The sequence below is a fragment of the Streptomyces sp. NPDC028907 genome, from assembly GCF_055564995.1.
Window position 1 is genome coordinate 280490 of record NZ_JBVHVE010000007.1, and the last position, 114611, is coordinate 395100.

109 protein-coding genes, 7 tRNA genes and 1 pseudogene (2 of these 117 running past the window's edge) are annotated in these 114611 nt (G+C 70.4%); 89 read left to right on the top strand and 28 right to left on the bottom strand.

Going from position 1 to position 114611, the window contains the following annotated elements; translation table 11 throughout:
• Together ACZ4UU_RS23380 and ACZ4UU_RS23385 are read left to right on the top strand one after the other, a co-directional pair.
• Window positions 1–501, top strand: partial view of an acetylornithine transaminase gene (locus ACZ4UU_RS23380; protein ID WP_471905322.1) — the final stretch only. The gene continues 696 nt to the left of window position 1, outside the view; only the last 501 of its 1197 coding nucleotides appear in the window; the start codon falls outside the window, past its left edge; it ends in the stop codon at window positions 499–501.
• Between the two features lie 18 nt (window positions 502–519).
• Complete coding sequence (locus tag ACZ4UU_RS23385; RefSeq protein ID WP_048581150.1) at window positions 520–1065, top strand: arginine repressor; 546 nt, start codon at window positions 520–522, stop codon at window positions 1063–1065.
• A gap of 130 nt (window positions 1066–1195) precedes the next feature.
• Here ACZ4UU_RS23385 and ACZ4UU_RS23390 read toward each other — a convergent pair whose 3' ends face one another.
• From ACZ4UU_RS23390 to ACZ4UU_RS23415, 6 genes and pseudogenes are all read right to left on the bottom strand, one after another.
• Window positions 1196–1936, bottom strand: coding sequence for an FAD:protein FMN transferase (locus ACZ4UU_RS23390; protein ID WP_471905323.1), 741 nt, complete (start codon window positions 1934–1936; stop codon window positions 1196–1198).
• Window positions 1937–1991: 55 nt separating this feature from the next.
• The gene (locus tag ACZ4UU_RS23395; RefSeq protein WP_471905324.1) at window positions 1992–3074 is read right to left on the bottom strand and encodes an FMN-binding protein; all 1083 of its coding nucleotides are present in this window, start codon (window positions 3072–3074) and stop codon (window positions 1992–1994) included.
• A gap of 45 nt (window positions 3075–3119) precedes the next feature.
• Window positions 3120–4502 carry a ferredoxin reductase family protein gene (locus ACZ4UU_RS23400; RefSeq protein ID WP_471905325.1) on the bottom strand — a complete coding sequence of 461 codons (1383 nt, stop codon included), beginning with the start codon at window positions 4500–4502 and terminating at the stop codon, window positions 3120–3122.
• Window positions 4503–4599: 97 nt separating this feature from the next.
• Window positions 4600–5301: a L,D-transpeptidase family protein gene (locus ACZ4UU_RS23405; protein WP_471905326.1), complete on the bottom strand. Its 702-nt coding sequence runs from the start codon at window positions 5299–5301 to the stop codon at window positions 4600–4602.
• A gap of 3 nt (window positions 5302–5304) precedes the next feature.
• A complete protein-coding gene (locus ACZ4UU_RS23410) occupies window positions 5305–5889 on the bottom strand; it encodes a pyridoxamine 5'-phosphate oxidase family protein (RefSeq protein WP_471905327.1) in 585 nt (194 codons plus the stop codon).
• A gap of 125 nt (window positions 5890–6014) precedes the next feature.
• A pseudogene (locus ACZ4UU_RS23415) lies at window positions 6015–6461 on the bottom strand (hypothetical protein); the annotation flags it as partial.
• A gap of 287 nt (window positions 6462–6748) precedes the next feature.
• Here ACZ4UU_RS23415 and argH point away from each other — a divergent pair.
• From argH to ACZ4UU_RS23435, 4 genes are all read left to right on the top strand, one after another.
• On the top strand, window positions 6749–8182 hold the full coding sequence (gene argH / locus ACZ4UU_RS23420) for an argininosuccinate lyase (protein ID WP_471905328.1): 1434 nt from the start codon (window positions 6749–6751) through the stop codon (window positions 8180–8182).
• A 151-nt stretch (window positions 8183–8333) separates the two neighbouring features.
• Window positions 8334–9305: an aldo/keto reductase gene (locus ACZ4UU_RS23425; RefSeq protein ID WP_471905329.1), complete on the top strand. Its 972-nt coding sequence runs from the start codon at window positions 8334–8336 to the stop codon at window positions 9303–9305.
• An 83-nt stretch (window positions 9306–9388) separates the two neighbouring features.
• Complete coding sequence (locus ACZ4UU_RS23430; protein WP_471905330.1) at window positions 9389–9940, top strand: TetR/AcrR family transcriptional regulator; 552 nt, start codon at window positions 9389–9391, stop codon at window positions 9938–9940.
• Window positions 9937–11463, top strand: coding sequence for an MFS transporter (locus ACZ4UU_RS23435; RefSeq protein ID WP_471905331.1), 1527 nt, complete (start codon window positions 9937–9939; stop codon window positions 11461–11463). Before ACZ4UU_RS23430 ends, ACZ4UU_RS23435 begins: the two co-directional genes overlap by 4 nt.
• Window positions 11464–11836: 373 nt before the next feature.
• On the opposite strand, the gene ACZ4UU_RS23440 is transcribed toward ACZ4UU_RS23435, so the two are convergent.
• Entirely contained in the window at window positions 11837–12511 is a 675-nt protein-coding gene (locus ACZ4UU_RS23440) for a lysophospholipid acyltransferase family protein (protein ID WP_471905332.1), read from the bottom strand.
• Window positions 12512–12881: 370 nt separating this feature from the next.
• Here ACZ4UU_RS23440 and ACZ4UU_RS23445 point away from each other — a divergent pair, with 370 nt between their 5' ends.
• From ACZ4UU_RS23445 to ACZ4UU_RS23455, 3 genes are all read left to right on the top strand, one after another.
• Entirely contained in the window at window positions 12882–14051 is a 1170-nt protein-coding gene (locus ACZ4UU_RS23445) for a glycerophosphodiester phosphodiesterase (RefSeq protein WP_471905333.1), read from the top strand.
• A gap of 74 nt (window positions 14052–14125) precedes the next feature.
• Window positions 14126–14635, top strand: a complete 510-nt coding sequence (locus tag ACZ4UU_RS23450; RefSeq protein WP_471905334.1) for a sigma-70 family RNA polymerase sigma factor — start codon at window positions 14126–14128, stop codon at window positions 14633–14635.
• A 45-nt stretch (window positions 14636–14680) separates the two neighbouring features.
• Entirely contained in the window at window positions 14681–15178 is a 498-nt protein-coding gene (locus ACZ4UU_RS23455; RefSeq protein ID WP_471905335.1) for a GNAT family N-acetyltransferase, read from the top strand.
• Window positions 15179–15235: 57 nt separating this feature from the next.
• On the opposite strand, the gene ACZ4UU_RS23460 is transcribed toward ACZ4UU_RS23455, so the two are convergent.
• The 3 genes from ACZ4UU_RS23460 to ACZ4UU_RS23470 are packed head-to-tail and all read right to left on the bottom strand — an operon-like array spanning window position 15236 to window position 16387.
• Window positions 15236–15679 (bottom strand): hypothetical protein, encoded by a 444-nt coding sequence (locus ACZ4UU_RS23460; protein WP_471905336.1) that lies wholly within the window; start codon window positions 15677–15679, stop codon window positions 15236–15238.
• Window positions 15660–16019, bottom strand: coding sequence for a hypothetical protein (locus ACZ4UU_RS23465; RefSeq protein WP_048581135.1), 360 nt, complete (start codon window positions 16017–16019; stop codon window positions 15660–15662). The genes ACZ4UU_RS23460 and ACZ4UU_RS23465 overlap by 20 nt, the downstream gene beginning before the upstream one ends.
• Window positions 16020–16069: 50 nt before the next feature.
• Complete coding sequence (locus tag ACZ4UU_RS23470) at window positions 16070–16387, bottom strand: hypothetical protein (protein ID WP_471905337.1); 318 nt, start codon at window positions 16385–16387, stop codon at window positions 16070–16072.
• Window positions 16388–16452: 65 nt separating this feature from the next.
• Here ACZ4UU_RS23470 and ACZ4UU_RS23475 point away from each other — a divergent pair, with 65 nt between their 5' ends.
• The 10 genes from ACZ4UU_RS23475 (at window position 16453) to ACZ4UU_RS23520 (ending at window position 29258) form a co-directional block, all read left to right on the top strand.
• Entirely contained in the window at window positions 16453–17100 is a 648-nt protein-coding gene (locus ACZ4UU_RS23475; protein WP_471905338.1) for an HAD family hydrolase, read from the top strand.
• Between the two features lie 385 nt (window positions 17101–17485).
• A complete protein-coding gene (locus ACZ4UU_RS23480; RefSeq protein ID WP_471905339.1) occupies window positions 17486–18523 on the top strand; it encodes a methionine ABC transporter ATP-binding protein in 1038 nt (345 codons plus the stop codon).
• Window positions 18520–19245: a methionine ABC transporter permease gene (locus ACZ4UU_RS23485; RefSeq protein WP_471905340.1), complete on the top strand. Its 726-nt coding sequence runs from the start codon at window positions 18520–18522 to the stop codon at window positions 19243–19245. Before ACZ4UU_RS23480 ends, ACZ4UU_RS23485 begins: the two co-directional genes overlap by 4 nt.
• A gap of 69 nt (window positions 19246–19314) precedes the next feature.
• Window positions 19315–20148, top strand: coding sequence for a MetQ/NlpA family ABC transporter substrate-binding protein (locus ACZ4UU_RS23490; RefSeq protein ID WP_471905341.1), 834 nt, complete (start codon window positions 19315–19317; stop codon window positions 20146–20148).
• Window positions 20149–20308: 160 nt separating this feature from the next.
• Window positions 20309–20947 carry a GNAT family N-acetyltransferase gene (locus tag ACZ4UU_RS23495; RefSeq protein ID WP_471905342.1) on the top strand — a complete coding sequence of 213 codons (639 nt, stop codon included), beginning with the start codon at window positions 20309–20311 and terminating at the stop codon, window positions 20945–20947.
• Between the two features lie 115 nt (window positions 20948–21062).
• Window positions 21063–22274: a precorrin-6y C5,15-methyltransferase (decarboxylating) subunit CbiE gene (cbiE, locus tag ACZ4UU_RS23500; RefSeq protein WP_471905343.1), complete on the top strand. Its 1212-nt coding sequence runs from the start codon at window positions 21063–21065 to the stop codon at window positions 22272–22274.
• A gap of 368 nt (window positions 22275–22642) precedes the next feature.
• On the top strand, window positions 22643–26596 hold the full coding sequence (gene cobT / locus ACZ4UU_RS23505; protein ID WP_471905344.1) for a nicotinate-nucleotide--dimethylbenzimidazole phosphoribosyltransferase: 3954 nt from the start codon (window positions 22643–22645) through the stop codon (window positions 26594–26596).
• Window positions 26597–26739: 143 nt separating this feature from the next.
• Window positions 26740–27972: a uroporphyrinogen-III C-methyltransferase gene (gene cobA, locus ACZ4UU_RS23510; protein ID WP_383459172.1), complete on the top strand. Its 1233-nt coding sequence runs from the start codon at window positions 26740–26742 to the stop codon at window positions 27970–27972.
• 63 nt (window positions 27973–28035) lie between these two features.
• Window positions 28036–28854, top strand: a complete 819-nt coding sequence (locus ACZ4UU_RS23515) for a TrmH family RNA methyltransferase (protein ID WP_471905345.1) — start codon at window positions 28036–28038, stop codon at window positions 28852–28854.
• An 11-nt stretch (window positions 28855–28865) separates the two neighbouring features.
• A complete protein-coding gene (locus ACZ4UU_RS23520; protein WP_471905346.1) occupies window positions 28866–29258 on the top strand; it encodes an NUDIX domain-containing protein in 393 nt (130 codons plus the stop codon).
• A 23-nt stretch (window positions 29259–29281) separates the two neighbouring features.
• On the opposite strand, the gene ACZ4UU_RS23525 is transcribed toward ACZ4UU_RS23520, so the two are convergent.
• Window positions 29282–30673, bottom strand: a complete 1392-nt coding sequence (locus ACZ4UU_RS23525; RefSeq protein ID WP_471905487.1) for a serine/threonine-protein kinase — start codon at window positions 30671–30673, stop codon at window positions 29282–29284.
• 196 nt (window positions 30674–30869) lie between these two features.
• Between ACZ4UU_RS23525 and ACZ4UU_RS23530 the strand changes: the two genes are divergently transcribed.
• The 4 genes from ACZ4UU_RS23530 (at window position 30870) to ACZ4UU_RS23545 (ending at window position 33138) form a co-directional block, all read left to right on the top strand.
• The gene (locus ACZ4UU_RS23530) at window positions 30870–31145 is read left to right on the top strand and encodes a hypothetical protein (protein WP_383459162.1); all 276 of its coding nucleotides are present in this window, start codon (window positions 30870–30872) and stop codon (window positions 31143–31145) included.
• Window positions 31146–31344: 199 nt separating this feature from the next.
• Window positions 31345–31542, top strand: coding sequence for a hypothetical protein (locus ACZ4UU_RS23535; RefSeq protein WP_062722625.1), 198 nt, complete (start codon window positions 31345–31347; stop codon window positions 31540–31542).
• Between the two features lie 283 nt (window positions 31543–31825).
• On the top strand, window positions 31826–32767 hold the full coding sequence (locus ACZ4UU_RS23540) for a phosphotransferase family protein (RefSeq protein ID WP_471905347.1): 942 nt from the start codon (window positions 31826–31828) through the stop codon (window positions 32765–32767).
• An 80-nt stretch (window positions 32768–32847) separates the two neighbouring features.
• Window positions 32848–33138 (top strand): TFIIB-type zinc ribbon-containing protein, encoded by a 291-nt coding sequence (locus ACZ4UU_RS23545; protein ID WP_078916175.1) that lies wholly within the window; start codon window positions 32848–32850, stop codon window positions 33136–33138.
• A 49-nt stretch (window positions 33139–33187) separates the two neighbouring features.
• On the opposite strand, the gene ACZ4UU_RS23550 is transcribed toward ACZ4UU_RS23545, so the two are convergent.
• The 5 genes from ACZ4UU_RS23550 to ACZ4UU_RS23570 form a co-directional block, all read right to left on the bottom strand.
• Window positions 33188–33259: transfer RNA gene (locus ACZ4UU_RS23550), tRNA-Val, on the bottom strand.
• A gap of 47 nt (window positions 33260–33306) precedes the next feature.
• Window positions 33307–33378: transfer RNA gene (locus ACZ4UU_RS23555), tRNA-Val, on the bottom strand.
• Between the two features lie 34 nt (window positions 33379–33412).
• Window positions 33413–33484 (bottom strand) — tRNA-Val (locus tag ACZ4UU_RS23560).
• A gap of 1 nt (window position 33485) precedes the next feature.
• Window positions 33486–33559, bottom strand: a tRNA-Cys gene (locus tag ACZ4UU_RS23565).
• 38 nt (window positions 33560–33597) lie between these two features.
• Window positions 33598–33670: transfer RNA gene (locus tag ACZ4UU_RS23570), tRNA-Gly, on the bottom strand.
• A 178-nt stretch (window positions 33671–33848) separates the two neighbouring features.
• Between ACZ4UU_RS23570 and ACZ4UU_RS23575 the strand changes: the two genes are divergently transcribed.
• Genes ACZ4UU_RS23575 through ACZ4UU_RS23585 form a run of 3 tightly spaced genes read left to right on the top strand, consistent with a single transcriptional unit; the run spans window position 33849 to window position 36586 of the window.
• Complete coding sequence (locus tag ACZ4UU_RS23575; protein WP_471905348.1) at window positions 33849–34892, top strand: chorismate-binding protein; 1044 nt, start codon at window positions 33849–33851, stop codon at window positions 34890–34892.
• Complete coding sequence (locus tag ACZ4UU_RS23580; protein WP_471905349.1) at window positions 34889–35710, top strand: aminotransferase class IV; 822 nt, start codon at window positions 34889–34891, stop codon at window positions 35708–35710. Before ACZ4UU_RS23575 ends, ACZ4UU_RS23580 begins: the two co-directional genes overlap by 4 nt.
• A 51-nt stretch (window positions 35711–35761) precedes the next feature.
• Window positions 35762–36586, top strand: coding sequence for a GNAT family N-acetyltransferase (locus ACZ4UU_RS23585; protein WP_471905350.1), 825 nt, complete (start codon window positions 35762–35764; stop codon window positions 36584–36586).
• Between the two features lie 44 nt (window positions 36587–36630).
• Here the strand turns inward: ACZ4UU_RS23585 and ACZ4UU_RS23590 are convergent, their stop codons facing one another.
• Window positions 36631–37155, bottom strand: a complete 525-nt coding sequence (locus ACZ4UU_RS23590; RefSeq protein ID WP_471905351.1) for a DsbA family protein — start codon at window positions 37153–37155, stop codon at window positions 36631–36633.
• A gap of 192 nt (window positions 37156–37347) precedes the next feature.
• Between ACZ4UU_RS23590 and ACZ4UU_RS23595 the strand changes: the two genes are divergently transcribed.
• The gene (locus ACZ4UU_RS23595; RefSeq protein ID WP_471905352.1) at window positions 37348–37782 is read left to right on the top strand and encodes a hypothetical protein; all 435 of its coding nucleotides are present in this window, start codon (window positions 37348–37350) and stop codon (window positions 37780–37782) included.
• 154 nt (window positions 37783–37936) lie between these two features.
• Window positions 37937–38089, top strand: a complete 153-nt coding sequence (locus tag ACZ4UU_RS23600; RefSeq protein ID WP_167366237.1) for a hypothetical protein — start codon at window positions 37937–37939, stop codon at window positions 38087–38089.
• 58 nt (window positions 38090–38147) lie between these two features.
• On the opposite strand, the gene ACZ4UU_RS23605 is transcribed toward ACZ4UU_RS23600, so the two are convergent.
• Window positions 38148–38708 carry a CGNR zinc finger domain-containing protein gene (locus ACZ4UU_RS23605; protein ID WP_471905353.1) on the bottom strand — a complete coding sequence of 187 codons (561 nt, stop codon included), beginning with the start codon at window positions 38706–38708 and terminating at the stop codon, window positions 38148–38150.
• Window positions 38709–39023: 315 nt separating this feature from the next.
• Window positions 39024–39437, bottom strand: a complete 414-nt coding sequence (locus tag ACZ4UU_RS23610) for an SsgA family sporulation/cell division regulator (protein ID WP_004002642.1) — start codon at window positions 39435–39437, stop codon at window positions 39024–39026.
• A 191-nt stretch (window positions 39438–39628) separates the two neighbouring features.
• On the opposite strand from ACZ4UU_RS23610, the gene ACZ4UU_RS23615 reads away from it, so the two are divergent.
• The 7 genes from ACZ4UU_RS23615 (at window position 39629) to ACZ4UU_RS23645 (ending at window position 47451) form a co-directional block, all read left to right on the top strand.
• Window positions 39629–40087, top strand: a complete 459-nt coding sequence (locus tag ACZ4UU_RS23615) for a TIGR02611 family protein (RefSeq protein ID WP_217214528.1) — start codon at window positions 39629–39631, stop codon at window positions 40085–40087.
• An 87-nt stretch (window positions 40088–40174) separates the two neighbouring features.
• Window positions 40175–40246 (top strand) — tRNA-Val (locus ACZ4UU_RS23620).
• A 596-nt stretch (window positions 40247–40842) separates the two neighbouring features.
• The gene (locus ACZ4UU_RS23625) at window positions 40843–42129 is read left to right on the top strand and encodes an ABC transporter substrate-binding protein (protein ID WP_471905354.1); all 1287 of its coding nucleotides are present in this window, start codon (window positions 40843–40845) and stop codon (window positions 42127–42129) included.
• 14 nt (window positions 42130–42143) lie between these two features.
• Window positions 42144–43100: a carbohydrate ABC transporter permease gene (locus ACZ4UU_RS23630; protein ID WP_471905355.1), complete on the top strand. Its 957-nt coding sequence runs from the start codon at window positions 42144–42146 to the stop codon at window positions 43098–43100.
• Window positions 43097–43969: a carbohydrate ABC transporter permease gene (locus ACZ4UU_RS23635; protein ID WP_471905356.1), complete on the top strand. Its 873-nt coding sequence runs from the start codon at window positions 43097–43099 to the stop codon at window positions 43967–43969. The genes ACZ4UU_RS23630 and ACZ4UU_RS23635 overlap by 4 nt, the downstream gene beginning before the upstream one ends.
• A gap of 19 nt (window positions 43970–43988) precedes the next feature.
• On the top strand, window positions 43989–44603 hold the full coding sequence (locus ACZ4UU_RS23640; protein ID WP_471905357.1) for a hypothetical protein: 615 nt from the start codon (window positions 43989–43991) through the stop codon (window positions 44601–44603).
• 112 nt (window positions 44604–44715) lie between these two features.
• Window positions 44716–47451: an exo-rhamnogalacturonan lyase family protein gene (locus tag ACZ4UU_RS23645; protein WP_471905358.1), complete on the top strand. Its 2736-nt coding sequence runs from the start codon at window positions 44716–44718 to the stop codon at window positions 47449–47451.
• A 75-nt stretch (window positions 47452–47526) separates the two neighbouring features.
• Here ACZ4UU_RS23645 and ACZ4UU_RS23650 read toward each other — a convergent pair whose 3' ends face one another.
• The gene (locus ACZ4UU_RS23650) at window positions 47527–49965 is read right to left on the bottom strand and encodes an SCO7613 C-terminal domain-containing membrane protein (RefSeq protein ID WP_471905359.1); all 2439 of its coding nucleotides are present in this window, start codon (window positions 49963–49965) and stop codon (window positions 47527–47529) included.
• Between the two features lie 101 nt (window positions 49966–50066).
• Between ACZ4UU_RS23650 and ACZ4UU_RS23655 the strand changes: the two genes are divergently transcribed.
• Both ACZ4UU_RS23655 and ACZ4UU_RS23660 read left to right on the top strand, forming a co-directional pair.
• Window positions 50067–50525, top strand: a complete 459-nt coding sequence (locus ACZ4UU_RS23655; RefSeq protein ID WP_471905360.1) for an SRPBCC family protein — start codon at window positions 50067–50069, stop codon at window positions 50523–50525.
• A 39-nt stretch (window positions 50526–50564) separates the two neighbouring features.
• Window positions 50565–50636, top strand: a tRNA-Val gene (locus ACZ4UU_RS23660).
• Window positions 50637–50722: 86 nt separating this feature from the next.
• Here ACZ4UU_RS23660 and ACZ4UU_RS23665 read toward each other — a convergent pair.
• On the bottom strand, window positions 50723–51448 hold the full coding sequence (locus ACZ4UU_RS23665; RefSeq protein WP_471905361.1) for an exonuclease domain-containing protein: 726 nt from the start codon (window positions 51446–51448) through the stop codon (window positions 50723–50725).
• A 168-nt stretch (window positions 51449–51616) separates the two neighbouring features.
• On the opposite strand from ACZ4UU_RS23665, the gene ACZ4UU_RS23670 reads away from it, so the two are divergent.
• From ACZ4UU_RS23670 to thrS, 3 genes are all read left to right on the top strand, one after another.
• Complete coding sequence (locus ACZ4UU_RS23670) at window positions 51617–52240, top strand: DUF4365 domain-containing protein (RefSeq protein WP_471905362.1); 624 nt, start codon at window positions 51617–51619, stop codon at window positions 52238–52240.
• Window positions 52237–53466 carry a hypothetical protein gene (locus tag ACZ4UU_RS23675; protein WP_471905363.1) on the top strand — a complete coding sequence of 410 codons (1230 nt, stop codon included), beginning with the start codon at window positions 52237–52239 and terminating at the stop codon, window positions 53464–53466. Before ACZ4UU_RS23670 ends, ACZ4UU_RS23675 begins: the two co-directional genes overlap by 4 nt.
• A 343-nt stretch (window positions 53467–53809) precedes the next feature.
• A complete protein-coding gene (thrS, locus tag ACZ4UU_RS23680) occupies window positions 53810–55786 on the top strand; it encodes a threonine--tRNA ligase (RefSeq protein WP_471905364.1) in 1977 nt (658 codons plus the stop codon).
• A gap of 37 nt (window positions 55787–55823) precedes the next feature.
• On the opposite strand, the gene ACZ4UU_RS23685 is transcribed toward thrS, so the two are convergent.
• On the bottom strand, window positions 55824–56483 hold the full coding sequence (locus ACZ4UU_RS23685) for a potassium channel family protein (RefSeq protein WP_471905365.1): 660 nt from the start codon (window positions 56481–56483) through the stop codon (window positions 55824–55826).
• 78 nt (window positions 56484–56561) lie between these two features.
• Here ACZ4UU_RS23685 and ACZ4UU_RS23690 point away from each other — a divergent pair, with 78 nt between their 5' ends.
• Complete coding sequence (locus ACZ4UU_RS23690) at window positions 56562–57110, top strand: HIT family protein (RefSeq protein ID WP_471905366.1); 549 nt, start codon at window positions 56562–56564, stop codon at window positions 57108–57110.
• Window positions 57111–57263: 153 nt separating this feature from the next.
• Here the strand turns inward: ACZ4UU_RS23690 and ACZ4UU_RS23695 are convergent, their stop codons facing one another.
• Window positions 57264–58925, bottom strand: a complete 1662-nt coding sequence (locus tag ACZ4UU_RS23695; RefSeq protein ID WP_471905367.1) for a hypothetical protein — start codon at window positions 58923–58925, stop codon at window positions 57264–57266.
• A gap of 203 nt (window positions 58926–59128) precedes the next feature.
• Window positions 59129–61327, bottom strand: coding sequence for an elongation factor G-like protein EF-G2 (locus ACZ4UU_RS23700; RefSeq protein WP_471905368.1), 2199 nt, complete (start codon window positions 61325–61327; stop codon window positions 59129–59131).
• Window positions 61328–61545: 218 nt separating this feature from the next.
• Here ACZ4UU_RS23700 and pgsA point away from each other — a divergent pair, with 218 nt between their 5' ends.
• The 4 genes from pgsA (at window position 61546) to ACZ4UU_RS23720 (ending at window position 65081) form a co-directional block, all read left to right on the top strand.
• Window positions 61546–62292: a phosphatidylinositol phosphate synthase gene (pgsA, locus tag ACZ4UU_RS23705; protein ID WP_471905488.1), complete on the top strand. Its 747-nt coding sequence runs from the start codon at window positions 61546–61548 to the stop codon at window positions 62290–62292.
• Window positions 62289–63215, top strand: a complete 927-nt coding sequence (locus ACZ4UU_RS23710; RefSeq protein WP_471905369.1) for a phosphatidylinositol mannoside acyltransferase — start codon at window positions 62289–62291, stop codon at window positions 63213–63215. Before pgsA ends, ACZ4UU_RS23710 begins: the two co-directional genes overlap by 4 nt.
• Window positions 63212–64381 (top strand): glycosyltransferase family 4 protein, encoded by a 1170-nt coding sequence (locus ACZ4UU_RS23715; RefSeq protein WP_471905370.1) that lies wholly within the window; start codon window positions 63212–63214, stop codon window positions 64379–64381. The genes ACZ4UU_RS23710 and ACZ4UU_RS23715 overlap by 4 nt, the downstream gene beginning before the upstream one ends.
• A 157-nt stretch (window positions 64382–64538) precedes the next feature.
• Complete coding sequence (locus tag ACZ4UU_RS23720; RefSeq protein WP_062722597.1) at window positions 64539–65081, top strand: LemA family protein; 543 nt, start codon at window positions 64539–64541, stop codon at window positions 65079–65081.
• On the opposite strand, the gene ACZ4UU_RS23725 is transcribed toward ACZ4UU_RS23720, so the two are convergent.
• The gene (locus ACZ4UU_RS23725) at window positions 65078–65512 is read right to left on the bottom strand and encodes a VOC family protein (protein WP_471905371.1); all 435 of its coding nucleotides are present in this window, start codon (window positions 65510–65512) and stop codon (window positions 65078–65080) included. The genes ACZ4UU_RS23720 and ACZ4UU_RS23725 overlap by 4 nt on opposite strands.
• Before the next feature lie 140 nt (window positions 65513–65652).
• Here ACZ4UU_RS23725 and pdxS point away from each other — a divergent pair, with 140 nt between their 5' ends.
• The 11 genes from pdxS (at window position 65653) to relA (ending at window position 77521) form a co-directional block, all read left to right on the top strand.
• The gene (pdxS, locus tag ACZ4UU_RS23730; RefSeq protein ID WP_471905372.1) at window positions 65653–66558 is read left to right on the top strand and encodes a pyridoxal 5'-phosphate synthase lyase subunit PdxS; all 906 of its coding nucleotides are present in this window, start codon (window positions 65653–65655) and stop codon (window positions 66556–66558) included.
• A 36-nt stretch (window positions 66559–66594) separates the two neighbouring features.
• Window positions 66595–67203 (top strand): pyridoxal 5'-phosphate synthase glutaminase subunit PdxT, encoded by a 609-nt coding sequence (gene pdxT / locus ACZ4UU_RS23735; RefSeq protein WP_471905373.1) that lies wholly within the window; start codon window positions 66595–66597, stop codon window positions 67201–67203.
• 48 nt (window positions 67204–67251) lie between these two features.
• Complete coding sequence (locus ACZ4UU_RS23740) at window positions 67252–68004, top strand: YebC/PmpR family DNA-binding transcriptional regulator (RefSeq protein WP_471905374.1); 753 nt, start codon at window positions 67252–67254, stop codon at window positions 68002–68004.
• Between the two features lie 137 nt (window positions 68005–68141).
• Window positions 68142–68684, top strand: coding sequence for a crossover junction endodeoxyribonuclease RuvC (gene ruvC / locus ACZ4UU_RS23745; protein WP_471905375.1), 543 nt, complete (start codon window positions 68142–68144; stop codon window positions 68682–68684).
• A complete protein-coding gene (gene ruvA / locus ACZ4UU_RS23750) occupies window positions 68681–69286 on the top strand; it encodes a Holliday junction branch migration protein RuvA (RefSeq protein WP_471905376.1) in 606 nt (201 codons plus the stop codon). The genes ruvC and ruvA overlap by 4 nt, the downstream gene beginning before the upstream one ends.
• Before the next feature lie 82 nt (window positions 69287–69368).
• The gene (gene ruvB, locus ACZ4UU_RS23755) at window positions 69369–70439 is read left to right on the top strand and encodes a Holliday junction branch migration DNA helicase RuvB (protein ID WP_471905377.1); all 1071 of its coding nucleotides are present in this window, start codon (window positions 69369–69371) and stop codon (window positions 70437–70439) included.
• 175 nt (window positions 70440–70614) lie between these two features.
• Window positions 70615–71109 carry a preprotein translocase subunit YajC gene (yajC, locus tag ACZ4UU_RS23760; RefSeq protein WP_471905378.1) on the top strand — a complete coding sequence of 165 codons (495 nt, stop codon included), beginning with the start codon at window positions 70615–70617 and terminating at the stop codon, window positions 71107–71109.
• A 136-nt stretch (window positions 71110–71245) separates the two neighbouring features.
• Window positions 71246–73000 carry a protein translocase subunit SecD gene (gene secD / locus ACZ4UU_RS23765; protein WP_471905379.1) on the top strand — a complete coding sequence of 585 codons (1755 nt, stop codon included), beginning with the start codon at window positions 71246–71248 and terminating at the stop codon, window positions 72998–73000.
• 1 nt (window position 73001) lies between these two features.
• Window positions 73002–74126 carry a protein translocase subunit SecF gene (gene secF, locus ACZ4UU_RS23770; protein WP_471905380.1) on the top strand — a complete coding sequence of 375 codons (1125 nt, stop codon included), beginning with the start codon at window positions 73002–73004 and terminating at the stop codon, window positions 74124–74126.
• The gene (locus tag ACZ4UU_RS23775; RefSeq protein WP_471905381.1) at window positions 74123–74662 is read left to right on the top strand and encodes an adenine phosphoribosyltransferase; all 540 of its coding nucleotides are present in this window, start codon (window positions 74123–74125) and stop codon (window positions 74660–74662) included. The genes secF and ACZ4UU_RS23775 overlap by 4 nt, the downstream gene beginning before the upstream one ends.
• Window positions 74663–74983: 321 nt before the next feature.
• Window positions 74984–77521 carry a GTP pyrophosphokinase gene (gene relA / locus ACZ4UU_RS23780; RefSeq protein WP_471905382.1) on the top strand — a complete coding sequence of 846 codons (2538 nt, stop codon included), beginning with the start codon at window positions 74984–74986 and terminating at the stop codon, window positions 77519–77521.
• Window positions 77522–77614: 93 nt separating this feature from the next.
• Here relA and ACZ4UU_RS23785 read toward each other — a convergent pair whose 3' ends face one another.
• Window positions 77615–78844, bottom strand: coding sequence for a DUF349 domain-containing protein (locus ACZ4UU_RS23785; RefSeq protein ID WP_471905383.1), 1230 nt, complete (start codon window positions 78842–78844; stop codon window positions 77615–77617).
• Window positions 78845–78979: 135 nt separating this feature from the next.
• Complete coding sequence (locus ACZ4UU_RS23790) at window positions 78980–79798, bottom strand: peptidylprolyl isomerase (protein WP_471905384.1); 819 nt, start codon at window positions 79796–79798, stop codon at window positions 78980–78982.
• Between the two features lie 180 nt (window positions 79799–79978).
• Here ACZ4UU_RS23790 and ACZ4UU_RS23795 point away from each other — a divergent pair, with 180 nt between their 5' ends.
• From ACZ4UU_RS23795 to nusB, 19 genes are all read left to right on the top strand, one after another.
• Window positions 79979–80686 (top strand): MBL fold metallo-hydrolase, encoded by a 708-nt coding sequence (locus tag ACZ4UU_RS23795; RefSeq protein ID WP_471905385.1) that lies wholly within the window; start codon window positions 79979–79981, stop codon window positions 80684–80686.
• An 11-nt stretch (window positions 80687–80697) separates the two neighbouring features.
• On the top strand, window positions 80698–81960 hold the full coding sequence (gene hisS, locus ACZ4UU_RS23800; protein ID WP_471905386.1) for a histidine--tRNA ligase: 1263 nt from the start codon (window positions 80698–80700) through the stop codon (window positions 81958–81960).
• 198 nt (window positions 81961–82158) lie between these two features.
• Complete coding sequence (locus ACZ4UU_RS23805; RefSeq protein ID WP_471905387.1) at window positions 82159–82818, top strand: vitamin K epoxide reductase family protein; 660 nt, start codon at window positions 82159–82161, stop codon at window positions 82816–82818.
• A 44-nt stretch (window positions 82819–82862) separates the two neighbouring features.
• Entirely contained in the window at window positions 82863–84218 is a 1356-nt protein-coding gene (locus tag ACZ4UU_RS23810; protein WP_471905388.1) for a replication-associated recombination protein A, read from the top strand.
• Between the two features lie 293 nt (window positions 84219–84511).
• Complete coding sequence (rpsD, locus tag ACZ4UU_RS23815; RefSeq protein ID WP_062674288.1) at window positions 84512–85126, top strand: 30S ribosomal protein S4; 615 nt, start codon at window positions 84512–84514, stop codon at window positions 85124–85126.
• A gap of 173 nt (window positions 85127–85299) precedes the next feature.
• Window positions 85300–85746: a DUF948 domain-containing protein gene (locus ACZ4UU_RS23820; protein WP_383459031.1), complete on the top strand. Its 447-nt coding sequence runs from the start codon at window positions 85300–85302 to the stop codon at window positions 85744–85746.
• Window positions 85747–85754: 8 nt separating this feature from the next.
• Window positions 85755–86105, top strand: a complete 351-nt coding sequence (locus tag ACZ4UU_RS23825) for a hypothetical protein (RefSeq protein WP_471905389.1) — start codon at window positions 85755–85757, stop codon at window positions 86103–86105.
• Window positions 86105–88777 (top strand): alanine--tRNA ligase, encoded by a 2673-nt coding sequence (gene alaS / locus ACZ4UU_RS23830; RefSeq protein ID WP_471905390.1) that lies wholly within the window; start codon window positions 86105–86107, stop codon window positions 88775–88777. The genes ACZ4UU_RS23825 and alaS overlap by 1 nt, the downstream gene beginning before the upstream one ends.
• A gap of 35 nt (window positions 88778–88812) precedes the next feature.
• Window positions 88813–89277, top strand: a complete 465-nt coding sequence (gene ruvX, locus ACZ4UU_RS23835) for a Holliday junction resolvase RuvX (protein ID WP_471905489.1) — start codon at window positions 88813–88815, stop codon at window positions 89275–89277.
• A gap of 124 nt (window positions 89278–89401) precedes the next feature.
• Window positions 89402–91147: an endolytic transglycosylase MltG gene (gene mltG, locus ACZ4UU_RS23840; RefSeq protein WP_471905391.1), complete on the top strand. Its 1746-nt coding sequence runs from the start codon at window positions 89402–89404 to the stop codon at window positions 91145–91147.
• Window positions 91128–91967, top strand: coding sequence for a shikimate dehydrogenase (locus ACZ4UU_RS23845; RefSeq protein WP_471905392.1), 840 nt, complete (start codon window positions 91128–91130; stop codon window positions 91965–91967). The genes mltG and ACZ4UU_RS23845 overlap by 20 nt, the downstream gene beginning before the upstream one ends.
• Window positions 91968–92017: 50 nt before the next feature.
• Window positions 92018–92359 carry a hypothetical protein gene (locus ACZ4UU_RS23850; RefSeq protein ID WP_471905393.1) on the top strand — a complete coding sequence of 114 codons (342 nt, stop codon included), beginning with the start codon at window positions 92018–92020 and terminating at the stop codon, window positions 92357–92359.
• Window positions 92360–92543: 184 nt separating this feature from the next.
• Window positions 92544–93728, top strand: coding sequence for a chorismate synthase (gene aroC, locus ACZ4UU_RS23855; RefSeq protein ID WP_471905394.1), 1185 nt, complete (start codon window positions 92544–92546; stop codon window positions 93726–93728).
• 32 nt (window positions 93729–93760) lie between these two features.
• Window positions 93761–94243 (top strand): shikimate kinase, encoded by a 483-nt coding sequence (locus tag ACZ4UU_RS23860; RefSeq protein ID WP_471905490.1) that lies wholly within the window; start codon window positions 93761–93763, stop codon window positions 94241–94243.
• The gene (gene aroB / locus ACZ4UU_RS23865; protein ID WP_471905395.1) at window positions 94240–95331 is read left to right on the top strand and encodes a 3-dehydroquinate synthase; all 1092 of its coding nucleotides are present in this window, start codon (window positions 94240–94242) and stop codon (window positions 95329–95331) included. The genes ACZ4UU_RS23860 and aroB overlap by 4 nt, the downstream gene beginning before the upstream one ends.
• Window positions 95332–95500: 169 nt before the next feature.
• Window positions 95501–96373 (top strand): Pro-rich N-terminal domain-containing protein, encoded by an 873-nt coding sequence (locus tag ACZ4UU_RS23870; RefSeq protein ID WP_471905396.1) that lies wholly within the window; start codon window positions 95501–95503, stop codon window positions 96371–96373.
• 190 nt (window positions 96374–96563) lie between these two features.
• On the top strand, window positions 96564–97670 hold the full coding sequence (locus tag ACZ4UU_RS23875; protein ID WP_471905397.1) for an aminopeptidase P family protein: 1107 nt from the start codon (window positions 96564–96566) through the stop codon (window positions 97668–97670).
• A gap of 143 nt (window positions 97671–97813) precedes the next feature.
• The gene (gene efp / locus ACZ4UU_RS23880) at window positions 97814–98380 is read left to right on the top strand and encodes an elongation factor P (RefSeq protein WP_030048852.1); all 567 of its coding nucleotides are present in this window, start codon (window positions 97814–97816) and stop codon (window positions 98378–98380) included.
• Window positions 98381–98382: 2 nt separating this feature from the next.
• On the top strand, window positions 98383–98817 hold the full coding sequence (nusB, locus tag ACZ4UU_RS23885) for a transcription antitermination factor NusB (protein ID WP_471905398.1): 435 nt from the start codon (window positions 98383–98385) through the stop codon (window positions 98815–98817).
• Window positions 98818–98992: 175 nt separating this feature from the next.
• On the opposite strand, the gene bldD is transcribed toward nusB, so the two are convergent.
• Window positions 98993–99496 (bottom strand): transcriptional regulator BldD, encoded by a 504-nt coding sequence (bldD, locus tag ACZ4UU_RS23890; RefSeq protein WP_062722566.1) that lies wholly within the window; start codon window positions 99494–99496, stop codon window positions 98993–98995.
• Between the two features lie 253 nt (window positions 99497–99749).
• Here bldD and pyrR point away from each other — a divergent pair, with 253 nt between their 5' ends.
• From pyrR to ACZ4UU_RS23960, 14 genes are all read left to right on the top strand, one after another.
• Window positions 99750–100319, top strand: a complete 570-nt coding sequence (gene pyrR / locus ACZ4UU_RS23895; protein WP_370255842.1) for a bifunctional pyr operon transcriptional regulator/uracil phosphoribosyltransferase PyrR — start codon at window positions 99750–99752, stop codon at window positions 100317–100319.
• Between the two features lie 104 nt (window positions 100320–100423).
• Window positions 100424–101404: an aspartate carbamoyltransferase catalytic subunit gene (locus ACZ4UU_RS23900; protein WP_234766065.1), complete on the top strand. Its 981-nt coding sequence runs from the start codon at window positions 100424–100426 to the stop codon at window positions 101402–101404.
• A 5-nt stretch (window positions 101405–101409) separates the two neighbouring features.
• Window positions 101410–102696, top strand: a complete 1287-nt coding sequence (locus ACZ4UU_RS23905) for a dihydroorotase (protein ID WP_471905399.1) — start codon at window positions 101410–101412, stop codon at window positions 102694–102696.
• Window positions 102693–103280 (top strand): PH-like domain-containing protein, encoded by a 588-nt coding sequence (locus tag ACZ4UU_RS23910; protein ID WP_062722562.1) that lies wholly within the window; start codon window positions 102693–102695, stop codon window positions 103278–103280. Before ACZ4UU_RS23905 ends, ACZ4UU_RS23910 begins: the two co-directional genes overlap by 4 nt.
• The gene (gene carA / locus ACZ4UU_RS23915) at window positions 103277–104419 is read left to right on the top strand and encodes a glutamine-hydrolyzing carbamoyl-phosphate synthase small subunit (protein ID WP_471905400.1); all 1143 of its coding nucleotides are present in this window, start codon (window positions 103277–103279) and stop codon (window positions 104417–104419) included. The genes ACZ4UU_RS23910 and carA overlap by 4 nt, the downstream gene beginning before the upstream one ends.
• Window positions 104412–107720, top strand: coding sequence for a carbamoyl-phosphate synthase large subunit (gene carB, locus ACZ4UU_RS23920; protein WP_471905401.1), 3309 nt, complete (start codon window positions 104412–104414; stop codon window positions 107718–107720). The genes carA and carB overlap by 8 nt, the downstream gene beginning before the upstream one ends.
• 51 nt (window positions 107721–107771) lie before the next feature.
• On the top strand, window positions 107772–108887 hold the full coding sequence (locus ACZ4UU_RS23925) for a quinone-dependent dihydroorotate dehydrogenase (protein ID WP_471905402.1): 1116 nt from the start codon (window positions 107772–107774) through the stop codon (window positions 108885–108887).
• The gene (gene pyrF / locus ACZ4UU_RS23930) at window positions 108884–109729 is read left to right on the top strand and encodes an orotidine-5'-phosphate decarboxylase (protein WP_471905403.1); all 846 of its coding nucleotides are present in this window, start codon (window positions 108884–108886) and stop codon (window positions 109727–109729) included. The genes ACZ4UU_RS23925 and pyrF overlap by 4 nt, the downstream gene beginning before the upstream one ends.
• 298 nt (window positions 109730–110027) lie before the next feature.
• The gene (locus ACZ4UU_RS23935; protein ID WP_003977346.1) at window positions 110028–110351 is read left to right on the top strand and encodes an integration host factor; all 324 of its coding nucleotides are present in this window, start codon (window positions 110028–110030) and stop codon (window positions 110349–110351) included.
• Between the two features lie 58 nt (window positions 110352–110409).
• Entirely contained in the window at window positions 110410–110967 is a 558-nt protein-coding gene (gmk, locus tag ACZ4UU_RS23940; protein ID WP_471905404.1) for a guanylate kinase, read from the top strand.
• Window positions 110968–111034: 67 nt separating this feature from the next.
• Window positions 111035–111307, top strand: a complete 273-nt coding sequence (rpoZ, locus tag ACZ4UU_RS23945; protein WP_003988945.1) for a DNA-directed RNA polymerase subunit omega — start codon at window positions 111035–111037, stop codon at window positions 111305–111307.
• A gap of 108 nt (window positions 111308–111415) precedes the next feature.
• Complete coding sequence (gene coaBC / locus ACZ4UU_RS23950; protein WP_471905405.1) at window positions 111416–112627, top strand: bifunctional phosphopantothenoylcysteine decarboxylase/phosphopantothenate--cysteine ligase CoaBC; 1212 nt, start codon at window positions 111416–111418, stop codon at window positions 112625–112627.
• Window positions 112628–112858: 231 nt separating this feature from the next.
• Window positions 112859–114067: a methionine adenosyltransferase gene (metK, locus tag ACZ4UU_RS23955; protein ID WP_471905406.1), complete on the top strand. Its 1209-nt coding sequence runs from the start codon at window positions 112859–112861 to the stop codon at window positions 114065–114067.
• A gap of 125 nt (window positions 114068–114192) precedes the next feature.
• On the top strand, window positions 114193–114611 hold the start of the coding sequence (locus tag ACZ4UU_RS23960; RefSeq protein ID WP_471905407.1) for a primosomal protein N'. The gene runs 1735 nt beyond the window's last position; the window shows 419 of its 2154 coding nt (coding positions 1–419); its start codon is at window positions 114193–114195; its stop codon lies beyond the right edge, outside the window.

Here is a 114611-nt window from a genome sequence, read left to right on the forward strand (position 1 = left end):
TGGTTCGAGTACCAGGCCCACGAGGGCGTCCTGCCCGACGTCGTCACCCTCGCCAAGCAGCTCGGCGGCGGGCTGCCGCTGGGCGCCACGGTCGCCTTCGGGCGGGCCGCGGACCTGCTCCAGCCCGGACACCACGGGACGACCTTCGGCGGCAACCCGGTCGCGTGCGCCGCCGGCCTGGCGGTTGTGGACACCATCGCGAACGAGGGGTTGCTGGAGAACGTCAAGCAGCAGAGCGAGAAGTTGCGCGACGGGATCGAGGCGCTGGGCCACCCGCTGATCGACTATGTCCGGGGCGCGGGACTGCTCCTGGGTATCGTGCTCACCGAGCCGCACGCCGCCAAGGTGCAGCAGGCGGCTCAGGATGCCGGATTCCTGGTGAACGCGCCCGCCCCCGATGTCGTGCGGCTCATGCCGCCGCTGAACCTCGGGGACGACGAAGTGGAAGCGCTTCTTCAGGCCCTTCCCGGCATCCTGGACCAGGCCAACGGGGACGGATGATCCGGGAATGAGACGACGATGAGTCAGGCGCAGGACCACGAGCACAACGGGGCCGCCGGGCCTGCCGTGCCGCAGACCCGTACCGCACGCCACCGCCGGATCGTGGACATCCTCAACCGGCAGCCCGTGCGGTCGCAGAGTCAGTTGGCGAAGCTGCTGTCGGACGACGGGCTGAGCGTCACGCAGGCGACGCTCTCCCGGGATCTGGACGAGCTGAACGCGGTGAAGATCCGTAACAATGACGGTGACCTGATCTACGCGGTGCCGAGTGAGGGCGGGTTTCGTACGCCGCGTGCCCCTCTCGGGGAGTCGGCGAAGGAGGAGCGGATGCGGCGGTTGTCGCAGGAGCTGCTCATCTCCGCGGAGGCTTCCGCGAATCTCGTGGTCCTGCGGACCCCTCCGGGGGCGGCGCAGTTCCTGGCCTCGGCCATCGATCAGGCCGAGCTGCAGGACATCCTGGGGACCATTGCCGGTGACGACACGTTGCTTTTGATCAGCCGGAATCCCACGGGGGGTCAGGCTCTCGCTGATCACTTGCTTCGGTTGGCTCAGAACGGCCACTAGTCGCCGAAGGGGGGCCTGGGATTCGTTGGCCGCGGGTTGTTCGTGGCTGGTCGCGCAGTTCCCCGCGCCCCTTGGGCGTTGTGGCCGGCGGCACCCGCCGGCGCGGTGAGCGTCACGCCCACGCAGGTACTCAGCCCAGCCGCGCCGCCAACCCCCCGGTACAGCGGACCTCGTCGCCCGCCGTGATCAAGAGCGCCTCCACGTCCGGCAAGGACTCCAGCCAGCGCGAACCCTGGCGTGAACCCATGGCGAAAGCCGCCGTCGCCCAGCAGTCCGCCCAGGTCACCGAGGGGGCGACGACCGTCACCGCCACCAGGTCCGTCACCGCGGAGCGGCCCGTGCGGGGGTCGACTATGTGGGCGCCCCGTTCTGCCGTGCCGGAGGTGGCGACCGCCAGTTCGGACAGGCCGGCGGCGGAGATGACGGCCGCGAGGCCGCCCGGGCGGAGGGGGTCGGAGACGCCGACCCGCCAGGGGCGCTGGGGGCCCGGTACACCCAGCAGCTGGACGTCGCCGCCGCCGTTGAGGCTGACGCCGCTCACGCCGGGGACGTCCGCGAGGCGGCGGGCCGCGCGTTCCACGGACCAGCCCTTGACGATGCCGGTCGGGTCGAGGCGGCCCTGGTACGACGTGCTGAACCAGCCCTCGCTGGTCCGCTCGGCCTCGGCGCCCAGCTCCAGCACCTCGGCGACCTCCGGATCGCACTCGTCGACGGTCAGCTCACCGCGTACCAGCCGGGAGATCTGGCTGTCGCCGCGGTAGGTGCTGAACACCTCGTCGACCCGGTGCAGTCCGGCGACCGCCTCTTCCAGTGCCGACCGCACGGCACCGGGGTCCCCGCCGCGGACGTCGAAGGAGAAGACCGTCCCCATGACCTCCTCCGCATGACGCGCCGCGGCGGGAGCTTCTGTCGGTTCCACCACCGTGTCAGCCACCGGCCTGGTCCAGTGCCGACTGGAGGGATTCCTTGTATCCGGCGCTGGTGTAGGTGGCTCCGGAGACGGCGTCGATGTCGGCGGTGCCTGCTGCGACAGCTGCCTGGTTGAGTTTCGGCACGGCGTTGGCGGTGACCTGGTCGCTCTGGCCGCCCTTGGGCGTCTGGACCGTCTCCGCCTTGGTGATCTTCCCGCCGGCGACCGTGACGCGGACCTGGACCGGGCCGTACTGCGTCTGGGAGACCTTGCCGGTGACGGTACGAGCCTGCGCGGCGCCCGAACCCTGGGACCCGGAACCCTGGGAGCCCGACCCCTGTGACGCACCGGCGCTCGCCTGCGCCTTGTCGAGGGCGGACTGGAGGGATTCCTTGTATCCGGCGCTGGTGTAGGTGGCTCCGGAGACGGCGTCGATGTCGGCGGTGCCTGCTGTGACGGCTGCCTGGTTGAGTTTCGGTACGGCGTTGGCGGTGACCTGGTCGCTCTGGCCGCCCTTGGGGGCCTGGACCGTCTCCGCCTTGGTGATCTTGCCGCCGTTGACGGTGATACGGACCTGGACCGCGCCGTACTGGGTCTGTACGGCGTCGCCGGTCACCGTGGCGGCCTGGGCGGAGCCGGACCCCTGCGCACCGGCGCTCGCCTGCGCCTTGTCGAGGGCGGACTGGAGGGATTCCTTGTATCCGGCGCTGGTGTAGGTGGCTCCGGAGACGGCGTCGATGTCGGCGGTGCCCGCTGTGACGGCTGCCTGGTTGAGCTTGGGTACGGCGTTGGCGGTGACCTGGTCGCTCTGGCCGCCCTTGGGGGCCTGGACCGTCTCCGCCTTGGTGATCTTGCCGTTGGCCACCGTCAGGCGTACCTGCACGGCCCCGTACTGGGTCTGCGCCGCGTCACCGGTGAAGGTGCCGGTGGCCGCCGCCTGGGCGCCGCCCTGGGCCGAGGCCGCAGGCGGTGCGCCGACGCCCGCCGCCTGCGCGGAACCCGGGTCGGAGGCCGGCTTCAGCGACAGCAGCAGCACGATCCCGGACACGGTGGCGGCGCCGGCCAGCACGACACGCCGGATGGGGTGACTCTTCCTCATCGCTTCTACAGCTCCTGAAGTCTTGAAGTCTCGAAGTCCCGTCGCTCACATCTCGAACGACTCGTGATGGATGCGGCGGGCGGGCACACCCGCGCCGCGCAGTGCTTCGTAGACGGACTGCGCGAAGCCGGCCGGCCCGCACATGAACACGTCGTGCTTGTCGATGTCGGGCAGCTTCTGCTGCAACCGCTCCGCCGAGATGTCGGGCCGCTCGCCGTCCGGGCTGTTCACCGCGTACATCAGACGGGCGCCGCGCTCGTCGGCGATCTTGGCCAGCTCGTCCCACAGCGCCAGGTCCTGGGTGCTGTTGGCCCGGTAGAGGAGGGTGATGTCACCGGACGCGCCGGGCAGCGTCTCGAACAGGGCCCGCATCGGCGTGATGCCGACACCGCCGGCGACCAGCAGCACCTTGCCGCGGCTGCGTCGCTGCGCCGTCATCGCGCCGTACGGCCCCTCGGCCCACACCTTGGTGCCGGGCGTCAGGTCACGCAGCCGCGACGTGTGGTCGCCGATCGCCTTGACCGTGATCCGCAGCATGTCCGGGCGGGGCGCCGCCGACAACGAGTACGGGTGGGAGCTGAACCGCATCCCCGGCGCCTTGAACCGCCACCGGAAGAACTGCCCGGCCTCCGCGCCCATCCGGTGCAGCTTGCGCCCGCCGATCAGCACCGACACGATGCCCGGCGTCTCCTCGATGACGGCCTCGACGTACATCCGGTGCCGCAGGTTGAGCCGGATCGGGGTGAGGACCCGGTACCAGAGCACCAGCGCGGTCACGATGCCGTACAGCCCGTACCAGAAGGTCTTCGCGGTGGGCTCGACGGCGAACTCGTTGCCGGTGGTGATCTGGTGCCAGAACGTCAGGTACACCGCCGCGTACGTGAGCAGGTGCACGTGGTACCAGGTGTCGTACCCGATCATGCGGCGGACGCCACCGATCGAGAGGAACGCGATGAGGAAGAGCAGCCCGGTGCCGATGGCCGCCTTGCCCATGTCCGGCAGCGTGTTGACCGAGTCGATCGTCTGCTGGACGACGTCACCGAGCGTCTTGCCCGCCTGGAGCGCGTATGCCCACATGGTCAGGAAGACATGCGCGATGACCAGGCAGATCGTGTAGCGCCCGCTCATCGCGTGCCAGCGGGCGACCCGGTCCGAGCCCACCCGCCGCTCCAGCGCCGGCACCCGCGCCATCTGGAGCACGACGAGCGCCATCAGGTACCCGGCGAGCAGCCCGGTGATCCGCCCGGCCGCGAGGATCTTCGCCGTGTTGTCCGCGAGGGACGGCGTGTTGTCCCACCACAGCCACAGCACCGCCGCCGCGCCCGCCCATAGGGCGATCACCAGCGGTACGGCCGGGGAGCGGCGCGGGCGGATGCGGCGCATCGTCTGGCGGCGAGCGGCACGGCCGCCTGCGAGCGTGGTGGTCACGGTTCCTCCGGGGACGGGGCAAGGGGGGTGCGTGATGGGCGTGGTCCCTTGGCCCTGAGATACGTGCGGGGAGGTCCGTGTGTTCAGTGGTGCGCGCTCAGTACCGGGTGATGGCCGTGGGCCCCTTCGCCGTTCCGATCGCGATGTGCGGCTTGCGCCCCGGATCGGCCCATTTGAGGATCCGGCGCATCGCGTCCCGCGACACCGACACACAACCGGCCGTCGCCCCGCGCCCCTTCACATGAAGGAAGATCCCGGCTCCGCGGCCCTTGACCGGGCGGTCGTAGTTGAAGCCGATGACGAGTGCGTGCGCGTACAGCGAGCCGTAGGAGATCAGGTGCTCGGACTCGGCGGCCCGGCAGTCGCGGGCTCGCGGCTCGCTCCACCGGTTGTAGGCACGGGAGTCGTTGTCCTGGCACCACCAGGAGCCCTTGCGCACCCGGCGGTACTCGTACGTCGTCCCGCGCGGCGCCGCGTTGATGCCGAAGGCGTACGGCAGCCCGTACAGCCCGGTCGGCGTGGTGTTCGTGCTCTGCTTGCGCCTGGCCCCCTCGACGAGCCCCTTCGCGCCGAACCGGGCGGACGCCGACCCGGCCTTCAGCCATGTCCCGTCGACCCGGTCCCACCAGGTCACGGTGCCGGACGTAGAACCCGCTCGCGGTGCCACGGCGGTGATCAGCTGGGTGCCGCCCCCGGTGTCGGCCATGCGTGCGGGCAGTGGCCGCGGCGGCCCCTCACCCGGCGCGGCGCCGAGGACGAGGAGGGACGCGGACGCGAGGGCGACGACACCGGGGCGCATGGCTCAGACGCTAGACGGCGGGAGCGGCAACGGCACCCCGGGTAGGCCGTCCAGGCTGGTCGCGATGTGCCTCTTGGCGAAGTACGCGCTCAGCGAGTCGTCGTCCTCGCGCGCGAACCGCCGGGCGTGCAGGTCGCGGTCCTCGTCGTACGTCATGAGCGGGACCGCGTATCCACAGGAGTCGCGAATGACATCGGCCCGCACCACGACGATCGCGCGCAGACCGTGCAGGGACGGGTCGATGTCGGGAAAGTGCCCGAGCAGTTCCTCGAACCGTTCGTCGTCACGGAAGACGGCCTCACCGCGGCCGTGCACCCGGACGATGTTGGGCGGGCCCTGGAAGGCGCACCACATCAGGGTGATCCGGCCGTTCTCCCGCAGGTGCGCGACCGTCTCGGCGTTGGAGCCGGCGAAGTCGAGGTAGGCCAGGGTCAGTTCGTCGAGGATCGCGAAGGAGCCCTTCAGGCCCTTGGGGGAGAGGTTGACCGTGCCGTCGGCCGACAGGGGAGCGGTCGCGGTGAAGAAGAGGGGCTGCTCCTCGATGAACGTGCGGAGTCTGCCGTCTATGCGTTCATAAGTTTTTCCCACGTCAACCGATTATGGGCGCGTGTCGTTCGTTTGTCTAAAGAATTGTGGGTGCGTGCGGAATCACCGCGGCCGCCCCGGCCGGCGTGCCAACGGGGCGGCCACGGCTGCCTGTCACGTCACCGGGTGAGCGTGCAGGCGGCGAACGCCTCCAGTCCCTCGGGCTTCGCCGCTGCCCGGCCGATGGCGGTCTCGATGCGGTTGAGGGCGGCGACGCGCTTGTCCTCCAGCGGGCCGAGGATGGCGTTCTGGACGAAGTTGGGTCCGCCCTGGCCGACGGTGTTGACGAGGCGCTGGTTGGCTTCGTCGATCTGGGTCTGGAGCTGGGCGAGGTTGCGGTCGACCTCGGCCTGCGCGGAGGCCGGGATCGCGGGCAGCTGGCCGGTCACGTCCGGACACGTGATGGTGCCGGGTCCGGCCAGTGTGCGGGCGTTCGTGCCGGCGCTCTTCGAAGACGAGCTCGTCTCCCCGGCGAGGGCGAAGCCGGCGATCACCGTGCCGGACAGCGCCACCGCGGCGGCGCCGCCGATGAACGCGACGCGGCGCTTGTTGTACTTCGGAAGAGCCCTGGACATGCGGATGCCTCACTCGGGTTCGGGGGTGTCGTCTGTACGTGATGTCTGTTGCAAACGCGGCGCCTGCGTTCGGCGAGAGGTACGGGTAAGCGGTTTCCCGCGTTCAAAGGGAGCGCGAATTTCCCGCTGCCGTCGGCCGATCGACCCCCTGAATTGACGAATCATGCAGACCTCTGCATACTCATGCAGGTGAATGTGTGGTCAAGCGCACTAGCCTGACGACCGCCTCCCCGTTCACGCCACGGGGAGGCGGTGCCACATCCAGACCCTCCCGAGGAGCGCAGCAAGTGAGCAGCAACAGCGGTGACGTCCGGCTCTGGGGCGGCCGTTTCGCCGACGGCCCCGCCGAGGCCCTGGCCAAGCTGTCCGCATCGGTCCACTTCGACTGGCGGCTGGCCCCGTACGACATCGCCGGTTCGCGTGCCCACGCGCGCGTGCTGCACAAGGCGGGGCTGCTCACGCAGGACGAGCTGACCCGGATGATCGCGGGACTGGACCAGCTCGAAGCGGATGTCGCCGACGGCTCCTTCGTGGGCACCATCGCCGACGAGGACGTCCACACCGCCCTGGAGCGCGGCCTGCTGGAGCGCCTCGGCGCCGACCTCGGCGGCAAGCTGCGCGCCGGCCGGTCCAGGAACGACCAGGTGGCCACCCTTTTCCGGATGTACCTCCGGGACCACGCCCGCGTCATCGGCGGCCTGATCGCCGACCTCCAGGACGCGCTGATCGGCCTCGCGCAGGCCCACTCGGACGTGGCCATGCCCGGCCGCACCCACCTCCAGCACGCCCAGCCGGTGCTCTTCGCCCACCACGTCCTGGCCCACGTCCAGTCCCTGTCCCGGGACGCGGAGCGGCTGCGCCAGTGGGACGAGCGCACGGCCGTCTCGCCGTACGGCTCCGGCGCCCTCGCGGGCAGCAGCCTCGGCCTGGACCCGGAGGCGGTGGCGAAGGACCTCGGCTTCGAGCACGGGTCGGCGGCCAACTCGATCGACGGCACGGCTTCGCGTGACTTCGTCGCCGAATTCGCCTTCATCACCGCGATGATCGGCGTGAACCTCTCCCGGATCGCCGAGGAGATCATCATCTGGAACACGAAGGAGTTCTCCTTCGTGACGCTGCACGACGCGTTCTCCACCGGCTCGTCGATCATGCCGCAGAAGAAGAACCCGGACATCGCGGAGCTCGCGCGCGGCAAGTCCGGCCGCCTGATCGGCAACCTGACGGGCCTCATGGCCACGCTCAAGGCCCTGCCCCTCGCCTACAACCGCGACCTCCAGGAGGACAAGGAGCCGGTCTTCGACTCCTGCGACCAGCTGGAAGTCCTGCTCCCCGCCTTCACCGGCATGATGGCCACCCTCACCGTCAACCGCGAGCGCATGGAGGAACTGGCCCCGGCCGGCTTCTCCCTCGCCACCGACATCGCCGAGTGGCTGGTCAAGCAGGGCGTCCCCTTCCGCGTCGCCCACGAGGTCGCCGGCGAGTGCGTCAAGGTCGCCGAGGCCGAGGGCAAGGAACTGGACGACCTGACGGACGAACAGTTCGCGAAGATCAGCGCCCATCTGACGCCGGAGGTGCGGACGGTGCTGAATGTGCCTGGCGCGCTGGCTTCCAGGAACGGCCGGGGAGGTACGGCTCCGAGCGCGGTCGCCGTCCAACTGGCCGAAGTGAAGGCGGACGTGGCGGCCCAGCACGAGTGGGCGGCGGCCAAAGAGAAGCCGTAAAGGGAGCGTCCCCAGGGGCGCGAAGAACTGCGCGACCAGCCGCGACGCACCCGCACCCGCCAGAACACCGTACGAACCGAGGTCCAAGGCGAAGGTCGTCGCGGGTTACGTTGGTCATGAGCCGTACCGGACCGACCGAACGGAGCCCGCGATGCCCTTCGCCCGACTGGCAACAGCAACCACCCCCACCTGCCACATCGGACTCGGCCTCGCCGCCGTCGGCCGTCCCGGCTATATCAACCTCGGCCGGGACCAGGACCTCGGAGACGACCGCAGCGTCGAGACGCTGCGCACCCGTACCCACGAACTCCTCGACGCCGCCTACGCCCAGGGCGTCCGCTACTTCGACGCCGCCCGCTCCTACGGCCGCTCGGAGGAGTTCCTCGCCGAGTGGCTGAAGGCCCGTCCCGCATTCGACGACATCGTCGTGGGCAGCAAATGGGGCTACACGTACACCGCCGAATGGTCCACCGACGCGGAGAAGCACGAGGTCAAGGACCACAGCCTCCAGACCTATGAGCGTCAGCGCGCCGAGTCCGAGGCCCTGCTCGGCGCCCGCCTCGACCTCTACCAGATCCACTCGGTGACCCCGGACAGCCCCGCCCTCACCGACAAGGAACTCCACGCGAGGCTCGCCGAAGCCGCGGCCGCCGGCCTCACCATCGGCTTCTCCACCAGCGGCCCGGACCAAGCGGCGGCGATCCGCGCCGCCCTCGCCGTGACCGTCGACGGCGAGCCCCTCTTCCGTACCGTCCAGTCGACGTACAACGCCCTGGAGACCTCGGCCGGCCCCGCCCTCGCCGAGGCCCACGACGCCGGGCTCACCGTGATCGTCAAGGAGGGCATGGCCAACGGGCGGCTCGCGGACCCGTACGCGCCGGACGCGCTGAAAGCCGTGGCCGAGGAGACGGAACTCGGCTGCGACGCCGTAGCCCTGGCGCTGATCCTCCGCCAGGCCTGGGCCGGGGTGGTCCTCTCCGGCGCGGCGACGACCGTCCAGCTCGCGTCCAACCTGCACGCGGCCGTCGTGGATCTCGACGAGAAGCAGCTGGAGCGGTTGGCCGGACTGGTGGAGGAGCCGGGCCCCTACTGGGAGCGGCGCGGGCAGCTGCCCTGGCGCTGATGTAGACCCCGCTGATCGACAGGCCATGAGTCACGCATGCCCATCGTGAGACATCAACGTCTCACATGGGCTATTCTTGTCTCATGGCCGTTGATCGTGACCACGTACTGCGCACCGCCGCAGCCCTGCTGACCCGCAAATCCACCGCGACCATGGACGAGGTCGCCAAGGCGGCCGGGATCAGCCGGGCCACGCTGCACCGGCACTTCGCCGGGCGTGACGCGCTGGTGCGGGCGCTGGAGTCGCTCGGTATCGCGGAGTGCGAGGCCGCGCTGGACGCGGCCCGCCTGGACGAGGGCACGGCGCGTGACGCCGTGCACCGGCTGGTCCGCGAGATCGAGCCCGCCGCCGCACTGCTCGCGTTCCTCTACACGGAGAACCAACTCTTCGAGGGGGAGGAGCAGAACGCGGGCTGGGCGCGTATCGACGACCGGGTCGCCGCACTGTTCCGGCGCGGCCAGCAGAGCGGCGAGTTCCGCATCGACCTGAGCCCGGTCTGGCTCACCGAGGCGCTCTACGGCCTGCTCGGCTCAGGAGCCTGGGCCGTCGCCGAGGGCCGGGTCGCCCGCAACGACTTCACCCACATGATCGTCGAGCTGCTGCTCGGCGGCGCACTACGGAGAGAGGCATCATGACCAGCACCGTGCAGGCGGCGACCACGACCGAGGCGGTGACCAAGCGCCCGGGCCGCTGGCTCGCGCTGTCCGTCCTCGTGCTCGCCGTGCTGCTGGTGGCCGTCGACGCGACCGTCCTCGGTCTCGCGACCCCCTATATCAGCGAGGACCTGAAGCCCTCCGGCACCCAGCTCCTCTGGATCGGCGACGTCTACTCCTTCGTGATCGCCGGTCTGCTCGTCTCGATGGGCAGCCTCGGCGACCGCATAGGCCGCAAGCGGATCCTGCTCGTCGGTGCCACGGCGTTCGGTGCGATATCCGTCCTCAACGCCTATGCGACGACCCCGGAGCTGATGATCGTCGCCCGGGCGCTGCTCGGTGTCGCGGGCGCGACCCTGATGCCGGCGACCCTCGCCCTGATCCGCAACCTCTTCCACGACCCGCGCGAACGCAGCCTCGCCATCGGCATCTGGGGCGCGACCGCCTCCGCCGGTACCGCCGTCGGCCCGATCGCCGGTGGCTTCCTGCTGGAACACTTCTGGTGGGGCTCGGTCTTCCTGATCAATTTGCCCGTGATGGTCGTCCTCGTCCTCGTCGGCGTCAAGCTGCTGCCCGAGTCACGCAACCCGAGCCCCGGCCCCTGGGACATGACCAGCGTCGCCCTCTCCCTCATCGGCATGATCGGTGTCGTGTACGCCGTCAAGGAAGCGGCCGCACACGGCTTCACCTGGACCACGCTCGCCGCGGGCCTGGCCGGCGCGGCCGCGCTCTACGCCTTCGTACGCCGCCAGCTCACGCTGCCGTCCCCGCTGCTGGACATGCGGCTCTTCCGGCACCGTGGCTTCAGCGGCGCGGTGCTGGCCGACCTGCTGACCATCCTCGGCCTGTCCGGCCTTGTCTTCTTCCTCTCCCAGTTCCTGCAACTCGTGCAGGGCAGGGGCCCGTTGGAGGCGGGCCTGGCCGAACTGCCCGCCGCGATCGGCGCGGTCGTGGCCGGCCTCGTCGCCGGCCGCGTGGCTCGCCGCTACTCGGTACGCGCCGTCGTCTCCGGCGGCCTCGCGGCGATCGGCCTCGCGCTGGCCGCGCTCACGGTCGTCGACCGCACGACGGGCTACCCCCTGCTGGGCGCCTCCCTCCTGGTGGTCGGCGTCGGCGCCGGCTTCTCCTTCACGGTCACGTCCGACGTGATCCTCTCCTCCGTTCCGAAGGAACAGGCGGGCACGGCGTCGGCGGTGTCGGAGACGGCGTACGAGCTGGGCGCGGCCCTGGGAATCGCCGTGCTGGGTTCGATCGTGACGGGTGTCTACCGGGACTTCACCGCCCCGGCGGGCACTCCGGCCGAGGCCCACGAATCACTGGGCGGCGCGGTGGAGGCGGCGGCGGGGATGCCGGCGCAGACGTCCGCGGCGATGCTGGAGGCGGCCCGCAGTTCCTTCGTGGACGGGCTGGCGATCGCGGCAGGCGCAGGCGCGGCGGTCCTGCTGGCGGCGGCGGTGGCAGCGTGGTTCCTCCTGCGCGGCCAACGGCTGGACAACGCCGCCTAGGTACGCCGACCCCGGAAAACGCCCCTTCGGGGCGCTGTTCCAGGGGCGCGCGGAACTGCGCGACCAGCCCCAGTGCACCGGCACCGGAACGCGATCCGGCGTTCCGACGAGTCCGGTGGCCTGGTTCATGCTGCGGATCCAGCGGTCGGACAGCTGGCTTCAGGGGCGCGGGGATCTGCGCGACCGGCCCCAGTGCACCGGTACCGGAATGTGATCCGGCGTTCCGACGAGTCCGGTGGCCTGGTTCATGCTGCGGATCCAGCGGTCGGACAGCTGGCTTCAGGGGCGCGGGGAACTGCGCGACCAGCCACAGCGCGCCGGTACCGGAAAGTGACCCCGCACCCCCACGAACCCCCCGGCCCAACCAGCGGAGCTACGCCGCTGCCTTGGCCTTCGTGGCGTACATGTCCACGTACTCCTGCCCCGACAGCCGCATGACCTCCGCCATCACCGAGTCGGTCACGGCCCGCAGGACATAACGGTCGCGGTCCATCCCCTCGTACCGCGAGAACTCCATCGCCTCACCGAACCGCACCGTCACCTTGCTCGGGCGGGGCATCCCCGCCCCACCCGGCTGGATCTTGTCGGTGCCGATCATGGCGAACGGGACGACCGGCGCGCCGGTCATCAGCGTCAGCCGCGCGATGCCGGTGCGCCCCCGGTAGAGCCGCCCGTCGGGGGACCGGGTGCCCTCGGGGTAGATACCGAAGACCCGGCCCTCATCCAGGATGCGGCGGCCGGTCATCAGCGCCGCGACACCGCCCTTGCCGCCGTCCCGGTCGACAGGGATCATGCCCACGCCGGTGAAGAACCAGGCCATCAGACGGCCCTTGAGGCCCTTGCCGGTGACGTACTCGTCCTTGCCGATGAAGAAGACCTGACGGTCGCAGACCAGCGGAAGGATCATCGAGTCGATGAAGGTGAGGTGATTGCCGGCCAGGATGACCGGACCGTCGCCCGGGATGTGCTCCGCGCCCTCCACCTGTGGGCGGAACATCAGGCGCATGATCGGTCCGAGCACTGCCTTGATGAGCGCGAAGCGGGACAACGGGCCCTCCGGTGTCAAGGGATTCGGTATGAGTCTGTGCAGGTGAGGACGATACTCGCGGTTCCCGGGGTCCCGCACATCGGGTGGGCCGACTTCACCGAGGCCTTACGCACTGTTGACACAGGTTTACCTGCGGTGACGCGGCGTGGACGGGCGGTAACGCGCCCGACACGATGTGACGGACATCGCCCCGAGGGCCTAGCGGACGACTTCCCCGCGCTCCGGGACCCATTCCGACGGAACGTCACCTCACCTTCCCCGTACGACATTCAGCGTCACCCGCGAGTTCCGCCGGAGGTCTCCCATCCGTCACGCACGCGCACCTACGATCGGCGCGCACTGAATGAGCGGACGGTCAGGGAGGGCCCACATGGGAACCCAGGAGAACGAGCAGGCGGGAATCACCGGACGGCGGATGCTTCTCGGCGCGGCCGTGCTCGGCGCGGGCGGAGCGGTCCTCGGGCTCTCCGGCACGGCGAGGGCGGCGGAGACCCGGCACGGAGGCGGTGGCGGCGGTCTGAAGAGCCTGCCCAAGCCGACGATCATCGGCCACCGCGGCGCCAGCGGCTACCGGCCCGAGCACACCCTCGGCTCCTACCAGCTGGCCCTCGACCTGGGCGCCGACATCGTCGAGGCGGGCGACCTGGTGCCCACCAAGGACGGCCACCTGGTCTGCCGCCACGAGCCGGAGATCGGCGGCACGACCGATGTCGCGGACCATCCCGAGTTCGCCGACCGGAAGAAGACGAAGTCCCTCGACGGTGTCTCCACCACCGGCTGGTTCACCGAGGACTTCACGCTCGCCGAGCTGAAGACCCTGTGCGCCACCGAGCGCATCCCGGCCAACCGCCCGCACAACACCCTCTACGACGGCCGCTGGGAGATCCCCACCTTCGAAGAGGTGCTGCGCTGGCAGGACGAGCAGACCCGTAAGCGCGGCAAGCGGGTCTGGATCTACCCCGAGCTCAAGCACCCCACCTACTTCCGCAAGCAGGGCCTGGCCCTGGAGGAGCGGGTCGCCAAGGTGCTGCACAAGCACGGCAAGGACCGGCGCAACTCCCCGGTCATCCTCCAGTCCTTCGAACCGACGAGCATCCAGCGCCTGAACAAGCTCGTCGACAACCCGCTCGTGGTCCTGCTCTCCGGCGCGACCTCCCGCCCCTGGGACTTCGTCGAGACGGGCGACCCGCGCACGGTCGCCGACCTGATCAAGCCGGCCGGCCTCAGGGAGATCGCCTCCTACGCCCAGGGCATCGGCCCCACCCTGGACCTGGTCATCCCGAAGGACGCGAACGGCAACCTCACCACGCCCACCACGCTGGTCGGCGACGCGCACAAGGTCGGCCTGATCCTGCACCCCTACACGATGCGCAACGAGAACCCCTTCCTCCCCACGAACTTCCGCAAGGGCACCGACGCGGACGCCTACGGCGACGTCTTCGGCGCCTACCGGACGTACTTCGCGACGGGCATCGACGGTGTCTTCACCGACAATCCCGACACCGGCCTGCTGGCCCGCGAGGACTTCGTCAACAGCTGAGCGCCACGCCCCGGTTGGGGTGACGGACGGCCGCCGGGGCAACCCCCTGCCCGGGCGGCCGCGTCGTGCCGCATATGACGCACGACCTGGTTGCCGCCCTGCGCCCCCTGCTCCTCGCGGAGGCCTCCGCCGAGGCCCACGCCTGCGGAACCGAGCCGGCCGACCTGGAACAAGCGGTCTGGCTCCGCCTCCTGGAACGCCTCGACAGCGACGGCCCGCCCCCGGACCCGCCGGGCTGGCTGCGCCGGGCCGTCCGCTCCGAGGCTCGCCGAAGCCGCCGTACGACACGACGCGAACGGCCGTACGAGCACGACCCCGCCGCCGACACCGACCGGCACGATCCAGAACACCTCGCCCTCATGGCCGCCCGTCGCCGCGCCCTGCGGGAGGCGGTCCGCCGGCTCCCCGGCCGCTGCCCCCGGCTCGTCGAGGCCCTCCTCTCCCCGCGCGACCCGACATACCGGGAAATCGCGGGGGAGTTGGGTATCTCACAGGGAAGTCTCGGCCCGGAACGTTCCAGATGCCTGGGATGTCTGCGCCGATTGCTCACGCCGGAGGTTGCGGCCCGCGAAGCGCGGGGATAGGAGTGGGGGACGACAGGCGATCAGGTGAGCGGGAGGCGTGCGCACATGGGCATGAGCGTGACCATCTCTGCGGCGACCGAGCAGGACGCGGAGCAGATCTTCAGGTTGCAGTACCTGTGCTTCCAGAGCGAAGCGGCGCTGTACGGCAACTACCGCATCGACCCGCTCGTCCAAACCCTGGACTCGGTCCGGGCCGAGGTCGCCGGGGACTGTGTCTTCGTGGCGCGGCTCGGCGAGGAGGTCGTCGGCTCGGTCCGCGGCAGTGTCACCGAGGACGGCTCGGCCGCCATCGGCAAGCTCTGCGTCCACCCGCGCCTCCAGGGCCACGGCATCGGCGCGAGGCTGCTGCGCGCGGCGGAAGCGGCCCTGACCGAACAGCGCGGCGCCAAGAGGTTCCGCCTGGAGACCGGCCACCGCAGCGAGGGCAACCTCCGCCTCTACCGCAAGGTGGGCTACGAGGCGGTCGGCACGTCGAAGGGCCCGGACGGCGTCCCGATGGTCGTCCTGGAGAAACTGGCGGGGACGTACGCAAAGACGGCGTGACGTCGACGCCCCTTCAAGGGGCGGGGGCGTCGACGGGATCGGGACCGCCTGACAACCTCAGGCGGTGTCCCCGCGCGGCGCCCGCTTCCGCAGCCAGTACAGCGCGGACAGCGGCAAGAGCACCGGAATGAACACGTACCCCATCCCGAAGTCGGACCACACAGTCGCATCGGGGAACGCCGACGGCTCGACCAGCGTCCACGTCCCGACCGTCAGCACACCCAGCAACTCGGCGACGCAGCACACCGACGCGGCCTTACGGGCCGTCTCCCCGCCCCGCACCAGCGAGTACGTGATGAACCCGTACACGAGCCCCGCCACCGCCGACAACGAATAGGCCAGCGGCGCCCGGTCGAACTCCGTCGCGATCTGGTACGCCGACCGCGACACGGCCCCGACGACCATCACGCCGTACAGCCACACGAGCAGCATCCCGGGCCCGCTGATCAGCCGCGTCGGCCTGTCCCCGGTCACGGCCACCTCAGCCTCCCCAGATGTCATAGAGCCGCACCTCGAGCACGGCCAGCACCACACCGCCGGCGGCGACCGTCACCGAACCCCACTTGGACCGCTCGGCCAGCGACATGAAGCCCGCGGCCGGAACGCAGGCGAACGACCCCAGCAGATACGCCACGAAGATCGTCGTGCCCTGCTCCGGCTTCTCGCCCCGCGCCAGCAGCACGATCCCGACCACCAGCTGCACCAGGGCCAGTACCGTCACCACGGCCATCCCGATGAAGTGCCAGTCCTTCGTCGGCTGGTCACGGTAGGCCGCCCAGCCGCACCAGGCGGCGAGCAACAGCGCGGCGACCCCGGTCACCAGCGTCAGGGCATCAAACATGCGGCGAGCCTATTACGGCCCAAAAGACCTGATGCGGCCGACCCCGGCGGTCAGGCGGGCGGCTCGTCGGCGACGAGCCCGGCGTTCACGCACCGCTGCCACAACCTGTGCTGCCACTCGTCGGCCTCGGGTGCGGGCCGCACAGTGAGAACGGGGTTCGGCCCCGTCTCGATCAGGTGCAGCAGCGTCCAGGCCACGCCGTAGCAGTCGTCGGGCCCGAAGCAGTCGGCCAGTGCGCGGGCCTCGTCGCCCGTCACCGGTTCCGTGATCGCCTCCAGCTGCGCCACCCGCAGGTCGATCTCGTCTTCCTCGGCGTCCTCGTCGGGCAGCGGTCCGGCGGTCAGAAAGGCCTGCACCTCTGGTCTCATGCCGGTCATGATCGACGCCGGAGGGCGGGTCCGGCAATCCGCGGCGGACCCGTAGGGTCTAGACCATGACGATCCGCGCACGCGCCCTCCTGTTCGACAACGACGGCACCCTTGTCTCCTCCCTCGACTCCGTGGACCGCTGCTGGGCACGCTGGGCCGAGGAGTACGGCATCACGGAGGAGTTCGGCAGGGTCGAGCTGCACGGACGTCCGGCCGTCGAGATAGTCGCCGAACTGCTGCCGGCCGACGTCGTGCCAGAGGCTCTCGCCCGGATCGAGACGCTGGAGGTCGAGGACGTACCGAACGACGGCGTGCACCTGCTGCCCGGCACCAAGGCCTTCCTGGACTCACTGCCTGCCGACCGCTGGGCCGTCGTCACCTCCGCCACCCGGCGACTCGCCGAGGCCCGCCTCGACGCCGTCGGCATCCTGCCCAAGACACTGATCGCCGCCGACGACATCACGCGCGGCAAGCCCGACCCCGAGCCCTACCTCCTCGCCGCCCGGCAGCTCGGCGTCGACCCGGCGCACTGCGTGGTCTTCGAGGACGCCCCCGCCGGTCTCCAGGCGGGTCGCGCCGCCGGGATGACCACCGTGGCATTCACCACAACCCACCAGGCCCATGAGCTCGACGCCGACCTGGTGGTGCGGGACCTGTCGGCCCTGTCCGCCCTGGTCACCGACGACGGGGTCGATATCTCCGTACGCGGCTGAGAGCTGTCCGCCGCTGTCCGGTATGTGGACAGCGGCGGTCGGTAAGGACCGTAGGTCTGGTTTACTGATCGCATGACCACGACGAGCTGCCGCATCCTTGCGACCGAGGCGACCCTGACGCCCGGTGCTCGTTGTATGTGTCGAATGTGCGCCTTCTAGAGGGCCCCCGCACCACCGCTGAGCCTCGCGCCCCGAAGCGAGAGCCCGCTCAAGTCCGCCCGTACGCCCCGCGTAGGTGACTGAGCCGCGCCCCGCGCACACGATTCTCCTCTCCGGTTCCACCGCGCCCCGGAGAACCGTGCTGCGTCCTGGCTGCCTCCGACCATGAATGCCCCGTGCCCGGCGCCCACGACGTGCCGTGCACTCGACAGTGACGGAAACCCCAGTGATCACCACCACGGGCCTGACCAAGGTCTACCGCTCACGCGGCCGTGAGGTCACCGCCCTCGACGGCGTCGATCTCCACGTCCGCGAAGGCGAGGTCTACGGCGTCATCGGCCAGTCCGGCGCCGGCAAGTCCTCCCTCATCCGCTGCATCAACCTGCTGGAGCGCCCCACCGCAGGCACGGTGACCGTCGCCGGACAGGACCTCACCGCCCTCGCCGGACGAGGACCCCGGGCCGGCCGGGAACTCCGGCAGGCGCGCAGCCGTATCGGCATGGTCTTCCAGCACTTCAACCTGCTGTCCTCCCGGACCGTCCAGGACAACGTCGAGCTCCCGCTGGAGATCCTCGGCAAGTCCGGCAAGGAGCGGTCCCGCAAGGCACTCGAACTGCTCGACCTCGTCGGCCTCGCCGACAAGGCCAAGGCCTACCCCGCCCAGCTCTCCGGCGGCCAGAAGCAGCGCGTCGGCATCGCCCGCGCCCTGGCCGGCGACCCCAAGGTGCTGCTCTCCGACGAGGCGACCAGCGCCCTCGACCCGGAGACCACCCGCTCCATCCTCCAGCTGCTGCGCGACCTGAACCGGCAGCTGGGCCTGACCGTCCTGCTCATCACCCACGAGATGGACGTCGTGAAGTCGATCTGCGACTCCGCCGCGCTCATGGAGAACGGCCGCGTCGTCGAGTCCGGCACGGTCAGCGAACTCCTCGCGACCCCCGGCTCCGAACTGGCCTCCGCGCTCTTCCCGGTCGGCGGCGAGGCATCCGCCGACGACCGCACCGTCGTCGACGTCACCTTCCAGGGCGAGGCGGCCACCCAGCCGGTCATCTCCCAGCTCTCGCGCACCTACAACATCGACATCTCGATCCTCGGCGCCGCCATCGACACCGTCGGCGGCCTCCAGGTCGGCCGGATGCGCATCGAACTGCCCGGCCGCTACGAGGACAACGTCGTGCCGATCGGCTTCCTGCGCGAACAGGGCCTGCAGATCGACGTCCTGGGCCAGGAGCCCGTTCTGCTGAAGGAAGGTGTCCAGCTGTGACCTGGTCCGAGATGCAGCCCCTGCTGGAGCAGGCGTGTTGGGACACCCTCTACATGGTCGGCTGGTCCACCCTCATCGCCGTCGTCGGCGGCCTCCCGCTCGGCATCCTCCTGGTCCTCACCGACCGGGGCGGCCTGCTCCAGAACGTCCTCGCGAACAAGGTCATCGGGCAGATCGTGAACGTCGCCCGGTCGATGCCGTTCATCATCCTGATGGTCGCGCTGATGACCTTCACGCGCTGGGTCACCGGCACGACCATCGGCCGCGAGGCCGCGATCGTGCCGCTGGCGATCGGCGCGATCCCGTTCTTCGCGCGCCTCGTCGAGACGGCTGTCCGCGAAGTGGACGGCGGGCTCGTCGAGGCCGTGCAGTCGATGGGCGGCAACACCTGGACCGTCGTCCGCAAGGTCCTCGTGCCCGAGTCCCTGCCGTCCCTCATCGCCAGCACCACGACCACGATCGTCGCCCTCATCGGCTACTCCGCCATGGCCGGCACGGTCGGCGCGGGTGGCCTCGGCGACATCGCCATCCGCTACGGCTACCAGCGCTTCGAGACCGAGCTGATGTGGCTGACCGTCGCGATCCTCGCCGTAGTGATCTCCCTGATCCAGTTCGCCGGCGACTACGCGGCCCGCTCCCTGCACCGCCGGGGCGGCCACTCGGGCCCCGGGCCGAAGCTACGGCTGCTGAAGGCGTCCACAGCGACGACCAAGACCGTCTAGGTCCGGCTCCCCCAGATCTCCCCGTAACACCACCACGGGGTCGCACCACCATAAGGAAAGGCACTTTTCGTGCGTAACACCGCCAAGTTCACCACTGCCGTCCTCGCCGCCGGAGCCCTCACCCTCGGACTCACCGCCTGCGGCTCGGACAAGGACTCCGCCTCCGACGCGAGCGCCCCGCTGAAGGTCGCCGCCACGCCCACCCCGCAGGGTGAGATCCTCACGTACATCAAGGACAACCTCGCGAAGAAGGCCGGCCTCGAACTCGAGGTCAAGGAGTTCACCGACTACGTGACGCCGAACACGGCCGTCCAGCAGGGTGAGGTCGACGCCAACTACTTCCAGCACCAGCCGTACCTGGACGACTTCAACAAGAAGAACGGCACCGACATCGTCGCCGTGCCGAACGCCACGGTGCACCTGGAGCCGCTCGGCGTGTACTCCCAGGGCGTCAAGAAGCTGACGGACCTGAAGAAGGGCGCCACCGTCGCCCTGCCGAACGACACCACCAACGAGGCCCGCGCGCTGAAGCTGCTCGAGGCCAACGGCGTGATCAAGCTCAAGGCGGGCGTCGGCTACGAGGCGACCCCGAAGGACATCGCCTCCAACCCGAGGAACCTGAACTTCAAGGAGCTTGAGGCCGCCCAGCTGCCGCGCTCCCTCGGCGACGTCGACGCTGCCGTCATCAACGGCAACTACGCCCTGGAGGCCGACCTCAGCCCGGCGAAGGACGCCCTCGCCGCCGAGTCGCCCAAGGACAACCCGTACGGCAACTTCCTCGCCGTGAAGAAGGGCAACGAGGACGACCCGCGTGTGAAGAAGCTCGCGAAGCTGCTCACCTCGCCCGAGGTGAAGAAGTTCATCGAGGACAAGTACGAGGGCGCCGTCGTCGCGGCGTTCTGAGCGACCGGCCGCCATCTGACGGTGCGTTTACCGCGTATCGCCACGCACGGGGTCCACACCTTCACTTGGTGTGGACCCCGTGGTGCATCTCAGTGCTTTCATGCTGCATGCTGGGCAGTTCAGCAGGCCCTGAAGGTTTCCGAAGGTTACGGAGCGGCGCATGACTAGCACCTTCCCCAACATCTCCATCAGCACGGAGCGGTTGGTGCTGCGGCCCCTCGACGAGGACGACGTGCCCGCGCTGGCCGAGATGATGAACGACGAGCAGGTCGGCGCCTGGACCGCCGTCCCCCAGCCCTACACCGAGGACCGGGCCCGCACCTGGATCACCGAGTACGCGCCCGGCGAGCGGCAGTCCGGTCGCGGAATCGACCTCGCCGTCACCGAGTTCCTCACCCAGCGACTGGTCGGCATCGTCCAGCTCGCCAGGACCAACTGGCATGTGCGGTCCACCGAGATGTCGTACATCATCGCCCCCTGGGCGCGCGGCGAGGGCTACGCCTCCGAGGCGGCGCTCGCCACCGCCCAGTGGCTCCTCGGCGACCAGAAGTTCGAACGCATCGAATTGCGCACCGCCGCCGACAACACCGCCTCCCAGCAGGTCGCCCAGAAGATCGGCTGTATCAGCGAGGGCGTGCTGCGCAACGCCTGCATAGCGCGGGTGCGGGCCGAGGACGGTACCTGGACCGACGTACGCACCGACTACATCGTGTGGAGCCTCCTCCCGGAGGACCTCGACGGCGCCGGGGAGCAACTGGCCGACACCGGCGGCTTCACCTCGTTCGGCGAGTGGAACTGACGGGAATCGAACCCCCGGCCACCGGCGGCGCCGACCCGCCGAACAGGTACTCTCACGGAGCCCGGCCCCTCGGGCTGACCCACGACGACCTGCGCGAACCAGGAGACTGACGACGATGGCCGACCGCGTCACGGTGATCGGCTGGGACGGCTCACCGCTGACCGCCGCGGCCCGCTCCGCTCTCGGCGCCGCCACGCTGGTGGCCGGTGCCGCCCACCACCTGGCGCTCCCCGAGGTGCCGCCCACCGCCGAGCGCATCCGCCTCGGCAGCGTCGCCCTCGCCGCCCGCCGGATCGCCGGCCACCGCGGCACCGCCGTGGTCCTCGCCGACGGCGACCCCGGCTTCTTCGGAGTCGTACGCACCCTGCGCGCACCCGAGTTCGGCCTGGAGGTCGAGGTCGTCCCCGCCGTCTCCTCCGTGGCCGCCGCGTTCGCACGCGCCGGCATGCCCTGGGACGACGCACAGGTGGTCGTCGCACACCGTCGCACCCTGCGACGCGCGGTGAATGTGTGCCGGGCCCACACGAAAGTCGCGGTCCTCACCTCACCGGGCGCAGGACCCGCCGAACTCGGTCTGCTCCTGGAAGGCGTCCACCGCACCTTCGTCATCTGCGAGGCCCTGGGCAGCGACCGCGAGCAGGTCACCGTCGTCACCTCGGACAAGGCCGCCGACCACACCTGGCGCGATCCGAACGTCGTCATCGTCATCGGCGGCACGGCCGCCGCACGCGACTCCGGCGACTGGATCGCCGGACGCGACCCGGCCGCCGGTCCCCGCGGCTGGACCCAGCCGGCCGAGTCCTACGGCGGTCTCATGGGCGAAGGCGAGCTGGAACCGCTCCGTGCCGCCCAACTCACCCGGCTGGGTCCGCGCGTCGGCGACCTCGTATGGGACATCGGCTGCGGCAGCGGTGCCTTCTCCGTCGAGGCCGCCCGGGCCGGCGCCGCCGTCATCGCCGTCGACCGCGACCCGCAGGCCTGCACCCGCACCGAGGCCAACGCGCGCGCCTTCGGGGTCCAGCTGCAGATCGTCCACGGCGCCGCCCCGCACGCTCTGGAGAACCTCCCCGAACCGGACGTCGTACGCATCGGCGGCGGGGGAGCGGCGGTCGTCTCCGCCGTCGTCGACCGACGTCCGCTGCGCATCGTCACACATGCCGCGACCCGCGACGCCGCCGAGATCGTCGGACGCGACCTCACCGCACGCGGCTACGACGTCGAGTGCGCCCTCCTGCAGTCCGTCGAACTCGACACGCGGGCCTGGACGGAGCGCGAACGCAGTGTCGCGTTCCTGCTCAGCGGGGTGCTGCCCGACCGCACGGCGTGACCGTGAACCCGTCCCCGTGATCCTGTTGTCGTACCGCGCGCGGTAGGCTGGCCGATCGTTGTACCGCACTCGGTCGCCCGGCACTTCGTCGGTCAATGTCCGGAAAAACACGCCCCGTTTGGGGTCGGTGTGGTACGGCGGAACCGGAGGACGCGCAACGTGGCGCAGTCCACAGCGGCCTGTCGCGGATCAACCTGTCGCGACGGCCGAACGGCCACGACAATGCCACTCAATGGCTTTGTCGCCTTTTTTGGGCGGGTCGTTCGTGCCGCTGGGCACACACGCTCGTTCTTCACTGCGGGGGCGGTCGGTGCGCCGTCCCCGGTGAGCTGGTCGTAGAAGCACTAACCGATGGGCGAGGGGTACGCATGACCGACACCGGCCAGGTCCCGGGCGAGGGACTGCCGGAGAGCGTAGGCATGGTGGAGCAGCCGGGCGCCCCCGCGGCGCACGGTTCGTACACCTACCTCTCCGAGACCACCGCCGAGGACGAAGACCTGCTGCTGCCCGGCTCCCAGGGCGCTTGGGGCAACGAGGTCGCCCCGCCGGCGCCGGAACCGGTCGTCGAGGCCGTGCACGAGCCGGACGCGCATGAGATCTCCGGCCGCGACAGCGGCTCGGTCGACCTCAGCGCCGTACGGCTGCCCGGCCCGTCGGCCCCCTCGACGCCGATCCCGCCGATCACTCCGCGCCGCCCCCTGCACCTCGGCCCGCCCATTCCCGACGCCTCCGCCAGCCCGGTCCGCTCGCTCGCCGACCGCGGCGCCGTCGGCGCACCCGTACGTCAGCCCGGCCAGGCCCCGGCCGGCCCCGAGTACCTCGACGTCCCGCAGCCGCACGAGGCGGCGGCCCCACAGCCGGCGGCACCCTGGGGTGCCGCCGCCCCGGCCGCCGTCCAGGTCCAGGCTCCGGCCCAGGTGAGCGCCGAGGGGACGGCTGCCGAAACGGTTGTCCCGACCGGACAGCCGGGAGTGGCGCAGGCTGTGGTGTCCGGGGTGGCCGGTGCCGCTCAGGGCGACGAGGTGCCCGCTGCCGTGCCTGTCGCGGATGCCGGTGAGGCGGCCGAGGGCCCCGAAGCCCAGGTGGTCGAGGCGGTCCAGGCGGCCGACGCCATCGAGGTGGCTCCCGAGGATCCCGCACCCGAAGCCGCCGCTCCGGTGGCCGACCCCGTCGCTGAGGCCGGGCAGCTTCCCGAGACGCCCCAGGCGCCCGCGGCCGAGGCCGACCAGGTTTCCGAGGTCCCCGCACCCGAGGCCGCGCAGCCTCCCGCGCCCGAGGCCGACCCCGCGCCCGAGGCCGACCCCGCGCCCGAGGCCGCGCAGGTCCCCGAGGAGCCCGCCGCCGAAGCCGACGCGATCCCCGACGCTCCCGCCCCGGAGGCGGTGCAGGCCCCCGACGCTCCCACCCCGGAGGCAGTGCAGCCCCCCGACGCCCCCGCCCCTGCGGCAGTGCAGCCCTCCGACGCCCCGGCTCCCGCCCCCGAAGCCGTCCAGGCTCTCGACACAGCCGAGCCCGAGGCCCCCGCACAGGTGGCCGAGCCGTCCGCACCCGAGGTTCCTCAGGCTCCCGAGGCCCCCCAGTTCCCGGAGGCCGCGCAGACCCCCGAGGCCCCCGCCCCGGCTGAAGACCACCTTCAGCCGACCCCGGAAGCCGCCCCCCTCCCGTCCGCATCGGATGTGGCGCAGGTCGACTCCGAGCCCGAGGCCGCACCCGCCCCTGAGCCCGAGCACCTCGCGCCGACCGAGCGGCCCGCGGACGCCGTCGCCGAACCCGCCGACATCGCCCCCGACGTCGTAACGCCCGAAGCGGCCCCGCAACCCCAGGGCGCCGAGCAGCCCGCCCAGCCGGAGAGCGGGCCCGCCGTGCCGGTCGCGCAGCCCGTCGAGGAGCCGCAGGCCCCCGAAGGCGCGGCCGATCCGGATCTCGCGCAGGAGCAGCAGCCGGGCGAGCAGGCCGCTCCGACCCACGCCCCCGGCGTCGACGAGCAGGCGGCGGCCGAGAGTGCCCCCCTCCCCGAAGCGGAAGCGCCCGTGGCGGAGCCCACGGCCAGGTTCCCGGAAGCCCCGCAGGCCCCGGAGGCCGGCGCCGAGCCGGCCGTGCCGCCCCAGCCCCTCGCCGCCGCGAACCAGGTCGTACAGGACGCCGCGGACGCCCAGCCGATCCCGGCCGAGGCCGCCGAGCCGTTCGTCGCCGAACCCGCCGGCCCGCAGCTCCGGTCCCCGGCCGCCGAGCCGGTGCAGGTCCTCCAGGACCCGGCCGAACCGACCGTCGAGCCCGCGGAGTCCGCCGAGGCCGGGGGCCCCCCGGCCCCGGCGGCCGAGCAGCCGCTGGGCCAGTTCGTCCCGGTCGAGGGTTCGGTGCCGACCACCCCGCACCTCGCTCCCACCCCGCCGCAGCCGCTCGTCCTCCCGGCGGAGGGGGCACCTGCCTCCGCCGCCACCGTCCCCGCACCCCGCGAGGGCGACCCCGGCCTCGTACAGGACGCGGAAGACCTGGACACCCGGGCCGCCGACCAGGAAGACCCGCAGGCCCCGGCAGCCCCGGAAGAAGAGAGCACGGCGGCAGTGGAAGAGGCACGACAGCCCACCGGCCCGGCCGCGCCCGCCTACGACGACGCCGAACGCGCGGCCGTCCTCAAGGTCATGCGCGAGCGCCGCGACATCCGTAACGGCTTCCGCAGCGACCCCATCCCGCACGATGTGCTGCTCCGCGTCCTGGAGGCCGCCCACACCGCGCCCTCCGTGGGGCACTCGCAGCCCTGGGACTTCGTCGTCATCCGGTCCGCCGACACCCGGCGCACCATGCACGAACTGGCGACGCGCCAGCGCGACGCGTACGCCAAGTCGCTGCCCAAGGGCCGGGCGAAGCAGTTCAAGGAACTGAAGATCGAGGCCATCCTCGACACCCCGGTGAACATCGTCGTCACCGCCGACCCGACCCGCGGCGGCCGCCACACCCTCGGCCGGCACACCCAGCCGCAGATGGCGCCGTACTCCGCCGCGCTCGCCGTCGAGAACCTCTGGCTCGCCGCCCGCGCCGAGGGCCTCGGCGTCGGCTGGGTCAGCTTCTTCGACGAGCGGGAGATGGTCCGCACGCTGGGGCTGCCCGAGCACCTCGAGGTCATCGCCTACCTGTGCGTGGGCTACGTCGACGAGTTCCCGGACGAGCCCGAGCTGATGCAGGCCGGCTGGTCCAAGCGCCGCCCGCTGTCCTGGGTCGTGCACGAGGAGACGTACGGCCGCCGCGCCCTGCCCGGTGAGGAGCCGCACGACCTGCTCGCGGAGACCGTCGCCCAGATCCGCCCGCTGGACGCCAAGGCGCTCGGTGAGGCCTGGGAGCGGCAGAAGCGGATGACGAAGCCGGCCGGTGCGCTCGGCATGCTGGAGATCATCTCCGCCCAGCTGTCCGGACTGTCCCGCCAGTGCCCGCCACCGATTCCGGAGCCCGCGGCCGTCGCGATCTTCGCCGGTGACCACGGCGTGCACGCCCAGGGTGTCACCCCCTGGCCGCAGGAGGTGACGGCCCAGATGGTCGCCAACTTCCTCGGCGGCGGCGCGGTCTGCAACGCGTTCGCCGGACAGGTGGGCGCCGAGGTGTGTGTGGTGGACGTGGGCGTTGCCGCCGACCTGCCCGCCACCCCCGGCCTCCTGCCCCGCAAGGTCCGCGCGGGCACCTCCGACATGACCACCGGCCCCGCGATGACCCGCGAGGAGGCCAAGCAGGCCATCGAGGTCGGTATCGAGACCGCCCGCGACCTGGTGGCGGCCGGCAACAAGGCCCTGCTGACCGGCGAGATGGGCATCGCCAACACCACCGCGTCGGCGGCCCTGATCTCCGTCTTCACGGACACCGACCCCGCCGAGGTGACGGGCCGGGGCACCGGCATCAACGACGAGACCCTCGCCCGCAAGACCGAGGTCGTCCGCCGCGCCATCGAGGTCCACCAGCCCGACCCGGCCGACCCCATCGGCGTCCTGGCGGCGATCGGCGGCTTCGAACACGCCGCGCTGGTCGGCCTGCTGCTGGGCGGCGCCTCGCTGCGTACGCCGGTCATCCTGGACGGCGTCAGCGCCGGTGCGGCCGCCCTGGTGGCCCGCGCCATCGCCCCCGAGGTCCTGGCCGCCTGCATCGCCGGACACCGCAGCGCCGAGCCCGGCCATGTGGCCGCCCTGAACAAGCTGGGCCTGCGCCCCCTGGTCGACCTCGACCTGCGCCTGGGCGAGGGCACGGGCGCGCTGCTCGCGCTGCCGCTGGTGCAGAGCACGGCCAGGGCGATGCACGAGGTCGCGACGTTCGACTCCGCGGGCGTCACCGAGAAGTGAGTCCGGACCGGGGCCGGGGGGATTGCGTTCCTGCGCGTCCCCCGGCCCCGCCGTACGCTGAGCCCACGTCTAAAATCCGCACGTCAGGGCTGCTCCAGCGCCGTAGCACCCATCGCACCGCCAGCACGAGGAGCCGCACCCTCATGGCCGAACACCCCGCCTACCCCGTGGGCCTCCGCCTCACCGGCCGCCGAGTCGTCGTCCTCGGTGGCGGCGAGGTCGCCCAGCGCCGTCTTCCGGCACTCATCGCAGCGGGCGCCGACATCACGCTCGTCTCGCCCGAGGTGACCCCGTCGGTCGAAGCCATGGCGGACGCCGGAGAGCTCACCTGGGAGCGACGCCCCTACGCGGACGGCGACCTCACCGACATCTGGTACGCCCTGATCGCCACCAGCGACCACGACGCGAACACCCGTGCCTCCGCCGAGGCCGAGCGCAACCGCGTGTGGTGCGTCCGCTCCGACGACGCCGACGAGGCCACCGCCTGGACCCCGGCGACCGGCCACAGCGAGGGCGTCACGGTCGCCGTCCTCACCACCGACGCCAAGGGCCGCGACCCCCGCCACACCGCCGCGATCCGCGACGCCGTCGTCGAGGGCCTGCGCGACGGCACCCTCGTCGCCCCGCACCACCGCACCCGCACGCCCGGCGTCGCGCTGGTCGGCGGCGGCCCCGGCGACCCGGACCTGATCACCGTGCGCGGCCGGCGCCTGCTCGCCGCGGCCGACGTGGTCATCACCGACCACCTCGGCCCGCGCGACCTGCTCACGGAGCTGCCCCCGAACGTCGAGGTGATCGACGCGGCGAAGCTGCCCTACGGCCGGTTCATGGCCCAGGAGGCCATCAACAACGCGCTGATCGAGCACGCCAAGCAGGGCAAGTCCGTCGTACGCCTCAAGGGCGGCGACCCCTTCGTCTACGGGCGCGGCATGGAGGAGGTCCAGGCGCTGGCCGAGGCGGGCATCGCCTGCACGGTCGTGCCCGGCATCTCCAGCTCGATCTCGGTGCCGGGCGCCGCCGGGATCCCGGTCACCCACCGGGGGGTCGCGCACGAGTTCACGGTGGTCAGCGGCCACATCGCCCCGGACGACGAGCGCTCCCTGGTCGACTGGCCGTCCCTCGCCAAACTGACCGGCACCCTGGTCATCCTCATGGGCGTCGCCACCATCGCGAAGGTCGCCGAGACCCTCATCGCCCACGGCAAGTCCCCGGACACACCCCTCGCCCTGATCCAGGAGGGCACCACGGCCGCCCAGCGCCGGGTGGACGCGACCCTCGCGACGGCGGGCGAGGCGGTGCTCGCCCACGAGGTGAAGCCGCCGGCGGTCATCGTCATCGGCGAGGTCGTGAACGTAGGACCGAACCCCTCCGCGTAACCGCGGGTAACACAACCCGTTCCAACCGTTGGCACCGTACCCAGGACAAGGCAGTATCACCCTGTGGCCGATCTCATCACCGTCGATGACCCCACCGACCCGCGCCTGCGCGACTACACGGGCCTGACCGACGTCGAACTGCGCCGCAAGCGCGAACCGGCCGAGGGCCTGTTCATCGCCGAGGGCGAGAAGGTCATCAGACGGGCGAAGGAAGCCGGCTACGAGATGCGCTCGATGCTGCTCTCCGCCAAGTGGGTCGACGTCATGCGCGACGTCATCGACGAGCTCCCCGCCCCGGTGTACGCGGTCAGCCCGGACCTCGCCGAGCAGGTCACCGGCTACCACGTACACCGCGGCGCGCTCGCCTCCATGCAGCGCAAGCCGCTCCCGACGGCGACCGAACTGCTGCGGTCCGCCCGCCGGGTGGTCGTCATGGAGTCGGTCAACGACCACACCAACATCGGCGCCATCTTCCGCTCGGCCGCGGCCCTGGGCATGGACGCGGTCCTGCTCTCCCCGGACTGCGCCGACCCCCTGTACCGCCGCAGCGTCAAGGTCTCCATGGGCGCCGTCTTCTCGGTGCCCTACGCCCGCCTCGACACCTGGCCCAAGGGCCTCGAATCGGTCCGCGAGGCCGGCTTCACCCTCCTCGCGCTCACTCCCGACGAGAAGGCCAAGACCCTCGACGAGGCCGCCCCGCACCGGATGGACCGGGTCGCCCTCATGCTCGGCGCCGAGGGCGACGGCCTGACCACCCAGGCCCTGGTCGCCGCCGACGAATGGGTCCGCATCCCGATGGCCCACGGCGTCGACTCCCTCAACGTAGGCGCCGCGGCCGCGGTCGCCTTCTATGCCGTGGCCACCGGCCGCCCCGAGCTCTAGGCCGTACGACGATGGCGCGGCGCCAGGCGATCGTCGCGGTCCTGCTCCGCGCCGACCGACTGCTCGCCGTCCGACGCGGCCCCGCCGTCGCGCGCCCCGGCTACTGGCAGCCGGTCAGCGGCAAGATCGAGCCGGGGGAGACCCAGCGCGAGGCCGTCGTCCGGGAGGCCCGCGAGGAGGTCGGCCTCAGCGTGGTCCCCCTGGCCAAGGTCTGGGAGTCCGAGACGGACGACGGCACCTTCCGCCTCCACTGGTGGACGGCGAACGCCGAGACCGGCGACGTGGTCCCAAACCCCCGCGAGGTCGGCGAGGCCCGCTGGGTCACCCCGGAGGAGTTCCTGTCCCTGGACCCGGTCTTCGAGGGCGACCGCGAGTTCTTCGAACGGATCCTGCCCGGCCTCTGACGTCCGTCAGGCCGGGACACCGCCTACTCGGAGATTTCGAACGTCGACCCGTACGACTCGGAGCCCGGATCCACCTGCTCGTGCTGCGGCCGTACGACGTCTCCGTCGCCGCCGAGACCGCGCTGCGGCCCCTGACAGCCCTGCGCCGCCGCGATGCCCAGCGCCACGAGCAGCGTCACCACGACGAACACGAACAACCGCTGCCGCAGCAGCTGCGGGTTGGCGGGACGGCGGCCGGTGCTCGTGTTCCGCGGTGCCGGACGACCGCCACCGTTGCGCTGCGCCGGCCGGCCGCCGTTGCCCGCGCGCGGGCTGTTGCGGGAGGCCGGCGTCGACCGGGTCCCGGACCGGGAGGCCGTACCGCTGTTCGCGGCGCTTCCGCCCCTCGCCGGAGGAACCCCGTCGCGCGCCGGACCGGGCCCTCGGGACGCGCCGTGGCCGCGCGGTGGCACGGCGCCGCGCGGCGGGGGAGTGCCCTGCGGCCGACGCTGGGCGCGCTGCGGCTCCGGGTAGGTGTCGGCGAGCCGCCCGGTCAGACGGTCCGCCTCGGCGGAACGCGGCGCGGGCGGGCGTACGTCCCCCAGTCCCTGCGCCTCGCGGGCCGCGATCTCCTTGAGACGCAGCGAGAGCTGCAGGGTGCTGGGCCGTTCCTCCGGGTCCTTCGCCAGACAGGCCCGCACCAGCGGAGCCAATGCGTCCGGTACGCCCTGGAGCTGTGCCTCCTCATGCACGACGCGGTACAGCATCACCTCGGAACTGCCGTGCCCGAAGGGAGAGTCGCCCATCGAGGCGTAGGCCAGCGTGGCGCCGAGCGAGAAGACGTCCGTGGCCGGGGTGACGGCGGCGCCGCGCACCTGCTCCGGGGCGAGGAAGCCCGGGGAGCCGACGGCGGTACCGACGTGCGTGAGGGTGGAGGCCCCCGTCGCCCAGGCGATGCCGAAGTCGATGATCCGCGGGCCCTTGGGGGAGAGGAGGATGTTGGACGGCTTGAGATCCCGGTGCACGACCCCGGCCTCGTGGACGGCGACCAGCCCCTCCGACAGGGCGGCCCCAACGGCGGCGACCTCCGCCGCGCCGAGCGGGCCCTCGTCGGCGACCTTGTCGTGCAGGGACGGGCCGGGCACGTACTGCGTGGCGAACCAGGGGCGCTCCGCTTCCAGGTCCGCGGCCACCAGCCGTGCCGTACAGCCCCCGCGAATCCGCCGGGCCGCCGAGACCTCACGCGCGAACCGCGAGCGGAACTCCTGATCCTCCGCCAGGTCGGGCCGGATCACCTTGAGCGCGACCCGCTGCCCCTTCTTGTCGGAGCCCAGGTAGACGACGCCCATACCGCCCGCGCCGAGCCTTCTGTGAAGCCTGAACGAGCCGACGACGCGCGGGTCCTCGCGCCTCAGGCGCATCATCGCCATGTTCATCCCCGCTGCCCGGTCCGTGTGACGAGCCACAGCTTACGTTTCCACGGGCCGCCGTGCGCAGAGGCCGCGCCCTCTCGGGGCGATGGATTGTCAGTGGTGGGTGGGAGACTTGAAGGGTGGTCAGGGGGCTGGCGAGCAGGGCTACTTCGATGGGCTTTGTCCCCCAACCACCCATCACAGAAGGGGGATTGAGCCCGTGAAGGGTGATCGCGTGGAGATAGTCGTGGATGCGGGAGACACGACGCGCACGTACGAGGTGGTGGCGAGCAGGGCGGGCCGCCGGGTCGAGACGGCGGTGCGCCGAGGTGTCGTGGAAGTGAGCGAAGTCACCCGGAACGGCTCGGTCGTACGTACGGCCCGTTTCATGGCGACCCGCGTCCTGGCGCTGGTCGAGCAGCCGGTGCCGCGTGAAGACAGCTCGGAGAAAGCGGGGCAGAGCGGGCGCCCCCTCCGGGAAGACCCCGAGACCTAGGTCCTCGTCTCCACCCAGGGGAGTACTCCGCAGGTCATGGCTCATCCTCCGGGAGGCCCGCCAATCGGTACGAGGGCATGACGTGCGGGAGGCGCCGGACGCCTAGATTTGAGGTCAAGCGGCGGGTGGCAGCACTCGTCCCCCGAGGTCAGACACCCGCCGCTGCCAACGACATCCGACACAGGTCAGGAGAGGGGCCATGGCCCAGACGGCACCGCGGACAGTGATCCGCATGCAGGAGCGCACGCTGCTGCGCCCCCGTCGCCAGGGCCGTCGCCACCCCTTGGTGGCGACGCTCATGGCCCTTCCCCTGGCGGCCCTTCTCCTCCTCGTCTTCGACGGCTGGGAGACAGTGGCCACACAAGCGTCGTCCGTGGGCGTGATGCTGGGGCGCTGAGCGGCGACCCCAGGCCCGGAAGAGCGGTCCGGGCGGGGACATCCACCCATGAAACCCCGTGGGGACGGGGGTGCGGCGGACGGCACAAATGCCGGCGCAGCTGGGGAGCTGCGCCGGCATTGCTTTTGCCTCCGACGGGGTGCCTCCGGCGGTTGAGTGGGGGTGCCTGCGGCGGCCTGCGCGGGTTGTGGGGGTGCGTGTTGCGCCTACGGGTCGGCTTGTCGGGACCGCGCCGGGAAGCGCCGCGTACCCTCGGCCCAGATCCCCGCATCCAAGGACGCCCGTGACCTCGAACCCCCTCCTGTCCGACCTCGCTGTACGAGCCGAGGTCGAGGCTCACTCGCGTACCTCTGTCTGTCCTTGCGGAGCAACCGTCACGCTCGCTGACCGGGTCGACGCCACCGTCGTTCGTCATGGTGAGACCGTGGCAAAGGCGCACGCCCACGGCATGGGGGTGGGCGAACTGGGCCCCCGCCTTGCCACGGCCGCCGCACTGCCCCACCTGCTCCTCGCCCCGCTCGGCCCGCAGCCCGTCGATCTGCATGGTCGGCTGGTGACCTTCTGGCCGTACGGCACTCCGGTGGATCCCAAGGATCCGGATGCGGCTCCTTGGGAGGCGGCGGCGTCGCTTCTTGCTCGGCTGCACCGAACGGCGGCTCCCGTTGCGCTGCCCGCCATGCGCGGTCCGGTCAAGGCCGCGTCGGCGGTGGCCCGGCTCCGGGCGATGGGTGCCGAGGGGGCGGGTGTCGGTGCCGTTCTGCGTGCTTGGGGAAGCCTTCCCGAGTGGGCGCGTGCCGAGGCCCCGCAGCCCGACACCGCCACGCTCTGCCACGGCGACCTCCACCTCGGCCAGCTCGTGCGTCACCCGGCGCCGCACGGCCCCTGGCTGCTGATCGACGTCGATGATCTCGGCGTGGGCGTGCCGGCCTGGGATCTTGGGCGGCCGGCCGCCTGGTATGCCTGTGGGCTGCTGTCACCCGAGGAATGGGATCGCTTTCTCGTCGCGTACCGCGCGGCCGGGGGCCCGGCCGTTCCCGGGGACGGTGATCCTTGGCCCGCGCTGGACGTGCCGGCCCGTGCCCTCACCGTGCAGACCGCGGCTCGGGCGATCAGCAAGGCCCAGGCCGAGGGCCGTCTCCTGGACGAGGTCGAGCAGGCACTCGTGGACGCATGTGACCGAATGGCTGCCGTCCCCCCTGAGTTGACCCACGGATACGCAAAGTAGTGTGCAACCGACCGCAGCCGGACAGAGTCTGTCCTGGCGATACACGAAGCAGGACCGACCGGCGAGGAGTTGAGCCGACCATGCAGTGTCCGAAGTGCCGAGCCCCGATGCACACCTACAACCGCAACGGTGTCCAGATAGAGCAGTGCAGCGGCTGCCGCGGGATCTTTCTCGACTACGGCGAGCTGGAGTCGCTGACCCGCCTGGAGTCCCAGTGGTCACAGCCGGCCCCGCCCCCTCCGGCCGCACCGCAGGCATATCCGGCCGCCCCCCAGGCGCCGGCCTGGGGCGCACCGCACGGAGGGCACCACGGCGGTCACTACGGCCACAAGCGGCACAAGAGCTTCGGCCACATGCTCTTCTCCAGCTGAGCCGCACCACGACGAAGCCCCCGGTCACAGGACCGGGGGCTTCGATGTGTGGACGATACTGGGATTGAACCAGTGACCTCTTCCGTGTCAGGGAAGCGCTCTCCCGCTGAGCTAATCGTCCTCGGGACCGTGATCGAGCCAGAAGGCCGAGATCACGGGGGTGATGCGTGCGCGATACTGGGATTGAACCAGTGACCTCTTCCGTGTCAGGGAAGCGCTCTCCCGCTGAGCTAATCGCGCGGGTCAGACCTTCGATGATCTGTCGAAGATCCAGTGGACGATACTGGGATTGAACCAGTGACCTCTTCCGTGTCAGGGAAGCGCTCTCCCGCTGAGCTAATCGTCCTTGGAGGTGGAGACGGGATTTGAACCCGTGTAGACGGCTTTGCAGGCCGTTGCCTCGCCTCTCGGCCACTCCACCAGGAGTGAGGGGTTCGGGAAGATCCCCTTGTTCCTTCGAGCGGACGACGAGGTTCGAACTCGCGACCTCAACCTTGGCAAGGTTGCGCTCTACCAACTGAGCTACGTCCGCCTGTCGTTTCGTTCCGCTCCCGCGGCCCGGCGACGTGTTGAACTCTAGCGGATTCCGGGGCCAGCACAAAAACGCGTTTGTGCAGCGTGCTGCGCTGCGCCTGCTCAGGGGCCTGCCGGAGCGCTCCGAAGGGACATGGTCAGGTCACCCGCAGGACACCCGCCATAGACTCGACTGCGTGCTCGACCTCGCTCCCCTCGCCCGCTTCGGCGCCCGACTCGCCACCGGACTCCTCGATGTCACCAGCGACCCCGCCGCCTTGGACTCCCGCGGCTTCTGGGCCGTCTGCGCCGACTTCGAGGGCGGTCTGACCTGCGCCCGATTCCGGGACGTACGCGATGAGCCCGTGCCCGCGCCGGTGCCCGGGAGGTGGGTCGGTCCGGCGGCCGGTGACTGGACGTCCTCGCTCGACCGCGCCGCGTACACGGCGGGGGTCCGCCGCATCCGCGAGTACATCGCGGCCGGCGAGGTCTACCAGGCCAACCTGTGCCGGGTCCTGAGCGCGCCGATCGGGGCGGACGCCGACGTGGACGCCCTGACCGCCCTGTTGGCCCGCGGCAACCCGGCGCCGTACGCAGGAACGATCCGGCTGCCGGCGCACGGTGTGGAGATCGCGACCGCGTCTCCCGAGCTCTTCCTGCGCCGGGACGGGCGGGTCGTCGAGTCGGGGCCGATCAAGGGCACCGGGCGCACCGAGGCGGACCTGCTGGAGAAGGACTACGCCGAGAACGTGATGATCGTCGACCTGGTCCGGAACGACATCGGACGGGTCTGCGCCACGGGGACCGTCACCGTCCCCGATCTGTGTGCCGTGGAGAAGCACCCGGGGCTTGTGCATCTGGTGTCCACGGTGCGGGGCGAGCTGGGTGCCGGCGTCGGCTGGTCCGAGCTGCTCGGCGCCTCCTTCCCGCCCGGGTCGGTCACCGGTGCGCCCAAGTCGAGTGCACTGCGGATCCTCGACGCGCTGGAGACGGCGCCGCGTGGGCCGTACTGCGGTGGCGTCGGGTGGGTCGACGCCGACCGGGGTGTCGGTGAGCTGGCCGTCGGGATACGTACGTTCTGGATCGACCGGGGCGAGGGCGTGCTGCGGTTCGGCACCGGTGCCGGGATCACCTGGGGGTCGGATCCCGAGGGGGAGTGGCGGGAGACCGAGCTGAAGGCGGCCCGGCTGCTCGCGGTAGCGTCGGGAGCGTACGCGGTGAGTGGAGAGGGACTGACGTGAAGATCTGGCTCGACGGCGGGCTCCAGGACATCGAGTCCGCCCGTGTCTCCGTCTTCGACCACGGGCTGACCGTGGGCGACGGCATCTTCGAGACCGTGAAGGCGGTGGACGGCCGTCCGTTCGCGCTGACCCGGCACCTCGACCGGCTGACGCGTTCGGCACGCGGGCTCGGTCTGCCCGATCCGGACCACGACGAGGTACGCCGCGCCTGCGCCGCCGTCCTGGAGGCCAACCCGATGCCGCTCGGCCGGCTGCGGATCACCTACACCGGCGGCCACGGGCCCCTCGGCTCCGACCGCGGCGAGCACGGCCCGACGCTCGTCGTCGCCCTCGGCGAGACCACCCGGCGCCCCGACTCCACGGCCGTCATCACCGTGCCCTGGACCCGTAACGAGCGCGGGGCGCTGACCGGTCTGAAGACGACCTCGTACGCCGAGAACGTCGTCGCCCTCGCCCGCGCCCACCAACACGGCGCCTCCGAGGCCCTGTTCGCCAACACGGTCGGACAGCTCTGCGAGGGCACCGGGTCGAACGTCTTCGTGGTGCTCGACGGCGAGATCCACACTCCGCCGGTCGCCTCGGGCTGCCTCGCGGGCATCACGCGCGCGTTGGCCGTCGAGTGGACCGGCGCGAAGGAGACAGACCTGCCGCTGGACGTGCTCGAGCGGGCCGACGAGGTCTTCCTGACCTCCACCCTGCGGGACGTGCAGGCCGTGCACCGGGTCGACGACCGCGCACTCCCGGGCGCGTCGGGTCCCGTGACCGCCAAGGCCATGCGGGTCTTCGAGGAGCGGTCCGGGGACGACCTGGATCCGTAGGAGCGGGAAATTGGGCTGCCGTGGGCCGGTGCGGTGGGTAGAACACCCCTGATGACCACGACCCTGCGGCCGACCGAGCCGCTTCAGCACCACGAGGACGGGACCCGTTCGCGCCACTACCAGGTGTGTGTGAACGGCCGTCCCGTGGGCACCCTCCGCCTCGGCACGCATCCCGTCTTCGGACCCGCGGTGGCCCGGATAACGACGCTGCGGATCGAGGAACCGGACCGGCGCCGCGGCCGCGGCACGGTGGCCGCCCTCGCCGCGGAGGAGGTGGCGCGCGGCTGGGGCTGCCGACGCGTCGAGACGACCGTCCCCGGCGACGCCGGACCGGCGCTGCGCCTCGCCACGGCGCTCGGCTACGTCGTCCGCAACCGCCGCATGGAGAAGGCCCTCGGCGACATACCGCCCGAGCCGCCGCCGGGCAGCCGGGCGCGCCCCATGACGGAGGCCGAGTACGCGACCTGGCTGGCCGAGAGCCACGAGGGTTACCTCCGCAGCTGGGCCGAGCGCGGGGTTCCGCAGGCCGAGGCCCGGGCCAGGTCCGAGCGTGACCACGCGGCACTGCTGCCGGACGGCATGCGCACGCCGAACGTGTTCCTGAGCGTCCTCGAGCACGAGGGCATCCCGGTGGGCACCCTGTGGGTGGCGGAGCGCGACGGCGTGGCCTACGTCTACGACGTCGAGACCGCCGCGGCCCACCGCGGCAAGGGGCACGGCCGCACTCTGATGCTGCTGGCCGAGGCCCAGGCGATCGGCGCGGGGTACCGGACCATCGGCCTCAACGTCTTCGCGGGCAACGCTCCCGCCGAGCGGCTCTACGAGTCACTCGGCTACGAGACACGGCAGTACGGCCTGTACAAGACGCTGCTGTAGCAGACCGGCGGGGTCGAGGGGCTGGCCAGAGGCCGCTCGTCGGGTCAGTCGCCCTGTTCGGCCAGCAGCCGGTCGGCGATCTCCTCGATGCGCTCGCGCAGCCCCTCCTGGCTCTTGCCGCCGTCCAGGCGCTCGCCGCCGATCACGTACGTCGGCGTGCCGGTCACGCCGATCGCCTTGCCCTCGGCCTGGTCGGCGTCGACGATCAGGATGTGCCGGCCGTCGATCAGCGCGGTGTCGAACTCCTCGGCGTCCAGGCCCAGTTCCCGGGCCGTCTCGACCAGGAAGGGTTCTCCCTCACGGTCCAGCTCCTCGACCCGGCCCAGCACGGCCTCGACATACGGCCAGCCCTGCCCCTGCTCCGCGGCCTCCTCGGCGGCCTGCGCGGCGGCGAAGGCGTGCTTGTGCTTCTCCAGCGGGAAGTGCCGCAGCCGAAGCTCCAGCCGGTCGCCGTAACGGGCACGCAGGGCACGGACGTCGTCCAGGGCGCCGCGGCAGTCGGGGCACTGGAGCTCGCACCAGATGTCGAGGACGGGGGCGGCGGGACGGTCGGAGGAGGAGTCGCTCATGGCCCCAGTCTCCCAGCAGCGGCCCGGGCGACCCAATCCGACCTGGTCGTACGTCCTCGACCGGCACCTGCGGAGGAGGCGACCCGGAGATCTCCCTGATGTCGGCCGCAGGCATGGCCGGGCGGGCTTGCCACGGTGCAGGATGGAAGGAACGAAAGTGCCCTGCCCGACCCAGCCTGCCTGGAGGACCGGATGATTGCCGAGACCGTCTGTTCCGCCGTCGCCGCGGCCGGCCTGGGCATCGCGGCGGTCACGGCGTACCGCAAGCGCTTCCTCGCGGCCACGCGCATCGTCGCGTACTCGCTGGTGCCGCTCGGGCTGGTGATGACCGGTGTCGTCGAGTGGCTGGCGGACACCGCGTTCAGCCCGACGGCCTGGGCCGGCTTCGGAGTCCTCGGGGCGTCCTGGCTGCTGTTCGCGAGCACCCGTGCGGTGGAGCGCCGACGCGGGGGCACCCGCAAGGAGCGCAAGGAGGCCCGTGCCGCCGCGCAGCGCGAGGCGGTGGCCCCGGCGGCCTCGCTGGGCGCGGGCTCCCGGCAGTCCACCAAGCCCGCGACCGCACCCCGGGCCGAGGCCTCGGACGACTTCAGCGACATCGAGGCGATCCTCAAGAAGCACGGCATATGACGGCCCTGCGCAGGGCCGAAACGACACAGTGGGTCGCCGCGCGGCCGTAAGCGATCACTACTCGAACCGGACATCACGGAATCCAGCGAACTCCCGCTCATTCCGGGCGTGTTGATCGCGCGACCAGGGGCAACTGCGCCATCATCTGCGCGAGATGCTGGACACGACACAGAGCGAGGCCGCGCCGGCTCAGGACGAACCTCGCGGGTGCCTTTTCGCCCTTTCCCAGCCACCGCTGATGATCTTCCTTGCGGTGATCGGGTGTCTGCTGCTCATGGCTGCGCTGCACGATCTGCTGTTGCTCTGAGCCGTACCCGCGGTCCCCGGCGCCACCCGCCGGGGTCCGCGTCGACACACCCGTCGTGTCAGCCGGCGGCTTCCTTGCGTCGCGCCCGGTAGGCAGCCACATGCAGCCGGTTTCCGCAGGTACGGCTGTCGCAGTAGCGCCGTGAACGGTTGCGGGAGAGATCCACGAAGGCGTGCCGACAGTCCGGCGCCTCGCAGCGCCGTAGCCGCTCCTGCTCCCCGGCGACCACGAAGAACGCCAGCGCCATGCCGCAGTCGGCCGCCAGATGGTCGGCGACGGAGGCGCCGGGCGCGAAGTAGTGCACATGCCAGTCGTAGCCGTCGTGGTCCGTCAGTCGGGGAGTGGTGCCCGCCGCGGCGACCAGCTCGTTGATCAGCCCGGCCGCCTTGCGGGCCTCCGGCTCCGCGAAGATCGCGGCGAACCGCCCCCGAACCTTGCGCACCGCCGACAGATCGAACTCCGACAGCACACCGACATCACTGATCTCGTGCTTTCGTACGAAATCGGCGAGAGTCGCGACGTCCGGCAGTCCGTCCGGCGTGTCGTCGCCCTCCGGCGAGGTGTTCACCAGGTCCACCACGGCATCGAGTGCACACCGGGTGTCATGGGTGATCAGCACGTTTCGCTCCCTGGCCTGGGTCGGGCGGGTCGCCCGCCGATGCTGGCCGATGGTAGTGGCTCACGGCGCCGACACATCGGCCGAGCCCGCACATGGCTTCGAATACAACGCCGGGGAGGCGCCGACGGTTCCCGTCGCACCCAGGCCGGCGCTACTCACCGTCACTCTCGCACCACCGCCCTCGCCGGTCACAGGCACACCAACGCCGCCCCCGTGGAGCGGAGGCGGCGTGATGTGTGCCGTATGCGGTTGTCTTGGCCCGAGCCGTCTCCCCGAGTCGACGGCGCCGGGCGGCCTTGAGGGGGACGCCTCGCCCTAGCTTTCCGCCAGGATGTGCGAGAGCTCCTGATCGAGATCGAAATGCCGATGCTCCGTACCGGGAGGCACGGCGGCATCCGTTCGCTTCAGGAAGGACTCCAGAGCCCGTGCCGGGGCCTCGAGCAGCGCCTCGCCCTCCGGAGAGCTCAGGGCGATGCAGACGACGCCCTGGCCGTGGCTGCGCGACGGCCAGACACGGACGTCGCCGGTTCCGGTGGGCCGGTGGAGGCCCTCCGCGAGGAGGTCGCGGGCGAACACCCACTCGACGGTCTCCTCGGCTCCGGTGTGGAAGGTGGCGTGCACGGCGTAGGGGTCGGCCGTGTCGTACCGCAGGCCTGCGGGGACAGGCAGGGAGGACTCGCTCGACACAACGAGGCGCAGGTGCAGCTCGCAGCTGACCGTGGTGTTCATAAGCGCCAGGGCCTTTCGCTCAGTGTGCGCTCGGGGATTCGCACGTCGGCGAAATCGACATGCCACCTACGGTGCCGTTGTAAACCCCTCTGAGTGTTTTGCGTGTGTTTACGTAACTCTTCCGGCCGAGAACCAGTTCGCGAGGTACGCCCATTCCGGTGACTGGTTTCGGTCCGGTAGGGTTTGGCCGTATGAATACGGGGAGTAACGAGCCGGGCGAAGTTGCCGTGGCGACGGGACAGATCGAAGTGGACGGTGTGAAGGGCGACAGCGAGCAGGGCCTCGGTTCGAGAGCGCCGGAGTTCATCAAGGCGCGCCGGGTACTGCATGTCAGCTGGCAGGTGGGTGTCTTCGTCATCGGCCTCGCGGTCGTGGTCGCTGGCATCATCATGCTGCCGCTGCCAGGTCCCGGCTGGGTCGTGATCTTCGGGGGCATGGCGATCTGGGCGACCGAGTTCGTCTGGGCCCAGCTGGTGCTGCGCTGGACCAAGCGCAAGGTCACCGAGGCGGCCCAGCGGGCCCTCGACCCGAAGGTGCGCCGCCGCAACATCATCCTGACGACGATCGGCCTCGTGATCGTGGGCGCGCTCGTCGGTTTCTACGTGTGGAAGTTCGGCATAGTCATGCCCTGGAAGATCAAGGACCAGTGATCCGCGACGGGGTGCGGACGTCGTCCGGTGCGGGTTCGCGCTGGTCACCCGCACCCCCTGACATGGGGTAATGTACTTCCTGCGCCCGGGCGATTAGCTCAGTGGGAGAGCGCTTCGTTCACACCGAAGAGGTCACTGGTTCGAACCCAGTATCGCCCACCCGGGTACGACGGCCCGTCTGCGAGAGCGGACGGGCCGTCGTCGTTTGCGCGCGCCGACGGGCGAGTGCCAGCCGATGGGCGCCTGCCGGCGCCGGCCCACGTCGAGCGAGGGTCAGCAGCCGGTGCAGCCGGTGCCGGCCAGTGCCGGTGAATGCCCGTCCACTCCCGGCGAGCGCCGTCCGACGCCCGTCGATACCCGTCCGTGTCGGCAAGCGCCCCCTCCGCGCTCATCCGACGCCCGCCCTTCCCGGCTCCGCCCTCCCTTCCCGGTTCCGCCCGTGCCAACCCCGCTCGGTCCGCGCCGGTCCACCCACGTCGGCCGCCCCCGGCCAGGCGAATTCCGGCCGATCAATTCCCCTGTGTGAGTGGCCAGTTCACGTTCGGTCGGTCGACCACGCCTGTTCTACCTGCGGAGTTGGGCGATCCGGCGCCCGAATCGTTCCCGACGGGCCGTCAACTCACCGCGCCGGTCCACAAGAAATTCCTGTCCGAATCATTGACGCACCACGAGGCCCCTCGTAGCTTGTGCCAGCAAGCGCTTACTTGAAACGATTCATGCAGTCGGCGATGACGCTGCGGGGAGGGGGCCCAACCATGGGAACCAGCAGGAATGTTGAGAGGCGTACGATCCTGAAGGCGGCCGGGGCCTCCGCGGCCGTGGTCGGCCTGGGTGCGACCACCGCGTGCGGTGGCGACAGTGGCTCCGGCGACGGGACGGTGACGCTCCGTTACGCGTGGTGGGGTGGCGAGCCGCGCACCATCGCCATCAGGAAGACGATCGCACTCTTCGAGAAGAAGTACCCGAAGATCAAGATCAAGCCTGAATTCACGGACTATGAGGCGTTCTGGGAGAAGTTCCAGACCCAGGCCTCCGGCGGTAATCCGCCGGACGTTTTCCAGAATGCGGTCGGCTTCCTGCGCAAGTACGACAAGCGCGGTGTGCTGATGGATCTCAAGACGCAGGCGGACGCGGGCAATCTGAGCCTGGACAACTTCCGCAACGGGGTCCTGTCGGCCGGTCAGGCCGACGGCAAGCAGCTCGGTGTGCCCGTCGGCGCCAACACCATGGCGCTCGTCATCGACCTCAAGGCCTTCGAGAAGGCGGGCGTCGAAGCGAAGATGGGCTGGACCTGGGACGAGTACTTCGACGCGCTCCAGACGATCCAGGACAAGCTGAAGATCGCCGGCGACACCGGCTACTTCAGCATCATGTACCTCTACGACCTCTATCTGCGACAGAACGGCAAGGCCTTCTTCACCGACACCGACCTCGGCTTCACCGAGGACGATCTGACGCAGTGGTGGGAGGACGGCTACAAGCGCGTGCGGTCCGGGCTGGTCGCCGACCCCAAGAAGGTCGAACAGGTCAAGCCCAAGTCCGCGCTTTCGGCGGGGCTCGCCGCCTCCGAGTTCACCTGGGACAACTTCTCCATCCGCTACGAGGGCGAGGGTGAGTCCGACTACGGGCTCGCGCCGATCCCCACCACGGACGGCAAGCAGACCGGCCAGTACCTCGGCTCGCTGATGCTCAGCGCCTTCTCCGGGACCAAGCACCCCAAGGAGGTCGCCCAGTTCATCGACTTCATGGTCCACGACCCCGAGGTCGGCAAGATCATGGGCTACGACCGAGGCATCCTCGCCACCACCGAGCAGTACGAGGCGTTCACGCCCACCGACGACAACAACAAGGGCGTCAAGGCGTACGAGGAAGAGGTCGCCAAGGCCGGCGTCCTCGGCAAGATCACCCCGCATCCGTCCGGTGCCGACGTCATCGAGGCGGCCTTCCTGCGCATCGGCGGCGAGGTCGCCCAGGGCAAGACCAAGCCGGCCGACGCCGCCAAGGCACTGTTCAGCGAGGCCAAGGCCGCGTTCGCGGGCTGAGGGGACGTACCACCATGACGCTCGTCAAGGAAGCGCCCGCGCGCCCGGCCGGGAAGCGGTCCGCCGCTCCCGCCGCCGGGCGGCGCGGGCGGCGCCGCGAGAACCTCGCCGGCTATCTCTTCATGTCGCCGTGGATCGCGGGGTTCCTGCTGCTCACGGCGGGGCCGATGGTCGCGTCGCTGTACTACGCGTTCACCAGCTACAACCTGTTCACGCCGCCCCGGTGGGTGGGGCTGGACAACTTCACGACGATGTTCCAGGACCCGCGCTGGCAGAAGTCGGTCGAGGTCACGCTGAAGTACGTCGTCGTGGCCACCCCCCTGAAGCTGCTGCTCGCGCTGGGCGTCGCGCTGCTGCTCGCGCAGAAGCGGCGCGGACAGGGCCTGTACCGGGCCGCGTTCTACATGCCCTCGCTCATCGGTGCCAGCGTGTCCGTCGGCTTCGTGTGGCGGGCGCTGTTCTCGGACGACGCGATCGTGGACCGAGGACAGAAGATCTTCGGACTCGACGTGGGCGGCTGGATCGGCAACCCGGACTACGTCATCTACGCCCTGGTGGCCCTGAGTATCTGGCAGTTCGGCGCGCCCATGGTCATCTTCCTGGCCGGTCTCAAGCAGGTCCCGCAGGAGCTGTACGAGGCCGCCGAGGTGGACGGGGCCGGGCCGCTCAGGCGGTTCTGGAACATCACGCTGCCGATGATCTCCCCGGTGCTGTTCTTCAACGTGCTGCTGGAGTCCATCCACGCGTTCCAGGTGTTCGGCTCCGCCTATGTCGTCTCCGACACCCGCTGCGGGCCCGCCGACGCCACGCTCGTCTACACCTGCTACCTCTACCAGAAGGGCTTCAAGGAGGCCCAGATGGGCTTCGCCTCCGCGATGGCCTGGACGCTGGTGATCGCGGTGGCGCTCGTCACGGCGGTCCTGTTCTGGTCGCAGAAGAAGTGGGTGCACTACGAGGAGGCCGCCAAGTGACCACCGCCACCAGCCCCGCCCTGCGCACCGCGACCGAGCGGCGCCGCTTCGGCTCGATCGCCTGGCACGTGGGCGCGCTCGCCGTCCTCGCGGTCGTCCTCTATCCCGTGATCTGGGTGGTCGGCGCCTCGTTCAAGCCGAGCAAGAACATCATCGCCAGCCTCGACCTGCTGCCCACCAAGCCGGTCTGGGCGAACTTCTCCGGACTCGCCGACGGTATCTCCGGCATCTCCATCAGCAGCTTCTTCTGGAACTCGCTGATGTACGCGGGCCTCGCCGTGGCCGGTGTCGTGCTGTCCAGCTCGCTGACCGCGTACGCCTTCGCCAAGATCCGGTTCGCCGGGCGGAACCTGCTCTTCACACTGATGATCGGCACTCTGCTGCTGCCGTACCACGTCCTGCTCATCCCGCAGTACGTGCTCTTCCGCAACCTCGAACTCACCGACACCCTGGTGCCGCTGGTCGCCGGAAAGTTCCTGGCCACGGAAGCCTTCTTCGTGTTCCTCATGGTGCAGTTCATGCGCGGGCTGCCGCGTGAGCTGGACGAGGCGGCGAAGCTCGACGGCTGCGGACATCTGCGCACCTACTGGTCGATCGTGCTGCCGCTGAGCCGGCCCGCGATCATCACCAGCGCGATCTTCACCTTCATCAACGCCTGGAACGACTTCATGGGGCCGCTGATCTACCTCAACACCCCCGAGAAGTACACCGTCTCGCTCGGCCTGATGATGTTCCGCGACCAGGAGGGCATCTCCAACTACGGCAGCATGATCGCGATGTCGCTGGTGGCACTGGTGCCGGTCATCGCCTTCTTCATGGCCTTCCAGCGCTATCTCATCGACGGCATGGCGACGTCCGGACTGAAGTGAAAGGGCGGAGGCGGTCACCATGGCGCAAGCACGAGTGAAGGCCCGCTCCTCGCGCAGGGAGGCCCGGCGCAAGGAGTCCGTGTTCGGTGAGCGCTTCGCGGTCTTCGCCGAGACCCTGCTCACCGGCGTGTGGATCGCCGTGGCCTGTCTCGGGGTCGTCACCTACCCCGCGGCCTTCGCGGCCGGCGCACGGCACCTGCGGCGTCGTACCACCCACGAGGGCGGCGGTCTGCGCGAGTTCGTCACGGACTTCCGGGCGGCCGTGCGCGGCGGGTGGGTCGTCGGGCTCGCCGGGTGGGCGGTGGCCGTCGCGGTCTGGGTGGACGTACTGGCCGCGCGGGCCGGGATTCCGGGCGGGCCGCTCGTCGGAGCCGTCGGTGTCTTCGCGCTGCTCGCGGCCACCGTCGCCCTGCTGCGGGCGGCCGCCGTCTGGACGCCCGACGCGGCCTGGCGGGCGCTGCTCGCCGAGTCCGGGCGGCGGACCGTGCTCGATCCCGCCGGGTCCTTCCTGATCGTCTGCGGACTGGCCGTCGTGGCCCTGTCCGCCTGGTTCGCCCCGCCGCTGGCGGTCCCTGTCCTGGGGGCCGTCGCGGCGGCCGCCGTCGCCGTGGAGCAGCGCTACCGGCACCGCTGACGCGCGGCGCCCACGCACCAGGTCGGCGCCCCGGGCGCCGCACCTCTCGCTGTCATGCCCCTGATTACCCACTCCTCGCATCCCCCGTACGGAAGGAAAGGCTGGACTTCTCATGTCTCCCATCCCCCGTAGGTCCATCCTCAAGGCGGCCGCCGTCGCCGGAGCCGCCGCGCAGTTCAGCTGGGCGCTAGGAGCCAAGGACGCGCAGGCCGCGCCCAGAGCCGCCGACGCCGACGAAGGTCCCGTGACCCTGGACTGGCTGGAGGACGGCGGCCTGGGTGCCGCGCCCGGCTCCACCGTCGGCGTGCCCTGGCCGAAGGGTGCGTACCAGGAGGACCAGACCTTCGCGCTCACGGACGCGGACGGCAAGTCGGTGCCCGTGCAGTCCTGGCCGATCGCCTACTGGCCCGACGGCTCCCTCAAGTGGACGGCCCACGCCGTGAGTTCGGGCAACGGCAAGCTCACGCTCGCCGCCGGCGACGCCGCCGTACCGGAGCAGAAGGTCACCGTCGACAAGAGCGGCGGGACGATCGACGTCTCGACCGGCGTCATCACGGCGAAGATCGGCAAGTCCGGCGCCACCCTCGTCAAGTCGGTCACCCGTGGCTCCACGGAGATCGCCAGGAACGGGCGGCTCGTGCTCATCCGCCAGCCGGAGATCGAGGACGAGGACCAGGGCGCTGTCAAGACCGAGCGCTTCGAGGGGGCTATCTCGAAGGTCGAGGTCGAGCAGGAGGGCCCCGTCCGCGCGGTCGTCCGCATCGACGGCAAGCACCGAAAGGGCAGCCGCAGCTGGCTCCCCTTCTCCATCCGGCTCTACTTCTACGCGGGCGCCGACTCCTTCCGCATGGTGCACACCATCACCTACGACGGCACCCAGGAGCCCGGGAAGCCCAGCGGCGACTTCATCCGCGGCATCGGCGTGCGCTTCACCGTGCCGATGCGGGACCAGTCCTACGACCGCCACATCCGCATCGGCGGCGACGGCACCGGCATGCTCCGCGAGGCAGTCAAGGGCATCACCGGACTGCGCCGCGACCCGGGGGCCGCCGTACAGGCCGCGCAGTTCGCGGGCGAGAAGCTGCCCGACCCCTCCACCTGGGACCAGCGGGTCACCACCCGCCTCCAGTACATCCCCGAGTGGGGCGACTACACCCTCTCCCAGCTCTCCGCCGACGGCTTCACGCTGCGCAAGCGGACGAAGAAGGGCCACGGCTGGATCGGCGCGGGCGGCGGCAGGCGCGCCTCCGGCTTCGGCTACGTCGGCGGCGTCAGTGGCGGACTCTCCTTCGGGCTGCGCGACTTCTGGGAGAAGTTCCCGGCCCAGCTCGACATCCGCGACGCCCAGACCGACGCGGCCGAGGTCACCATGTGGCTCTGGTCGCCCGAGGCACAGCCCATGGACCTGCGCTTCTACCACGACGGCATGGGCCAGGACACCTACCCCGAGCAGCTCGAAGGCCTCAACATCACCTACGAGGACTACGAGCCGGAGTTCGGCACGCCGTACGGCATCGCCCGCACGTCGGAGCTGCTGTTCTGGGCCAACGAGTCCACGCCCGCACCGGAGGTGCTGGCCCAGCAGGTCGAGGCCGTACGGGTGCTTCCGCAGCTCGCCGCCCCGCCCAAGCAGCTCATCAAGGCCAAGGTCTTCGGGCCGGGCCTGTACTCCGAGCCCGACCGCTCCACGCCCGCCAAGGCGAAGATCGAGGACCACCTGGACTTCCTCTTCACTTACTACAAGGACCAGGTGGAGCAGCGCCGCTGGTACGGCTTCTGGGACTACGGCGACATCATGCACACCTACGACACCGTCAGACACCAGTGGCGGTACGACATCGGCGGCTACGCCTGGGACAACTCCGAGCTCTCGCCCGACCTGTGGCTGTGGTTCGCGTACCTGCGCTCCGGCCGTGCCGACATCTTCCGGTTCGCCGAGGCGATGACCCGGCACACCGGTGAGGTCGACGTCTACCACCTCGGGAAATGGGCGGGCCTCGGCACCCGGCACGGCGTCCAGCACTACGCCGACAGCGCCAAGCAGCAGCGAATCGCCAACACGACGTACCGCCGCTACTACTACTTCCTCACGGCGGACGAGCGCGTCGGCGACCTCATGCACGCCAACGTCGACTCCGACGAGACGTTCCTGGTGCTCGACCCGATCCGCAAGATCCGCACCGAGCCGTACACCCCCGACCGGCACGCGCTGTCGATCGGTTTCGGCACGGACTGGAGCGGGCTCGTGTCGGCGTGGCTGACGGAGTGGGAGCGCAAGGGCCCGAAGTGGGAGAAGGCCAAGGCGCGTGTGCTGTCGACGATGGAGACCATCGCCGCCCAGCCGAACGGGTTCGTGCAGGGCACGGGTCTGTACGACCTCGACACCGGGAAGTTCGCGGTCGCCTCGGAGCCGGTGGTCGGGGTCTCGCACCTGTCCGCCGTGTTCGGGCTCAACGAACTGTGCGCCGAGCTCATCGACCTCGTCGACATGCCGAAGTTCAACGAGGCGTACTTCGACTACTGCCGCTACTTCAACGCCACCAAGGCCGAGCAGGCGGCGCGTTACGGCTCCAACTTCGGCACGCTGCTGCTCTTCCAGGGGCACTCGCGCCTCGACGCGTTCGCCGCCGTACAGACCGGGGACGAGAAGCTGGCCAAGCGGGCGTGGGAGAAGTTCTACAACTCCGACGGGTACAAGGAGTCGGCGCCCTGGAGGACGGAGAAGCTGAGCGGGCCGGACGCGTTGGTGCCGGGGAGCGAAGCGGCGTGGGTGTCCACCAATGACACCGCGCTGTATGGGCTTGCCGCGATCGAGAACCTCGCGTTGTTGGGGGATCGCATGCCGTAGGGGGCGGAGTGGTGGGTGGGGAACTGCGGGCCGGTGTGGCTGGTCGCGCAGTTCCCCGCGCCCCTGGGCGGTGCTTCAGCGCATGTTGCCCAAGAAGTCCCGCATCCTGCGGGCATCCCTGATCCGCTGCTCGTAGGTCGCCCCGAGTGCGAGCAGCAGCAGGCCGGCCAGGGCAGGCGGCACCCAGCGGGGGAGGGCGCCGGTGACCTGGACGATGTACGGGGCGAGTTCGTGCAGTGCGTCCAGGGAGAGGACCGTGCCGCCGAGGAGCAGCGGGGCCTGGAGGTGGTGGCCGGCGCCCAGGAGCGTGATGGCCAGTGTGGCGAGGCCCAGCAGCAGGGGGCGCGTCCAGTCCGGATCACCCCACGCAGTGACGAGGCTCGGCAGGAGCGTGGCGGCGAGGCCGGGGCCGTACGCCGTCCAGGACGAGGCCTGTGGGTCGCGGCGCCTGCGCAGGGCGCCGACGAGGAGTGCCGGGACGGTGACCGGCAGGGTGTACGCCTCGGGCGTGCCGACGTCCCAGGCCGCCAGGCGCACCCAGGTGGCGAGCACGAAGAGCGCGGCGGAGGCGTAGGCGACGGGGCGGCGGTCGGTGCGGATCGCCGTACCGGCGGTGATCACGCCGCACAGCGCCAGGACCAGGGCGAGCATCGGCAGGTCGGCCGAGGCCGCGGCCAGCGCGAAGGCGAGCAGCCCGGCGAGTGCCCCCGTGATCTCGACCGGGATCGTCGCGGACGTGTTCCCGAGCCGTGCCGCGAGCAAGGCCGCACCCGCCGGGACCGTCAGGACCAGCAGGGCGGTGTACTGCGGCTGCCAGTCGGCCGCGGCGCCGGTCGCGCAGGCGAGCATGGCGGCGTACGCGAGTGCGGTCGGGGCCGTGACCGGGGCGAGCTGGGGCTTCCAGGAGGCGGCGGCGAACAGTGCCGTGAGCGTGGAGAGCACGGCGAGGGTCGCGGGCTCGGTGGTCAGGGAGAGGAAGGCGAAGCCGAGTGAGGTGAGAAGGGCGAGGACCATGGCGGTCGGGCGAGGCGCGGGGAAGTCCATGGCGGGCGCCGTGGCCGGCTCAGAGGCCGCTTCCCGCTCCGGGCGCTCGGACGGGCGCAGCCACGCGGCTGCCGCGAGCGCGCCGGCCGTCGTGAGGCCGAGTGCCACCAGGCCTGCCACGTAGGGGACTTCGAGCACCGGCGCAAGCACCAGCGCCGTTGCCCACGCCAGTACGAGCACACCGGTCAGGGCGCGAGGCCGCCAGACCGCGTCCCGTACCGCAACGACCAGGACCACGGCGACGACGGCCAGGACGACGGGCACCGTTTCCGCGTGGGGCGGCCACGGCGTGGACACCGTCACGGCCGCACGTACGTCACCCGGCACCCCGGACCACACCTGCTCCGCCCACGCGAGCGGACCCAGCAGCGTGACCGCCACCAGGGGCAGCGTCCAGAGCAGGGCGAGTCCCTGTACGGCGGCGGAGGCCCGAGCCAGTCCGAGCCGAACCGTCCCCGGCAGTCGGCCCAGCCGGACCGCAGCCAACAGGGCGATCCCGCACGCCAGATACGCCGGAACCGTCCACGCGTCCGGCAGCACGGAGCGGGCCGTGCCGCCGATCGCCGCCACCACGAGCAGGCCGGCGGTCACGGTGAGCCCCGCCGCCTGCTTCTCGGCGACCCGCTGCCACGCGGCCGTCAGCGCGATGCCCGCGGCGAAGAGGAGGAGCGCCGCCGCACGGGCGGCGGCGCTCGGGCCGGTGGCCGTCCAGGACAGCCAACCGGCGGCACACACGCCCCACGCGCCCATGCCGTACGCACCCGTCATCGCGGTGATCCGGACAGACTTCGCGGGCACCCGGAGCGCCACACCCGTGTCGACCCCGGCCGTCACCAGCACGGCGGCCGTGATCCCGTAAGGACCGGCGTCGGCCGCCACCGCCCAGAGAGTCAGGGGGAGTTGGGCGGCGACCAGGGCGGCGGGCAGGGGCAGACGCAGCGTGGAAGTGCGCGGCAGCAGGGCGTACGCCGTCCACAGGGCCGCCAGCGCCGCGGAAGCGGCCGCGACGTAACCCGTGGCACCCACGTCGGTCAGCGCGACCTCGTGCACGGCGTACGCGTCGAGCACGGTCAGCGCGAGCCCGAGGCCGGCCACCGACTCGGCCGTCGAGCGCAGCCCGCGCTTCAGCAGCGGCACCGGCGCGGCCAGCACCGCCACCGTGATCCCACCGAGCACCAGAGCCCGCCCGGTGATCCCCATGTGCCCCCAGCTGACCAGCGTGAACGCCATCGCGGCGATGGTGAGCAGAACACCGCCCAGAACCAGCAGCACGTTCTGGACCCGGGGCGCCGATGCCTCGGGGTGCCGGGGTGCGACCGGCGTAGGAGCCGACGTCGGCATGGCCGCCGCGTGCAGGGCTGTGACCAGCCAGGCGCGGCGGTGCAGCAACTGGGCCCGGCGGGCGTCCAGTTGGCGCAGCTCGAGGTCGAGGAGCCGCAACTCCTCGGCCGGTGGCGGAATGTGCGTCATGGCTGGAGTGTGGCCCGCGTCACGCCGTACGGCATGAGTGCGGGTACTCAGAACGTACTCAGATACGGGGCAATCCCGCCGCACCGGGGCAGACTCGTGGCATGGACTGGAGCCACTACCGCTTCCGCAGCCTGTGGGCCCTGCCCGCCCCGCCCGGCGCCGTCTACGACCTGCTGGCCCAGGCCGAGGACTACCCGCTCTGGTGGCCCCAGGTGCGCGAGGTGAACCGGATCGACGACACCAGTGGCGTGATCACGATCCGCTCGGCCCTGCCGTACGCCATGACCTTCACGGCACGTGAAGTGCGGCGGGACCGCGCGGCCGGGGTCCTGGAGATCGCCATGTCCGGAGACATCGAGGGCTGGGCACGCTGGACGATCACCCCGCACGGCTCCGGCACCCTCGCCCGCTATGACCAGGTCGTCGACGTGAACAAGCCGTTGCTGAGACGGTTCGCGGTGCCGGGACGGCCCCTCTTCCGGGCCAACCACCGGCTGATGATGCGCGCCGGACGGCGGGGGCTCCTCGCCCACCTCGCCGACCGGCGAGAAGCGGTTTGAAGGAAGCGCGCAGGGCCCTGTATTGTTCAGTCCGTTCCCGGGCGATTAGCTCAGTGGGAGAGCGCTTCGTTCACACCGAAGAGGTCACTGGTTCGAACCCAGTATCGCCCACCGGGAAAGGCCGGTCCGCCATAGCGGACCGGCTTTTTTGTTGCTCGGCCGTTTGGTCGCTCGGCATTTCTGCTGTTCTGGACCGCCTAGGCCGCCGCCGGCAGATCCGGGCGCAACGGCCACGCCGGGTCCACCGCCTCGTCGCTGCCGCTGCGGGCGAACCACGCCTGGAGCCCGCGTGCCTGCGCCGCGTGCCACACCGCCTGCAACGTGTGCAGTTCGGCCAGCGACAGACGCTCCAGCCGGGCCGCGAAACGGCGCCCCACCGCCCGTACGACCTCCAGCGATGCCAGCGCGTCGGCCGCCGCGTCGTGCGCGCCGTCCAGCGTGACGCCGTAGTGCTCGCACAGGTCCGTCAGGGTGCGGCGACCCTTGCGGTAGCGGTCCAGGTGTTTGTCCAGGACCCGTGGATCGAGCACCAACAGGGGTGTCGCCTCGAACCAGTGGTCCAGGGACGAGGCGCGGTGGCGGCGCAACTCGCGGTCGAGCAGCGTCAGATCGAACGGCGCGTTCATCACCACCACCGGCCGTCCCCGGGACGCCTGTTCCGCCAGCTCGCCGGCTATCTCATGCATCACCGGCGCGGGCCAGCGGCCGTTGCGCTGAAGATGCTCCTCCGTCAGTCCGTGCACCGCCGTCGCCGCCTCCGGCACCGGCACGCCCGGGTTCACCAGCCACCGGGTCACCCTCGGCCGGGTTCCCGGGGCGTCCTGGACGACGACGGCCGCCGAAACGATCCGGTCGGTCTCGACGTCCACGCCTGTCGTCTCTGTGTCGAATGCCGCCAGCGGGCCCTCATACCAGCACGCCATATCTACACAACCCCTCGTTCACCCACGGCAGCTGACGTTCCGTCTTCTGCCCGTTTGGTGATACCCGGGCCGTTTGCGGCGTACGCCGGAAGGACACAACAGGAGTGCGGGTCTTTGCAGTTCAGCGGCCCGGTACGGGGATTCACTTTGCTTGGAAGGCTGTTGGCCATGGCGATAGCGCAGCCCGAGCGGGGCGGGCTGCTGCCCGAACGAACGGGCCCCCATCGCGGTTCACTCGCCACTACCGCCTGCATGGAGACACTGCAGGTGGGCTACCTGCACGCCGTCGCGGCGGCGTCCGGATGCTCGCTGTCCCAGCCGTTTCCGGACAACGGCATCGACTGGCACGTCAGCCACAGCGCGCCCGGTCACACCGTCGACGACGAGGTGACCATAAAGGTGCAGCTCAAGGCCACCTACCAGCTCGCGCCGAACCCGCCCGCCCGTTTCCCACCACCACCCTCGACGGAGGGGGCTGCGCCCCCACCCCCTCAGTTGGGCCGCTTCTTCTCCTTCACGCTCGACAACGACCACCTGGCGAAGCTCGCCCGCACCCCGGTCTCGGTGCACAAGATCCTCGTCGTGATGATCGTCCCGCGGTCGCAGGAGCAGTGGCTGCGGGCCGGCCACGACCGCCTCGACCTGCGGCACTGCTGCTACTGGGTCAACCTCGCCGGCCACGCGATCACCGGCCGGCGCCGCACCACCGTGCGCATACCGACCTCACGCATCTTCGACGACCGGGCGCTCTGCGAGATCATGACGCGGGTCGGGACCGGAGGCAGACCATGACGCACCGCCCGCTGGAGGAACCCGTACGCCCGGTGCGGCCGCACCCGGTCGACGCGTCCTGGGACCGTCCCCCCGACCCCGGTGACGTCGACCCCGCCGTGCTCAGCGCCCTGCTGCACCGGCACGGCTGGCAGCGGCGCGGGGGAGCGGCGGGGCGCTACGGCCGCTGGACCCCGCCCGGCCCCGGCGGCAACGGCACCAGCCTGCTCGTCCCCGAGTCCCGCGCCTTCCCCGACAGCGACGACCTGCTCGGCGAGGCGCTGATCGCCCTCTCCCGCAGTGGCATGCCCTCCGCCCGTGAGGTGCTGGTCGGGCTCGCCGTCCCCAGCGACGAGGTCCGCTGGTGGCGGGACGCGCCGAGCGGGCCGGCCGGGTCCGCGCCCTGGACGGTCGAGGAAGAACTACGCACCGGCGCCCGCCAGATGCTCCTCGCCGCGGCGCTCGCCACGCGCGCGCGTGCCGGCTACTACGGCGCCCGGCACCGCCGCGCCGCCGCCGCGATGCTGGAGAGCGTCCTCGTCGGCACCGGGGCCGGCGGCCGCCACCTCGCAGCCTTCGTACCCGTCGGCACGGGCCGCCCCCTCGCCGTACGCCTCCACCAAGCCCTCTACGCCGCCCGCGAGGCCATCGACTACCAGCGGGCCACCGGCGGCATGGACGCCTTCGACGGCGCCGTCGAGGCGGGCGTCAGCCGCGAGCTCACCGAAGCGCTGGTGGCGTTGGTGCGCGGTACGGAAGGCGCGCGCATCGCCGTCGAGTGGGCACCCGCGGCCGGAGTGCCCGAGGACTGCGCGAGCGGCGTCGAACCCGTCGAGTTCTCGCCGGGCGACCTGCCCGTACTGCGCGAGGCCGCCGCCCGCTATCTGCGCGCGGAGCCCTCCGTACCGGTCAGGATCACGGGCACGGTCGTACGGATGCGCAGGTCCGGACCGCGTGGGGAGGGCACCGTACGGCTGCGCGTCCTCGCGGGCGCCGAGGTACCGCACGTCCGGCTCACCCTGGACGAGGAGTCGTACCGCATCGCGGGGCACGCCCACCTGGTGGGCCTGCCGGTGCGGGTGCACGGTCGGCTGGAGAGCCGGGGTGGTTTCCGCAAGGTGACGGGGGCCTCCGGGGTCGTGCCGGTGCAGGTGGATGAGGCTGAGCGGGATCGGCTGATGAAGTCGTTGCAGGAGGATCTGGACTTTTTCGAGGGTGCTTGTGGTGGGGCGGACGGCGGGGACTGAAGGGTGACGCCTTGCAGCCGGGGTGCTCATCGTTTGGCTTCGCTCGCCTACGGGGCGCCTTGAACGGCTCTCTTCGCGGCCGGTGTCGTGGGCACAGTGACTGTTGGTGGGCCCTTGCTCGGCGTTGGTGTGGGCTGGTCGGCAAGGGAGCCGAGCTGGGACGCCCTATAGGCGCGGGGAACTGCGCGACCAGCTACGACGGCGCCGCACACGACCACTGACCCCGCACGCCCCCAAGCGGCAGCGCAACCGTTTCGCGGTCGGGTGGGTGGGGTCGGTACGATCGCGTAATGCGCGCGCTCCTGGTATGGCGCCGCACCCCACCTTCAGTCAGGAGAGACCGGTGTCAGACGTCCGTGTGATCATCCAACGCGATTCCGAGCGGGAAGAGCGCGTGGTGACGACGGGCACTACGGCCGCCGACCTCTTCGCCGGCGAGCGCTCGATCATCGCCGCGCGCGTGGGCGGCGAGCTCAGGGATCTGTCGTACGTGCTCGTCGACGGGGAAGAGGTCGAGGGCGTCGAGATCTCCTCCGAGGACGGCCTCAACATCCTGCGTCACTCCACCGCGCACGTGATGGCGCAGGCCGTGCAGGAGCTCTTCCCCGAGGCCAAGCTGGGCATCGGCCCGCCCGTCAGGGACGGCTTCTACTACGACTTCGACGTCGAGAAGCCGTTCACGCCCGAGGATCTCAAGGCCATCGAGAAGAAGATGCAGGAGATCCAGAAGCGGGGGCAGCGCTTCTCCCGTCGTGTCGTGACCGACGACGCCGCCCGCGAGGAGCTCGCCGCCGAGCCGTACAAACTGGAGCTGATCGGTCTCAAGGGTTCCGCCTCGTCCGACGACGGCGCGGACGTCGAGGTCGGCGCCGGTGAGCTGACGATCTACGACAACCTGGACGCCAAGAGCGGCGAGCTGTGCTGGAAGGACCTCTGCCGGGGCCCCCACCTGCCCACCACCCGCAACATCCCGGCGTTCAAGCTGATGCGCAACGCCGCCGCGTACTGGCGCGGCAGCGAGAAGAACCCGATGCTCCAGCGCATCTACGGCACCGCCTGGCCGTCCAAGGACGAGCTGAAGGCGCACCTCGACTTCCTCGCCGAGGCCGAGAAGCGCGACCACCGCAAGCTGGGCAACGAGCTCGATCTCTTCTCCATCCCGGAGCAGATCGGCTCCGGCCTCGCCGTCTTCCACCCCAAGGGCGGCATCGTCCGCCGGGTCATGGAGGACTACTCGCGCCGGCGGCACGAGGAGGAGGGCTACGAGTTCGTCTACACCCCGCACGCGACGAAGGGGAAGCTCTTCGAAACCTCGGGGCACCTGGACTGGTACGCCGAGGGCATGTACCCGCCCATGCAGCTCGACGAGGGCGTGGACTACTACCTCAAGCCCATGAACTGCCCGATGCACAACCTGATCTTCGACGCGCGCGGCCGCTCCTACCGTGAACTGCCGCTGCGCCTCTTCGAGTTCGGGACCGTGTACCGGTACGAGAAGTCGGGCGTCGTGCACGGCCTCACGCGTGCGCGTGGCTTCACCCAGGACGACGCGCACATCTACTGCACCCGTGAGCAGATGTCGGAGGAGCTCGACAAGACGCTCACCTTCGTCCTCGGACTGCTGCGCGACTACGGTCTGACCGACTTCTACCTGGAGCTGTCCACCAAGGACCCGGAGAAGTTCGTCGGCTCGGACGAGGTCTGGGAAGAGGCCACGGAGACACTCCGCGAGGTCGCCGAGAAGCAGGGGCTGCCGTTGGTCCCGGACCCGGGCGGCGCCGCGTTCTACGGTCCGAAGATCTCCGTCCAGGCCAAGGACGCCATCGGCCGGACCTGGCAGATGTCGACCATCCAGCTCGACTTCAACCTGCCGGAGCGCTTCGACCTGGAATACACCTCGGCGGACGGCTCCAAGCAGCGCCCCGTCATGATCCACCGTGCGCTGTTCGGCTCGATCGAGCGGTTCTTCGCGGTGCTGCTGGAGCACTACGCGGGCGCCTTCCCGGCGTGGCTGGCCCCGGTCCAGGCGCTCGGCATCCCGATCGGTGACGGCCACGTGGACTACCTGGCGAAGTTCGCGGCGGCCGCGAAGAAGAAGGGGCTGCGGGTCGAGGTGGACTCCTCCTCCGACCGCATGCAGAAGAAGATCCGCAACGCCCAGAAGCAGAAGGTGCCCTTCATGGTCATCGCGGGCGACGAGGACATGGCCAACAACGCCGTCTCCTTCCGCTACCGCGACGGCTCGCAGGAGAACGGCATCCCGTTCGACGAGGCCATCGCGAAGATCGCGCAGGTCGTCGAGGAGCGGGCGCAGGTCTGAGCCGAGGGCACATGCCCGCCGAAGGCCCCCGGGGAGCTCAGCTCTCCGGGGGCTTTTCGTCGTCTCCCTGGGAGAAGACCTGCAACAGCCACGACGCGAAGGTGCCGGTCACGGCGCCGAGCAGCCCCAGACCTACGGCCATGACCCCGACGCCGATCAGCCGCCCGCGCGGTGTGACCGGGGTGATGTCGCCGTAGCCGACCGTGGCGAGCGTCGAGCACGTCCACCACACGGCGTCCCCGAAGGTCCGCATGGTCGCGCCCGGCGCCCCGTGCTCCTGGTGGTAGACCGACAGTGCCCCGGTGAAGCCGAGGAGGACGGTGGACAGGCCGGCGTAGACGATCACGCGCGCGTGCGCGCTGAGCCAGGGCCGCCCGTGCCGGCGACGGACGGCGTCGTAGGCCCTCACGATCCGAATCGGCCGCAGCAGCGGCAGGAACAGCACCAGCGTGTCCAGGGGGTGCCGGCGTACGAAGCCCCACCGCTGCCCGCTGAGCAGCCACCGCACGGCATAGTCGACACCGAACAACACCCAGGCGGCGAAGGTCAGCGCCAGACAGAGGTCGAGCACGGCGTCCGCGAGATGACCACGACCCAGGACCCGGATCGCGTACGAGGCGAGGAAGACCAGGGACGCCACGGCGAGAGGGATCTCGGTGTGCTGCTGCCAGCGTGCCAAGCGGCTGTCGTCGTCCACCGGCCAAGCTTGGCTCGGGCCGACCGGGTCCGAGCCCCGGCGACACGCCGCGAACGGACGAAGCCATATGCTGCACGCATGACGAGTGAGCCGGAGCAGCAGTGGGGAGTGGGGATCCAGGACGCGTTCCAGCGCCTGTGGACGCCCCATCGGATGGCCTACATCCAGGGTGAGAACAAGCCGACCGGTCCCGGCGCGGACGACGGCTGCCCCTTCTGCTCGATCCCGGCCAAGTCCGACGAGGACGGGCTGATCATCAAGCGCGGCGAGCAGGTGTACGCGGTCCTCAACCTCTACCCCTACAACGGCGGCCACCTGATGGTCGTGCCCTACCGCCATGTCGCCGACTACACCGACCTCACCGAGCCGGAGACCGTCGAGCTCGCCGCCCTCACCAAGCAGGCGATGACGGCTCTGCGCACCGCCTCTGGCGCCCACGGCTTCAACATCGGCATGAACCAGGGCACGGTCGCCGGCGCCGGCATCGCGGCCCATCTGCACCAGCACATCGTCCCGCGGTGGGGCGGCGACACGAACTTCATGCCGGTGGTGGGGCATACGCGGGTGCTGCCGCAGCTGCTGGCGGACACCCGGAAGATGCTGGCGGAAGCCTGGCCGACGCCCTGACCTGGCACGTATCAGCCCGTCCGGCATTTGAGGACGAGGCCCGCAGGGCCGAAGGGGGGTCTGGGGGCGCAGCCCCCAGGGACGGTCACCCAGACCCCCTCACGCAGACCTGCCCAACCCAAACCCACCCCCCCCGGCTCGACCGCCCGAGGCCTACGCGTCGTAGACGTCCGCCTTCCGAGGCGACGGATCCTGCACAGCCGTGCTCAGGAACGCCGACCGCGTACCGAACTTCTCCGTGTCCACGCCGTTCTCCGCCAGCACCTTGATCGCCGAGGCATGCACCACCCGCAGCACCGGCGTCGCCGCGCGCAGTGCGTCGTCGGCCATGAACCGGTGCCGCCACGGCTGATCCGCCCACGCGTGCCGCAGACCGAACGGCTCGGGCAGTCCTATGGTGCCGCCGAGCCAGTTGAGCAGCGGGGGATACCAGGAGATCGGGGCGCGGACCGCCAGCCGTACCACCTCGTCGGTGTTGACCAGCGGAAGCTTCACCTTGCGGGTCTCCCACGGCTTGAACGACTTGGTGACCTCCTTGGTCGGCGCCTCCGGCTTCTCCTGGAAGAGCCCGTTCACGGGGCCGAGGGCATGCCCGGTCACCTCGATGCGCAGCGTCTCGTGCAGCACGGTCACCGTGATCAGCATCGTGATGATCAACTGGCCGTCCCACAGCGTCCACTGGACGCCCAGGTAGTGCCGGTCCCCGCTGCCGAACTGCTGCTTGTTGCAGATGTCCTGTATGGCGTGCGACTTGACCTGGTACGCCTCGACGTCCGTGCCCTCCGGCCGGGAGACGGCCTTGGCGCCCTCGGCGATCGGCGTGACGACCCAGTGCCGTATCGAGGGCTTCGGGAAGCCGCCGGTGTTCAGCGGGCCGCGCTCCAGCATGCGCAGCTGGTCGTGGATCGCGCGGATCACGTCCCAGCTGCGGAAGGGATGGATCTCCCGGGTGGGGTCGGCGGGCACCAGGTCCTCCGCCAGCTGCCAGCTGCCCCAACGCGTGCCCATGCCGAGTATCCCCTTGGGGCCGGCGTAGAACACGGAGTTGGACTGCTGCTCGGCGCTCAACTTGGCCAGCGACTGGCGTAGTTGTTCGGCCTGGGTCTCGGTGGGGCTGGTCGGCACCGCCTCCGGCACCTTCGCGCCGACGCTGCTGCCGGCCAGCAGGCTGTCCCAGCGCTCCCGCAGGTCCCGCGCCGTGCGCTCGCAGACCTGCTTGGCCCAGAACCAGCCGACCACGGGCATCAGGACCGAGGCCCGCGCATACCAGCCCCAGAAGCCGGTGAACGGCATACGCAGCAGGAACAGCACGGCGAGCGCGCCCGCCGCGACGAGCAGCACGGAGGCCAGGGCGCCGCCGCGCTTCTCGTCCCGCTTGACGATGGTGGAGCGCAGCGTGAAGACCAGCAGCCAGACCAGCAGTCCGGGCAGGAACAGCACACCGCAGACCACCATGACGGCGCTGAGCATCCGGTCGCGGGCCTTGCGAATGTTGTTCGCGGCCAGGCAGTGCTCGACGACGACCTGCGGCTCGGTACCGAAGGACTGGATCAGAGGCTTGCGGCCGCTGCCGAGCATGCGGTCGACCACGGCCCGGGAGAAGGCCTCACCCAGGTTGGGCCGGAAGATCTTCGCCCAGCTGCGGCCCGCCTTGACGTCGGTCTGGTGCCATTCGTTGTCGGCCTTCTTGATGTCCTCGAACGCATTGTCCCGGTAGGCCGCCGAGGCCAGCGCGAACGTCGCCGTCTGACCCTCTCCGGCCGTGCGCGGTACCTGCGGACCGAAGATGTCCGCGTAACCGCTCTCAACGGTCATTCCCGCCCCCGATCGCCGCACTGTCGCTTCTGCGGCCTTCCCGACTTCCGTGCTGCGCACACCTGTTGATCAATGATGAGCGTATCCCCCGCCACTGACAATCGTCGGCGGACGGCCGAAGCCGCCCGCCGACGCGGAGGGGAGCATTCCGCAAGGGTCATGCGGTGGCACTTCGGGGCCACTTGGTGGCGCCCCGGTGCCAACTACGAGGCTTCGCGCGCCTCTTCACGAATCCTTTCCGCGATCTGCGCCGGCATCGGTTCGTGCCGGGCGTAAGAACGGTTGAAGCGCGCGGTGCCGTGCGACAGCGACCGCAGGTCCACGGCGTACCGCCCGATCTCGATCTCGGGCACCTCGGCCTTGATCAGGGTGCGGCCACCACTGGTCTGCTCGGTGCCGAGCACGCGGCCGCGCCGCCCGGACAGGTCGCTCATCACGGCGCCCACGTAGTCGTCGCCGACCAGGACGGACACCTCGGCCACCGGCTCCAGCAGATGGATCTTCGTGTCGGCCGCCGCCTCGCGCAGCGCGAGCGCCCCGGCCGTCTGGAAGGCGGCGTCGGAGGAGTCCACCGAGTGCGCCTTGCCGTCGCGCAGCGTGACCCGGATGTCGACCAGTGGATGGCCGGCCGCGACGCCCTTGGCCGCCTGGGCCCGCACGCCCTTCTCCACGGACGGGATGAACTGCCGCGGCACCGCGCCGCCGACGACCTTGTCCACGAACTCGATGCCCGAGCCGCCCGGCAGCGGCTCCACCTCGATCTCGCAGATCGCGTACTGCCCGTGGCCGCCGGACTGCTTCACATGCCGGCCGCGGCCCGCCGACTTGTTCGCGAACGTCTCCCGCAGGGAGACCCGGTGCGGCACGACGTCGACCTGGACGCCGTAGCGGCTGCGCAGCCGTTCGAGGGCGACGTCCGCGTGCGCCTCGCCCAGGCACCACAGCACCACCTGGTGGGTGGCCTGGTTCTGTTCCAGACGCATGGTCGGGTCCTCGGCGACCAGCCGGGACAGGCCTTGCGACAGCTTGTCCTCGTCCGCCTTGCTGTGCGCCTGGATGGCGAGCGGCAGCAGCGGATCGGGCATCTGCCAGGGCTCCATCAGCAGCGGATCGTCCTTGGCCGAGAGCGTGTCGCCGGTCTCCGCGCGGCTCAGCTTCGCCACGCACGCCAGGTCACCGGCGATGCAGTGGCTGAGCGTGCGCTGCTGTTTGCCGAAGGGCGCCGACAGGGCGCCGATCCGCTCGTCGACGTCGTGGTCCTCGTGCCCGCGGTCCTCCAGGCCGTGCCCGGACACGTGCACCGTCTCGTCGGGGTGCAGGGTGCCGGAGAAGACACGGACCAGCGAGACCCGGCCGACGTACGGGTCGGACGCGGTCTTCACGACCTCCGCGACCAGCGGCCCGTCCGGGTCGCACAGCTTCAGCTCGCGCGGTTTTCCGTCGACCGTGGTGACCGAGGGCGCCGTGCGCTCCAGCGGCGTCGGGAACCCGCGCGTGATCAGCTCCAGCAGCTCGACCGTGCCGAGCCCCTGCCGGGCCCCGTCGGTCGCCGGGGCGGCGGCCAGGACGGGGTGGAAGGCACCCCGCGCGACGGCCCGTTCCAGGTCCTCGATCAGTGTCTTGACGTCGACCTGCTCGCCGCCGAGATACCGGTCCATCAGGGTCTCGTCCTCCGACTCGGAGATGATCCCCTCGATCAGCCGGTTGCGGGCCTCCTCGATCTGCGGCAGCTGCTCCTCGCCCGGATCGGACTCCTTGCGCTCGCCGGACGAGTAGTCGAACAACTGCCGCGACAGTAGCCCGATCAGACCGGTCACGGGCGCGTGCCCGTCCGGTGCCGGCGCACCGTGCAGCGGCAGATACAGCGGGAGGACGGCGTCCGGGTCGTCCCCGCCGAAGGCATCCGCGCAGATCCGCGTCATTTCCTCGTAGTCGGCCCGCGCGGACTCCAGATGCGTGACGACGATCGCACGCGGCATGCCGACGGCCGCGCACTCCTCCCACACCATGCGGGTCGAGCCGTCCACGCCGTCCGAGGCCGAGACGACGAAAAGGGCCGCGTCCGCCGCTCGCAGACCGGCCCTGAGTTCCCCGACGAAGTCGGCGTATCCGGGGGTGTCCAGAAGGTTGACCTTGATGCCGTCCCATTCGACCGGCACCAAGGAGAGCTGCACCGAACGCTGCTGCCGGTGCTCGATCTCGTCGTAGTCCGAGACGGTGCCGCCGTCCTCCACGCGGCCCGCCCGGTTCACCGCCCCCGCCGTCAGCGCGAGGGCTTCCACCAACGTCGTCTTGCCCGATCCGGAGTGGCCGACCAGCACCACATTCCGTACGGACGCGGGGTGGTCGGCCGCCGTAGCCCTGCCGGCGGCCCCGGGGTGTGCGTTCGCCTTGTCGCCCATGATCCTGCCTCCCGTGCACGGTGAGGTCACTGTGGGCGCGGACATACGGATCCGCGTGCGATGGCGGCTCCGATGACGCCCGCGGTCCTTCGAGCTTTCCACTCCCGTCACGGTGCGTCCATACGGCGGACGTGATCGCGCCGCCCGGCACCCGTGGACGGAGCCGCTCACGCCCTGTACGAGTGCCCGGCGGTCGCCCGCACGCGCGCGTGGCTACGATGGGCCAGCCGGTGGCCAGCAGGGGCCGCCCGGCCACACCGACCCTCGGGAAGGCCATGCTGAACAAGTACGCGCGTGCATTCTTCACGCGTGTCCTCACACCGTTCGCCGCGTTTCTGATCCGGCGGGGCGTCAGCCCCGACACGGTCACGCTCATCGGCACGGCCGGTGTGGTCGCGGGCGCGCTGGTCTTCTACCCCGTGGGCGAGTTCTTCTGGGGCACGGTCGTGATCACGCTCTTCGTGTTCTCCGACCTCGTCGACGGCAACATGGCCCGCCAGCTCGGCCGCTCCAGCCGCTGGGGCGCCTTCCTGGACTCCACGCTCGACCGGGTCGCCGACGGCGCGATCTTCGGCGGCTTCATCCTGTGGTACGCCGGTGGCGGCGACGACCTCGTCCTGTGCGCCGTCTCCATCTTCTGCCTGGCCAGCGGCCAGGTGGTGTCGTACACCAAGGCCCGCGGCGAGTCGATCGGCCTGCCCGTCGCGGTCAACGGCCTCGTCGAGCGCGCCGAGCGTCTGGTGATCTCGCTGGTCGCGGCCGGTTTCGCGGGCCTGCACAAGTTCGGGGTACCCGGTATCCAGTACCTGCTGCCCGTCGCCCTGTGGATCGTCGCCGTCGGCAGCCTCGTCACCCTGATCCAGCGGGTCGTCACGGTCCGCCGCGAGTCCGCCGAGGCGGAGGCCGCGGCAGCCGGGCAGGACAAGCCGCAGAACGCCTCTCAAGGGAGCGAGGCCGCCAAGTGAGCGCCCAGGACCGCCTCACGGACGCGCTGTACGGCCTTGGCTGGGGCACCGTCAAGAAGCTCCCCGAGCCCGTCGCCGTAGGGCTCGGCCGCACCATCGCCGACCTCGCCTGGAAGCAGCGCGGCAAGGGCGTCAAGCGGCTGGAGAGCAACTACGCGCGCGTGGTGCCGGGCGCGAGCCCGGAGCGCCTCGCCGAACTCTCGCGCGCGGGCATGCGCTCGTACCTGCGCTACTGGATGGAGTCCTTCCGGCTGCCCGCCTGGAGCGCCGAGCGCGTCAAGGGCGGTTTCGACGTCAAGGACGTCCACTACCTGACCGACGGTCTCGCCGCCGGAAACGGCGTGATACTCGCCCTGCCGCACCTGGCCAACTGGGATCTCGCGGGCGCCTGGGTCACCACCGAGCTGGAGACGCCCTTCACGACGGTCGCCGAACGCCTCAAGCCCGAGACGCTCTACGACCGCTTCGTCGCCTACCGGGAGGGCCTAGGCATGGAGGTCCTGCCGCACAGCGGCGGCACCGCCTTCGGCACCCTCGCCCGCAGACTGCGCGACGGCGGCCTGGTCTGCCTGGTCTCCGACCGCGACCTGTCCGCCTCCGGCGTCGAGGTCGAGTTCTTCGGGGACACGGCCCGGATGCCGGCCGGCCCGGCGCTCCTGGCTCAGCAGACCGGGGCGCTCCTGCTGCCGGTCACGCTCTGGTACGACGACTCACCCGTCATGCAGGGCCGTGTCCACCCCCCGATCGAGGTACCGGAGACAGGCACCCGGGCCGAGAAGACGTCTGTCATGACACAGGCGCTGGCCGACGCCTTCGCCTCGGGGATCGCCGAACATCCGGAGGACTGGCACATGCTCCAGCGCTTGTGGCTCGCCGACCTGGAACCACGACCGGATGACGGCTCGGACGGAGAGCGTCCGTGAAGATCGGCATCGTCTGCCCGTACTCCTGGGACGTCCCAGGAGGCGTCCAGTTCCACATCCGCGACCTCGCCGACTACTTCATCCGCCTCGGCCACGAGGTGTCCGTGCTGGCCCCGGCCGACGACGACACCCCGCTCCCGCCGTACGTGGTCTCGGCGGGCCGGGCCGTCCCGGTCCCGTACAACGGCTCGGTCGCCCGCCTGAACTTCGGCTTCCTCTCGGCGGCCCGGGTACGCCGCTGGCTGCACGAGGGCGAGTTCGACGTCATCCACATCCACGAGCCCGCCTCGCCGTCCCTGGGCCTGCTGACCTGCTGGGCGGCCCAGGGCCCGATCGTGGCGACCTTCCACACCTCGAACCCGCGTTCCCGGGCGATGATCGCCGCCTACGCCATCCTCCAGGCGGCCCTGGAGAAGATCAGCGCCCGCATCGCCGTGAGCGAGTACGCCCGCCGCACGCTGGTGGAACATCTCGGCGGCGACGCGGTCGTCATCCCGAACGGCGTCGACGTCGACTTCTTCGCCAAGGCCGAGCCCAATCCCGACTGGCAGGGCGACACGATCGGGTTCATGGGACGCATCGACGAGCCCCGCAAGGGCCTGCCGGTCCTGATGAAGGCCCTGCCGAAGATCCTCGCCGCCCGCCCGCAGACCAGGCTCCTGGTGGCCGGCCGCGGCGACGAGGAGGAGGCGGTCGAGTCCCTGCCTGCCGAACTGCGCTCCCGTGTCGAGTTCCTCGGCATGATCAGCGACGAGGACAAGGCCCGCTTCCTGCGCAGCGTCGACCTGTACATCGCTCCCAACACCGGCGGCGAGAGCTTCGGGATCATCCTGGTCGAGGCGATGTCGGCCGGCGCCCCGGTCCTCGCCTCCGACCTCGACGCCTTCGCCCAGGTCCTCGACCAGGGCGCGGCGGGCGAACTCTTCGCCAACGAGGACGCCGACGCCCTCGCCGAGGCGGCGGTGCGCCTGCTGGAGGACCCGGCCCGCCGGGCCGAGCTGCGGGAGCGGGGGAGCGTCCATGTGCGCCGCTTCGACTGGTCGACCGTCGGTGCGGACATCCTGTCGGTGTACGAGACGGTGACGGCGGGCGCGGCGGCGGTGGCCGCGGACGAGCGGACCGGGGGGAGCGGGCTGCGGGCACGCTTGGGATTGGCGCGGGACTGAGGCTTTTCAGCCCGTCCGGCGTTTGAGGACGAGGCCGTTCAGGCCGAAGCGGGGTCTGGGGGCGGCAGCCCCCGATCGACGGCAATGACAGCCACCCCGCACAACACCAACGCCCCGCCCACCTCCCTGCAGGGCCTGCGCAGCTAGTCTGCGGCGCGTGACCGCAACTCTCATCTGGATCCTCGTAGCCCTAGTCGCGATCGGCCTCTACCTGAGCTGGACCGCAGGTCGCCTGGACCGGCTGCACGCCCGGATCGACGCGGCACGCGCCGCGCTCGACGCCCAGCTCCTGCGCCGCGCCTCCGTGGCCCAGGAACTGGCCACCTCCGGCGTCCTGGATCCGGCCGCGTCGATCGTCCTGTACGAGGCCGCCCACGCGGCCCGGCAGGCCGAGGAGGAACAGCGAGAGGTCGCCGAGAGCGAACTGAGCCAGGCGCTGCGGGCGGTCTTCGCGGAGCCCCAGCAGGTGGAGGCCGTACGGGAGGCTCCCGGCGGCGAGGAGGCGGCCCGTGAGCTGACCGAGGCGGTGCGCAGGGTCCCGATGGCCCGCCGCTTCCACAACGACGCCGTACGGGCCGCCAGGGCCCTGCGACGCCACCGCAAGGTCCGCTGGTTCCGTCTGGCCGGCCACGCCCCGTTCCCCCTGGCCTTCGAGATGGACGACGAGCCCCCGGTGGCCCTGGCCGACCGGGCGGCCTAGGAGGTGCCGAACTCGGGCAGGGTGAGGGCCCCGTCGGCGGCGAGCGCGAATCCGGGGTTGTGCGCGATCTCCCAGGCGTGGCCGTCCGGGTCGACGAAGCACCCGGAGTAGAAGCCGACAGCGTTGGTGGCCGCGGGCTTGGTGACGGTCGCTCCGGCCCCTTCCGCGGCCGTCAGCAGAGCGTCGACCTCGGCGTCGGAGCGCACGTTGTGGGCCAGGGCGATGCCGCCGAAACCGGCCCCCGCGCCGTCCCTCAGCCCGCAGTCCCGGGCGAGCTTGTCGCGGCCCCACAGGACCAGAGCCAGCCCGCCCGCCTGGAAGAAGACGGTCTCCTCGACCTCCTGCCCCCGCCAGCCCAGGGACTCGTAGAAGGCACGCGAGCGTGCCACATCGGAAACCCCCAGCGTGACCAGACTGATGCGCTGTTCCATGCGAGGACACTAACGCCGCCGAAGGCCCTGGGCTCCGGCAAAACGATCCACCGCCTCACTATTGGCCCTTGAAGTGGCCCCCACCCCTCACGTTTCCTCGATGCTTGCAGTAGCCCCCTTTCCACCGAGCGAGGTCACCCGTGTCCATCTCCGAAAACCAGGCCCCCGAGACCGGCACCGCGCGCGTGAAGCGCGGCATGGCCGAGCAGCTCAAGGGCGGCGTGATCATGGACGTCGTCACGCCGGAGCAGGCGAAGATCGCCGAGGACGCGGGCGCCGTCGCCGTCATGGCCCTGGAGCGGGTCCCCGCCGACATCCGCCAGGACGGCGGCGTGGCCCGGATGTCCGACCCGGACATGATCGAGGGCATCATCGACGCCGTCTCCATCCCGGTCATGGCCAAGTCCCGCATCGGCCACTTCGTCGAGGCCCAGGTCCTGCAGTCCCTCGGCGTCGACTACATCGACGAGTCCGAGGTCCTCACCCCGGCCGACGAGGTCAACCACTCCGACAAGTGGGCCTTCACCACCCCGTTCGTCTGCGGCGCCACCAACCTGGGCGAGGCCCTGCGCCGCATCGCCGAGGGCGCCGCGATGATCCGCTCCAAGGGCGAGGCCGGCACCGGCAACGTCGTCGAGGCCGTCCGCCACCTGCGCCAGATCAAGAACGAGATCGCCAAGCTGCGCGGCTTCGACAACAACGAGCTGTACGCCGCCGCCAAGGAGCTGCGCGCCCCGTACGAGCTGGTCAAGGAAGTCTCCGAACTCGGCAAGCTCCCGGTCGTGCTGTTCTCCGCCGGTGGCGTCGCCACCCCCGCCGACGCCGCGCTGATGCGCCAGCTCGGCGCCGAGGGCGTCTTCGTCGGCTCCGGCATCTTCAAGTCCGGCGACCCCGCCAAGCGCGCCGCCGCCATCGTGAAGGCGACCACCTTCTACGACGACCCGAAGATCATCGCGGACGCCTCCCGCAACCTGGGCGAGGCCATGGTCGGCATCAACTGCGACACCCTCCCCGAGACCGAGCGCTACGCCAACCGCGGCTGGTAAGCACCCCTCCGGCATCCCTGCAAGGACTGCACGTACATGACCGACGCACCCGTCATAGGCGTCCTGGCCCTCCAGGGCGACGTACGGGAGCACCTCATCGCCCTGGCCGCGGCCGACGCCGTGGCCAGGCCGGTGCGGCGCCCCGAAGAACTCGCCGAGGTCGACGGCCTCGTCATACCCGGCGGCGAGTCCACGACCATCTCCAAGCTCGCCGTCCTCTTCGGCGTGATGGAGCCCCTACGCGCGCGCGTGCGGGACGGCATGCCCGTCTACGGCACCTGCGCCGGCATGATCATGCTCGCCGACAAGATCCTCGACCCGCGCTCGGGTCAGGAGACGATCGGCGGCATCGACATGATCGTGCGCCGCAACGCCTTCGGCCGGCAGAACGAGTCCTTCGAGGCAGCGGTCGACGTGAAGGGCGTCGCGGGCGATCCTGTGGAGGGCGTCTTCATCCGCGCCCCCTGGGTCGAGTCCGTCGGCGCCGAGGCCGAGGTCCTCGCCGAGCACGACGGCCACATCGTCGCGGTCCGCCAGGGCAACGCACTGGCCACGTCGTTCCATCCGGAACTGACCGGCGACCACCGTGTGCACGGCCTGTTCGTCGACATGGTGCACGCGAACCGGACGGCCGAGTCCTTGTAGGATCTCTGGCGTTCGTTCATAGATGGGTTACGCGAAGGAGACAGGCAGATGTCCGGCCACTCTAAATGGGCCACGACGAAGCACAAGAAGGCCGTGATCGACGCCAAGCGCGGCAAGCTCTTCGCGAAGCTGATCAAGAACATCGAGGTCGCTGCGCGCATGGGCGGCGTCGACCTCGAGGGCAACCCGACGCTCTACGACGCCGTCCAGAAGGCCAAGAAGCAGTCGGTTCCCAACAAGAACATCGACTCTGCGATCAAGCGCGGCGGCGGTCTCGAGGCCGGTGGCGCCGACTACGAGACGATCATGTACGAGGGCTACGGCCCGAACGGCGTCGCCGTGCTCATCGAGTGCCTCACCGACAACCGCAACCGCGCCGCCTCCGACGTCCGCGTCGCCATGACCCGCAACGGCGGCAACATGGCCGACCCGGGCTCGGTGTCGTACATGTTCAGCCGCAAGGGCGTCGTCATCGTCCCCAAGGGCGAGCTGACCGAGGACGACGTGCTCGGTGCCGTCCTGGACGCCGGCGCCGAGGAGGTCAACGACCTCGGTGAGTCCTTCGAGGTCATCAGCGAGGCCACCGACCTGGTCGCGGTCCGCACCGCCCTCCAGGACGCCGGCATCGACTACGACTCCGCCGACTCCAGCTTCGTGCCGTCCGTCCAGGTCGAGCTCGACGAGGAGGGCGCCAAGAAGATCTTCAAGCTGATCGACGCGCTCGAGGACAGCGACGACGTCCAGAACGTCTTCGCCAACTTCGACGTCAGCGACGAGATCATGGAGAAGGTCGACGCGTAACGCGCCGCGAGCGATACGGGCTCAACGGGCCGACGGGGCAACCCCGTCGGCCCGTCGCTTTGCCGGGCGTTGGTGCCCGGCGTTGTCAGTGGCACCCGATAGCCTGCACAAACAGGCGATCGAAGGAGGGGCGCGGGGTGCGTGTACTGGGGGTGGACCCGGGGCTGACCCGATGCGGTGTCGGCGTGGTCGAAGGCGTCGCCGGGCGCCCGCTCACCATGCTCGGCGTCGGTGTCGTACGGACGCCCGCGGACGCCGAGTTGGGGCAGCGCCTGGTCGCCGTCGAGCAGGGCATCGAGCAGTGGCTGGACGAGCACAGGCCCGAATTCGTCGCCGTGGAGCGGGTGTTCAGCCAGCACAACGTCCGTACGGTGATGGGCACCGCACAGGCCAGCGCCGTGGCCATGCTCTGCGCCGCCCGCCGCGGCATCCCCGTCGCCCTGCACACCCCAAGCGAAGTCAAGGCCGCCGTCACCGGTAGCGGCCGCGCCGACAAGGCCCAGGTCGGCGCCATGATCACCCGGCTGCTGCGGCTCAGCGCCCCGCCCAGACCGGCCGACGCGGCCGACGCCCTGGCGCTCGCCATCTGCCACATCTGGCGCGCCCCCGCGCAGAACCGACTCCAGCAGGCCGTGGCCCTGCACTCAGCCAAGGCTCCGTCGAAAGGCCGTCTCGCATGATCGCGTTCGTCAGCGGCCCGGTCGCCGCTCTCGCCCCCGACTCCGCGGTCGTGGAGGTGGGCGGGATCGGTATCGCCGTCCAGTGCACGCCGAACACCCTCTCGGGACTGCGGAAGGGCCAGCCGGCCAGGCTCGCAACCTCCCTCGTCGTCCGCGAGGACTCCCTCACCCTGTACGGCTTCGCGGACGACGACGAGCGCCAGACCTTCGAACTGCTCCAGACCGCGAGCGGCGTCGGCCCGCGCCTGGCCCAGGCCATGCTGGCCGTGCACACGCCGGACGCCCTGCGCAGAGCGGTCGCCACCGGCGACGAGAAGGCACTGACGGCCGTTCCCGGTATCGGCAAGAAGGGCGCCCAGAAGCTGCTCCTGGAGCTGAAGGACCGCCTCGGCGAGCCCATCGGCGCGCCCGCCGTCGGCGCACCGGTCACCCAGGGCTGGCGCGACCAGCTGCACGCCGCCCTCATCGGCCTCGGGTACGCGACCCGCGAGGCCGACGAAGCGGTCGCAGCCGTTGCCCCGCAGGCCGAGGCCGCCGAGGGCACGCCCCAGGTCGGACAGCTGCTGAAGGCGGCCCTTCAGACCCTCAACAGAGCACGCTGACCGACCGACGGCATGGGCGTACGACACACCCCCGCCGGTCACACCCCGCACGACACCCACCGCGACCCCCGAGGCACACTCCATGAACTGGGACGACACGACCGACACCCCCGCCCCCGAGCGGCTGGTGGGCTCTGTCGCCGACCGTGAGGACCAGGCCGTCGAGGCCGCGCTGCGTCCGAAGGACCTGGACGAGTTCATCGGCCAGGAGAAGGTCCGCGAACAACTCGACCTCGTCCTGCGCGCCGCACGCGCGCGAGGCGCCACCGCAGACCACGTGCTGCTCTCCGGCGCCCCCGGCCTCGGCAAGACCACCCTCTCGATGATCATCGCCGCCGAGATGGGCGCCCCCATCCGCATCACCTCCGGCCCCGCCATCCAGCACGCGGGCGACCTCGCGGCGATCCTCTCCTCCCTGCAGGAGGGCGAGGTCCTCTTCCTCGACGAGATCCACCGCATGTCCCGGCCCGCCGAGGAGATGCTGTACATGGCGATGGAGGACTTCCGCGTCGACGTGATCGTCGGCAAGGGCCCAGGCGCCACCGCCATCCCCCTCGAACTGCCCCCGTTCACCCTGGTCGGCGCCACCACGCGCGCGGGCCTGCTGCCGCCCCCGCTGCGCGACCGCTTCGGCTTCACCGCGCACATGGAGTTCTACGAGCCCGCCGAGCTGGAGCGCGTCATCCACCGCTCGGCCAATCTGCTCGACGTCGAGATCGAGGCCGACGGTGCCGCCGAGATCGCCGGCCGCTCCCGCGGCACACCCCGTATCGCCAACCGCCTGCTGCGCCGGGTCCGGGACTACGCCCAGGTCAAGGCCGACGGGCTCATCACCAGGGACATCGCCGCTGCCGCCCTCGCCGTCTACGAGGTCGACCCCCGCGGACTCGACCGCCTCGACCGCGGTGTCCTGGAGGCGCTGCTGAAGCTGTTCGGCGGCGGCCCGGTGGGACTGTCGACGCTCGCGGTCGCGGTGGGGGAGGAGCGCGAGACCGTCGAGGAGGTCGCCGAACCCTTCCTCGTCCGGGAGGGACTGCTCGCCCGCACTCCGCGCGGCCGGGTCGCCACGCCCGCCGCCTGGGCGCATCTCGGCCTGACCCCTCCGCGCTCGCAAGCTGCGGGAAACGGACAACAGGACCTGTTCGGGACGTGAAGGCCCGGTCACGGCGAGCACACTGGCCGGAGCAGGAACCCCGGTGCCATGCTGAGCGTTGTTCCATGCGCGGAGACTCGCTTAGACTCCGCCGATGCCGCCTTTGTCGGCGGCACACATACCCCCAACCATCAGGCCGCTCACCATCGCGGTCGTGTGAAGGAAGTTCCGACCCGTGAGTCTCGTGACCCTCCTCCCGTTCATCGTGCTCATCGGGGCCATGTTCCTGATGACCCGGTCGGCCAAGAAGAAGCAGCAGCAGGCCGCCGACATGCGGAACCAGATGCAGCCCGGATCCGGTGTCCGCACCATCGGGGGCATGTACGCCACGGTCAAGGAGGTCAGCGACGACACCGTTCTCGTTGACGCCGGCCCGGGCGTGGAGCTCCTCTTCGCCAAGAACGCGATCGGTGCCGTCCTCTCCGACGACGAGTACAACCGCATCGTGCACGGCATCGAGCACGACCTGAAGTCCGACGTCGTCCCGGACGACGCCTCCTCCCTCACCGAGACCGACGAGCCCGCCGCTGCCGCCGACTCCGACGAGAAGTCCGTCGACCTCGGAAAGAAGGACGAGGACAAGGCCGAGGAGTCCGCCGACGCCGTGTCCGCCGAGGCGAAGACGGACGACGAGCCGAAGAAGACCGACGGCGACTCCGACGCGAAGTAGCCGTGCTCCGGGGCGCGCGGGCGGGACACGCCTGCGCGCCCCCGGGCATGCTGAGCTCGCACGGGATCCCGACACCATGTCATGGCCGCCCGCCCGTTGACCCGGAGCGAGGCGGCCCGAGAGGGAGTACGAGAAGGTGGCAGCACCTAAGAAGGGCCGCAGCGCGGGCGCCCAGAGCAAGCCAGGGCGCTCGCTGGCCCTCATCCTGATCGCCATCGCGGCGCTCACCGGTGGGATGTTCGCCTCGGGGCACACCAAGCCGCGACTCGGCATCGACCTGGCAGGCGGCACGAGCATCACGCTTCGCGCGGTAGCCGAGCCCGGCCAGGAATCCGCGATCAACAAGACCAACATGAACACCGCGGTCGAGATCATGGAACGCCGTGTCAACGGTCTGGGTGTCTCGGAGTCCGAGGTACAGACCCAGGGCGACGAGAACATCATCGTCAACATCCCCAAGGGCACGAACTCCAAGGAAGCCCGGGACCAGGTCGGCACCACCGCGAAGCTCTACTTCCGCCCGGTCCTCACCACCGAGATCTCCGGCGGCGACGCGGCGCCCACCCCCACGCCGAGCGCCTCCAGCAGCGCGCCGGGCGACTCCACGGACAAGGCGACCTCCTCCGCGTCCCCCTCCGGCTCCACCAGCCCGTCGCCGAGCTCCACCACCCAGGGCCGCGCGGTCACCGACGCCCTGAAGAAGGCCGACCCCACGCCGTCCACGAGCGCCTCCTCCAGCGCCTCCCCGTCCGCGAGCGGCAGCGCCTCCGGCGACCAGGCGACCAGCGCCCTCGAAGCGCAGTACGCCAAGCTGGACTGCACGAAGGAAGCGGTCCGCGCCAAGGCCGGCGACGGCGCCAAGCCGACCGACCCCACCGTCGCGTGCGGCCAGAACTCGGCGGGCCAGTGGCAGAAGTACATCCTCGGCCCCGCCGAGGTCGACGGCACGGACGTCGACGAGGCCCAGGCCCAGTGGAACGCGCAGAACGCCGCGGGCTGGACCGTGACCATGAAGTTCACGGGCTCGGGCGGCAAGAAGTTCGCCAACATCACCGGCAAGCTCGCCAAGAACCAGCCGCCGCAGAACCAGTTCGCCATCGTGCTGGACGGCGAGGTCGTCTCCGACCCGTCCGTCAGCGAGGCCCTGACCGGCGGCAACGCCGAGATCTCCGGCAACTTCACCCAGCAGTCGGCCGAGAGCCTCGCCAACATGCTGTCCTACGGCGCCCTGCCGCTGACCTTCAAGGAGGACAGCGTCACCACGGTGACCGCCGCGCTCGGCGGTGAGCAGCTGAAGGCCGGTCTGATCGCCGGTGCCATCGGTCTCGCCCTGGTCGTGATCTACCTGCTGGTCTACTACCGCGGCCTGTCGATCATCGCCATCCTGTCGCTGCTGGCCTCCGCCGCCCTGACCTACACGATCATGTCGCTGCTTGGTCCGGCCATCGGCTTCGCGCTGAACCTGCCGGCCGTCTGCGGTGCCATCGTCGCCATCGGCATCACGGCGGACTCGTTCATCGTGTACTTCGAACGCGTCCGTGACGAGATCCGCGAGGGCCGCTCGCTGCGCCCCGCCGTCGAGCGTGCCTGGCCGCGCGCCCGGCGCACCATCCTGGTCTCGGACTTCGTGTCGTTCCTCGCCGCCGCCGTGCTCTTCGTCGTCAGCGTCGGCAAGGTCCAGGGCTTCGCGTTCACACTCGGTCTGACCACCCTGCTCGACGTGGTCGTCGTGTTCCTGTTCACCAAGCCACTACTGACGCTCATGGCCCGCAGCAAGTTCTTCGGCAGCGGTCACAGCTGGTCCGGCCTCGACCCCAAGCGACTGGGTGCCCCGCCGCCGCTGCGCCGCACCCGCCGTCCCTCCGCCCCCGTCGAGACGAAGGAGGCGTGAGATGTCGAAGCTCGGCAACCTCGGCGCCCGACTGCACCGTGGCGAGGTCGGCTACGACTTCGTCGGCAACCGCAAGATCTGGTACGGCCTCTCGATCCTGATCACCATCACGGCCATCGTCGGCCTGGCGGTGCGGGGCCTGAACATGGGCATCGAGTTCCAGGGCGGCGCGGTCTTCAACACCCCGAAGACCAGCGTCTCCGTCTCCCAGGCGCAGGAGTACGCGGAGAAGGCCTCCGGCCACGACGCGATCGTCCAGAAGCTCGGCAGCGGCGACAAGGCGACCCTGCGCATCCAGGTCGCCGGTATCGACACCAAGCAGGCCGACAAGGTCTCGGCGCAGCTGGCCAAGGACCTCGGCGTCGCGCAGAAGGACGTCACCGGCGAGCTCGTCGGCCCCAGCTGGGGTGAGCAGATCGCCAACAAGGCCTGGCAGGGCCTCGGGATCTTCCTGGTCCTCGTGGTGATCTATCTGGCCATCGCGTTCGAGTGGCGCATGGCCCTTGCCGCGTTCGTCGCCCTGATCCACGACATCACCATCACGGTCGGCATCTACGCCCTCGTCGGCTTCGAGGTCACGCCGGGCACGGTGATCGGTCTGCTGACGATCCTCGGTTACTCGCTCTACGACACGGTCGTCGTCTTCGACAGCCTGAAGGAGCAGACGAAGGACATCACCAAGCAGACCCGCTGGACCTACAGCGACATCGCCAACCGGTCGATCAACAGCACCCTGGTCCGCTCCGTCAACACCACGGTGGTCGCACTGCTGCCGGTAGCGGGTCTGCTGTTCATCGGTGGCGGTTTCCTCGGCGCCGGCATGCTCAACGACATCTCGCTGTCGCTGTTCGTCGGTCTCGCCGCCGGTGCGTACTCCTCGATCTTCATCGCCACGCCGCTCGTCGCCGACCTCAAGGAGCGCGAGCCGCAGATGAAGGCGCTGAAGAAGCGCGTGCTCGCCAAGCGCGCGCAGGCCTCGGCGCAGGGTGAGACGCCGGACGCCCCGACCGCCGACGAGCCCTTCGACGACGAGCCGGAGGACGCCGCCCCCGCGGTCGTCGGCCCCCGCAACCAGCCCGCGTCCCGCAACCGGGGCCGCGGCCGCCCGTCCGGGAAGCGCCGATGACCGACATCAAGGAACTGCTGCTCAGCCGGATCCGCGATGTGGCGGACTACCCGGAGCCGGGTGTGATGTTCAAGGACATCACCCCGCTCCTGGCGGACCCGGCGGCGTTCACGGCACTCACCGACGCACTGGCCGAGATCGCCGCGAACACCGGCGCCACGAAGATCGTCGGCCTCGAGGCCCGCGGCTTCATCCTCGGCGCCCCGGTCGCCGTCCGCGCGGGCCTTGGCTTCATCCCTGTACGCAAGGCGGGCAAGCTCCCCGGGGCGACCCTCAGCCAGGCGTACGACCTGGAGTACGGCTCGGCGGAGATCGAGGTGCACGCGGAGGATCTGTCCGGCGGGGACCGCGTCCTCATCGTCGACGACGTCCTGGCCACGGGTGGCACGGCCGAGGCCGCGATCGAGCTGATCCGCAGGGCGGGCGCCGAGGTCGCGGGCCTGGCGGTCCTGATGGAGCTGGGCTTCCTCGCGGGCAGCGCCCGCCTGGAGCCGGCGCTGCGGGGAGCTCCGCTGGAAGCGTTGCTGGTGATCTGAGCGCGAGATTGAGAACGGCCGTCCCAGTAGAACTGGGGCGGCCGTTTCGCGCCCCAAAGCGGCGCGGGGCTGTATCGATATGCGGCTCCGCCGCGTGGGCGCGACCAGCCACGATGGAGCCGCGGTCGGCAATCTGCCTGAAGCCCTCCGTGCAAGCGCCGTACACCGCCGAGCCTCCGGCAGGAATCCCGCGGCAGCCCCTCGCGTTTCTCAGGTAGACGGCCCTCACATCGGCCTGAAGGCGATCCTCGGGCGCAGGATCGCTACCATGGGGTCTCCGGAGCCTGACCGGGGGACCCGGATCGCGCACGAGGAGTCCTCTTGCCAGACGAGGCCCAGCACCTGACCGCCGCCAAGCCCGAGTCCACCTCGGCGCCCGCGGCGAAGCCCGCACCGAACGCGCCGCACGCGAAGAACGACTCGCGCGGGACGGTCGAGCATGCCCAGTCCGCGCCCGTCGACAAGCCGGCCGAGCAGGCCCGACCCAAGCCTGCCCCGCCCGAGCGGCCCGTCAACACGCCCGCAGCCCGTCCGTCCGCCGGTCAGCCCGCCCGCACCGGCTCCTCCAACCGCGTCCGCGCCCGCCTCGCCCGCCTCGGCGTCCAGCGCTCCAACCCGTACAACCCGGTCCTGGAGCCCCTGCTGCGGATAGTCCGCAGCAACGACCCGAAGATCGAGACCGCCACCCTCCGCCAGATCGAGAAGGCCTACCAGGTCGCCGAGCGCTGGCACCGCGGCCAGAAGCGCAAGAGCGGCGACCCGTACATCACGCACCCCCTCGCGGTGACCACGATCCTCGCCGAGCTGGGCATGGATCCGGCCACCCTGATGGCGGGCCTGCTGCACGACACCGTCGAGGACACCGAGTACGGGCTCGACCAGCTCCGCCGCGACTTCGGCGACTCCGTGGCTCTCCTCGTCGACGGCGTCACCAAGCTGGACAAGGTCAAGTTCGGCGAGGCCGCGCAGGCCGAGACCGTGCGCAAGATGGTCGTAGCGATGGCCAAGGACCCGCGCGTCCTGGTCATCAAGCTCGCCGACCGCCTGCACAACATGCGCACCATGCGCTACCTCAAGCGCGAGAAGCAGGAGAAGAAGGCGCGCGAGACCCTGGAGATCTACGCGCCGCTCGCCCACCGCCTCGGCATGAACACCATCAAGTGGGAGCTGGAGGACCTCGCCTTCGCGATCCTCTACCCCAAGATGTACGACGAGATCGTGCGGCTGGTGGCCGAGCGGGCACCGAAGCGTGACGAGTATCTGGCCATAGTGACCGACGAGGTCCAGCAGGACCTGCGCGCCGCCCGCATCAAGGCGACCGTCACCGGCCGCCCGAAGCACTACTACAGCGTCTACCAGAAGATGATCGTCCGCGGCCGTGACTTCGCGGAGATCTACGACCTGGTGGGCATCCGCGTCCTCGTCGACACGGTCCGCGACTGCTACGCCGCCCTCGGCACCGTGCACGCGCGATGGAACCCGGTCCCCGGCCGGTTCAAGGACTACATCGCGATGCCCAAGTTCAACATGTACCAGTCGCTGCACACGACGGTCATCGGCCCCAACGGCAAGCCCGTCGAGCTCCAGATCCGCACCTTCGACATGCACCGCCGCGCCGAGTACGGCATCGCCGCGCACTGGAAGTACAAGCAGGAGGCCGTCGCCGGCGCCTCCAAGGTGCGCAGCGACGTGCCCAAGGCCGGCAAGGGCAAGGACGACCACCTCAACGACATGGCGTGGCTGCGCCAGCTGCTGGACTGGCAGAAGGAGACCGAGGACCCGGGCGAGTTCCTGGAGTCCCTGCGCTTCGACCTGTCCCGCAACGAGGTCTTCGTCTTCACCCCGAAGGGCGACGTCATAGCGCTCCCGGCCGGCGCGACTCCCGTCGACTTCGCCTACGCCGTCCACACCGAGGTGGGCCACCGCACCATAGGAGCGCGGGTCAACGGCCGCCTCGTACCGCTCGAATCGACCCTGGACAACGGTGACCTGGTGGAGGTCTTCACCTCCAAGGCACCCGGCGCGGGCCCCTCCCGCGACTGGCTCGGCTTCGTGAAGTCGCCGCGCGCCCGCAACAAGATCCGGGCGTGGTTCTCCAAGGAGCGCCGCGACGAGGCCATCGAGCAGGGCAAGGACGCCATCGTCCGCGCGATGCGCAAGCAGAACCTGCCGATCCAGCGCATCCTCACCGGCGACTCCCTGGTCACCCTCGCGCACGAGATGCGCTACGCCGACATCTCCGCGCTGTACGCGGCGATCGGCGAGGGCCATGTCTCCGCGCAGAACATCGTGCAGAAGCTCGTCCAGGCCCTCGGCGGCGAGGAAGCCGCCACGGAGGAGATCGACGAGTCGGTCCCGCCGGCCCGCGGTCGCAGTCGCAAGCGGCGTTCCAGCGCCGACCCGGGCGTGATCGTCAAGGGCGTCGAGGACGTATGGGTCAAGCTGGCCCGCTGTTGTACGCCCGTCCCCGGCGACCCGATCATCGGCTTCGTCACGCGCGGTAGCGGAGTATCGGTTCACCGCAGCGACTGTGTGAACGTGGAGTCACTGTCCCGCGAGCCCGAGCGCATCCTCGAGGTCGAGTGGGCGCCCACCCAGTCCTCGGTCTTCCTGGTCGCCATCCAGGTCGAGGCCCTGGACCGCTCCAGGCTCCTCTCCGACGTCACCCGCGTCCTGTCCGACCAGCACGTCAACATCCTCTCCGCGGCCGTCCAGACCTCCCGCGACCGCGTCGCCACCTCCCGCTTCACTTTCGAGATGGGCGACCCGAAGCACCTCGGGCACGTCCTGAAGGCGGTCAGGGGAGTGGAGGGCGTGTACGACGTGTACCGCGTGACGTCGGCGCGCAGCCGGTCGTAGGAGGAGCCCGTAGGCATACGACGAGAAGGGCCCGTACGCGAGGTACGGGGCCCTTCTCGTCCTTGGCAGCGGTGTGACAGCGTGTCAGCCCTGTCAGCCGCCGAACTCCTGAAGCCCCTTCAGCGCCTGGTCCAGCAGCGCCTGACGGCCCTCCAGCTCACGCTCCAGCTTGTCGGCCTTCGCGTTGTTGCCCTGGGCGCGCGCCTGGTCGATCTGGCCCCTCAGCTTGTCCACGGCGGCCTGGAGCTGTCCGGTCAGCCCCTCGGCACGCGCGCGTGCCTCCGGGTTGGTCCGGCGCCACTCCGACTCCTCGGCCTCCTGGATGGCCCGCTCGACGGCGTGCATCCGGCCCTCGACCTTGGGCCGGGCGTCGCGCGGCACGTGACCGATGGCCTCCCAGCGCTCGTTGATCGAGCGGAAGGCGGCACGCGTGCCCTTCAGGTCGCCGATCGGCAGGAGCTTCTCGGCCTCCTCGGCCAGCTCCTCCTTCAGCTTCAGGTTCTCGGACTGCTCGGCGTCGCGCTCGGCGAAGACCGAGCTGCGGGCCGCGAAGAAGATGTCCTGGGCGCCGCGGAAGCGGTTCCACAGGTCGTCCTCGTGCTCGCGCTGGGCGCGCCCGGCGGCCTTCCATTCCGACATCAGCTCGCGGTAGCGGGCCGCCGTCGGACCCCAGTCGGTCGACCCGGACAGCGCCTCGGCCTCGGAGACGAGCCGCTCCTTGGTCTTGCGGGCCTCCTCGCGCTGCGCGTCGAGCTGCGCGAAGTGCGCCTTGCGGCGCTTGGAGAACGCCGACCGGGCGTGCGAGAAGCGGTGCCACAGCTCGTCGTCCGACTTGCGGTCGAGCCGCGGCAGGCCCTTCCACGTGTCCACCAGGGCCCGCAGCCGCTCACCGGCGGCCCGCCACTGGTCGGACTGCGCCAGCTCCTCGGCCTCGGTGACCAGCGCCTCCTTGGCGTGGCGCGCCTCGTCCGACTGCTTCGCCCGCTGCTGCTTGCGCTCCTCGCGCCGCTTCTCGACCGTCTCGACGAGTTTGTCCAGCCGGGTCTTCAGGGCTTCCAGATCGCCGACCGCGTGGTGGGCGTCGACCTGCTCGCGAATGTGGTCGATCGCGGTCTGCGCGTCCTTCGCCGACAGGTCGGTGGTCTTCACTCGCTTCTCGAGGAGGCCGATCTCGACAACCAGGCCCTCGTACTTGCGCTCGAAATAGGCCAGCGCCTCCTCAGGAGTGCCTGCCTGCCAAGAACCGACAACCTGCTCGCCGTCGGCCGTACGCACGTACACGGTCCCCGTCTCGTCGACGCGGCCCCACGGGTCGCTGCTCACAGCGCCTCCTCCACATGATGCCTGCGAGGGGCTTGTGTTCCCCCGGGCATCGTCCACAGTTTCGTCACGGCCAACATAGGCGACCGGCGGGTTGCCTGTCCGCATCCCGCGCGACCGAAATTTCGCAGTTGGCGGTCAGGATTTGGTGACCGTCGCCTTGTCGATGACCACCGTCGCGTTCGGCGCCCCGTCGCCCGCGCCGGTGCTCTCTCCGGCGTCGGCAATCTTCTTGAGTACCTTCATGCCGGACTCGGAAACGGTACCGAACGGTGTGTAGCTGGGCGGCAGCTCACTGTCCTGGTACACGAGGAAGAACTGGCTCCCGCCGGAGTTCTTCTGACCGGTGTTCGCCATCGCCACGGTGCCCGCGGGATAGATGTTGTTCTTGAGGCTTTTGTCCTTCAGGTTCTCGTCCGGAATCGTGTACCCGGGACCGCCCGTTCCGGTGCCCGTCGGGTCACCGCACTGCAGCACGTAGATGCCTTTGGTGGTGAGCCGGTGGCACTTGGAGTGGTCGAAGTAGCCCTTGCCGGCGAGGAAGTCGAACGAGTTCACGGTGTGCGGCGCGGCCGACGCCTTCAGTGCGATGTCTATGTCACCGCACGTCGTCGCGAGCTTCATCGTGTACTTGGCCGACTTGTCGACCGTCAGCGCCGGCTCCTTCTTCCAGGTCGCCGTCTTGACCTTGCCCTCGGCGGGCTTCTCGCAAGGGTCCGGGGCCTTGCTGGGCGTCGCGCCGGGCGTGACCTCCGCGCCGGCGTTCTCCTTGGTGTCGTCCTTCTTGAGGACTCCGGTCGTGTACAGCGCGAGGCTGCCGATGACGACGACGCCGAGCACCGACGCGATCACCGAGTTGCGCATGCGTGCCTTGCGCCGGGCGGACGTGCGCCGCTGCTGCTGCCGCAAGAACTTCTCCCGGGCGAGCTGACGCCGCCGCTGTTCCTGGCTGACCACCGGGTTCTCTCCTCATGCGTCGTGTGTGTCGACCGGTACGCGTGCGTCCTGTGAGCCGACTGCCTGCGTGTGCCCCGTACCGTATATGGGTTCGCTGAGAAAACGGCAGCGCCGGTAGGCTCTGACCACAGGCGGAGCCCGCCGACAAACCACTCGTGTCGACACAAACGAAGGACGATCGTGCTCATTGCCGGGTTCCCCGCCGGGGCATGGGGGACGAACTGTTATCTCGTCGCCCCCGCCGCCGGCGAGGAGTGCGTGATCATCGACCCGGGCCACGAAGCGGCCCCCGGAGTCGAGGAAGCACTGAAGAAGCATCGGCTCAAGCCCGTCGCCGTCGTCCTCACCCACGGACACATCGACCATGTGGCCTCGGTCGTCCCGGTGTGCGGCGCGCACGACGTGCCGGCCTGGATCCACCCCGAGGACCGGTACATGATGAGCGACCCCGAGAAGGCGATCGGCCGCTCCATCGGCATGCAGCTGATGGGCGAGCTGACCATCGGGGAGCCGGACGACGTCAAGGAGCTGACCGACGGCGCGAAGCTGGAGCTGGCGGGGATGGAGCTCGCCGTCGCGCACGCGCCGGGCCATACCAAGGGGTCGGTGACCTTCGGGATGCCCGAGACGGCGGACATCCCGCCGGTCCTGTTCTCGGGCGACCTGCTGTTCGCCGGCTCCATCGGACGCACCGACATGCCCGGCGGTGACATGGCCGAGATGCTCGACTCGCTGGCCCGCGTGTGCCTGCCGCTCGACGACTCGACCGTGGTGCTGTCCGGCCACGGCCCCCAGACGACCATCGGCCGCGAGCGCGCCACCAACCCCTATCTGCGGCAGGTGGCGGCAGGCCAGGGAGCCGCAGAGGCTCCCCGACGAGGAATGTGACGAGACCTTCCGTGAGCACCTTCAAGGCCCCCAAGGGCACGTACGACCTGATCCCCCCGGACTCCGCCAAGTTCCTGGCCGTCCGTGAGGCGATCGCGGCCCCCCTGCGCAACTCCGGCTACGGCTACATCGAGACGCCCGGCTTCGAGAACGTCGAACTGTTCGCGCGCGGTGTCGGCGAGTCCACCGACATCGTGACCAAGGAGATGTACGCCTTCGAGACCAAGGGCGGCGACCAGCTGGCCCTGCGCCCCGAGGGCACGGCCTCGGTCCTGCGCGCCGCCCTGGAGGCCAACCTGCACAAGGCGGGCAACCTCCCGGTCAAGCTCTGGTACTCGGGCTCGTACTACCGCTACGAGCGCCCCCAGAAGGGCCGTTACCGGCACTTCTCCCAGGTCGGCGCCGAGGCGATCGGCGCCGAGGACCCGGCGCTGGACGCCGAGTTGATCATCCTGGCCGACCAGGCCTACCGCTCGCTCGGCCTCAGCAACTTCCGGATCCTGCTGAACAGCCTGGGCGACAAGGAGTGCCGTCCGGTGTACCGGGCCGCGCTCCAGGACTTCCTGCGCGGCCTGGACCTGGACGAGGACACCCTGCGCCGCGCGGAGATCAACCCGCTGCGCGTGCTCGACGACAAGCGCGAGTCGGTCCAGAAGCAGCTGGGCGACGCCCCGCTCCTGCGCGACTACCTCTGCGACGCCTGCAAGACGTACCACGAGGAGGTCCGCGAGCTGATCACGGCGGCCGGGGTCTCCTTCGAGGACGACCCGAAGCTGGTGCGCGGCCTGGACTACTACACGCGTACGACATTCGAGTTCGTCCACGACGGTCTGGGCTCCCAGTCAGCGGTGGGCGGCGGCGGCCGTTACGACGGCCTGTCGGAGATGATCGGCGGCCCCGCGCTGCCGTCCGTCGGCTGGGCCCTCGGTGTCGACCGCACGGTGCTCGCCCTGGAGGCGGAGGGCGTCGAGCTCGAACTCCCCTCCACGACCAGCGTGTTCGCCGTTCCGCTCGGCGAGGAGGCGCGCCGAGTGCTCTTCGCGAAGGTCACCGAGCTGCGCAAGGTCGGCATCGCGGCGGACTTCTCCTACGGTGGCAAGGGCCTCAAGGGCGCCATGAAGAACGCCAACCGCAGCGGCGCCCGCTACACGATCGTCGCCGGCGAACGGGACCTCGCCGAGGGCGTCGTCCAGCTCAAGGACATGGAGTCCGGTGAGCAGGCGGCCGTCGGCGTCAACGAGATCGTGGCGGAGCTGGAAGCCCGACTGGGCTGATTTTTCGAGCGCTGAATTCCGAAGAGCGGGGGCCGGCCGGCCCCCGCTCTTCGCAGTTCCCACGGTGTCCGGAACCGAATGCCTTTACCCACTCGCGGGCTTTTGCTTATGCCCTGCGAACGGCGGACACGCGGGTCTGTACGGCACAATGTGCCGTGCCCGGAGAAGGTCCAACTCTCAAGTGACGGAATCGGCGTGATGAGCAAGACGACAGTCAAAGACGTCTCCACCGAGCCCGAGCGGGAGCCTGCCGAAGCACCCCCGCAACTGCTGGGCGGCAGCCGTGCGTTCGCTCTGCTGCTGGTGATCACCGGCGCGGCCGGACTGCTCGCCGCGTGGGTCATCACGATCGACAAGTTCAAGATCCTCGAAGCCAAGGTCGCGGGGACGACCTTCACCCCCGGCTGCAGCCTCAACCCGATCGTGTCCTGCGGCAGCGTCATGGAGAGCAAGCAGGCGTCCGTCTTCGGGTTCCCCAACCCCATGCTCGGCCTCGTCTGCTACGGCATCGTCATCTGCGTCGGCATGAGCCTGCTCGCCCGCGCCCGCTTCCCGCGCTGGTACTGGCTGACCTTCAACTTCGGCACCCTCTTCGGCGTCGCCTTCTGCACCTGGCTGATGTACCAGTCGCTCTACAACATCGGCGCGCTCTGCCTGTGGTGCTCGCTGGCCTGGGCGGCCACGCTCACCATGTTCTGGTACGTCACCTCCTTCAACATCCGCAACGGCTTCCTGCCCGCCCCGCGCCCGCTGAAGAACTTCCTCGCCGAGTTCACCTGGGTGCTCCCGGTGACCCACTGCGGCGTCATCGTGATGCTGATCCTGACCCGCTGGGGCAGCCAGCTCTGGGCCGCCTGACCCGCTCCGCACCCGATGTCAGTGCGGTGATTTAGGGTTTCAGCGTGGAGCCCGACCTGTTCACCGCCGCAGCAGAAGAACGCCAGGAGAAGGACCCCGCTGGGAGTCCCCTGGCGGTGCGCATGCGCCCGCGCACCCTGGACGAGGTCGTGGGCCAGCAGCACCTGCTGAAGCCGGGCTCGCCCCTGCGCAGGCTGGTCGGCGAGTCCGGCGGCGGCCCCGCCGGACCGTCCTCGGTGATCCTCTGGGGCCCGCCCGGCACCGGCAAGACCACCTTGGCGTACGTCGTCTCCAAGGCCACCAACAAGCGCTTCGTCGAGCTCTCCGCCATCACCGCCGGCGTCAAGGAGGTCCGCGCGGTCATCGACGGCGCCCGCCGCGCCACCGGCGGCTACGGCAAGGAGACCGTCCTCTTCCTCGACGAGATCCACCGCTTCAGCAAGGCCCAGCAGGACTCCCTCCTCCCGGCCGTCGAGAACCGCTGGGTCACCCTGATCGCGGCGACCACCGAGAACCCGTACTTCTCGGTCATCTCCCCCCTGCTGTCCCGCTCCCTCCTGCTCACCCTCGAACCCCTCACCGAGGACGACATCAGAGGCCTGCTGAAGCGGGCGCTGAGCGACGAGCGCGGCCTGAACAACGCCGTCGGCCTCCCCGAGGACACCGAGGAGCACCTGCTGCGGATCGCCGGCGGTGACGCCCGCCGCGCCCTGACGGCCCTGGAGGCAGCGGCCGGGGCCGCCCTGGACCAGGGCGAGAGCGAGATCAGCCTCGCGACGCTGGAGCAGACCGTCGACCGGGCGGCGGTCAAGTACGACCGCGACGGCGACCAGCACTACGACGTGGCCAGCGCGCTCATCAAATCCATCCGCGGTTCCGACGTCGACGCCGCCCTGCACTACCTGGCCCGCATGATCGAGGCCGGCGAGGACCCCCGCTTCATCGCCCGCCGCCTGATGATCTCCGCCAGCGAGGACATCGGCCTCGCCGACCCCAACGCCCTGCCGATCGCGGTCGCCGCCGCCCAGGCCGTCGCCATGATCGGCTTCCCCGAGGCCGCCCTCACCCTCAGCCACGCCACCATCGCCCTCGCGCTCGCGCCGAAGTCCAACGCCGCGACGACCGCGATCGGCGCAGCCCTGGAGGACGTACGCAAGGGACTGGCCGGACCTGTCCCGCCCCACCTGCGCGACGGGCACTACAAGGGCGCCGCCAAGCTCGGGCACGCACAGGGGTACGTGTATCCGCACGACCTGCCCGAGGGCATCGCCGACCAGCAGTACGCGCCGGACGCCCTCAAGGACCGCGAGTACTACACCCCGACCCGGCACGGATCGGAGGCGAGGTACGCGGACGCCGTGGAGTGGACCAGGAAACACCTCGGTCGCAAGCGGTCCTGAGCACCCTGTAAACTTCCCCGAAGTGCTGTGTCCCGTGCTGTCAGAACGGGACGGTCAGCCGGAACCCCCAGCGGGTTCCAGGAGCGTCGCGCACCGTTCGAATGGTGTCGCGGGCAACCCACCACCACTCACCCCAGGGGGAGACCGGTCGGTGGGTCACTCGCGTGCTGCACGTATGTGCCCAGACCAGGGAGCGGCTGCCCGTCACGCCCACCAGGGCGCGAAGGGTTTCCCCGGCTGCGGATGCGACCTCCCTCAACCCTGACAAGCCGAACACTGAGAAATGAGAGATCGTGGCGAACCAGTCCCGCCCCAAGGTCAAGAAGTCGCGTGCCCTCGGTATCGCGCTGACCCCGAAGGCCGTCAAGTACTTCGAGGCCCGTCCCTACCCGCCGGGTGAGCACGGCCGTGGCCGCAAGCAGAACTCGGACTACAAGGTCCGTCTGCTGGAGAAGCAGCGTCTGCGTGCGCAGTACGACGTGTCCGAGCGCCAGCTCGTCCGCGCCTACGAGCGTGCCTCCAAGGTTCAGGGCAAGACCGGTGAGGCCCTGATCATCGAGCTCGAGCGCCGTCTCGACGCCCTGGTCCTGCGTTCGGGCATCGCCCGCACCATCTACCAGGCCCGTCAGATGGTCGTGCACGGCCACATCGAGGTCAACGGCCAGAAGGTCGACAAGCCGTCCTTCCGCGTCAAGCCCGATGACGTCGTGATGGTCCGCGAGCGCAGCCGCGAGAAGACCCTCTTCTCCATCGCCCGTGAGGGCGGCTTCGCCCCCGAGGGTGAGACCCCGCGCTACCTCCAGGTGAACCTCAAGGCCCTGGCGTTCCGCCTGGACCGTGAGCCGAACCGCAAGGAGATCCCGGTGATCTGCGACGAGCAGCTCGTCGTCGAGTACTACGCCCGTTGATCCTTCGACGGTCGTAGGACTTCCGCGCCTGAGCCCGTCGTCTCGCCGCCCCTTCCGGGTGGGCGGGGCGGCGGGCTTTCGCGTGCGCGTAATGCGGTGCGAAGCGCCGGGTCCAGCGCGATAGGCTCAGCGTGCACTATTGATTTCTCCAAAGAGCAGGAAGTAGGTGCCAGGTGTCCGGTGGAGAGGTTGCCGGGATCCTGGTGGCCGTCTTCTGGGCGATTCTGGTCTCCTTCCTCGCCGTCGCGCTGGCGAGGCTGGCCCAGACGCTCAAGGCGACCACCAAGCTCGTCGCGGACGTGACCGACCAGGCCGTCCCGCTCCTGGCAGAGGCCTCCACGGCGGTGCGCTCCGCACAGACCCAGATCGACCGGGTCGACGCGATCGCCTCCGACGTCCAGGAGGTCACCTCGAACGCCTCCGCCCTGTCGACCACCGTCGCCTCCACCTTCGGCGGCCCCCTCGTCAAGGTCGCGGCCTTCGGCTACGGCGTGCGCCGGGCCCTCGGCGGCCGCAAGGACGACGTGCCCGCCAAAGAGGCCCGGCGTACCGTGATCGTGGGCCGCACGGTTCCGGCCGCGCGACGGGACAAGCGAAACCTCCGCGGAAAGAGGGACTGAGACCCAGCATGTTCCGCCGTACGTTCTGGTTCACCACGGGCGTCGCCGCCGGTGTGTGGGCCACCACCAAGGTCAACCGGAAGCTGAAGCAGCTGACCCCCGAGAGCCTCGCCGCGACCGCGACGAACAAGGCGATCGAGGCGGGTCACCGGCTCAAGGACCGCGCGGTGGGCTTCGCGCTCGACGTCCGCGACAACATGGCCCAGCGCGAGGAGGAACTGGGCGACGCGCTCGGGCTCAACGCCCCCGTCGACCAGGAACTCCCCGCACCCCGGCGGTTCGCCGCCATCGAGAACCGCAACAACCCGAAGTACGTCGACAGGACGACGTACTCGTACAACCGAAACGAGGACCACTGATGGAGTCGGCCGAGATTCGCCGCCGCTGGCTGAGCTTCTTCGAGGAGCGCGGGCACACCGTCGTCCCTTCGGCGTCGCTCATCGCGGACGACCCGACTCTGCTCCTCGTCCCGGCCGGCATGGTGCCCTTCAAGCCCTACTTCCTGGGCGAGGTCAAGCCGCCCTTCGACCGCGCCACCAGCGTCCAGAAGTGCGTGCGCACGCCGGACATCGAAGAGGTCGGAAAGACCACCCGGCACGGCACATTCTTCCAGATGTGCGGCAACTTCTCCTTCGGCGACTACTTCAAGGAAGGCGCCATCAAGCTCGCCTGGGAGCTGCTCACCAGCCCCCAGGACAAGGGTGGTTACGGCCTGGAGCCGGAGAAGCTCTGGATCACCGTCTACAAGGACGACGACGAGGCCGAGCGCATCTGGCACGAGGTCGTCGGCGTGCCGAAGGAGCGCATCCAGCGCCTCGGCATGAAGGACAACTACTGGTCCATGGGCGTCCCGGGCCCCTGCGGCCCCTGTTCCGAGATCAACTACGACCGTGGCCCCGAGTTCGGCGTCGAGGGCGGTCCCGCCGTCAACGACGAGCGGTACGTGGAGATCTGGAACCTCGTCTTCATGCAGTACGAGCGCGGCGCGGGCGTCGGCAAGGACAACTTCGAGATCCTCGGCGAGCTCCCGAGCAAGAACATCGACACGGGCCTCGGCCTGGAGCGCCTCGCCATGATTCTGCAGGGCGTGCAGAACATGTACGAGATCGACACCTCCATGGCCGTCATCAAGAAGGCCACCGAGCTGACGGGTGTCGCGTACGGCGACGCCCACGCCTCGGACGTGTCCCTGCGCGTGGTCACCGACCACATGCGTACATCCGTGATGCTCATCGGCGACGGCGTCACGCCCGGCAACGAGGGCCGTGGCTACGTCCTGCGCCGCATCATGCGCCGCGCCATCCGCAACATGCGCCTGCTCGGCGCCACCGGCCCGGTCGTCAAGGACCTCATCGACGTCGTGATCGGCATGATGGGCCAGCAGTACCCCGAGCTGATCACCGACCGCGAGCGCATCGAGAAGGTCGCCCTCGCCGAGGAGAACGCCTTCCTCAAGACGCTGAAGGCCGGCACCAACATCCTCGACACGGCCGTCTCCGACACCAAGGCCGCGGGCTCGACCGTGCTGGCCGGCGACAAGGCGTTCCTGCTCCACGACACCTGGGGCTTCCCGATCGACCTCACCCTGGAGATGGCCGCCGAGCAGGGCCTGTCCGTGGACGAGGACGGCTTCCGCCGCCTGATGAAGGAGCAGCGGGAGCGCGCCAAGGCCGACGCCCAGGCCAAGAAGACCGGCCACGCCGGCGCCGGCGCCTACCGGGAGATCGCCGACAAGGTCGGCGAGACCGACTTCATCGGCTACAGCGACACCGAGGGCGAGTCCACCGTCGTCGGCATCCTCGTCGACGGTGCCTCCTCCCCGGCCGCCACCGAGGGCGACGAGGTCGAGATCGTCCTCGACCGCACCCCGTTCTACGCCGAGGGCGGCGGTCAGATCGGCGACACCGGCCGGATCAAGGTCGACACCGGTGCCGTCATCGAGGTCCGCGACTGCCAGAAGCCGGTCCCGGGCGTCTACGTCCACAAGGGTGTCGTCCAGGTCGGCGAGGTGACGGTCGGTGCCAAGGCCCACGCCTCCATCGACTCGCTGCGCCGCCGGGCCATCGCCCGCGCCCACTCGGCCACGCACCTCACCCACCAGGCGCTGCGCGACGCCCTCGGCCCGACGGCCGCCCAGGCCGGTTCCGAGAACCAGCCCGGCCGCTTCCGCTTCGACTTCGGCTCGCCGTCCGCCGTTCCGACGGCCGTGATGACCGACGTCGAGCAGAAGATCAACGAAGTGCTCGCCCGCGACCTGGACGTGCACGCCGAGGTCATGGGCATCGACGAGGCCAAGAAGCAGGGCGCCATCGCCGAGTTCGGCGAGAAGTACGGCGAGCGGGTCCGGGTGGTGACCATCGGCGACTTCTCCAAGGAACTGTGCGGCGGCACGCACGTGCACAACACCGCCCAGCTCGGCCTGGTCAAGCTGCTCGGCGAGTCGTCGATCGGCTCGGGTGTCCGCCGTATCGAGGCACTGGTCGGCGTGGACGCCTACAACTTCCTCGCCCGTGAGCACACGGTCGTCGCCCAGCTCCAGGAGCTGATCAAGGGCCGCCCGGAGGAGCTCCCGGAGAAGGTCTCCGCCATGCTCGGCAAGCTGAAGGACGCCGAGAAGGAGATCGAGAAGTTCCGCGCCGAGAAGGTGCTCCAGGCCGCCGCCGGTCTCGCCGAGTCCGCCAAGGACGTCCGCGGCATCGCCGTCGTCACCGGCCAGGTCCCGGACGGCACCACGGCCGACGACCTGCGCAAGCTGGTCCTCGACGTGCGCGGCCGCATCCAGGGCGGACGCGCCGCCGTGGTCGCCCTGTTCACGGTCAACAACGGCAAGCCGCTCACGGTCATCGCCACCAACGAGGCCGCCCGCGAGCGTGGCCTCAAGGCCGGTGACCTGGTCCGCACCGCCGCCAAGACCCTCGGCGGCGGCGGTGGCGGCAAGCCGGACGTCGCCCAGGGCGGCGGCCAGAACCCGGCCGCCGTCGGCGAGGCCGTCGACGCCGTCGAGCGGCTCGTGACGGAAACGGCCAAGTGAGCGACAGCACACTCGCAGGTGGCGGCGGCCCGGGCATCCGCCGGGGCCGCCGCCTCGCGATCGACGTCGGCGACGCCCGTATCGGCGTCGCCTCGTGCGACCCCGACGGGATCCTCGCCACCCCGGTGGAGACGGTCCCGGGCCGGGACGTCCCCGCAGCTCACCGCCGCCTCCGGCAACTCGTCGAGGAGTACGAGCCGATCGAGGTCGTCGTCGGTCTGCCGCGCTCCCTCAAGGGAGGCGAGGGCCCGGCCGCCGTCAAGGTCAGGGGCTTCGCCCAGGAACTGGCACGCATGATCGCGCCCGTACCGGTCAGGCTCGTGGATGAGCGGATGACGACCGTGGCGGCCAGTCAGGGACTGCGTGCCTCGGGGGTGAAGTCGAAGAAGGGTCGGTCGGTGATCGACCAGGCGGCCGCTGTGATCATTTTGCAGCAGGCGCTCGAATCCGAACGGGTGTCAGGTAAAGCACCCGGAGAGAGCGTCGAAGTGGTTATCTGATCGCGATACGGTAACGTTCCGCGCGATGTACCGGTGTTCGAACAGCCGGCGCACAAAGAGAGGCGGGACGGGAACCGGATCTTCAGCAGCCGCGTGACCGCCGCCTCGCGGCTCTAGGGGATCGATGACTGAGTATGGCCGGGGCCCAGGCTCCGAACCGTGGCATCCGGAGGACCCGTTGTTCGGGGACGGCGGATGGGAAGGGCAGCAGGCCCACACGGGCCAGCAGGCCCACACGGGCCAGCAGGCTGCCTACGGCGGCCAGCCGCAGCACTATCCGGAGCAGCAGCCGCAGCAGCCGCAGCACTACGGCGACTGGGGCAACGGCCAGCAGGCCGCATACGGTCAGGCGCAGCAGTACCAGCAGCAGGGTCAGCAGTACCCGGAGCAGGGCCAGCAGTACGCCCAGCAGTACGAACAGCAGCAGTACGAACAGCAGCAGTACGCGGGCCAGGGCCAGCAGTCGTACGACCAGAACGGCTGGGCCAACGGCGCCCAGGGACACGTCCAGTACCCCGACCCCGCGGACCCCTACGGGCAGCAGCCCGCGGGGTACGGCGGTGAGCAGCCCGACTACTACGGCACGCCCGAGGCGTATCCGCCGCCGGAGCCGCCGAGCCGTCGGCAGGCCGAGCCGGAGCCGCCCCAGACCGACTGGGACCCCGGCCCCGACCAGGGCGAACATGCCTTCTTCGCCGGTGGCGGCGACGATGACGAGGACGACTCCGACGACGGGTCGGGAGGCGGCCGCGGCCGCGGTGACCGCAAGGGCCGGGGCGGGAAGCCCAAGAAACGGCGCAGCGGGATGGCCTGTCTGATGGTCGTGCTGATCTTCGGCGGAGGCGTCGCCGGAGTTGGATATTTCGGATATCAGTTTTACCAGGATCGTTTCGGCGACGCGCCCGACTACGCGGGTGACGGCACGAGCGAGACGGTGACCGTCGAGATCCCCAAAGGCGCGTTCGGATCCGAGATCGGTCAGAAGCTGAAGGCCGCCGGCGTGGTGAAGAGCGTCGACGCGTTCGTCGCCGCCCAGCAGCAGAACGAAAATGGGGACAAGATCCAGGCAGGCGCCTATCTGCTGAAGAAGCAGATGTCCGCAGCCGCCGCCGTCGAGATGATGCTCAGCCCCGAGAGCCAGAACAATGTGCTGGTCAGGCCCGGCGAGCGCAATGCGAGCGTCTACAAGGCGATCGACGAGAAGCTGGAATTGTCGGCCGGTGCCACCGAGAAGGCCGCGGAGAAGAATTACAAGAGCCTCGGCCTTCCGAGCTGGGCGAACAGCAACAGCGAGATCAAGGACCCGCTGGAGGGCTTCCTCTATCCGGGTACCTATCCCGCGGCCAAGGGCATGAAGCCGGAAGCGGTCCTGAAGGAAATGGTGACCCAGGCCGCCGACAAGTACGAGGCGCTCGATCTGGAGGCCAAGGCCAAGGAACTCAAGCTGGAGAACCCGCTGCAGGTCCTCACGGTCGCCAGCCTCGTCCAGGCCGAGGGCAAGACCGACGACGACTACCGCAAGATGGCGGAGGTGGTCTACAACCGCCTCGACCTCGCGAACCCCGAGACCTACGGAGCCCTGCAGTTCGACTCGACCTTCAATTACCTGAAGGGTCAGAGCAACATCGACATCAGCGAGTCGGAGATCAAGAGCAACCAGGACCCGTACAACACGTACACGCAGAAGGGTCTGCCGCCCGGCCCCATCGACAACCCGGGCGATGGCGCCTTGAAGGGCACGCTGAATCCGACGAACCAGGGCTGGTACTACTTCGTGGCGACCGACGGCGTGAACAAGACAGAATTCGCCAAAACCCACGACGATTTCCTGAAGCTCAAGGACAAGTTCAATGAGAGCAGGGGCAACTGACGCCCGCCGGGCCGCCGTTCTCGGTTCGCCCATCGCCCACTCCCTCTCCCCGGTGCTGCACCGCGCCGCCTACGAGGAGCTCGGGCTCACGGGCTGGTCGTACGACCGGTTCGAGATCGACGAGGCCGCGCTGCCCGGGTTCCTCAAGGAACTCGGGCCGGAGTGGGCCGGCTTGTCGTTGACCATGCCGCTCAAACGGGCCGTCATCCCGCTGCTCGACGAGATCAGCGAGACGGCGGCCTCCGTCGAAGCGGTCAACACCGTCGTCCTCGGCGAGGACGGCCGGCGCGTCGGCGACAACACCGACATCCCCGGGATGGTCGCCGCGCTGCGCGAGCGCGGCATCGAACAGGTCGACTCGGCCGCCATCCTCGGCGCGGGCGCCACGGCGTCCTCCGCGCTGGCCGCGCTCGCGCGCGTCTGCACCGGTGAGGTCGTGGCGTACGTACGCAGCGAGGCCCGCGCCGCCGAGATGCGGCAGTGGGGCGAGCGCCTCGAAGTCGAGATCCGTACGGCTGACTGGGCCGAGGCGGACCGGGCACTGCGCGCCCCGTTGGTGATCGCGACCACCCCGGCCGGTACGACGGACGCCCTCGCCGCGGCCGTACCGGAGCGGCCCGTCACCCTGTTCGACGTGCTCTACGACCCCTGGCCGACCGCCCTCGCGGCGCGCTGGTCCATGTACGGCGGCGCCGTCGTCAGCGGGCTCGACCTGCTGGTGCACCAGGCGGTGCTCCAGGTGGAGCAGATGACCGGCCGTGCTCCCGCGCCCGTCGAGGCCATGCGAAAAGCGGGGGAGCGCGCTCTCGCGGCCCGCTAGGATCCGCTGGGTTTGCAGGGGGCGGAGAACAACGAGGGGGAGTACCACACGTGTCCACCGGTGTGCCGTTGGCGTCCGGCAAGGGCGAGATATTCCAGGTCGTCCTGCAGTTCATGCCGGACTGGGTGCAGATCCCCGTGCTGGTCCTGATCGTGCTGCTCGTCGTCGGGTCATGGGGCCTCAAGATGAAGCGCAGGATCGACCGTCGGCGTGCGGCCCGCGCGGGAGCGGCACTCCAGGTGACGGCGCAGCACGGGCAGGGGCGGGGCGCCGACTACCTGGGGCCGTACGCTCCCCAGCAGGCCGCGCCGCAGCCCGGGCAGCAGCCGAGCGGAGCCGATTTCCTCGGCGCGTACGCGCCGCAGCGGCGTCAGGGCAACGGCCCGGCGTGATCCCTTCCGGGGTCCGGTGCCGTCATACCACCGTCCGCTTGGTGGACCGGCGGCCGGGGACCGGGCCCGGACGTGGGAGGATCGAAGGTGGCGGGCCGGGGCCGCGCACCTGGTCGCGCCGTCGCCGTACGCGAGGACGTGCGTACGCAGGGCAGTACCAGGGCGCGAGCACTGAGGAGCACCGTTGAGCAGGTTGCGCTGGCTGACCGCGGGGGAGTCCCACGGTCCCGCACTCGTGGCGACGCTGGAGGGCCTTCCCGCCGGCGTGCCGATCACCACGGAGATGGTGGCGGACCACCTGGCCCGGCGCCGGCTCGGTTATGGACGCGGCGCGCGCATGAAGTTCGAGCGTGACGAGGTCACCTTCCTCGGCGGTGTCCGGCACGGCCTCACCCTCGGCTCCCCGGTCGCGATCATGGTGGGCAACACCGAGTGGCCCAAGTGGGAACAGGTCATGGCGGCCGACCCGATCGACCCCGAGATCCTCGCGGGTCTCGCCCGCAACGCCCCGCTGACCCGGCCCCGTCCCGGCCACGCCGACCTCGCCGGCATGCAGAAGTACGGCTTCGACGAGGCCCGGCCCATCCTGGAGCGCGCCTCGGCCCGTGAGACGGCGGCCCGGGTGGCGCTGGGCGCGGTGGCCCGGTCGTACCTGAAGGAGACGGCCGGCGTCGAGATCGTCAGCCATGTCGTCGAGCTGTGCTCCGTGAAGGCCCCGGCCGGGGTGTATCCGACGCCGGCCGACGTCGAGAAGCTGGACGCCGACCCGCTGCGCTGCCTCGACGCCGACGCGTCGAAGGCGATGGTCGCGGAGGTCGACCAGGCCCACAAGGACGGCGACACCCTCGGCGGTGTGGTCGAGGTGCTCGCCTACGGCGTCCCGGTGGGCCTCGGCTCGCACGTGCACTGGGACCGCAAGCTGGACGCCCGCCTCGCCGGTGCCCTCATGGGCATCCAGGCGATCAAGGGCGTCGAACTCGGCGACGGCTTCGAACTCGCCCGCGTGCCCGGCTCCAAGGCACACGACGAGATCGTGAGCACGCCCGAGGGCATCCGCCGCGTCTCCGGCCGTTCCGGTGGCACCGAGGGCGGCCTCACCACCGGTGAGCTGCTGCGCGTCCGAGCCGCGATGAAGCCGATCGCGACCGTGCCGCGCGCCCTGCAGACGGTGGACGTCACCACCGGCGAGGCGGCGCAGGCCCACCACCAGCGCTCGGACGTGTCCGCGGTCCCGGCCGCCGGTATCGTCGCCGAGGCGATGGTGGCCCTGGTGCTCGCGGACGCGGTGGCGGAGAAGTTCGGCGGCGACTCGGTGGCCGAGACCCGCCGCAACGTCCAGTCGTACCTCGACAACCTGGCCATCCGGTGAGCCCAGCACCCGTGGTCGTCCTGGTCGGTCCCATGGGCGTGGGCAAGTCCACCGTCGGGCAGCTGCTGGCCGAGCGGCTCGGCGTGGTCTACCGGGACACCGACGACGACATCGTGGCCGAGCAGGGCCGGTCGATCGCCGAGATCTTCGTCGACGAGGGCGAGGCCGCCTTCCGCGCGATCGAGAAGCAGGCGGTGCGCCGGGCGCTCGCCGAGCACGACGGGGTTCTGGCCCTCGGTGGCGGCGCGATCCTCGACGAGGACACGCGTGCGCTGCTGGCCGGGCAGCGGGTGGCGTACCTGTCGATGGACGTCGAGGAGGCGGTCAAGCGCACCGGCCTCAACGCCGCCCGTCCGCTGCTCGCGGTGAACCCGCGCAAGCAGTGGCGCGAGCTGATGGAGGCGCGCCGTCATCTGTACGAGGGCGTGGCCACGGCGGTCGTGGCCACCGACGGCCGCACCCCCGAAGAAGTCACCCAAGCCGCCCTGGACGCACTGGAGTTGAAGGAAGCATGAGCGAGGCAGTGACGCGGATCCAGGTCGGCGGCACCGCGGGCAGCGAGCCCTACGAGGTCCTGGTGGGCCGTCAACTCCTGGGCGAGCTGGGCGGGTTGATCGGTGGCAAGGCCCAGCGGGTCGCCGTCCTGCACCCCGAGGCGCTGGCCGAGACCGGCGAGGCGCTGCGGGCCGACCTCGCCGAGCAGGGCTACGAGGCGGTCGCCATCCAGGTGCCCAACGCCGAGGAGGCCAAGACCGCCGAGGTCGCCGCCTACTGCTGGAAGGCGCTCGGGCAGTCCGGGTTCACCCGCACCGACGTCGTCGTGGGCGTCGGGGGCGGCGCGACCACCGACCTCGCCGGGTTCGTGGCCGCGACGTGGCTGCGCGGGGTGCGCTGGATCGCCGTACCGACGACCGTGCTCGCCATGGTCGACGCGGCCGTCGGCGGCAAGACCGGCATCAACACCGCCGAGGGCAAGAACCTCGTCGGCGCCTTCCACCCGCCGGCCGGTGTGCTCTGCGACCTGGCCGCGCTGGACTCCCTCCCGGTCAACGACTACGTCTCCGGGCTCGCCGAGATCATCAAGGCCGGTTTCATCGCCGACCCGGCGATCCTGGAGCTCATCGAGTCCGACCCCGAGGCCGCCCGCACCCCGGCAGGCCCACACACGGCCGAGCTGATCGAGCGCTCCATCCGGGTCAAGGCCGAGGTCGTCTCCTCGGACCTGAAGGAGTCCGGCCTGCGCGAGATCCTCAACTACGGCCACACCCTCGGCCACGCCATCGAGAAGAACGAGCGCTACAAGTGGCGGCACGGCGCCGCGGTCTCCGTCGGCATGCACTTCGCCGCCGAGCTGGGCCGTCTCGCCGGGCGATTGGACGACGCGACGGCCGACCGGCACCGCACGATCCTCGAATCGGTCGGCCTCCCCCTCCACTACCGCTACGACCAGTGGCCCAAGCTGCTGGAGACCATGAAGGTCGACAAGAAGTCCCGCGGCAACCTGCTGCGCTTCATCGTGCTGGACGGCCTGGCCAAGCCGACCGTCCTGGAGGGGCCGGACCCGGCCGTTCTGCTCGCCGCGTACGGCGAAGTCGGCCAGTAAGTCCACCGAACCACCCTTCCATCCGATTCGCCTGTGGCGATGGGCACTTCGGACCGCCACCGGCCGTTCACCAAACGGCGGCCGGGGGCGGTACCGTTCGGTAGCGAGCGGGGTTCACACCCTGCTGCCAGCGCCAATGGCCATGGAAGACGAGACGGAGTGGCACCGGATGCAGCATGCAGTGGGTTCTCCGCTGCCGCCGCCCCACCAGTCGGGGCACGGCTGGACGCCGGCCGCACAACACCCGGGTCCGCATCACCCGGGCACGCATCAGGGCCCTGCCCCACAGGCCCCGCGCCAGGGATCCGCCCCGCCGCCCCCGGCACCGGGCTTCACCCCTCCCGGCCCGGCCGCGCCCACCCCGCAGCACGCCCACGTGCCGCCGGCGCCCGCGCCCGAGACCACCGGTCACGTACCGCTGCCGCCCGGCGGCCCGGTAGGCATGCCGAGCGCCCCGCCCGCCACCGCGGCACCCGACCCCGCCGCCACGACCCTCGCGGTCCTGCTCATCGGCCCGGCCGGGGCCGGCAAGACGAGCGTCGCCAAGTACTGGGCGGACCACCGCCGGGTCCCCACGGCCCACATCAGCCTCGACGACGTCCGCGAATGGGTCCGCTCGGGCTTCGCCGACCCCCAGTCCGGGTGGAACGACCACTCCGAGGCCCAGTACCGCCTCGCCCGCCGCACCTGCGGTTTCGCCGCGCGCAACTTCCTGGCCAACGGCATCTCGTGCATCCTCGACGACGCTGTCTTCCCCGACCGCCCGGTGGTGGGCCTCGGCGGCTGGAAGCGCCACGTGGGGCCCGGCCTCCTCCCGGTCGTCCTCCTCCCCGGCCTGGAGATCGTCCTGGAGCGCAACGCCGAACGCTCGGGCAACCGCCGCCTCACCGACGAGGAGGTCGCCCGCATCCACGGCCGCATGGCCGGCTGGTACGGCTCGGGCCTCCCCATCATCGACAACTCCCAACTCGACGTCCCCCAAACAGCCCAGGTCCTCAACGACGTCCTCTCCCGCTCCATCGCCAGCCCCCCGGCCTGGTAGCCGCCCAAGCAGAAGCACCCCAAGGGGCGCGGGGAACTGCGCGAGCAACCCCCACTCACCGTCAGACGGCACACAACCTCGAACTCCACCCTCCCGCCCCGAACAGCACTCACCAACCCGCACATATCAGGACACCCCACTCAGACGCCCCCAACCGGCGCCAACCGAGCGGAGCTCTTACGCTCGGGTCATGTCAGAGGTGTACGCCACCCGCCGATCCCGGCTGAGGGACCGCTGCCAAGCCAGCGGCAGCGCCACCGCGCTGATCTCCCGCCCCGCCAACGTCCGCTACCTCGCGGGCGCCGCCCCGCAGGGCTCCGTGCTGCTCCTCGGCAAGACCGAAGACCTGCTCGTGTGCGCCGGCCCGCCCGACGACCGCCCCAGCGAGGGCCGCCCCGACGAGGCACTGCGGATCCACGCCCTCCCCGGCCCAGGAGGGGACCCCGCCGTGGCCGCGGCCGACCTCGCCGCGGCGCAGGGCGGGGTCTGTCTCGCCGTGGAGGAACACCACCTCACCGTGGCCCGCCACCGAGCCATCCGCTCGGTCGTGCCGCGACTGCGCCTCGCCGACCTCGGTGGCGCTGTCGAGCAGCTCCGAGTGGTCAAGGACGAGGAGGAGATCTCCTGCCTCAGGATCGGCGCGGAGATCGCCGACCAGGCCCTCGGGGAGCTGCTCGAATCCATCCTCGTCGGCCGCACCGAACGCCACCTCGCCCTCGAACTCGAACGCCGCCTCGTCGATCACGGCGCCGACGGCCCGGCCTTCCCCACCTCCGTCGCCACCGGCCCGAACGCCGGCCGACGAGCGCACCGCCCGACCGACCGCCGTGTGGAGGAGGGCGACTTCCTCTCCGTCTGCCTGGGGGCCACGTACCGCGGCTACCGGTGCGAGATCGGCCGTACGTTCGTCATCGGTACGTCGCCCGCCGACTGGCAGATCGAGCTGTACGACCTGGTCTTCGCCGCCCAGCGCGCCGGACGGGAGTCGCTGGTGCCGGGCGCCGCCTACCGTGATGTGGACCGCGCGGCACGCCAGGTGCTGGACTCCGCGGGGTACGCGCAGGGGCTTCCGGCCCTGACGGGGCACGGTGTGGGACTCGAAATCGACGAGGACCCGCAGTTGGCTCCCGCGGCCATGGGTAAACTGGACGCTTGCGTGCCGGTCACCGTCGAACCGGGGGTCCACCTCCCGGGCCGGGGTGGTGTCCGGATCGATGACACGCTCGTCGTCCGCCCCGAGGCGGACGGCGGACCCGAGCTACTCACCATCACGACCAAGGAGCTGCTCGCGCTCTAGCGACCCCAGGGAAGTCCAGGCACGTCCCCACGCCGCCCGGCAGGCACTCTCGCCGCGACGTGGGAACGCACCCGCACTTTCCCGGCGCCGCTCGGAGTGCGTGCGCCGGGGTCGTCCACGTCAGTCCAGGAGATTCCGCAACCGTGGCTTCCACGAACGACCTCAAGAACGGCATGGTGCTCAAGCTCGAAGGCGGCCAGCTCTGGTCCGTCGTCGAGTTCCAGCACGTCAAGCCCGGCAAGGGCCCGGCCTTCGTGCGCACCAAGCTCAAGAACGTGCTCTCCGGCAAGGTCGTCGACAAGACGTTCAACGCCGGCGTCAAGGTCGAGACGGCCACTGTCGACAAGCGCGACATGCAGTTCTCCTACATGGACGGCGACTACTTCGTCTTCATGGACATGGAGACCTACGACCAGCTGATGGTCGACCGCAAGGCCGTCGGCGACGCCGCGAACTTCCTGATCGAGGGCTTCACCGCCACCGTCGCCCAGCACGAGGGCGAGGTGCTCTTCGTCGAGCTGCCCGCCGCCGTCGAGCTGGTCATCCAGGAGACCGAGCCGGGCGTCCAGGGCGACCGCTCCACCGGTGGCACCAAGCCCGCCACGCTGGAGACCGGCCACCAGATCCAGGTCCCGCTCTTCATCACCACCGGTGAGAAGATCAAGGTCGACACCCGCACGAGCGACTACCTCGGCCGGGTGAACAGCTAACCGTGGCTGCCCGCAACACGGCCCGCAAGCGCGCCTTCCAGATCCTCTTCGAGGGCGACCAGCGCGGCGTCGACGTCCTGACGGTCCTCGCGGACTGGGTCCGGCTCTCCCGGACCGACACCCGGCAGCCGCCGGTGAGCGAGTACACGATGCAGCTCGTCGAGGGCTACGCGGCACACGCGAAGCGGATCGACGAGCTGATCGCCCAGTACTCGGTCGGCTGGACGCTCGACCGGATGCCGGTCGTGGACCGCAACATCCTGCGCCTCGGCGCGTACGAGCTGATCTGGGTCGACGAGACTCCGGACGCGGTCGTGCTGGACGAGATGGTGCAGCTGGCGAAGGAGTTCTCCACGGACGAGTCTCCGTCGTTCGTCAACGGCCTGCTCGGCCGGCTCAAGGAGCTGAAGCCCTCCCTGCGCCGCGACGAGGCGTAAAGGTTCCGAAGAACGCCGGAGGGCCCGCAGCATCCCTGCTGCGGGCCCTCCGGCATTCCGGTACATCCGGTCCTGCCCAGGCCCACAGAACGCCGCCGGGGTGGCCGGAACCGCAAAGTTCCGGCCACCCCGGCGGCACGTTTCTGCTGAAGGGCCTCAACCCGTGGGAGAGGGCTCAGCCCTCCTCGGCGTGGGAGACCGCGCGCCGCGCGTCCGCGTCCAGCACACCCCAGCTGATCAGCTGCTCGGTGAGGACCGAGGGCGACTGGTCGTAGATGACGGCGAGTGTGCGCAGGTCGTCCTGGCGGATCGAGAGCACCTTGCCGTTGTAGTCACCGCGCTGCGACTGGATCGTCGCGGCGTACCGCTGCAGCGGACCCGCCTTCTCGGCCGGGACGTGGGCCAGGCGCTCCAGGTCCAGGACCAGCTTCGGCGGCGGCTCGGCGGCGCCGCCGGGCGTGGTGCCCGGAAGCAGCTCCTGCACCGGAACGCCGTAGAAATCCGCCAACTCGGCGAGGCGCTGCACGGTCACGGCGCGGTCGCCGCGCTCGTACGAACCGACCACAACGGCCTTCCAGCGTCCCTGGGACTTCTCCTCGACACCGTGAAGAGAAAGGCCCTGCTGGGTGCGGATGGCCCGGAGCTTGGCCCCGAGCTGTTTGGCGTATTCGCTGGACATATAGCTCCCCGGCACTGGGTCGACGCGACTGGCTTGGGTTCCATGCCGCGCGGTTGGTAACTCACTGTGAGGTTACGCAGCGTTACTCTGGCGCGTCAAGCCGAATGGTCCACACCGACTCTTCCGTGCTATCGGTGACCGATTAGGCCAAGTGGGTGAACGGGAGCGGGTCGGCGGCCTGCTACGGTGGATGGCGCAAACCAGACGTCCTTTAAGGTCCGTCCCGTGAGGCGGAGAAGGAGGTCCCTTTCGTATGGACAGCCAGCAGGACACGCAAGCGTCCGACGCCCGGCCCGTTCTCGAAGGCCCTGACATCGCGCGGGTGTTGACCCGCATCGCACACGAGATCGTCGAACGCGCCAAGGGCGCCGACGACGTGGTGCTCCTCGGCATTCCGACCCGCGGCGTCTTCCTCGCCCAGCGGCTCGCCGCCAAGCTCGAGCAGATCACCGAGCGCAAGATCCCGGTCGGCTCGCTCGACATCACCATGTACCGCGACGACCTGCGCATGCACCCACCGCGTGCGCTGGCCCGCACCGAGATCCCCGGCGACGGCATCGACGGCCGCCTCGTCGTCCTCGTCGACGACGTCCTCTTCTCCGGCCGCACCATCCGCGCCGCCCTCGACGCCCTGAACGACATCGGGCGCCCCCGTGCGGTGCAGCTCGCGGTCCTCGTCGACAGAGGCCACCGCGAACTGCCCATCCGCGCCGACTACGTCGGCAAGAACCTCCCCACGTCGTTGCGGGAGACGGTCAAGGTCCAGCTCGCCGAGGAGGACGGTCGCGACACCGTGCTGCTCGGTGCGAAGCAGCCCCAGTAGCACGCGAGGGTGTACGGCGCCCCGCCGTACGCCCGCTCGGCGCGCCTCCACGCGCGCGTGCCACCCGAATTCTCCTGACTGAACTGCCTTACGGAGCCTGACAGATGCAGCGTCATCTCATCTCGGCCGCCGACCTCACCCGCGACGACGCCGTCCTGATCCTCGACACCGCCGAGGAGATGGCCCGGGTCGCCGACCGGCCGATCAAGAAGCTGCCGACCCTGCGCGGCCGCACCGTCGTGAACCTCTTCTTCGAGGACTCCACGCGCACGCGTATCTCCTTCGAGGCCGCCGAGAAGCGGCTCTCCGCCGATGTCATCAACTTCACCGCCAAGGGGTCGAGCGTCTCCAAGGGCGAGTCCCTGAAGGACACCGCCCAGACCCTGGAGGCCATGGGCGTCGACGCCGTCGTCATCCGGCACGGCGCCTCCGGCGCGCCGTACCGCCTGGCCAACTCCGGCTGGATCGACGCGGCCGTCATCAACGCGGGCGACGGCACCCACCAGCACCCCACCCAGGCCCTCCTGGACGCCTTCACGATGCGCCGCCGGCTCGTCGGCCGGGACGCCGGGATCGGCCAGGACCTCGCCGGTCGGCGCATCACGATCGTCGGCGACGTCCTGCACAGCCGGGTCGCCCGCTCCAACGTCGACCTGCTGCACACCCTCGGCGCCGAGGTCACCCTCGTCGCCCCGCCCACCCTGGTGCCGGTCGGCGTCGAGACCTGGCCCTGCGAGGTGTCGTACGACCTCGACAGCACCCTGGCGAAGACCGACGCGGTGATGATGCTGCGCGTGCAGCGCGAGCGCATGAACGCCGCGTTCTTCCCGACCGAGCGCGAGTACTCGCGGCGCTACGGCCTCGACGGCGACCGCATGGCGCGGATGCCCGAGCACGCCATCGTGATGCACCCCGGCCCCATGGTGCGCGGCATGGAGATCACCGCCGAGGTCGCCGACTCGGAGCGCTGCACCGTCGTCGAACAGGTCGCAAACGGAGTGTCCATCCGGATGGCCGTTCTCTACCTGCTGCTCGGCGGCAACGAACCCGCCCTCACCCACGCCCGTACCACCGAGGAGAAGTAAGACAGATGAGCAAGATCCTGATCCGTGGTGCGAAGGTGCTCGGCGGCGAGCCGCAGGACGTGCTGATCGACGGTGCCGTCATCGAGGCGGTCGGCACGGGGCTCTCCGACGAGGGCGCCCAGGTCGTCGAGGCGGCCGGCAAGGTGCTGCTGCCGGGCCTGGTCGACCTGCACACCCATCTGCGTGAGCCCGGCCGCGAGGACTCCGAGACCGTGCTGACCGGCACGCGCGCGGCGGCCTCCGGCGGTTACACGTCCGTGTTCGCCATGGCCAACACCTTCCCGGTCGCCGACACCGCCGGCGTCGTCGAGCAGGTCTACCGGCTCGGCCAGGAGCACGGCTACTGCGATGTGCAGCCCATCGGTGCCGTGACCGTCGGCCTGGAGGGCAAGAAGCTCGCCGAGCTGGGTGCCATGCACGAGTCGGCCGCCGGGGTCACCGTGTTCTCCGACGACGGCAAGTGCGTCGACGACGCCGTGATGATGCGCCGGGCTCTGGAGTACGTGAAGGCCTTCGGCGGTGTCGTCGCCCAGCACGCGCAGGAGCCGCGGCTGACCGAGGGCGCCCAGATGAACGAGGGCGTCGTCTCCGCCGAGCTGGGGCTCGGGGGCTGGCCCGCGGTGGCCGAAGAATCGATCATCGCCCGGGATGTCCTGCTCGCCGAGCACGTCGGCTCCCGCGTCCACATCTGCCACCTCTCGACCGCAGGGTCCGTCGAGATCGTGCGCTGGGCCAAGTCCCGCGGCATCGACGTGACCGCCGAGGTCACCCCGCACCACCTGCTCCTCACCGACGAGCTGGCGCGTACGTACAACCCGGTCTACAAGGTGAACCCGCCGCTGCGCACCGAGCGTGACGTGCTGGCCCTGCGCGAGGCCCTCGCCGACGGCACGATCGACATCGTCGCCACCGACCACGCCCCGCACCCGCACGAGGACAAGGACTGCGAGTGGGCCGCGGCCGCCATGGGGATGGTGGGTCTGGAGACCGCGTTGTCGGTGGTGCAGGAGACCATGGTGGACACCGGGCTCCTCACCTGGGCCGGGGTCGCCGAGCGTATGTCCTTCAAGCCCGCCGAGATCGGGCAGGCCAAGGGGCACGGACGGCCCGTCTCGGCTGGTGAGCCCGCCAACCTCACGCTCGTCGACACGGAATACCGTGGGTCCGTGGACCCCGAGGGCTTCGCCTCGCGCAGCCGCAACACTCCGTACGAGGGGCGTGAGCTGCCGGGCCGTGTGACCCACACGTGGCTCCGGGGCAAGGCCACGCTCGTCGACGGGAAGCTCACGTGACACCTGCAACACTGCTCGCAGCCGGCACCGGACTCGCGGCCGAACAGAAGTCGGCCGAAGTGACCGACTGGGCCGCCCGCGTCGGCTGGGTCGTCGGACTCGCCCTCTTCGTCGCGCTCGTCTACTGGCTGATGCGCGAGGGCTGGAAGTGGCGCGGCACGCTCCAGGGCGACCTGCCCGAGCTGCCCAGCGCGCCGGACGACCCCGGCCCGGCCAGACTGAGCATGAGCGGCCGCTACCACGGCTCGACCACGGCAGGTCAGTGGCTGGACCGCATCGTGGCGCACGGCCTCGGCACCCGCAGCCGGGTCGAGCTCACCCTGACGGACGCGGGACTGGACGTCGTACGCCCCGGGGCGGCCGACTTCTTCGTCCCGGCCGACCGACTGCGCGAGGCCCGGCTCGACAAGGGCATCGCCGGCAAGGTCCTGACCGAGGGCGGACTGCTCGTCGTGACCTGGGCGCACGGCGACCGGCTGATCGACTCAGGGTTCCGCTCGGACCACGCGGCGGAGCACAACGAGTGGGTCGACGTCATTAACTCCATGATCAACACCAACAGCACGGAAGGCGCCGAACGATGACGACCTCCACAAGGGGAGCCCACAAGGTTCCCGCGGTACTCGTCCTGGAGGACGGCCGGATCTTCCGCGGCCGCGCCTACGGGGCCGTGGGGGTGACCTTCGGCGAGGCCGTGTTCTCCACCGGGATGACCGGCTACCAGGAGACCCTGACCGACCCGTCGTACCACCGCCAGGTCGTCGTGATGACCGCCCCGCACGTCGGCAACACCGGCGTCAACGACGAGGACCCGGAGAGCAAGCAGATCTGGGTCGCCGGGTACGTCGTGCGCGACCCCGCGCGCGTACCGTCCAACTGGCGCTCCCGGCGCTCGCTGGACGACGAGCTGCGCCACCAGGGCGTCGTCGGGATCTCCGGCATCGACACCCGCGCGTTGACCCGCCATCTGCGCGAGCGCGGCGCGATGCGCGTCGGCATCTTCTCCGGCAACGCGCTGCCCGACGAGGGCACCATGCTCGCCGAGGTCCGCCAGGCCCCCGAGATGAAGGGAGCCGACCTCTCCGCCGAGGTCGCGACCAAGGAGGCGTACGTCGTCCCGGCGATCGGCGCGAAGAAGTTCACCGTCGCCGCCGTCGACCTCGGCATCAAGGGCATGACCCCGCACCGGATGGCCGAGCGCGGCATCGAGGTGCACGTGCTGCCCGCGACCGCGAGCGTCGAGGACGTCTACGCGGTGAACCCGGACGGCGTGTTCTTCTCCAACGGCCCCGGCGACCCCGCCACCGCCGACCACCCGGTCTCCGTCATGCAGGCGGTCCTGGAGCGCGGCACCCCGCTGTTCGGTATCTGCTTCGGCAACCAGATCCTGGGGCGGGCGCTGGGCTTCGGCACGTACAAGCTCAAGTACGGCCACCGGGGAATCAACCAGCCCGTGCAGGACCGTACGACCGGCAAGGTCGAGGTCACCGCGCACAACCACGGCTTCGCCGTCGACGCACCGACCGACAAGGTCTCCGACACCCCCTTCGGCCGCGCCGAGGTCTCCCACGTCTGCCTGAACGACAACGTGGTGGAGGGGCTCCAGCTCCTCGACCGGCCGGCCTTCAGCGTCCAGTACCACCCCGAAGCGGCAGCGGGCCCGCACGACGCCGCCTACCTGTTCGACCGCTTCGTATCCCTGATGGAGGGCCAGCGTGCCTAAGCGCACCGATATCCAGTCCGTCCTGGTCATCGGCTCCGGCCCGATCGTCATCGGCCAGGCCGCCGAGTTCGACTACTCCGGCACCCAGGCGTGCCGCATCCTGCGCGCCGAGGGCCTGCGGGTCATCCTCGTGAACTCCAACCCGGCGACGATCATGACCGACCCGGAGATCGCCGACGCCACCTACGTCGAGCCGATCACCCCGGAGTTCGTCGAGAAGATCATCGCCAAGGAACGCCCGGACGCGCTCCTGCCGACCCTCGGCGGTCAGACGGCCCTCAACACGGCCATCTCGCTGCACGAGGCGGGCACGCTGGAGAAGTACGGCGTCGAGCTGATCGGCGCCAACGTCGAGGCCATCAACAAGGGCGAGGACCGCGACCTCTTCAAGGAGGTCGTCGAGGCCGTCCGCGGCAAGATCGGCCACGGCGAGTCCGCCCGCTCGGTCATCTGCCACTCCATGGAGGACGTCCTCGCGGGCGTCGAGACCCTCGGCGGCTACCCCGTCGTCGTCCGCCCCTCCTTCACCATGGGCGGCGCCGGCTCCGGCTTCGCGCACGACGAGGAGGAGCTGCGCCGCATCGCCGGCCAGGGCCTCACCCTCTCGCCGACCACCGAGGTGCTCCTGGAGGAGTCCATCCTCGGCTGGAAGGAGTACGAGCTGGAGCTGATGCGCGACAAGCACGACAACGTCGTGGTCGTCTGCTCCATCGAGAACTTCGACCCCATGGGCGTGCACACCGGTGACTCGATCACCGTCGCGCCCGCGATGACGCTCACCGACCGCGAGTACCAGGTCCTGCGCGACATCGGCATCGCCGTCATCCGCGAGGTCGGCGTCGACACCGGTGGCTGCAACATCCAGTTCGCGGTGAACCCCGAGGACGGTCGCGTGATCGTCATCGAGATGAACCCGCGCGTGTCGCGGTCCTCGGCGCTCGCCTCCAAGGCGACCGGCTTCCCGATCGCCAAGATCGCCGCCAAGCTGGCCGTCGGCTACACGCTCGACGAGATCCCGAACGACATCACGCAGGAGACCCCGGCCTCCTTCGAGCCGACGCTCGACTACGTGGTCGTGAAGGCGCCGCGCTTCGCCTTCGAGAAGTTCCCGAGCGCCGACTCCACCCTCACGACCACCATGAAGTCGGTCGGCGAGGCCATGGCCATCGGCCGCAACTTCACCGAGGCCTTCCAGAAGGCCCTGCGCTCGCTGGAGAAGAAGGGCAGCCAGTTCACCTTCGTCGGCGAGCCCGGCGACAAGGCCGAGCTGCTGCGCGAGGCCGTACGGCCCACCGACGGCCGTATCAACGCCGTCATGCAGGCCATCCGCGCGGGTGCCACGCAGGAGGAGGTCTTCGAGTACACGAAGATCGACCCCTGGTTCGTCGACCAGCTCTTCCTCATCAAGGAGATCGCCGACGAGCTCGCCGAGGCGCCGGAGCTCACCCCCGAGCTGCTCGCCGAGGCCAAGCGGCACGGCTTCTCCGACCAGCAGATCGGCGAGATCCGCGGCCTGCGCGAGGACGTCGTACGCGAGGTCCGGCACGCGCTGGGCATCCGCCCGGTCTACAAGACGGTCGACACCTGCGCCGCCGAGTTCGCCGCGAAGACGCCGTACTTCTACTCGTCCTACGACGAGGAGACCGAGGTCGCGCCGCGCGAGAAGCCCGCGGTCATCATCCTGGGCTCCGGCCCCAACCGCATCGGCCAGGGCATCGAGTTCGACTACTCCTGCGTCCACGCCTCCTTCGCGCTGAGCGACGCCGGGTACGAGACCGTGATGGTCAACTGCAACCCGGAGACCGTCTCCACCGACTACGACACCTCCGACCGCCTGTACTTCGAGCCGCTGACGCTGGAGGACGTGCTGGAGATCGTCCACGCCGAGCAGCAGGCCGGTCCGGTGGCGGGCGTCGTCGTTCAGCTGGGCGGCCAGACCCCGCTGGGTCTGTCGCAGGCACTGAAGGACAACGGCGTGCCGATCGTCGGTACGTCACCGGAGGCCATCCACGCCGCCGAGGACCGGGGCGCCTTCGGGCGTGTCCTCTCGGAGGCGGGCCTGCCGGCCCCCAAGCACGGCACCGCGACCACCTTCGCGGGCGCCAAGGCCATCGCGGACGAGATCGGCTACCCGGTCCTCGTGCGGCCGTCGTACGTCCTCGGCGGACGCGGCATGGAGATCGTCTACGACGAGACCCGGCTGGAGTCCTACATCGCCGAGTCGACCGAGATCAGCCCCTCGCGGCCGGTCCTCGTCGACCGGTTCCTGGACGACGCGATCGAGATCGACGTCGACGCGCTCTACGACGGCACCGAGCTCTACCTCGGCGGCGTCATGGAGCACATCGAGGAGGCCGGCATCCACTCCGGCGACTCCGCGTGCGCGCTGCCGCCGATCACCCTGGGCGGCTTCGACATCAAGCGCCTGCGGGCCTCCACCGAGGCCATCGCCAAGGGCGTCGGCGTCCGCGGCCTGATCAACATCCAGTTCGCGATGGCCGGCGACATCCTGTACGTCCTGGAGGCCAACCCGCGCGCGTCCCGCACCGTCCCCTTCACTTCGAAGGCGACCGCGGTGCCGCTGGCCAAGGCCGCCGCCCGGATCTCGCTGGGCGCGACCATCGCCGAACTGCGCGCCGAGGGCCTCCTCCCGGCGAACGGCGACGGCGGCGAGCTCCCGTTCGACGCGCCGATCTCCGTCAAGGAGGCCGTCATGCCGTGGTCGCGCTTCCGCGACATCCACGGCCGCGGCGTCGACACCGTCCTCGGCCCGGAGATGCGCTCCACCGGCGAGGTCATGGGCATCGACTCCGTCTTCGGCACGGCGTACGCCAAGTCGCAGGCGGGCGCCTACGGTCCGCTGCCGACGAAGGGCCGCGCGTTCATCTCGGTCGCGAACCGTGACAAGCGCTCGATGATCTTCCCGGCGCGCGAGCTGGTCGCGCACGGCTTCGAACTGCTCGCCACCTCCGGCACGGCCGAGGTCCTCAAGCGCAACGGCATCAACGCCACCGTCGTGCGCAAGCAGTCCGAGGGCACCGGCCCGAACGGCGAAAAGACCATCGTCCAGCTCATCCACGACGGCGAGGTCGACCTCATCGTCAACACCCCGTACGGCACCGGCGGCCGCCTCGACGGCTACGACATCCGTACGGCGGCCGTGGCGCGGTCGGTCCCGTGCCTGACGACGGTCCAGGCGCTCGCCGCCGCCGTCCAGGGCATCGACGCCCTCAACCACGGTGACGTGGGCGTCCGTTCGCTCCAGGAACACGCGGAACACCTGACCGCGGCCCGCGACTAGCAGCCCTGAGGGGGACACCGGAAACGGTGTCCCCCTCTTCGTGAGGGAACCATGTACAAGATCTTCTTCAATCTCGTCTTCAAGCGGATGGACCCGGAGCAGGCCCACTACCTGGCCTTCCGCTGGATCCGGCTCGCCGTCCGCATCCCCGTGCTACGCACGTTCGTCGCCGCCGCCCTCGCGCCCCGGTTCAAGGAACTGCGCACCGAGGCCTTCGGGCTGCGTATGCACGGCCCGTTCGGGCTCGCCGCCGGCTTCGACAAGAACGCGGTCGCGATCGACGGCATGTCGATGCTGGGCTTCGACCACGTCGAGATCGGCACGGTCACGGGGGAGGCCCAGCCGGGCAACCCCAAGAAGCGGCTGTTCCGCCTCGTGAAGGACCGGGCGCTGATCAACCGCATGGGCTTCAACAACGAGGGCTCGCTGGCCGTGGCGGCCCGCCTGGCGTCCCGTGAGCCGGTCTTCAGGACCGTCGTGGGCGTCAACATCGGCAAGACCAAGGTCGTCCCGGAGGCGGAGGCCGCCGGCGACTACGTGAAGTCCACGGAGCGGCTGGCGCCGTACGCCGACTACCTGGTGGTCAACGTCTCCTCGCCCAACACGCCCGGCCTACGCAACCTTCAGGCCACGGAGTCGCTGCGCCCGCTGCTGACCGCCGTTCGCGAGGCCGCCGACCGTACGGTGACCAGCCGTCGCGTGCCGCTGCTGGTGAAGATCGCGCCGGACCTCGCCGACGAGGACGTCGACGCGGTCGCCGACCTGGCCGTGGAGCTCGGTCTGGACGGGATCATCGCCACGAACACCACCATCGCGCGCGAGGGACTCGGTTTGAAATCCGAACTCTCGCTGGTCGAGGAGGTCGGTGGCCTCTCCGGCGCACCCCTGAAGGCACGCTCCCTGGAAGTGCTGCGGCGCCTGTACGCGCGCGTGGGCGACCGGATCACCCTCGTGGGCGTCGGGGGCATCGAGAACGCCGAGGACGCCTGGCAGCGCATCCTGGCCGGCGCGACGCTGGTACAGGGCTACAGCGCCTTCATCTACGAAGGGCCCTTCTGGGGCCGTGCCATCCACAAGGGGCTCGCCGCCCGCCTGCGGACCAGCCCGTACCCCACTCTCGCCGACGCCGTCGGCGCCGACGTAAGGAAGGCAAAGGAAGCCGCATGACTGTCCTGGAACCCTTCGGTGCACGCCTTCGCCGCGCGATGGACGAGCGTGGCCCCCTGTGTGTCGGCATCGACCCGCACGCGTCCCTGCTCTCCGAGTGGGGCCTGAACGACGACGTGGCCGGCCTGGAGCGGTTCAGCCGCACGGTCGTCGAGGCGATGGCCGACCGGGTCGCCGTGCTCAAGCCGCAGAGCGCGTTCTTCGAGCGCTTCGGCTCGCGCGGCGTCGCGGTCCTGGAGAAGTCGGTGGAGGAGGCGCGGGCGGCGGGTGCGCTGGTGGTGATGGACGCCAAGCGCGGCGACATCGGCTCGACCATGGCCGCGTACGCCGAGTCCTTCCTCCACAAGGACTCGCCCCTGTTCTCCGACGCGCTGACCGTCTCGCCCTACCTCGGCTACGGCTCGCTCTCGCCCGCCGTCGCGCTCGCCCGGGAGAGCGGCACGGGCCTGTTCGTGCTCGCGCTGACCTCGAACCCGGAGGGCGGCGAGGTCCAACACGCGGTCCGCGCGGACGGCCGCACCGTCGGCGCGACGATGCTGGCGCACCTGGCGGCCGAGAACGTCGGCGAGGAGCCACTGGGCTCCTTCGGGGCGGTCGTCGGCGCCACGCTCGGCGACCTGTCGTCGTACGAGCTCGACATCAACGGTCCGCTGCTCGCCCCCGGCATCGGGGCCCAGGGGGCCACGCCGGCGGATCTTCCCCGGGTCTTCGGCGCCGCCGCGCGAAACGTCGTACCGAACGTGAGCCGGGGCGTGCTGCGGCACGGCCCCGACGTCGTCGCGCTGCGTGACGCCGCGTCACGCTTCGCCGAGGAGGTCAGCGCCGCTGTGTCGGGTGCCTGACTGCCGTCAGGGGCGTTCGAGCCGCTCGCGAATCCTCCGATGAGTGCTTCGACGAGCGGCTCCGAGCCGACTTGAGTCTGAATACATCCTCAAATCCAGGGCATTATGTCCTAAATGTCCGGCCTGACGGAGGCTGACCAGGACTTTTCCGCTGTTCTCGCTGACTCTGGCGGACTTGGCCGCTAGTCTCCGACGAGAGTCAACGGGCAAGCGTGTTGCTCGTGGCTCCCCAGGTGTGGGGCGACTAGGTTCCTCACCGGTCCGTATCCGACAGTTCAACATCCGAGGTGACGTAGGCGTGGCTCTTCCGCCCCTTACCCCTGAACAGCGCGCAGCCGCGCTCGAAAAGGCCGCCGCGGCTCGCCGGGAGCGGGCCGAGGTCAAGAATCGACTCAAGCACTCCGGCGCCTCCCTTCACGAGGTCATCAAGCAGGGCCAGGAGAACGACGTCATCGGCAAGATGAAGGTCTCCGCCCTGCTCGAGTCCCTGCCGGGCGTGGGCAAGGTCCGCGCCAAGCAGATCATGGAGCGACTCGGCATCTCCGAGAGCCGTCGCGTGCGTGGCCTCGGCTCGAACCAGATCGCTTCCCTGGAGCGCGAGTTCGGCAGCACCGGCTCCTGATCCGGTCACTCCGGACCGGGAGTCCCGGGCACTCCGGGATTGCTGGAATAATCGCTGCATGAGTGAACGTCCGCGGCTGACCGTGCTCTCCGGCCCCTCCGGGGTCGGCAAGAGCACGGTCGTCGCCCATATGCGCAAGGAACACCCCGAGGTCTGGCTCTCGGTGTCGGCGACGACCCGCAAGCCCCGTCCCGGCGAGCGGCACGGAGTCCACTACTTCTTCGTCACCGACGACGAGATGGACAAGCTGATCGCCAACGGTGAGCTGCTGGAGTGGGCCGAGTTCGCCGGCAACCGCTACGGCACGCCGCGTGCGGCAGTGCAGGAGCGGCTGGAGGCGGGCGAGCCCGTGCTCCTGGAGATCGACCTCCAGGGTGCCCGGCAGGTCCGCGAGTCCATGGCAGAGGCCCAGCTCGTGTTCCTGGCCCCTCCCTCCTGGGAGGAGCTCGTGCGCAGACTCACCGGACGTGGCACCGAGCCGCCCGAGGTGATCGAACGCCGGCTGGACGCGGCGAAGGTCGAGCTGGCGGCCGAGCCGGAGTTCGATGTGACCTTGGTCAACACCTCCGTCGAGGACGTGGCGCGCGAGCTGCTAGCCTTGATGGACGTTGTGTGATCGTGCCTGATCGTTTACAGGCTTGATCATTCACACTGAATCTTTCCCATCCATCGGAAGGTAGAGCGTGTCCTCTTCCATCTCCGCGCCCGAGGGCATCATCAACCCGCCGATCGACGAGCTCCTCGAGGCCACCGACTCGAAGTACAGCCTCGTGATCTACGCGGCCAAGCGTGCCCGCCAGATCAACGCGTACTACTCGCAGCTCGGCGAGGGCCTCCTCGAATACGTCGGTCCGCTCGTCGACACCCACGTGCACGAGAAGCCGCTCTCGATCGCCCTGCGGGAGATCAACGCGGGTCTGCTGACGTCCGAGGCCGTCGAGGGCCCGGCGCAGTAAGTAGTATTTTCAGCTTTGAGCTGGCTTATCCACAGGCCCGGCAGTCGACTGTCGGGCCTGTGGTGTGTCATGGAAGTCGTCGGTTCAGCGAGACGAGTGGGAGGCCCGGTGGACAAGCCCAAGGTCGTACTGGGGGTCAGCGGCGGCATCGCCGCGTACAAGGCCTGTGAGCTGCTGCGCAGGCTCACCGAGTCCGGGCATGACGTCCGGGTGGTGCCCACCGACTCCGCGCTGCACTTCGTCGGCGCCGCCACCTGGTCCGCCCTGTCCGGCCACCCCGTCTCGACGGAGGTCTGGGACGACGTCCACGAGGTCCCGCACGTCCGCATCGGTCAGCAGGCCGACCTGGTGGTCGTCGCTCCGGCCACGGCCGACACGCTCGCCAAGGCCGCCCACGGCCTCGCCGACGACCTGCTGACCAACACCCTGCTCACCGCACGCTGCCCGGTCCTCTTCGCCCCCGCCATGCACACCGAGATGTGGGAGCACCCGGCCACCCAGGAGAACGTGGCGACGTTGCGCCGCCGGGGCGCGGTTGTCATCGAGCCCGCCGTCGGCCGCCTCACCGGCGTCGACACCGGCAAGGGCCGACTGCCCGACCCCGCGGAGATCTTCGAGGTCTGCCGCCGTGTGCTGGCCCGCGGCGGCGCCGAGCCCGACCTCAAGGGGCGGCACGTCGTCGTCAGCGCCGGCGGCACCCGCGAGCCCCTCGACCCGGTCCGCTTCCTCGGCAACCGCTCCTCCGGCAAGCAGGGCTACGCCCTCGCCCGCACCGCCGCCGCCCGGGGCGCCCGGGTCACGCTGATCGCCGCCAACACCGGCATGCCCGACCCGGCCGGCGTGGACGTCGTCCGGGTCGGCACGGCGGTGCAAATGCGCGAGGCGGTCCTCAAGGCGGCGCCTGACGCCGACGCCGTGGTCATGGCGGCGGCGGTCGCGGACTTCCGCCCGGCGACGTACGCCGCCGGAAAGATCAAGAAGCAGGACGGCCAGGAACCCGAGCCCATCGTGCTGGTGCGGAATCCGGACATCCTCGCGGAGATCTCGACCGACCGCGCCCGCCCCGGCCAGGTCGTCGTCGGCTTCGCCGCCGAGACGGACGACGTCCTGGCCAACGGCCGTAAGAAGCTGGAGCGCAAGGGATGCGACCTCCTCGTGGTGAACGAGGTGGGCGAGCGCAAGACCTTCGGCTCCGAGGAGAACGAGGCGGTCGTCCTGGGCGCCGACGGCACCGAGACACCGGTGCCGTACGGTCCCAAGGAGGCCCTGGCCGAAACCGTATGGGACCTGGTGGCACGCCGACTGGACTCAAATGTTTGATGCGTTGTCGGCATCCCGCGAGCCTCACTCGATTCGGGTGTGGCGCCCCTGGCCAAGGGCGCGTGGGATTGGGCAGAATGCCCGTGCCGCAGGTCACAGCGCTCCCGAGAGGCGAGACAGGGGGTCGGTGGCCGAGCACGACAGATAAACTGTCCTCGGACGACGCCGGGCGCAGCCCCCGTCCCGTCCGCCAATGATCAGCCAGCAGCCGCTGCAACCACAGGGAGCGTTGTGTCCCGTCGCCTGTTCACCTCGGAGTCCGTGACCGAGGGCCACCCCGACAAGATCGCTGACCAGATCAGCGACACCATTCTCGACGCGCTTCTGCGTGAGGACCCCACGTCCCGCGTCGCCGTCGAGACCCTGATCACGACCGGTCTGGTGCACGTGGCCGGAGAGGTCACGACCAAGACGTACGCGGACATCGCGACGCTGGTCCGCAACAAGGTCCTCGAGATCGGCTACGACTCCTCGAAGAAGGGCTTCGACGGCGCATCCTGCGGTGTCTCGGTCTCGATCGGCTCGCAGTCGCCGGACATCGCGCAGGGCGTGGACACCGCGTACGAGACGCGCGTCGAGGGCGACGAGGACGAGCTGGACCGCCAGGGCGCCGGTGACCAGGGCCTGATGTTCGGCTACGCGACGGACGAGACGCCGACGCTGATGCCGCTGCCGATCTTCCTGGCCCACCGCCTGTCCAAGCGCCTGTCCGAGGTCCGCAAGAACGGCACCATCCCCTACCTGCGCCCCGACGGCAAGACGCAGGTCACCATCGAGTACGACGGTGACAAGGCGGTCCGCCTCGACACGGTCGTGGTCTCCTCGCAGCACGCGAGCGACATCGACCTCGACTCCCTGCTCGCCCCCGACATCCGCGAGTTCGTGGTCGAGCCGGAGCTGAAGGCCCTCCTCGACGACGGCATCAAGCTCGACACCGAGAACTACCGTCTCCTGGTCAACCCCACCGGCCGTTTCGAGATCGGCGGCCCGATGGGCGACGCGGGTCTGACCGGCCGGAAGATCATCATCGACACCTACGGCGGCATGGCCCGCCACGGCGGCGGCGCGTTCTCCGGCAAGGACCCGTCCAAGGTGGACCGTTCGGCGGCGTACGCGATGCGCTGGGTCGCCAAGAACGTCGTCGCGGCCGGCCTGGCCTCCCGCTGCGAGGTGCAGGTGGCGTACGCGATCGGCAAGGCCGAGCCGGTCGGTCTGTTCGTCGAGACCTTCGGCACGGCCAAGGTCGACGCCGAGAAGATCGAGAAGGCCATCGACCAGGTCTTCGACCTGCGCCCGGCCGCGATCATCCGCGACCTGGACCTGCTCCGCCCGATCTACGCCCAGACCGCCGCCTACGGTCACTTCGGCCGTGAGCTGCCGGAGTTCACCTGGGAGCGCACGGACCGGGTGGAGGCGCTGCAGAAGGCAGTGGGCCTGTAAGGCGTCCCCCAGCTCGGCGAGAGGCCCGGTCTCCCTGGCGGGAGGCCGGGCCTCGGTGCGTGTGCCGCTGCTGCCTTGATCCCGGGCGCCGTCGGTTGTCAGTGGCGTTTGGTAAGAATGCAGGCGTGAGCAGCGAGAACGAGAACGGTGACGGCGGGGCCGAGGGGGCGTCGCCCGAGCAGCTCGCGCTCATCCGGGAGAGCGTGCGGCAGGCGAAGGTGCCGCGGGCCAAGCCCAGGACCTGGCGGGGTGCCGAGCTCGCGAAGGAGCTGCCGGTCGCCCGAGTACTGGTCGACAAGGGCGTACTGCATCTCGACCGGTACTTCGACTACGCCGTGCCCGCCGAGCTCGACGCCGACGCGCAGCCCGGGGTGCGGGTGCGGGTGCGGTTCGGCGCCGGACGGCATCGGGTGCGGGAGGGGCGGCGTGAGGGCGGGGGCCTCATCGACGGGTTCCTGGTCGCTCGCCTCGCGAAGTCCGACTACTCCGGGCCGCTCGCGGCTCTCGCGCAGGTCGTTTCCCCTGAGCGGGTGCTGAGCGAGGA

Coding starts and splice junctions, on each gene's coding strand:
- ACZ4UU_RS23385 (WP_048581150.1), top strand. CDS start 520: ATGAGTCAGGCGCAGGACCACGAGCACAACGGGGCCGCCGGGCCTGCC.
- ACZ4UU_RS23390 (WP_471905323.1), bottom strand. CDS start 1,936: ATGGGGACGGTCTTCTCCTTCGACGTCCGCGGCGGGGACCCCGGTGCC.
- ACZ4UU_RS23395 (WP_471905324.1), bottom strand. CDS start 3,074: ATGAGGAAGAGTCACCCCATCCGGCGTGTCGTGCTGGCCGGCGCCGCC.
- ACZ4UU_RS23405 (WP_471905326.1), bottom strand. CDS start 5,301: ATGCGCCCCGGTGTCGTCGCCCTCGCGTCCGCGTCCCTCCTCGTCCTC.
- ACZ4UU_RS23425 (WP_471905329.1), top strand. CDS start 8,334: ATGCCCTTCGCCCGACTGGCAACAGCAACCACCCCCACCTGCCACATC.
- ACZ4UU_RS23430 (WP_471905330.1), top strand. CDS start 9,389: ATGGCCGTTGATCGTGACCACGTACTGCGCACCGCCGCAGCCCTGCTG.
- ACZ4UU_RS23435 (WP_471905331.1), top strand. CDS start 9,937: ATGACCAGCACCGTGCAGGCGGCGACCACGACCGAGGCGGTGACCAAG.
- ACZ4UU_RS23445 (WP_471905333.1), top strand. CDS start 12,882: ATGGGAACCCAGGAGAACGAGCAGGCGGGAATCACCGGACGGCGGATG.
- ACZ4UU_RS23450 (WP_471905334.1), top strand. CDS start 14,126: ATGACGCACGACCTGGTTGCCGCCCTGCGCCCCCTGCTCCTCGCGGAG.
- ACZ4UU_RS23455 (WP_471905335.1), top strand. CDS start 14,681: ATGGGCATGAGCGTGACCATCTCTGCGGCGACCGAGCAGGACGCGGAG.
- ACZ4UU_RS23460 (WP_471905336.1), bottom strand. CDS start 15,679: ATGACATCTGGGGAGGCTGAGGTGGCCGTGACCGGGGACAGGCCGACG.
- ACZ4UU_RS23465 (WP_048581135.1), bottom strand. CDS start 16,019: ATGTTTGATGCCCTGACGCTGGTGACCGGGGTCGCCGCGCTGTTGCTC.
- ACZ4UU_RS23470 (WP_471905337.1), bottom strand. CDS start 16,387: ATGAGACCAGAGGTGCAGGCCTTTCTGACCGCCGGACCGCTGCCCGAC.
- ACZ4UU_RS23475 (WP_471905338.1), top strand. CDS start 16,453: ATGACGATCCGCGCACGCGCCCTCCTGTTCGACAACGACGGCACCCTT.
- ACZ4UU_RS23495 (WP_471905342.1), top strand. CDS start 20,309: ATGACTAGCACCTTCCCCAACATCTCCATCAGCACGGAGCGGTTGGTG.
- cbiE (WP_471905343.1), top strand. CDS start 21,063: ATGGCCGACCGCGTCACGGTGATCGGCTGGGACGGCTCACCGCTGACC.
- cobT (WP_471905344.1), top strand. CDS start 22,643: ATGACCGACACCGGCCAGGTCCCGGGCGAGGGACTGCCGGAGAGCGTA.
- cobA (WP_383459172.1), top strand. CDS start 26,740: ATGGCCGAACACCCCGCCTACCCCGTGGGCCTCCGCCTCACCGGCCGC.
- ACZ4UU_RS23520 (WP_471905346.1), top strand. CDS start 28,866: ATGGCGCGGCGCCAGGCGATCGTCGCGGTCCTGCTCCGCGCCGACCGA.
- ACZ4UU_RS23525 (WP_471905487.1), bottom strand. CDS start 30,673: ATGAACATGGCGATGATGCGCCTGAGGCGCGAGGACCCGCGCGTCGTC.
- ACZ4UU_RS23535 (WP_062722625.1), top strand. CDS start 31,345: ATGGCCCAGACGGCACCGCGGACAGTGATCCGCATGCAGGAGCGCACG.
- ACZ4UU_RS23545 (WP_078916175.1), top strand. CDS start 32,848: ATGCAGTGTCCGAAGTGCCGAGCCCCGATGCACACCTACAACCGCAAC.
- ACZ4UU_RS23585 (WP_471905350.1), top strand. CDS start 35,762: ATGACCACGACCCTGCGGCCGACCGAGCCGCTTCAGCACCACGAGGAC.
- ACZ4UU_RS23590 (WP_471905351.1), bottom strand. CDS start 37,155: ATGAGCGACTCCTCCTCCGACCGTCCCGCCGCCCCCGTCCTCGACATC.
- ACZ4UU_RS23595 (WP_471905352.1), top strand. CDS start 37,348: ATGATTGCCGAGACCGTCTGTTCCGCCGTCGCCGCGGCCGGCCTGGGC.
- ACZ4UU_RS23600 (WP_167366237.1), top strand. CDS start 37,937: ATGCTGGACACGACACAGAGCGAGGCCGCGCCGGCTCAGGACGAACCT.
- ACZ4UU_RS23610 (WP_004002642.1), bottom strand. CDS start 39,437: ATGAACACCACGGTCAGCTGCGAGCTGCACCTGCGCCTCGTTGTGTCG.
- ACZ4UU_RS23615 (WP_217214528.1), top strand. CDS start 39,629: ATGAATACGGGGAGTAACGAGCCGGGCGAAGTTGCCGTGGCGACGGGA.
- ACZ4UU_RS23625 (WP_471905354.1), top strand. CDS start 40,843: ATGGGAACCAGCAGGAATGTTGAGAGGCGTACGATCCTGAAGGCGGCC.
- ACZ4UU_RS23630 (WP_471905355.1), top strand. CDS start 42,144: ATGACGCTCGTCAAGGAAGCGCCCGCGCGCCCGGCCGGGAAGCGGTCC.
- ACZ4UU_RS23640 (WP_471905357.1), top strand. CDS start 43,989: ATGGCGCAAGCACGAGTGAAGGCCCGCTCCTCGCGCAGGGAGGCCCGG.
- ACZ4UU_RS23645 (WP_471905358.1), top strand. CDS start 44,716: ATGTCTCCCATCCCCCGTAGGTCCATCCTCAAGGCGGCCGCCGTCGCC.
- ACZ4UU_RS23650 (WP_471905359.1), bottom strand. CDS start 49,965: ATGACGCACATTCCGCCACCGGCCGAGGAGTTGCGGCTCCTCGACCTC.
- ACZ4UU_RS23655 (WP_471905360.1), top strand. CDS start 50,067: ATGGACTGGAGCCACTACCGCTTCCGCAGCCTGTGGGCCCTGCCCGCC.
- ACZ4UU_RS23665 (WP_471905361.1), bottom strand. CDS start 51,448: ATGGCGTGCTGGTATGAGGGCCCGCTGGCGGCATTCGACACAGAGACG.
- ACZ4UU_RS23670 (WP_471905362.1), top strand. CDS start 51,617: ATGGCGATAGCGCAGCCCGAGCGGGGCGGGCTGCTGCCCGAACGAACG.
- ACZ4UU_RS23675 (WP_471905363.1), top strand. CDS start 52,237: ATGACGCACCGCCCGCTGGAGGAACCCGTACGCCCGGTGCGGCCGCAC.
- ACZ4UU_RS23690 (WP_471905366.1), top strand. CDS start 56,562: ATGACGAGTGAGCCGGAGCAGCAGTGGGGAGTGGGGATCCAGGACGCG.
- ACZ4UU_RS23695 (WP_471905367.1), bottom strand. CDS start 58,925: ATGACCGTTGAGAGCGGTTACGCGGACATCTTCGGTCCGCAGGTACCG.
- ACZ4UU_RS23700 (WP_471905368.1), bottom strand. CDS start 61,327: ATGGGCGACAAGGCGAACGCACACCCCGGGGCCGCCGGCAGGGCTACG.
- pgsA (WP_471905488.1), top strand. CDS start 61,546: ATGGGCCAGCCGGTGGCCAGCAGGGGCCGCCCGGCCACACCGACCCTC.
- ACZ4UU_RS23725 (WP_471905371.1), bottom strand. CDS start 65,512: ATGGAACAGCGCATCAGTCTGGTCACGCTGGGGGTTTCCGATGTGGCA.
- pdxT (WP_471905373.1), top strand. CDS start 66,595: ATGACCGACGCACCCGTCATAGGCGTCCTGGCCCTCCAGGGCGACGTA.
- ACZ4UU_RS23740 (WP_471905374.1), top strand. CDS start 67,252: ATGTCCGGCCACTCTAAATGGGCCACGACGAAGCACAAGAAGGCCGTG.
- ruvA (WP_471905376.1), top strand. CDS start 68,681: ATGATCGCGTTCGTCAGCGGCCCGGTCGCCGCTCTCGCCCCCGACTCC.
- ruvB (WP_471905377.1), top strand. CDS start 69,369: ATGAACTGGGACGACACGACCGACACCCCCGCCCCCGAGCGGCTGGTG.
- secF (WP_471905380.1), top strand. CDS start 73,002: ATGTCGAAGCTCGGCAACCTCGGCGCCCGACTGCACCGTGGCGAGGTC.
- ACZ4UU_RS23775 (WP_471905381.1), top strand. CDS start 74,123: ATGACCGACATCAAGGAACTGCTGCTCAGCCGGATCCGCGATGTGGCG.
- ACZ4UU_RS23805 (WP_471905387.1), top strand. CDS start 82,159: ATGAGCAAGACGACAGTCAAAGACGTCTCCACCGAGCCCGAGCGGGAG.
- ACZ4UU_RS23825 (WP_471905389.1), top strand. CDS start 85,755: ATGTTCCGCCGTACGTTCTGGTTCACCACGGGCGTCGCCGCCGGTGTG.
- alaS (WP_471905390.1), top strand. CDS start 86,105: ATGGAGTCGGCCGAGATTCGCCGCCGCTGGCTGAGCTTCTTCGAGGAG.
- mltG (WP_471905391.1), top strand. CDS start 89,402: ATGACTGAGTATGGCCGGGGCCCAGGCTCCGAACCGTGGCATCCGGAG.
- ACZ4UU_RS23845 (WP_471905392.1), top strand. CDS start 91,128: ATGAGAGCAGGGGCAACTGACGCCCGCCGGGCCGCCGTTCTCGGTTCG.
- ACZ4UU_RS23860 (WP_471905490.1), top strand. CDS start 93,761: ATGGGCGTGGGCAAGTCCACCGTCGGGCAGCTGCTGGCCGAGCGGCTC.
- aroB (WP_471905395.1), top strand. CDS start 94,240: ATGAGCGAGGCAGTGACGCGGATCCAGGTCGGCGGCACCGCGGGCAGC.
- ACZ4UU_RS23870 (WP_471905396.1), top strand. CDS start 95,501: ATGCAGCATGCAGTGGGTTCTCCGCTGCCGCCGCCCCACCAGTCGGGG.
- ACZ4UU_RS23875 (WP_471905397.1), top strand. CDS start 96,564: ATGTCAGAGGTGTACGCCACCCGCCGATCCCGGCTGAGGGACCGCTGC.
- bldD (WP_062722566.1), bottom strand. CDS start 99,496: ATGTCCAGCGAATACGCCAAACAGCTCGGGGCCAAGCTCCGGGCCATC.
- pyrR (WP_370255842.1), top strand. CDS start 99,750: ATGGACAGCCAGCAGGACACGCAAGCGTCCGACGCCCGGCCCGTTCTC.
- ACZ4UU_RS23900 (WP_234766065.1), top strand. CDS start 100,424: ATGCAGCGTCATCTCATCTCGGCCGCCGACCTCACCCGCGACGACGCC.
- ACZ4UU_RS23905 (WP_471905399.1), top strand. CDS start 101,410: ATGAGCAAGATCCTGATCCGTGGTGCGAAGGTGCTCGGCGGCGAGCCG.
- carA (WP_471905400.1), top strand. CDS start 103,277: ATGACGACCTCCACAAGGGGAGCCCACAAGGTTCCCGCGGTACTCGTC.
- ACZ4UU_RS23925 (WP_471905402.1), top strand. CDS start 107,772: ATGTACAAGATCTTCTTCAATCTCGTCTTCAAGCGGATGGACCCGGAG.
- pyrF (WP_471905403.1), top strand. CDS start 108,884: ATGACTGTCCTGGAACCCTTCGGTGCACGCCTTCGCCGCGCGATGGAC.
- gmk (WP_471905404.1), top strand. CDS start 110,410: ATGAGTGAACGTCCGCGGCTGACCGTGCTCTCCGGCCCCTCCGGGGTC.